This is a genomic window from Micromonospora sp. NPDC048040 (assembly GCF_055587185.1).
The window spans coordinates 1-90587 of record NZ_JBVJGT010000025.1 but is presented as its reverse complement, the minus strand read 5'-3'; the positions used below and the strand labels follow the sequence as shown (position 1 = coordinate 90587).

Below are 90587 nucleotides of genomic sequence, written 5' to 3'. Positions count from 1 at the left end.
GAGGGTGCGCCCTCACCCCGAGCGGCGAACTAACCAAAAAAAAGACCCCCCCCCCACCCCCCCCCCCCCCCCCCCCCCCCCCCCCCCCCCCCCCCGCGACGGTCGGCGGATCAGTTCAGATCGAACTGTCCGTTCTTGGCGCCGGCGATGAAGCCCAGCCAGCCCGCCCGGTTGAACAGCAGCACCGGGCCGCCCTGGTCCTTGCTGTCCCGCAGGGCCACCGCGGCCGGCCCCGTCCCCAGTGGCGCGACCTCGACGCAGTTCGAGGTCTGGCTGCGCGTGCTCTTGCGCCACGGGGCGTCGGCGAGCCGCGCGCGGACGGACGGCGTGTTGCGGATCTGGTTCATGGTCTCACTCCTGAGGTGAACTGCACCGATGGAACGAGTGGCGTCGCACGACCCGACGGTGGCCCCCCGTGATCACCGTTCCGTCAGGCGCCCGGAGTGCCGGCGGCGTTGGGTCGGCGCCGTTGCCGACCCGTACGCCACCGTGGACGCGGTCGCCGTGCCGGGCAGCCGTCCCGTCGCCTCGATCAGCCAGGAGAGGGTGTCCGATGCGGAGAGCGCCGCCGTGCATAACCACTCGAACACCACTTTATAGCGATTTAGCGCGTTTACCTCGGTCGACATGACGTCGGTGAACCCCCCTTCGATGGCCAGCGTCTCCGGATCGAGGGGGTCCGCGAAGCGGTATACGGAGAACGCCGTCGGCGGGAGGTACCAGTTGGCGATCCGGGTGTCGCGGGGCAGCACGTGCAGCGTGATGTTCGGCAGCATCGCCAGCTCGCAGAGCTGCCCCAACTGCTCGCGCAGCACCTCGGGCGGCGCGGTCCGGACGCCGAGCGCCGCCTCCTCCAGCACCGCCGTGTAGCGGGGTGCGTCGGGCGTGCGGGTCAGCAGCGACTGGCGGGCCAGCCGGGCTTGCACCTCGGTGTCGATGTCCTCCCCGGCCTCCGGGTCGCCCGCCTCCTCGTCGACCTGGCGGGCCGAGGCGATCCGCACCGACGCGTAGCCCGGCGTCTGGAGCAGGCCCGGGACCAGGACCGGGTTGTACTCGGAGATCTCCGCGCAGCCCGCCTCCAGCTCGGCGAAGCTGCGCTGCTGCTGGGTCATCACCGGGTAGTTCTTCAGCCAACCGCGGATGTCGCCGGCCTCCTGGGTGATGCCGAGGAGTTCCTCGCGCAGCGCCCGCTCGGCGCCGTAGAGGTCGAGCAGGACGCGGACGTCGTCGGGATCCGGACGGCTGCGGCCGTTCTCCAGGCGGGACAACTTGGACGCGGAGGCCCAGCCGATCCGCTCGATGACCTGGTCCCCGGTGAGACCGCTGGCCTCGCGCAACCGGCGCAGTTCGGTGCCCAACCTGCGACGGCGCAGGATCGGGCTGGGTGAGGCAGGAGGCACGACGTCCTCTTTTCCGTGGACCGCCACAGACGCGACGGTAACTGTATGAAGTTCGCCCCCCACGGTCAGTATGGACGGCGCAACCCCCGCCGGAGGTCCCGGCGGGGGCGTGTCTCGCAGAAAAGAGGACCGTGGAAGGGCGTGGCGGCCGGTCCGACGCCGTCCCGACCCGGCCGTGCGACTCCCGACCGCGTCGAGACGCGCACCACCCCGCCGGAGGGACCCATGCGCACCGTCCTGCGCCGCCCGGATTTCCGCCTGCTCTTCGGCGGCCTGCTCGCCAGCATGGCCGCCGAGTCGATCCTGCTGCTCGCCCTCGCCATCTGGGTGAAGGACCTGACCGGGTCGGACGGGCTGGCCGGAGCCACCATCTTCGCGGTCATCGCGCCGATGACACTGGCCCCGCTGGTCGGATGGTTCGTCGACCGCTACCCGCGCCGCCCGTTCTTCGTGGCGGCGAACCTGGTGACGGCGGTGCTGCTCACCCCGCTGTTAGCCGTCCACGACCGGGCCGACGTGTGGATCATCTACGCGGTGGCGGCCCTGTACGGCCTGTCGTACATCACGCTCAGCGCCGCGCTCAGCGGCCTGATCCGGCAGCTCGTGCCGCTGGACCTGCTGGCCGAGGCCAACGGCGTGCTCCAGACCGTACGCCAGGGGCTGCGGCTGATCGGCCCGCTGGCCGGCGCCGGCCTCTACGCCGCCGTCGGCGGGTGGATGCTGGCCGCGATCGGGATGGTCGGGTTCCTGTCCGCCGCAGCCGTGGTCGGGGCGCTGCGGACGACGGAGTCACCGCCCGCCGGGCCCGGGTCGCGCTGGCTCGCGGAGGTGGGCGCCGGGCTGCGACACCTGGCCCGGGAGCCGGCGCTGCGCCGGGCGCTGTTCGGCTACGGGCTGGGCTCGCTGGCGATGGGTTTCAGCGAGTCGTTGATCTTCGCGTACGTCGACCGGGGTCTCGGCCGGGACGCCGCGTTCGTCGGCGTGCTGGTCACCGTGCAGGGGGTCGGCGGGCTGGTCGGGGGGCTGCTCTCCCCGGCGGTGGTGCGCCGGGCGGGCGAGGTGGGCACGCTCGCCGCCGGGGTGGCGTTCTTCGGGCCGGCCTCGCTGGCGCTGACGTACCCGAACCTCTGGCTCGGCTTCGTCGCGGTGCTGCTGGCCGGGGTGTCGTTGCCGCTGACCATGGTCGGCCTGCACACGCTCATCCAGCGACGCACCCCGCCCGGGTTGCTCGGCCGGGTCGCCGCGGCCTCGGAGGCCGTGGTGAGCGGCCCGCAGGCGTTCTCCATCGGCGCCGGGGCGCTGCTCGTCGGGGCGCTGGACTACCGCCTGCTCTTCGCCCTGATCGGCCTGGCCACCCTGCTCGCCGGCGGCTACCTCTGGCACGGCCGCACCCTCAGCCCCCCGCCGGTGGCCCGGATCCCCGCCCCGCGACGCCCGGCCGACCGGCCCGGTCCCGCCGACGGGCTCGCCCCGGCCGACCGGCTCGCCCCCGCAGGGCAGGAGGTCGTCGGCACGGGCCGCCCGCGGCGGGGGCGGTGACGGCTCCCGGCGGGGTCGCCCCCGCGTCCGGCCGCCCGGGCCGCCGGACGCGACGAGCGGCCGGCCCGTCCGGGCCGGCCGCTCGTCGGCGGGTGGTGCGCCAGGTCAGGCGGACAGGCCGGCCAGGTGCTGCTTGACCTGCGTGATCGAGGGGTTGGTCAGGGCGCTGCCGTCGGCGAAGCGCAGCGTCGGGACGGTCTGGTTGCCGCCGTTGACGCTCATCACGAACTCCGCGGCCTTCGGGTCCTGCTCGATGTCGACCACCTCGTACCCGATGCCCTCCCGGTCGAGCTGCGACTTCAGCCGGTGGCAGTAGCCGCACCAGGGGGTGGAATACAGCGTCAGCATGGTCAGATCCTCCAACGGTCCGCCCGGCGGCTTGCCGATCAAGCCCAGGCTAACCGCTGCAACGCCCGGCGGAGCTGAGACAATTCCTCGCTGTGGTGGTTCACTCAGCGTCCGAACGCGTGCTCGCCGGTCTGGATCCGGAGCAGCGGTCGGCGGTGACCGCCCCCGCCGGCCCCGTCTGCATCCTGGCCGGCGCCGGCACCGGCAAGACCCGGGCCGTCACCTCCCGGATCGCCCACCGGGCGCTGTCCGGGGAGATCTCGGCCCGGCACGTGCTGGCGGTGACCTTCACCGCCCGGGCCGCCGCCGAGATGCGGAGCCGGCTCGCCGTGCTCGGCGTGCCGGGGGTGCAGGCGCGGACCTTCCACGCGGCGGCGCTGCGTCAGGTGCGCTACTTCGCGCCCCGGCTGCTGGAGGGGCGGGCCATGCCCGAGCTGCTGGACAGCAAGGTCCGGCTGGTCACCATCGCCGCGGCCAAGGCCGGCCTGCGCGCCGACCGGGCGGCGGCCCGGGACCTGGCCGGTGAGATCGAGTGGGCCAAGTCGTCGCTGGTGGAGCCGGGTGAGTACGTCGTCGCGGCGGCGAAGGCGCTGCGGGACACCCCGCACGAGCCGGCGAAGGTCGCCGACGTCTTCGCCGCGTACGAGCGCCTCAAGCGGTCCAACGGCGTGATCGACTTCGAGGACATGCTGCGTGCCGCGGTCTGGGGGATCGAGGAGCACCGGGACGTCGCCGAGCAGGTCCGCGCCCAGTACCGGCACTTCGTGGTCGACGAGTACCAGGACGTCAACCCGCTCCAGCAGCGGCTGCTGGAGGCGTGGCTGGGCGGCCGGGACGACCTGACCGTGGTCGGCGACGCCAGCCAGACGATCTACTCGTTCACCGGGGCCACGTCGTCCTACCTGGTCGACTTCCCGCGCCGGTACCGCGGGGCGACGGTGGTCCGGCTGGTCCGCGACTACCGCTCCACCCCGCAGGTCGTCGGGCTGGCCAACGCGGTGATCTCGCAGGCGCGGGGCGCCGAGGCGCGGCTGCGGCTGGAGCTGGTCGGCCAGCGCCCGCCCGGCCCCGAACCGGAGCTGCGGATCTTCACCGACGAGCCGGCCGAGGCCAACGCGGTCGCCGCCCGCTGCCGCGCGCTGGTCGACGCCGGCACCCCGGCGAAGGAGATCGCCGTGCTGTTCCGGACCAACGCGCAGTCCGAGGCGTACGAGAAGGCGCTGACCGAGGCGCGGGTGCCGTACGTGGTGCAGGGAGCGGAGCGGTTCTTCGAGCGGGCCGAGGTCCGGCAGGCGATGGTCGCGCTGCGGGCCGCCACCCGCGCGATCCCGGGGGAGACCCCGCTGCCGGCCGCCGTGGTCGAGGCGCTCGCGGCGGTCGGCTGGGCCCCCGACGCCGCCCCGGCCGGTGGCGCCGCCCGCGAGCGGTGGGAGGCGCTCGCCGCGCTGGTCCAGCTCGCCGAGGAGTACGCGGCCACCCCGGAGGTGCTGCCGATCGGGCCGGCCGCCTCCGTCGAGCGCCCGGTCACCCTGGCCGACTTCAACGACGAGCTGGCCCGGCGGGCCGCCGCCCAGCACGTGCCGACCGTCGACGGGGTGACCCTGGCGTCGCTGCACTCGGCGAAGGGGCTGGAGTGGGACGCGGTCTTCCTGGTCGGCCTCTCCGAGGGCACCCTGCCCACCACGTACGCCAAGACCGTCGAGCAGGTCGAGGAGGAACGCCGGCTGCTCTACGTCGGCATCACCCGGGCGCGGGAGTGGCTGTGGCTGTCGTACGCCTCGGCCCGTTCGCCGGGTGGGCGGGCCCGGCGGCCGTCGCGGTTCCTGCCGCAGCTGGACCGCTCGGGCGGCACGGAGCGGGCCGGCGCCGGCCCGGGGCGGCGGCCGGAGCGGCGACGGACCCAGATCGTGTCCTGCCGGATCTGCGGCGCCACCCTGCTCGCCGGGCCGGACCGCAAGCTCGGCCGCTGCCCCACCTGCCCCTCCGACATCGACGACGAGCTGCACGAACGGCTGCGCGAGTGGCGCCAGCGGGTGGCCGGCGGGCAGCGGGTTCCGGCCTATGTGGTCTTCACCGACGCCACGCTGGTCGCGCTGGCCGAGCGGCGTCCCGCCCGGGCGGAGGAACTGATCGCGATCGCCGGAATCGGGCCGCGCAAGCTCGGCCTCTACGGGGAGGCGGTGCTGGCGCTGGTGGCGGGCGCGGCGGTCGACGACGTCTGCCCGGAGAAAAACTTCGAAATCTCGTCGTAAATTCGTTTGCCCTCGCCCCCGGGCGAGGAATAGCCTCATGGCACACCTCGCGAGCGGCGCCATTCGGGCTGCTCACGAGGGGTCGAGACCGTGTCGGCACGAGAGAACGTCAGGGAGGTGGCACCAATGGAGATCTTCTACATCAACGAGCGTCCGGCGGCGCTGCCCGCTGCCGTCGTTCCGCTGTCGGCTGTCCGGGTGGCCCACGCCGCCACGCGACCGTCGGTTCCGCAGGTGCACCAGGTCGAGGCTCAGGCCGAGCTGATCCTCGCTCCCGCGCCGACCGGAATCCAGGGGACCAGTGGCTTCACGGGCAAGGGCGTCGATGTCGCCAACAAGCGCATGGACGTTCGCGGAGTTCCACCTCGAGGTAGACCAGTCTGATCCATCAGACCACCGGCTCACCTCGAGGCCGCGGAACCCGCTACCGGGATCCGCGGCCTCAGTTTTTTTGCCCGTCAAGTACGTCGGAAGTGCGATCCACGAGATCGAAAACGAGAGAGAGGTGACCGGGCGATGAGTCTGGCGTTGGCCCCGCTCGACGTGAGCGTCGAGGTGGAGGCGAACCTGCCCTGCCGGAAGTTCGACCCCGACCTGTGGTTCTCCGACTCGCCCGCCGAGCTCGAGCTGGCCAAGTCGCTCTGCGGGGACTGCCCGCTGCGCGTCGAGTGCCTGGCCGGCGCGGTGGAGCGGGCCGAGCCCTGGGGCGTCTGGGGCGGCGAGATCTTCGAGCGTGGCGCGGTCGTCCCGCGTAAGCGGCCCCGTGGTCGCCCGCGCAAGGAGGACCTCGCCCGCGACGCGGCGCTCCGGGTCGAGGCCGAGGCGCGGCTGGCGGCCAGTGGGCTGTCCGAGTCGCGCAACGCGGTCCGGCTGGCAGCCTGACATGAACCCGATCCGTCCCACCCACGCCGGTCTCGCACCGGCGACGAGAGAGCTGACCACCATGCTGAACGTTCTTAACGGAGTCGCCGAAATGCAACTACTTCACGAAGCGTTGTCCCGGGCTCGAATGCGCCGGCCTCAGGCCGGTCGTACCACCACGAGCACTGAGGCAACCCGTTCCGCCCGCACCGTCGCCATGAGCAGCCGTAACCGATCGGCGCGCGACCTGGGCGTTCTCTAGATCCACACTGATGCCCGAGGGGCGGTGGCCGGTTCGGCCACCGCCCCTCGGCGCGTTCCGTCCGTCGTCCTCCGGCGCGTGTCGGGCATTGTCGCGTCGCGGCGACCGGTCAGGGGACCGGGGCGAAGCCCGGCAGCCAGCGCTCCAGGATGCCCCGGTAGGGCGCCTTCGCCTCCAACTGGCAGAGCACGCCGATCGACCCGAGCGTCACCCGGTGGATGAGCAGGTACGACGGCGGCAGGTTGAGCTGCCGGCTCAGTTGGTACGCGGGGGAGCGGGGGCTGGCCAGCCGGGTCGCCTCGGCGCGCAGCCAGGCCCGGCTGAACCGGAACTCCTCGGCGGCGATGGGCTCCAGCATCGGGCGGAGGAAGTCGAGCACCGCCTGGGCGTCGATCTCCTCGGTCGAGGCGATGAAGCCCTCGGACCGCAGGCCCGCCACCACCTCGTCGGCGTCGCCCCGCAGGGCCAACGCGGCGATCCGGCCGATCGGCTCGGGAGTGCCCTCCGGCATCCGGGCGACCGCGCCGAAGTCGATCACGCCGAGCCGCCCGTCCGCCAGCAGCCGGAAGTTGCCCGGGTGCGGGTCGGCGTGCAGCAGCCCGGCCCGCTGCGGCGCGGACAGGTGCAGGATGGCCATCAACCGGCCGGCCTCGTCGCGCTGCTCCTCGGTGCCCTCGCGGATGATGTCCGCCAGCGGGGTGCCCTCGACCCACTCGGTGACCAGGACCCGGGGCGACGCGGAGACCACCGCCGGGACGTAGATCTCCGGGTCGTCGGCGTACGCGGCGGCGAAGGCGCGCTGCGACTCGGCCTCCAGCTCGTAGTCGAGTTCCTCGGTGATCCGTTCCCGCAGCTCGACCAGGAGCGGCTTGACGTCCAGCCCGGGCTGGATCGCCCGGAACATCCCGCCCAGCCGGGAGAGCTGCTTGAGGTCGGCGAGCAGGGCGTCGCCCGCGCCCGGGTACTGGATCTTCACGGCGACCTCGCGGCTGTGCGGCGCACCCGACGGGCCGTAGCCCGGCTCCCGCCACACCGCCCGGTGCACCTGGCCGATGCTGGCCGCGGCGGCCGGCGCGTCGTCGAACTCCACGAACCGGTCCCGCCAGTCCGGGCCGAGCTGCTCGGTGAGCACCTTGTGCACGCTGGCCGCCGGCAGCGGCGGCGCGGCCTCCTGGAGCTTGGTCAGCGCCTGCCGGTAGGGGGCGGCGATCTCCTCGGGCAGGGCGGCCTCGAAGACCGACAGCGCCTGGCCGAACTTCATGGCACCGCCCTTGAGCTGCCCCAGCACGCTGAACAGCTGCTCGGCGGTGCGCTGCTGGATCTCGGCGGAGATCACGTCGGAGGCGAGCCCGGTGACGCGCTTACCCATGCCCAGAACGGTCCGACCGGCGAAGCCGAGCGGCAGAGCGGCGAGCTTGGCGGTCCGGGACACGGCCCGGCGCGGGATGTCGGTCACCCGGTCATTGTTACCGACGCGGGGGGCCTGCGGCTGCTCTGCCGCCGGGCTGGGTGGATGGACCCCGCCCTTCGGGGGCCCGCCGACCGGGCCCGGGGGCCCACGGGACGGCCGTCGCCGCGTCCCCGCGCGGGCCACCGGTGTCCGCCGGGGCGGGTCACCGGCGGCGGTCACCGGCGTCCCCGCGCGCAGACGCAGGAGGGGTGCGGGGGCCACACCCGGCGGCGGAACCGGCCGGGCCCGGCGATCTCCACCGCGCAGCCGAGCGTCTCCGGGGCGCTCCCGTCGAGCTGGGCGAGTGCCTCCGCCGCCGCGTACGCCGCGGCCGCGAGGAGGGTCGCGGTGGCGCACGCCTGCTCCGCGCCGCCGGCGAGCTGGGCGGCCAGCGCCGGCCAGTCCGGGTCGAGGTCCGTCCGGTGCAGGTCGAGGCAGTTCAGGCAGGGGCCGGCGGGCGGGCGGACGAGCGGGCCGACCACGGGCACGCCCTCCCGGAGGGCGACCAGCAGGTGCGGCTGGCGGCGCCGGGCGTGCGCGGCGGCGAGCAGGGCGGCCGGGCGGTCCGCGCCGAGCAGGACGACCAGGTCGGCCCGACCGGGCCGGAGCGGACCCGTGCCCGTGCCCGGGGCGGCGTGCTCGACGGCGGCGCGTACCGCCGGGGCCAGCGGGCGGCCGATCGCGGCGGCCGGGATCCCGGTGCCGACCAGGTCCGCCGGGCGGACCGGGCCGGTCAGGTCCGGGTGCACGTGCCCGACCCCGGCCTGGGCCAGGGCGAGCGCGATCGGGGCGCCGAGGCGGCCGGCCCCGCTGACCACGACCCGGGCGGCCAGCCGGCGGCGTAGCACCTGGGCGGGCGTGCCGGGCAGCCGGGCGGCGACCAGCGCCAGCGCCCCGGCCTCGGCGGCGAGCCGGGCCCGGGACGGCCCGGCCAGGTCCCTCGGCAGCAGCGTGTGCGCGGGTACGACCAGGCCCGCGGCCCGCAGCGCGTCGAGCAGGGTGCGGGCCGCGTCGGGCGCCACCTCGGCGGTGACGGCCTGCTCCAGCACCAGCCGCTCGCTGCGGGTGCCGTCGAGCAGGTCGAGCAGCCGGGCCGCCCGGGGATCGGCGATCTCCAGCAGGACGGCGCGGCCCGGCTCGACGCCGAGCTGGAGGGTGTGCCGGTCCCGCCAGAGGCGGGTGAGGCCGGGCAGCAGCGTGGGGCGGGGGAGCGGGGCTCGACGCATGACAACGAATCGTGACCGCGTCCGTGCTGTCCGTCGATCGTTGTCCACAGGTGTGCGGGTCCCTGTCCAGCGCTGTCCACAGGACATTCCGCGATATCCACAACCGGCCGGTAACCATGTCGGCGAGCCGACAGTAGCGACGGGTGGGGGAGCGTGGCGGCGCGCGACCGGCGCCGGGCAGAGCTCGGGCCGGGCCGTTCGGGTGGTGGCCCGCGACCCGGACCGGGCGCGGGGACGCCGGAGGGGGTGGCCGGCGGCCACCCCCTCCGAAGCTCCCGTACGGGTCAGACCTTCGCCTTGCCCAGGATGCGGTTCACTGTTGTGCCGCACACCGGACACTTGCCCTTGGCCATGTTCATCCCGGTCTTCGAGACCTCGACGCGTCCCTCGAAGTCCCGCTTCTCCTTGCACTTGACGCAGTAACCGTTGTAGGTCTGGGCCTGGTCGGCCACGGTGCCCTCCTCGTCTCGTCCGCCGGCCGATGCCGTCCCGGCGGGTTGCCCGGCGGCGGGCCACGCGGGCGCCGGCGCTGGGTCGTTCTCCCGCAGCCACCGTCGTGACCGCTGGTGCGCGGACCCTACCCAGGTCTGGGCGGTTCCATGTCAGCTGTGCTTCGCCACTGTGAGCAAGTCGACGTCGAGAGTGTGCATGGCGAATTACGTCTGATAAGTCAGTTTGGCGGGGACACGCCGACCGAACCCGGTCGAAAGCCCCCGTGCGGGGGCCCCGAGCTGCGCCCGGCCGGGTGATCACCTACGGTTGTGGTGCGTCGGCGCCCGCCCGTCGTCGGTCGCCACGAAGGGTGACGACGGCGATTCCCGGCCACCCGTTCAAAGTTTTTTCGGGACTCTGCCGACCAATCATCATTTTCCGGGCGCGTGTCGTCGTGTTGACTCTTGCGGACCCCTGGTCAGTACGCATTAGCTTTCCTTCGTGGCAGGAATCCGAGGCTGCGCGGTCTGCTGATGGCAGGGGCGCGCAAGCCGGTCGTCGAAGTGCGGCGCAGCCAGCGCCGGCGACGGACGGTGTCCGCGTACCGCGACGGTGAGCGGGTCGTCGTCCTCATTCCGGACCAGTTCTCCCGGGCCGAGGAGAGCGAGTGGGTCGACCGGATGCTCGCCCGGCTGGCTGCCCGGGAGGGGCGACTCGCCCGGTCCGACGCCGAACTGCTCGCCCGGGCCACCCGACTGATCAGGCTCTATCTGGCCGAGCACGGCGCGCAGGCGGTGCCGACGAGCGTCCGCTGGGTGACCAACCAGAACGGCCGCTGGGGGTCCTGCACCCCCGCCGACGGCACGATCCGCATCTCGCACCGGGTCCAGGACATGCCGGACTGGGTGATCGACTACGTGCTCCTGCACGAGCTCGCGCACCTCATCGTGCCCAGCCACAACGCCCGGTTCTGGGCGCTCGTCGCGCGCTACCCGAAGACCGAGCGGGCGCGCGGCTATCTGGAGGGCGTCGCCGCGGTCGCCGGCGCCCCGCTGGCCGACTGACACCCGACGCCCGCGCCGTCGCCGGGCCGACCTGCTCCGCCCGCGCCGTCGGTGCCCCGTCGGCCGGCTCCCGCGCCTGCGCATCCCGCGCCGTCGCTCGTCACCGGGCGACGGGCTAGTGTCGCGGGGTGGCCCGACGTGTGGTGGTGGCGTTGTTCGGACCGGTGACCTGGTCGCCGCCCGGCATCGACCCGGTGGACTGGCGGGCCGCGCTCGCCGAGGACGTGGTCGACCTGTTCGCCACGCTCAACGAGGTCGAGACGGCGGTCGCCGTCACGCCGGAGGATCGCTGGCTGGCCGACGCGGTGGTCTGGCCGGACACGGCCGTCCACGAGGTGCCCGAGCCGACCCCGAACGCCGTCTTCGCCGCCCTCGCCGGCACCGGGTACGACCAGGTGGCGGTGGTCGCCGGGGACGCCCCCGACGTGCCGGGCCTGACCATCGGCAAGCTGCTCCGCCCGCTCACCACCCGACCGGTGGCGGTCGCGCCGGTCGAGGGCGACGGACCGGGGCTGCTCGGCGTGGCCGCGCGGCTGCCCGTGCCGACGTGGCTGCCGCCGCTGGACCTGGACACCACGCGGCCCGCGGCCGTGCGCGCGGCGGCGCCGCGCCCCGGCGACCTGGCGGTCACCCCGGCGTGGCGTCGCCTGCGCGGACCGGCCGACCTGGCCTTCCTCGACCCGGCCGTGGAGGGCTGGGAGACCACCCGCGCGCTGCTCTCCGGCAGCGGTCGGCCCCGCTGACGGCACCGCAGGAGCCGCGCGCGACCGCACCGTGGCGAGAGGCCGGGACCGGACCGCGCGAGGGGCGCCGATCGGACGCACCTTGGCCACCGCGACGAGGGGCCACGGCCGCACTGCGACGAGGGACCACGGCCGCATTGCGACGAGGGGCCACGGCACCGCGCGGGCGGCGCTGACCGTGCGGTGCCGCCCGACCCGGGCGGGTCGGGCGGCACCCGTCGGTGGTTACGGGGTCAGGGGCGGGCGTCGCCGCCCTCGGTGTCGTCCGGGCGCTGCTCCGGCTCGCCCGGGGCCTTCTCCTCCGGGCCGCCCGGCGCGCTGAAGTCGAAGCTCTCCAGCTCGCTGAGGTCGAACTGGGCCATCGCGAAGGCCACCGGGTCGGCGAAGTCGGCGTCCGAGGGAAGCAGGTCGGGGTGGCCCCAGAGGGCGTCCCGGCCGGCGATGCCCCGGTGCTCGGTGAGTGCCGCCCAGAGCGCCGCCGCCTCGCGCAGCCGGCGCGGGCGCAGTTCCAGGCCGACGAGGGCCGCGAAGGTCTGCTCGGCCGGGCCACCGGCCGCCCGGCGCCGCCGGAACGCCTCGCCCAGGCTGACCACGCTGGGCAGCCGGCCGCCGGCCGCGCTGTCCACCACGTGGCAGACCCAGCCCTCCACCAGGGCCAGGGCGGTCTCCAGCCGGGCCAGGGACGCCTTCTGCGCCGGGCTGTCCTCCGGGGTGAAGATGCCCTCCAGCGCGATCGCCTGCATCGACTCCGGGTCGGTCGGGTCGACCCGCCCCATCGCCTCCTCGATCGCCTCCCGGTTGACCCGGATGCCCGCGGCGTACATCTCCACGGCGCTGAGCACGTGCCCGCGCAGCCACGGCACGTGCTGGAAGAGCCGCTGGTGGGCGGCCTCGCGCAGGGCCACGTAGAGGCGGACCTCGTCCTCCGGCAGCTCCAGGCCCTCGCCGTACGCCCGGATGTTGGCGGGGATCAGCGCGGCCGTGCCGGCCGGGCCGAGCGGCAGCCCGATGTCGCCGGCGGAGAGCACCTCCGCGGCGAGCGAGCCGAGCGCCTGGCCGAGCTGGCCGCCGAAGAGCGCGCCGCCGAGGGTGGCGACCATGGACTGCATCGGGCCGAGCTGGGCGCGCGCCTCCGGCGGCACCAGGTCGCCCATCGCGCCGACCATCCGGCTGGCCACCGGGTCGCAGAGCTTGCGCCAGACGTCGAGGGTCTTGAAGATCCACTCGTTGCGGTTCCAGGCCACCGAGGTCTGGATGCCCGAGGGCAGGGCGGACGCCGGCTCCAGCCAGAGGTCGGCGAGCCGCAGCGCCTCCTCCACCGCGTTGCGCTCGTAGGGCGAGACCGCCGGGTCACCGGCGGCGGCGAGCTGGCTGGCGGCCACCTGCCGGGCCAGGTCCCAGTTGACCGGCCCGCTGCCCGACGCGGAGAGCAGGTGCTGCAACTGCGACATGAACTGCTGCATCTGCGCGGGATCGTTGGGGTCTGGTGGTTGCCCACCCGGGAGCGCGAAACCGAACGGAATATCAGGCACGACGTCTACGGTACGCGCGCCGCGCCCCAGGTCGCCGCCGCTGGCGTTCCGCTGAGGGCGAAGTCGTGGTTCGCCCGCCGGGGCGTCCCACCCCGGTCGGTACGCTCTGCCGCATGAGACGTCGTGGCGTGACCGTCCTGCTCGGTGCTCTGCTCACCACCCTGCTCAGCATCGGCGTGCTCGGCGCGCCCATCCCGTACGTGGTGCTCGGCCCCGGGCCGACCGTGAACACGCTGGGCAAGGAGAACGGCAAGGAGGTCATCCAGATCAGCGGCCGGGAGACCTCCACGTCCGCCGGGCAGCTCCGGTTGACCACGGTCGGGGTGCAGCCCACGGTCAAGCTGCGCTCGGCGATCCAGGGCTGGTTCTCCGACGACGAGGCGGTCGTGCCGCGCGAGCTGGTCTACCCGCCCGGGGAGAGCCGCGAGGAGGTCGACGAGCGCAACGCCGAGGACTTCAAGGTCTCGCAGACCAGCGCGGAGACCGCGGCGCTGAGCGAGCTGGGGTACCCGGTCCAGGTGGTGGTCAAGACCGTGGCCGCCGACGGCCCGGCCGCCGGCGTGCTCAAGCCCGGCGACGTGGTGACCTCGGTGGACGGGCAGCCGGTGCCGCTTGCCGCCCGGCTCACCGAGCTGGTCCGGGCCAAGCCCGCCGGGACCGCGCTGGAGATCGGCTACACCCGGGGCGGCGCCGCCGCCACGGCGAAGGTGACCAGTCGGGAGCAGGACGGCCGGCCCCGCATCGGCATCGAGATCGAGCAGCAGCAGCCGCACCCGTTCACCCTCAACATCGACCTGGAGGACATCGGCGGGCCGAGCGCCGGCCTGATGTTCGCCCTCGGCATCGTGGACAAGCTGACCCCGGAGGACCTGACCGGCGGGAAGATCATCGCCGGCACCGGCACCATCGACGACGCCGGGCGGGTCGGTCCCATCGGCGGCATCGCGCAGAAGCTGGTGGGCGCGAAGGAGGCCGGCGCGGTGGCGTTCCTGGTGCCGGCGGACAACTGCGCCGAGGCCGTCCGCAACCCGCAGCCCGGGCTGCCGCTGCTGCGGGTCGGCTCGCTGGACGAGGCGCTGACCGCCCTGGAGACGCTGCGCGCCGGCGGACAGCCGACCCGCTGCTGACCGCCGCACGCGGCCGGTTCCGCCGCCGCCGCCGACCCCGTCGCGTCGGGGAGCGCGCGCCGATCAGGTGCGCACCCGGTCGCCGCGACGAGCGCCGTCGGCCGGCGCGGGGCGGCTCCGCGTGGTCGCCACGTGACCTTGGACCGACACGTTCAGGAACACCCCGTACTCTGGGTGCCTGGTCGGAGCCGATCACATCGAGCGTGCGGAGCCAACAGTGGTCATGCGTAGCAGCAGCCCCCTGCCGAGGATGAGCCGACGCGGACGCGTCACGATCGGTGTGCTGGTCGGGGTGTTCGTGCTCTTCACCCTGCTCGGCTGGGGTGTCCAGGCGTGGACGGACTGGCTGTGGTTCGACGAGGTCCGCTACACGCAGGTCTTCACCGGCGTGCTGGCGACCCGGTTGCTGCTCTTCCTCGCCGTCGGCCTCGGCATGGCCGTGATCGTCGGCGGGAACCTCTGGCTGGCCCACCGGCTGCGCCCCCGGATGCGGCCGCACTCGCCGGAGCAGGCCACCCTCGAGCGCTACCGGATGCTGCTGAGCCCCCGGCTCGGCCTGTGGATCGCGCTGGTCGCCGGCGTGGTCGGCCTCTTCGCCGGGCTGTCGGCGCAGAGCCGGTGGAACCAGTGGCTGCTCTTCCGCAACGGCGGGGACTTCGGCGTCGAGGACCCGGAGTTCGGGGTGGACATCGGCTTCTACGTCTTCCAGTTGCCGTTCTGGCGCTACCTGCTCGGGGTCGGCTTCACCGCGGTGGTGCTGTCCGTGGTCGGCGCGCTGGCCGTGCACTACATCTTCGGCGGCGTCCGGCTCCAGGGCGTCGGCGACCGGATGACCAACGCCGCCCGGGCCCACCTGAGCACGCTGGTCGCGGTCTTCGTCCTGCTCAAGGCCATCGCGTACGTGCTGGACCGGCGGGCGATGCTGCTGGAGTACAACGACGGCGCCAACGTCTACGGCGCCGGCTACGCCGACGTCAACGCGCTGCTGCCGGCCAAGGAGATCCTCGCGTACATCTCCATCGTGGTGGCCATCGCGATCATCGTCTTCTCCAACGCGTGGATGCGGAACCTGGTCTGGCCCGGCATCTCGCTCGCCCTGCTCGGCGTCTCCGCGGTCGCCATCGGCGGCATCTACCCCTGGGCGGTGCAGACCTTCGAGGTCAAGCCGAGCGCCAAGGAGAAGGAGGCGCCCTACATCGATCGCAGCATCAAGGCCACCCGGGCGGCGTTCGGGCTGGAGTCGGTGACCACCACGCCGTACGCGGCGAACAACCTGACCCCGCCGGCGAGCCTGGCCACGGACACCTCCGTGGTGCCGAACATCCGGCTGCTCGACCCGCAACTGGTCTCGGAGACCTACACCCAGCGCCAGCAGGTCCGGCAGTTCTACGACTTCGGCGAGAAGCTGGACGTCGACCGGTACGCGGTCAACGGCAAGGTGCAGGACTACGTGGTCGGCCTCCGCGAGGTCAACTACCGGCAGCTCACCCCCCAGCAGAACACCTGGATCAACCGGCACACCGTCTACACCCACGGCTACGGCCTCGTGGCGGCGCCGGGCAGCCGGGTGGTCTGCGGCGGCCAGCCGTTCTTCGTCTCCGGCTTCCTCGGCGACCCCCAGGAACAGCAGAAGCAGCAACAGGGCCAGGCGCAGACGAACGAGCAGTGCGCCGCGCAGACCGAGCAGATCCCGGCGAAGCAGCCCCGGATCTACTACGGCGAGCGGATGGACGAGGGCGACTACGCGATCGTCGGCCAGACCGACCCGGAGCGGAAGGCGGAGTTCGACCGCCCCGTCGGCGAGGGTGGCGAGTCCTACACCTACACCGGTGAGGGCGGCGTCGAGATCGGCTCGTTCACCCGCCGGCTGCTCTACGCGATCAAGGAGCAGGAGTCGAACTTCCTGCTCTCCGACGCGGTCAACGACAACTCGAAGCTGCTCTACGTGCGCAACCCGCGCGACCGGGTGGAGAAGGTCGCCCCGTTCCTGACCCTGGACGGCGACCCGTACCCGGCGGTGGTGGACGGCCGGATCCAGTGGATCATCGACGGCTACACCACGGCGGCGACCTACCCGTACGCCGAGCGGATCAACCTCCAGGAGCAGACGGCCGACGAGCTGACGGGGCGGGGCACGTTCCAGCTCGCCCGGGAGAACGTCAACTACATCCGCAACTCGGTCAAGGCCACCGTCGACGCGTACGACGGCACCGTCCGGCTCTACGAGTTCGACGAGACCGACCCGGTGCTCAAGGCGTGGAACAAGGCGTTCGGCGGCGACCTGGTGGTGCCGAAGTCGGAGACCCCGGTGGAACTGGCCGAGCACTTCCGCTACCCGTCCGACCTGTTCAAGGTGCAGCGCAACCTGCTGACCCGGTTCCACGTGACCGACCCCGGCGACTTCTACTCGGCGCAGGACTTCTGGCAGGTGCCGAACGTGCCGGACGCCCCCGACACCGGCCAGAAGCAGCCGCCGTACTACCTGTTCACGCAGTTCCCCGGCCAGGAGTCGCCACGCTTCCAGCTCACCTCGGCGGTCACCCCGAACGGCCGGGAGAACCTCGCCGCGCTGATCTCCGGGTCGTACGTGGACGGGCAGCCGAAGCTCGAGGTGCTCGACCTGCCCGACCAGACCCGGGTCTCCGGGCCGGTACAGGTGCACCAGTCGATGACCCAGAACGGCAACATCCGGCAGCAGCTCAACCTGCTCCAGTCCGCGCAGGCGCAGGTGCAGTACGGCAACCTGCTCTCCCTGCCGTTCGGCGACGGCATGCTCTACGTCGAGCCGGTCTACGTGAAGACCGCCGCGCAGAACGCGCCGCCGCTGTTGCAGCGGGTGCTGATGTCCTACGGCGACGGCGGCTCCTACGTGGTGCTGGCCAACAGCGTCGCCGACGGCATCAAGCAGCTCGTCGAGCAGGGCAAGCAGGCCGCCACCCCGGGCGCGCCGCCACCGACCGGCGGCACCCCGCCGGGCGGCACCCCGCCCGCGCTGACCGGTGAGTTGGCCGAGGCGGCCGACCGGGTCCAGACCGCCATCACGGAGGTCCGGGCCGCGCAGGCGTCCGGCGACTTCGAGCGGTACGGGCGCGCGCTGAAGGCGCTGGACGAGGCGCTCACCGCCTTCCAGCAGGCCCAGCGGGCGGCGACCGCCCCGACGCCCGGTGCCACGCCCAGCGGCAGCCCGCCGGCGTCCCCGGCGGCCAGCGGCAGCGCCGCACCGACACCGACGCCGAGCGGCTGACCAGGCAATCCGCCGCAGCGCCCCCGGCCCGCGGACCGATCCGGTCCCCGGCGCCGGGGGCGCTGTCGCTTTCCCGACCGGCGGCCGGACCCCCGCAACCCGCCCCCTCCTGACGCCGTCTTCCCTGCAAGAGGCGGGAACGGCCGGGGGAGCGTGGTCGGGAGATGAGGGACGCAACAAGCTTCGACGAGTTCTACCGGAGCACCTCGCGGCGGATGCTGCGCTACGGCTACGCCGTGGTGGGCGACCACACCGAGGCGCAGGACCTCGTGCAGGAGGCGTACGCCCGGGCCTGGCGGCAGTGGGGCCGGCTGACCACCCACCCGGCGCCGGAGGCCTGGCTGCGGCTCGTGGTCGCGCGGCTGGCCACCGACCGGTGGCGCCGGCTGCGCGGCTGGCGCGCGATGCTGAGCCGTACGGGGCCGCCGGAGCAGGTGCCGCCGCCGGGCGAGGAGGGCGTGCTGCTGGTGGGCGCGCTGCGCCAACTGCCGGCCGCCCAGCGGCAGGCGCTCGCCCTGCACTACCTCTTCGACATGTCGGTGCAGGACATCGCCCGGGAGACGCAGGTGCCCACCGGCACCGTGAAGTCCTGGTTGGCGCGGGGGCGGGCCCGGCTGGCCACGCTGCTGCCCGACCTGTCCGTCGAGGATCTGGAGGCGAACGATGTCGCGTGAACTGTCCGATCTCTACCGGTCGCTCGCCGGGGACGCCGACGGCCGCACCCTGGCCGCCCCTCAGCAGGTGCGACGGCGCGCGGACCGGCGGGCCCGGGTCCGGATCACCGGTGCCGCGCTCGCGACGGCACTGCTGGTCGGTGGGCTGGCGACCGGCACCCGGCTGGTGCTGGCCGGGGACGCCACCCCCCTCCCGCCGCCCGCCGGCACCCCGGCACCGCCGGCGCCCACTCCGTCGTCGGCGGCGACGGGCACGCCGACCGGCGCGCCGTCGGTGACGGGCACGCCGACCGGCGCGCCGTCGGTGACGGGCACGCCCCCGACGAGGGGCACGCCCGCGACGACGCCGGGGAGCACCGGCGCCGCGCCGCCGCGTACGCCCACCTCGGTCCCGGACCGGGCCTTCTTCGTCCAGGCGGCCGCGAACCGGACGGGCATCGACCCGGTCTTCCGCGACACCGCGGCGCTGCCGGGGCTCTGCGACGCCCAGTACGGCAGCGACGCCGGGATCGTGCAGCGCCGCACCCGGAACCTCGCCTACAAGCTGCCCCAGACCCCGCAGGGGTACGTCCCCGACGGCAGCTACGCGCACAGCGTCACCGTCTACCGTCCGGGCCGGGCCGACGACTTCCTGCGCGAGCTGCGGGCGGCGGTGCGAGCCTGCCCCGAGCAGCCGGGCGTGAGCGGCGGCAACCCGTCGACGTCCCGGGTGCGGCTGCTGGCCGACGGCGGATTCGGCGACGACTCGGTGCTGTTCGAGATCCGGACGCCGGGTCGGGACGTCGAGGGCGAGCCGACGGGCGGCGAGGAGGTCCGGCTGATCCGGGCGATCCGGGTAGGGGACGTGGTGACCGTGCTCTGGGAGCAGGGCTGGGAGGGCACCTCCGCCGAGCGGTCCCAGGTCGACGCCGACAGCCGGCGGGCGGTCGACGCGATCGAGGACTGGCTGGGTTGAGCCGTACGGCGGTCCGGGCGGCGGCGCGCGGCCCGGACCGCCCCGCTCGGGGGTCGTTTTGCGGTGGCCGGGGGTGGTGAGATACGGTGTACGAGCCGACGCGGGGTGGAGCAGCTCGGTAGCTCGCTGGGCTCATAACCCAGAGGTCGCAGGTTCAAATCCTGTCCCCGCTACCACGTCGGAACGGCCCCGAGGGTGATCCTCGGGGCCGTTCCGCGTTTTCGGCAGGAACCGGGCTCCGGGCCGTGCCGCCGGCGGCGTACGCGACCCGGAAATCCCAGCCAGTCCCGGGCCCCGGGTCACGCGTCCCGGCTGTCTCGGTGGCGCGGCCCGGGAAGGAATCCGGGCGGGATCGGGGGCCCGCTGATCATCGGGGCGAGGGATGCGATAGAGTTAACGAGCCGACGCGGGGTGGAGCAGCTCGGTAGCTCGCTGGGCTCATAACCCAGAGGTCGCAGGTTCAAATCCTGTCCCCGCTACTCTCGCGGAAGACCCCGGAGATTATCTCCGGGGTCTTCCGGCGTTTCCGGGGTCTTTCGGCGTCTCCGGGCCCGACCGCGCCGGTCCGGATCCTGCGGTCGGGTTGCCCGCCGACTGCCGTGCCAGGGTTGCGGTTGTCGGCGAGGATGTCAGCATGTCTTCCTTCGGTAAGTGGTGGGGCCGGCTCAGCGCGGTCCTCGGTGCCGTCGTGCTGTCGGTGTTCGTGCCCGTCGCGGCCTGGGCGTCCACCGGCACGGGTGAGCTGGTGGTGGAGGCCGCGCGGCGACGCCGCAGTGGCGGCTTCGGCTTCCTCAGCCTGCTCTGCTGCCTCGTCGTGGTCGCCGTGATCGTCTTCCTGGTGCTGCGGATGATGCGCAACCGGCGCGGCGGCCCGCCGCGCTGAGCCGGCGGGTCGGCGCCTGCCGGACGGCCGCTATCCGGCCAGGGCGGCTTCCGCCCTGGCCATGAAGCGCGACGTCGCCGCCCGGCTGCCGGCCGCCCCGCTGCGGATGCTCTCGGCGGCCTCCAGCAGCAGCGCGCGCACCCGGGGATGGCCCTGCGGTGGCGGGCTGGGCGCCGGTCCCAACCGGTCGTCCAGCGCGGTGCCGAACGCCGCCGCGCGCTTCTGCGCCGGGTCGGTGATGCTGCCCTCCACGTAGCGGCGGACGGCGAGGCTGGGGCTGAGCCCCCGTTCGTGACCGAGCACCGCGCCCACCTCGCCGTTGCCGGTCAGGAAGTTGATCACGTCCGCCACCACGGCGGGCTGCCGCGTGCCGCGGAAGCCCGCCCAGAACATCGACGCCCGCGCCCACTGCGCCTCCGGCGGGCCGGGCAGGGCGGCCAGGCCGAGCTCGGCGCCGGTGAGCCGCTGGAGCTCCGGAAGCTGGTGCGACCAGGCGAAGGAGGTGGCCGCGGCGCCGGTGACCACCAGTTGCCGGGCCGGTTCGCCGCTGTCGGCCTGCTCGACCAGGGCGGCACTCGGGGTGGCCCGGTCGGACCGGGCGCGCCGCCACAGCTCGAACCACTCGACCAGCGCGTCGGCGTCGAAGCCGAGCTGCCGGCCCCGGTAGAACTCACCGCCCTGGCCGCGCAGCCAGTGCCAGAAGGCGCGATAGTCGCCGGAGGCGTCCATCGTGCCGGCCACCCGGCCCTCGCTGGCCAGGGTGACCCGCCGCGCCCAGGCGACGTACTCCGGCCAGGTCATCCCGTCGCCCGGCTCGGGCACGCCCAGCCGGCGCAGCAGCGTGCGGTTGTGGACCAGCGCGGCTGCGGTCTGCCCCGCCGCGACGCCCACCGTCCGCCCGTCGACCTGCCCGTAACGGACCAGGCCCGGCGGCAGGCTCCGCAGGTCCAGCCGGTGGTCGGCGACGTACCCGGTGAGGTCCAGGACGATCTCGCGGCGGGCGTACTCGGCGAGCATGCTGTCGTCGACCTGGATCAGGTCGGGCACGTTGCCGCCCGCGGCCTGGGTGGCCAGCCGGTCGTAGTAGCCGTCGACGCCCTGCCAGGTGATCCGGAAGCCGACGTGGGGGTTGCGGTCCGTGTAGAGCCGCAGCACCCGCTCGGTGAGCGCGGCCCGCTTCGGTCCGCCGTACCAGAAGACCGACAGCTCGACCGGGCCGCTCTCCGTCGGGGCCGCCTGCTCCGCGCTGCACCCGGTGAGCCCGCCGGTGGCGAGCACCGGCGCCCCCAGCAGCGCGGCGAGCACCCGCCGCCGGCCCGGGTCCGCCCCGTGACGGGGCAGCGGGGAGCGGACAGCGGGCACGGAGTCTCCTGGGACCGGATGGGCGGGGCGGCCGGATCATTCACGCAGGCGGTGCGGGAGGGTGTCAACGTCCGTCCGGCCACACCGCCGCACCCGCTGTCGTCGGCATCGATGCCGTCCGCCACCGCCGGAGGCCGTACGCAGGTCGCGTGGTGTACTAGGCCGCGTGGAACTTCTGCACTCGGGCAAGGTACGGGACGTCTACGCCGACGGCGACGACCTGATCCTGGTCGCCTCCGACCGCATCTCGATCTACGACGTGGTGCTGCCGACGCCGATCCCCGACAAGGGCAAGTTGCTCACCGCGCTGTCCCTGTGGTGGTTCGAGCAGCTCTCCGACCTGGTGCCGAACCACGTCATCTCCGCCACCGACGTGCCGGCCGAGTTCGCCGGCCGGGCGATCCGCTGCCGGCGGCTGGAGATGGTGCCCGTGGAGTGCGTCGCCCGGGGCTACCTGACCGGCGGCGGCCTCAAGGAGTACCAGCGCACCGGTGCCGTCTCCGGCGTGGAGCTGCCGCGCGGCCTGGTCGAGGCGTCCATCCTGCCCGAGCCGATCTTCACCCCGTCGACCAAGGCGCCGGTGGGGGAGCACGACGAGCCGATCACCTTCGCCGAGGTGGTGGACAAGGTCGGCGCCGAGACCGCCGAGCGGCTGCGCCGGATCACCATCGACCTCTACCGCCGGGGCGCCGAGCTGGCCGCCGACCGGGGCATCCTGGTCGCCGACACCAAGATCGAGCTGGGCTGGGCGCCGGACGGCACCCTGACAATCGGCGACGAGCTGCTCACCTCCGACTCGTCCCGGTTCTGGCCGGCCGAGTCGTACCAGCCGGGCCGGGCGCAGTTCTCCTACGACAAGCAGTACGTCCGGGACTGGGCCGTGGAGAGCGGCTGGGACAAGCAGGCCCCGGCGCCCGAGGTGCCGGCCGAGGTGGTCGAGGCGACCCGGGCCCGCTACGTCGACGTCTACGAGAAGCTCACCGGCAACCGCTGGGGCTGATTTCCCGACCGGTGCAGCACCTCGGCCACCCCACGGACTTTCCTGGGGTGGAGGTGCCATGCAGCCGACGTTCGAGGAGTTCGTGACCGCCCGCGGGGGAGCCCTGCTGCGGTTCGCGCTGATGCTCACCGGGGACCGGCACCAGGCCGAGGACCTGGTGCAGTCGGTGCTGGCCAAGGCGTACGTGCGGTGGGCGCGGGTGGCCGGGATGAGCCGGCCCGAGGCGTACCTCAAGCAGGTCCTGGTCAACGAGAACCTGCGCTGGTGGCGGCGGCTCTCCTCGCGCGAGTTGCCGGTCGCCGCCCCCGCGGACGGGGCGGCCGGCCCGGACGACGCCGGCAGCCACGCGGCGCGCGACGCCGCCTGGGCGCTGCTGCGCCGGCTGCCGCGCCGCCAGCGGGCGGTGCTGGTGCTGCGCTACTACGAGGACCTCTCCGACACCCAGATCGCCGAGGTCCTCGGCTGCGCCCCGGCCACCGTGCGGTCGCAGGCTGCCCGGGCCCTCGCCACGCTCCGGGCCACGGTGCCCACGATCGATCGGGAGGCGCTGCCATGAGCCGGTACGACGTCGAGACGCTGCTCCGGGACACCTTCCTCAGCCACGAGGCCGAGGCCGACGGGGGCGGGGCGGACCTGGCCGGGGCGGTACGGGCGCGGGTGGCCCGGCGGCGTCGCCGCACCCGGGTGGCCGGGACCGGGGCGGTAGCCGTGGCGGTGCTCGTCACCGTGGGGGTGGTTCCGGCGCTGACCGGCGACCGCCCGGCCCGGCCCCCGGCGGTCGACACGGCGGCGCAGGACCGGGCGGCGACCGCCGACTGGCGCTGGGAGAGTTCCCTCGGCGCGGAGATCCGGGTGCCGGCGCACTGGACGGTCAACGACTCCGGCTGCGGGATGACCGACGCGCCGAGCGTGGTGCGGGCCAAACACCTGGAGCGCGCTTGTGCGACTCCGGAGCCGGTGGACAAGGAGATCGCCGTCATCGACCAGTGGCCGATGGAACCGAGTCAGCCCGGCGGTGCCGGGTTCGTCCAGCGTGCGGTCGACGTGGGTGGGGTGCTCGCCGTGCGCGCGGAGGGGCGGCTGCCCGACGGGCGGTTCGCTGGCACCGTGACCGTGCCCGGGCAGCAGGTCGCGGTGACCGTGCGGACCCGGGACGAGGCCACCACCCGGCGGATCCTCGACAGCTTCCGACTGGTGGAGACCGACCACGCCGGTTGCTCCACCCGTCTCCTGCCGGTCGCCCCCGCGCCGCTACCCGGGCAGAAGTCGCCGGACCCGCCGACGGCGCAGACCTCGGAGGGGCAGAAGCGCACGCCCTTCGTGCCGAGCGATCCGTCCTCGATCTCCATCTGCTCCTACGGGTCGCTGGACCGGTACAGGGAGCGGCGCGACCGGCTCGACGCGTCGGCCCGGCTCACCGGTGCCGAGGCGGCGGCGCTCGCCGCCGCGCTGAACGCCGCCCGCCCCGGGGGAAACCCCGCGCCTCCCGGTCTGGCCTGCGCGAGGCCGGACCCGGTCGGCTACGAGGCCCTGCTCCTGGTGCGGCACCAGGGCGACGAGGTGCGGGTACGGGTCAACTGGAACGGCTGCACGCGGGGGCTGGACAACGGGGCGAGCCGGGCCCAACTGACCATGTCGCTGCTCGCGAGCATCATGCGGCCGGTGAAGACGGGCTACTCCCTCTCCCACGACCTGCCGAGGTGACCCGGCGGGGCGCCGAGACGAGCCCGGTCCGTGTCGTCAGTCGACCCAGTCGAGGGTGCGCTCGACGGCCTTGCGCCAGTTGCGCAACTCCCGTTCCCGGTGCGCGGGGTCCATGGTCGACTCCCACTGCGCGTCGGAGCGCCACTTGGCGCGCAGCGTCGCCAGGTCCGGCCAGAAACCGACCGCCAGGCCGGCCGCGTACGCGGCGCCGAGGCAGGTGGTCTCGGCGATCCGTGAGCGGACCACCGGCACGTCGAGCACGTCGGCGAGGAACTGCATCAGCAGCCCGTTGGCGGTCATGCCGCCGTCGACCCGGAGCCGGCGCAGCGCCACGTCGGAGTCGGCGTTCATCGCGTCGACCACCTCGCGGGTCTGCCAGGCCGACGCCTCCAGCACGGCCCGGGCCAGGTGCCCCTTGGTGATGTAGCCGGTCAGCCCGGCGATCACCCCGCGCGCGTCGCTGCGCCAGTGCGGGGCGAACAACCCGGAGAAGGCCGGTACGACGTAGCAGCCGCCGTTGTCGTCGACGGTGCCCGCCAGCTCCTCCACCTCACCGGCGGTGGAGATCAGCCCGAGGTTGTCCCGCAGCCACTGCACCAGCGAGCCGGTGACCGCGATCGCCCCCTCCAGCGCGTACGCGGCGGGCTGGCCGTCGATGCGGTAGGCGACCGTGGTGAGCAGGCCGTGGGCGGAGGGGACCGGGCTGGCGCCGGTGTTGAGCAGCAGGAAGCTGCCGGTGCCGTAGGTGCACTTCGCCTCGCCCGGCTGGAAACAGGTCTGCCCGAACAGGGCGGCCTGCTGGTCGCCGAGCGCGCTGGCCACCGGCACCCCGGCCAGCACCCCGGTCGCCTCCCCGTAGACCTCGGCGGAGCTGCGGATCTCCGGCAGCACGGCGGCCGGCACGCCCATCGCGTCGAGCAGCTCCGGGCTCCAGTCGAGGGTGGTCAGGTCCATCAGCATGGTGCGGCTGGCGTTGGTCACGTCGGTCACGTGCCGGCCGGTCAGCTTCCAGACCAGCCAGCTGTCCATCGTGCCGAAGAGCACCTCGCCGGCCTCGGCGCGCTCGCGCAGCCCGTCGACGTGGTCCAGCAGCCAGCGCAGCTTCGGCCCGGCGAAGTAGGTGGCCAGCGGCAGGCCGGTGCGGGAGCGGAACCACTCCTCGCCGTACGCCTGCGCCAGCTCGTGCAGCAGCGGCCCGGTGCGGGTGTCCTGCCAGACGATCGCGTTGGCCACCGGCCGCCCGGTGGCCCGGTCCCAGACGAGGGTGGTCTCCCGCTGGTTGGTGATGCCCACGGCGGCGAGCCCGGCGGCGTCGGTCCCGGCGGCCCGCAACGCCTCCCGGACCACCAGCTCCACGTTGTCCCAGATCTCCTCGGCGTCGTGCTCCACCCAGCCGGGTCGGGGGAAGACCTGCCGGTGCTCCCGCTGCGCCACGGAGACGATCTCCCCGGCCTGGTCGAAGACGATGCACCGCGAGGAGGTGGTGCCCTGGTCGATGGCGGCGACGTACTGGGGGGTCACGGCAGCACCGTACCCGGACCGGCCGCGCTCCGCCGACCGGCGCGGCCCCGATCGGGGCCCGGTCCGGGCGCCGTCCGTACGATGTGCGGACGTGCGCGACATCGCCGTTTTCAGTGGTACCGCCCATCCCGACCTCGCCGCCGAGATCTGTGCCCACCTCGGTGTGCCCCTGCACCCGGTGCGGGTGTCCCGGTTCGCCAACGACTGCCTGGAAGTGCAGTTGCAGGCCAACTGCCGGGAGCGCGACGTCTTCCTGATCCAGCCCCTGGTCCCGCCCGTGCAGGAGAACCTGGTCGAGCTGCTGCTCATGATCGACGCGGCCCGGGGCGCCTCCGCCGGCCGGATCACCGTGGTGCTGCCGCACTACGCGTACGCCCGGTCGGACAAGAAGGACGCGCCGCGCATCTCCATCGGCGGGCGGCTCGTGGCCGACCTGCTCACCTCGGCGGGGGCGGACCGGGTGCTGGCGATGACCCTGCACTCGCCCCAGGTGCACGGCTTCTTCAGCGTGCCGGTCGACCACCTGCACGCGCTGCGCGAGCTGGCCGCCCACTTCAGCCGCTACGACCTGAGCAACACGGTGGTGGTCTCGCCGGACCTGGGCAACGCCAAGGAGGCCGCGGCGTTCGCCCGCCGGCTCGGCACGCCGGTGGCGGCCGGTGCGAAGCAGCGGTTCAGCGACGACCGGGTCAAGATCAGCGCGGTGATCGGCGACGTGGCCGACCGGGACGTCATCGTGCTGGACGACGAGATCGCCAAGGGCAGCACGGTGATCGAGCTGATGGAGCACCTGCGCGAGCGGAAGGTCCGCTCGATCCGGCTGGCCTGCACGCACGGCCTCTTCTCCAGCGGCGCGCTCCAGCGGCTCAGCGAGCAGGAGGGCGTGCTGGAGATCGTCTGCACCAACACCGTGCCGATCCCGGCCGACAAGCGGGTGCCGAAGCTGGCCGTCCTCTCGGTGGCTCCGGCGCTCGCCGAGGCGGTGCGCCGCATCCACAACGGCGAGTCCGTCAGCGCCCTCTTCTCCTGACCCCTCGCCCGCTCCCGCCCCTGCCCTCCCCACGATCTTGCACTGGTGGCCCCGGCGAATCGGGCACGGCGCCCATTTCGAGGGCCGAAAGTGCAAGATCGCCGGGGTCGGGGGAGGGAGGGTCAGTCGCGGCGGTGGCGGCCGATGTGTTCGGGGGCGCCGACGGCGGCGCTGATCCGTACGGTCGTGCCGGCGGCGCCGGTCTCGACCTCCATGCTGTCGCTCAACTCCCGGGCCAACCAGAGGCCCCACCCGCCGGCGGTGTCCGGTGCGGGGCGGGCCCGGTCGCCGAGCCGCTGCGTGCTGATCCCCCCGCCGTGGTCGGCGACCTCGCAGACGACCAGCCCCGACTGCCGCCACAGTCGCAGCCAGCCCCGGCCCCCGCCGTGCCGGACCGCGTTCGTGATCAGCTCGTTGACCGCCAGCACGAAGTCGTCCAGGCGCTGGCCGGCCAGCCCGGCGGTGTGCGCGCAGGAAGTGACCGAGTGCCGCAACTCGGTCACCTGGGCCTGGTCGAAGGCCTCGGCGATCAGGAGGGAAGGTTCGATGGGCACAACCGTACGCGGTACCGGGGATTCTGCACTCGTCATGGCCCCGTCCCGACAGCGGATCACAGAACTTGTTGCGGAATTCCCACCGTACGCCAGCGCTTCCCGGCGTGCATCCGCCAGCCCGTCGGCCGCCACGCGGGCTGTGGCATCGTGACGACCGTGCCGACGCCGCCCAGTGGATTCGAGGTCCCGCTCTGGCGGGCCATCGCCGTGTTCCGGGTGGCCTCCCTGGCGTACGTCTGCGTGCTGGCGCTGCGGCACTTCGACCGGTACGCCCACCCCCTGGCGGCCGTCGGCGTGGTCCTGCTGATGGCGGCCTGGACCGGGGTGACCGCCGTCGGCTACGCCCGCCCGGCCCGGCGGGGCTGGCCGCTGCTCGCCGCGGACCTCGCGGTCGTGCTCGGCATCCTGCTGGTCAGCCCGTGGGTGGCCGGGCGTGCGGCGCTCGCCGCCGGGGTGCCGACCCTGGCGGTGGCCTGGCTGGCCGGCCCGGTGCTCGCCTGGGCCGTCTCCGGCGGGCGGCGCCGGGGCACGGTGGCCGCCCTGGCGGTCGGGGCGGCGGACCTCGTCACCCGCGAACGCATCGGCCAGTCCTCGCTCACCGGGGTGATCCTGCTGCTGCTCGCCGGGGTCGTCGTCGGGCACGTCGCCCGGCTGGCGGTGACCGCCGAGGAGCGGCTGCACCGGGCGGTGGAGCTGGAGGCGGCGACCCGGGAGCGGGAGCGGCTGGCCCGGGACATCCACGACGGCGTCCTCCAGGTGCTCGCCCTGGTGCAGCGGCGCGGCGCCCACCTGGACGGCGAGGCCGGCGAGCTGGCCCGGCTCGCGGGGGAGCAGGAGGCCGCGCTGCGCGCCCTGATCGCCGGCACGGCGCCGGCCGGCGCCGACACCGCCGGCGGGCCGGTGGACCTGCGGGCGCTGCTCGGCCGGTACGCGTCGGCGGCGGTCTCGCTGTCCGCGCCGGCCACCCCGGTGCCGCTGCCCGGGCCGGTGGCCCACGAGCTGGTGGCCGCGACCGCCGCCGCGCTGGACAACGTCGCCCGGCACGCGGACGGGCGGGCCTGGGTGCTGATCGAGGACGAGGGGGCGACGGTGACGGTCTCCGTCCGCGACGAGGGGCCGGGGTTTCCGGACGGCCGCCTGGCCGAGGCCGCCGCCGAGGGGCGGCTCGGCGTCGCGCGGTCCATCCGGGGCCGCCTCGCCGACCTCGGCGGCACGGTGCGGATCACCTCCGCGCCCGGTGCCGGTACCGAGGTGGAACTGACCGTCCCGAGGGGGAGCGACGGTGCGCGCGAGGAGTGAGCCGGTCTGCGGGCCCCGCGGGTCGCGAACGAAGATGGGCTCATGACGGGTGTGCGCGTGATGGTGGTCGACGACCACCCGATGTGGCGGGAAGGGGTGGCCCGGGACCTCACCGAGGCCGGCCACGTCGTCGTCGCCACCAGCGGCGAGGGCCGGCAGGCCGTCCGGGTGGCCGCCGCCGCCCGGCCCGACGTGGTCGTCCTCGACCTGCAACTGCCGGACGTCTCCGGGGTGGAGGTGATCCGCGGGCTGCGCGCCGCGCTGCCGGAGGTGCGGGTGCTGATGCTGTCGGCCAGCGGCGAGCAGCAGAGCGTGCTGGACGCGGTGAAGGCGGGCGCCACCGGCTACCTGGTGAAGTCGGCCGCCCCGGCCGAGTTCCTGGACGCCGTGCGCCGGACGGCGGCGGGGGAGCCGGTCTTCACACCCGGCCTGGCCGGCCTGGTCCTCGGCGAGTACCGCCGGCTGGCCGCCGCCCCGGCCGGGGCCGCCCCGACGGCGGGCCGGGACCCGGCGCCCCGGCTCACCGACCGGGAGACCGAGGTGCTGCGCCTGGTGGCCAAGGGGATGTCCTACAAGCAGATCGCCGACCGGCTCGGGCTGTCGCACCGTACGGTGCAGAACCACGTGCAGAACACGCTGGGCAAGCTCCAACTGCACAACCGGGTCGAGCTGACCCGGTACGCGATCGAGCGGGGCCTGGACGACTGAGGGCTGCCGGACCGCGCACTGGACGTGGTGGGTGAACGCTGGACGCTCCGACAGCCCTGCGCCGCCTCAGACCGAGTGCGGCGGGCGCGTCTCGTGGATGGCCAACTCCTCGGCGCTCGCCCCGCCGCCGGCCGACCCGGCGTCGTACGCGACCGAGTCGGTCTCCTGGTCGGTGTGCGCCCCCTCGTCCGGTTCGACGAGCCGGCCGACCTGGGCGTCGGCGGTGGTGCCGAGCCTGCCGTGGTCGTAGAGGGAGACCGGCGAGTCCGGGTCGGAGGTGGGCCCCGGGTCGATCACGTCCGCGTCGAGCTGGGCCTGCGCCGCGGCCTCCTCGCTGTCGGCCTCGGCGGCGATGTCCGGGTCGACGGGGCCGGCCAGCGGATCGTCGGCCGGGCGTTCACGCTGCTCCCGGTCGAGCTTGTAGTCCAGCGACTCGCCGTCGAGCTGCTCCTCGGCGGTGGTCCCGTACCGGTCCACCGCCACCGGCGTCCGGTCGGCGGGTAGCTGCGCCGGCTCCGGTCCGTCCGCCTCGCGCCCGGTCAGGACGTCGTCGTTGGCGGTCGAGTCGTCGTCGGCGGTGTCGGGCAGGCCCTCCGCCTCGGGGTCGGACACGGGGGTCGGGTACTGGTCGTCGCGCATGGCTGACCACTACCCACTGCCCTCCCGGCGTAACCGGTGCCGGGCGTGGCCATCCGGGCGGAAGCGTCGCCTTCCGGGACGGACGGGGAGGATCGGGGCGGCGGTCAGCCGCCGAGGCCGGCCTCGTCCGCGGCGTACAGGACGCACCAGACGACCTTGCCGTCCGGCACCCGGCTGCTGCCCCAGCGGCGGGCGACGGTGTCGATCAGCAGCAGGCCGCGCCCGCCGACGGTGTCCACCGGCGCCGGCCCGGCGAAGGCCGGCTGCCGCGACGAGTGGTCGCGCACGGCGAGGTGCAGGGTGTCGTCCCGGGGCGCCAGCCGCACCGTCATCGCGGTGTGCGCGTGGGCGACCACGTTGCCGACCAGCTCGGTGACCGCGATGCACCCCGGCTCGGCCAGCTCGTCCAGCCCCCAGCGGCGGCAGCCCTCGGTGACGAGGTGCCGGGCCTGCCGGGCGGCCTCCACGGCGGGTGGGAAGTCGGCGCTGACCACCGCGGCCATCGGCGCGGCGGCCAGCCCGGCCATCGCCCCCTCCAGGGTCGGCCAGGCCGGCGCGCCGTCGACGGTGGTGGTCGGGTCGCAGAGGAGCAGGTCGGCGGCGGGCCAGTCGAGGACCTCCCGGCGCACCTCCGCGAAGACGCCCCGGGCGGCCGGATCGGGCATCGCCAGGCCGGTCAGGTCGGCCACCACCGGGCCGGGCCGGGCGCAGAGCCGGGCGAGCAGCCCGGCGCGCACCGTGCCGACCTCAAGCCGGTCGAGGACGCCGGTCAGCCGGACCACCCCGGACGACTCGTCCGTCTCCACCCGGCAGCGCACGTCGGTCGGCATGATCGTCCCATTGTGCCCTTCCGGGGCGGGCCCCGCACCGCTCCGCTCGGCCCGGCGCATCAGCGGCCCGTCCGCGCTCGGCGGGCCATCGCCGCCACCGTCCCGACGGCCGTTCCCGCCGCCGCCAGCCCGAAGGCGGCGGTCATCCGCACCAGGTGCCGGCGCCGGCCGTGCCAGCCGCCGTCGCGCCGCGCCGCCGCGTCGGCCTGGAAGACGTTGCCGGTGCTGTCGAGCTGCGGGGCCGGTCCGAACTGGGTGCGGTGGGCGTACCAGCCGAGCGCCCGTTCGGCCAGCGCCGGGGCGACCCGCCACTGCAGGCCGATCAGCCGGGCGGCCCCACCGGCGTACGCCTCGCGCCGGGGCCGGCGCAGCATCCGGACGATCGTCTCCGCCACCACCTCCGGCGGGTAGACCGGGGGCGGCGGCACCAGTTCCCGCCCGCTGTGGTTGGCGGCGTGCCGGAAGAACGGGGTGTCGATGGTGGCCGGCAGCACCGTGCAGATCGAGATGTTTCCCCGCCCCGTGACCCGCAGCTCCTGGCGGACCGTGTCGGCCAGGCCGCGGATGCCGTGCTTCGTCGCGTTGTACGCCGACTGGTAGGGCATCGCCACCTCGGCCAGCACCGAGGCGTTGTTGACCAGCACCCCGCCCCCCGCCGCGCCGAGGTGGGGCAGGGCGGCCCGGGTGCCGTACGCGGCGCCGAGCAGGTTCACCTCCAGCACCCGACGGAACTCCTCCACCGGGATCTCGTCGAAGAGCCCGACCGCGCTGACCGCGGCGTTGTTGACCCACCCGTCGATCCGGCCGAACTCGGCCACCGCGCGGGCGGCGAGCCGCTCGACGGCCGCCGGGTCGGTCACGTCGGTCGGCACGACCAGCGCCCGCCCGCCCAGCTCCCGGCACCGCTGCGCGACCCGCCCGAGGGCCGGCTCGCTGCGGGCGGCCAGCACGACGGCGGTGCCGTGTCGGGCGAGGGCGTACGCCGTGGCCGTCCCGATCCCGCTGGAGGCGCCGGTGAGCACGACGGTGGCGTCGGCGAGGCTGCGGGTGAGAGGCATTCCTGGGCGGTACCCCGGCTGGCAGGGGTCATGCGGCCGATTGTGGGTCGGATGACCGTCGGTGGGTGACGCGCGACCCGGCCGCGACGCTTGCCGTCACGCAAGCACCCGCCGGGCTCTTCCCGATCTGCCAGGTTTCGGCTCCCGAGGGTCTGGTTAATGGGACCCTCTGACCGAGGACCACCGCTCGAGAAGATCGCATGGAGGTGACCCATGCGCGTCGGCCTCGTCTGCGCGCACGCCGGCCCGCCCAGGCGTGCCGACGCTCCGACCGTCGGCACCCACCAGCACATCGCGAGGGTCGCCGCCGAACTGGCCGCGCGGGGCCACGACGTCCGGGTGTACGAACGGCGCGACGACCCGGGCTTGCCGGACACGGCGACGGTCGACGGCTACCAGGTGGAGCGGGTGCCCGTCGGCCCGGCCGCCCCGATCCCCACCGCCGAGCTGGTCCCCCACGTGGCCGAGTTCGGCACCTGGCTGGCCGACCGGTGGGCGGGCGACTGGCAGCCGGAGGTGGTGCACGGGCACTACTGGATCGGCGGACTGGCCGCGGCGCACGCGGTGCGCGAGACCGACATCGCGGTGGTGCAGACCTTCCACTCCCTCGGTGTCGAGCAACTGCGCCACCTCGGCCGCCAGTACGACGGCCCGGGGGAGCGGATCCCGCTGGAGCGGGCGCTGACCCGGGCGGTGGACATCGCGGTCGCCCAGTGCAACGACGAGGTCGACGAGCTGACCCGGATGGGGCTGCAACGCGCCTCCGTGGCGATGGTGCCGGCCGGCGTCGACACCGAGCAGTTCCACCCCGACGGCGAGGCCGCGCCCCGCGACCAGCGGGCCCGGATCCTCTCCGTCGGACTGTCGGCCGGGCACGGCCAGGAGGACCTGATCCGGGCCATGCGGCTCGTCGGCGACGCCGAGCTGGTGATCGCCGGCGGCCCGCCCGCCGAGCAGCTCGCCGGCCACGCCGAGGCCCGCCGCCTGCGCGAGCTGGCCGAGCGGAACGGGGTGGGCGACCAGGTGACGCTGGTGGGCGCGGTGCCGCACGAGCAGATGGCCACCTGGTACCGCTCGGCCGACGTGGTCGCCTGCACCCCGCACTACTCGTCCGCGGGGCGGGTGTCGCTGGAGGCGATGGCCTGCGGCGTGCCGGTGGTCGGCTACGCCATGGGCGGGATCGCCGACGCGGTGGTCGACGAGGTCACCGGGCGGCTGGTGCCGCCGGGCGACGTGCGCGTCCTCGGCGTGACCCTGCGCCGGCTGCTCTCCGACAACGCCGGACGGTTCGCGTACGGGCACGCCGCCGTCGACCGGGTGCGGTGCAGTTACACCTGGGAGCGGACGGCGGGCGCGCTGGAGCGGCTCTACGAGCGGGTGGTGCGCCGCCGCAAGCCGGTCGAGGCGGCCTGAGGGAGCGCCCCGCCGGCCCCGTGTCTCAGACCGGGCGGCCGACGCCGACCACGGCCCGGTCCCGTGCCCCGGCCACCGCGTGGTGGTGCTGGGGTTCGGCGTACCGGGTGAGGCCGATGACCGAGGCGAGGGTGACCAGGAACCCGGCCGCGGCGAGCCATTCCCGGCCGGGCCAGATCTTGTCGTTGAGCAGCAGCAGGCCGACGATCGCGGCGGGTACCGCCCCGGCGGCGTCCATCGCGGCCACGGCGGCCGTGGTCGAGCCGCGCTGCATGGCCAGGCCGAGCAGGAGCTGGCCGACGATCGAGTGCGCGATCAGCAGGTAGAGCAGCGGGTCCCGGACGAGCGCCTCCGCCGTGGAGGCCGAGGCCAGCGGTCGGGCGGCCACCGCGGCGGCGGAGAACGCCAGCCCGGCCAGCGAGCCGAGCGCCACCGAGCCCGGCGCCCCGTGCAGGCGTACGGCGAAGAAGCCGAGCACCGCGATCACGCCGAGCGCCACCGCCAGGGTGATCATGCCGGCGGTGCCGAGCGGCTTGGACGGCGCGGGCCGGGCGGAGAGCACCAGCGCGGAGATCCCGGCGAAGAGCAGCACCAGCAGGGCCACCTCGGCCGCCGGCAACCGCCACTTCAGCACCAGCACGCCGAGCAGGGCGGTGACCCCGAGCCCGGCCGCGACGCTGGACTGCACGAGGAAGAGCGGCAGGTCCCGCCGGGCCAGGAAGGCCAGCACGAACCCGGCCACCTGACACGCCAGCCCGACCAGGTAGGTGCGGTGCCCGGCCAGCCGCAGCAGCAGCCCCGGGTCGAAGGTGTGGTGGACGGTGGTGCGGGCGGCGGCGACCGACTGGAGCAGGTTGGCGACGCCGTACGCGACGATCATCGCCGCGAGGAAGCACCACCCGGAGGAGACCACCTGGCGAGGATAGAGGTTGCCGGAGGTCAGTGCTCGGCTGGCCGACCCAGCCGGGCGAGGATGTCGGCGTGCAGCGGGCCGTTGCTGGCCACGGCGCTGCTCTCGGTGCCGGCGTCGCCCGAGGGCGCGGGCCGGCCGGCCAGGTCGGTGAACGTCCCACCCGCCTCGGTGACGATCGGCACCAGCGCGGCGACGTCCCACAGCGACAGCTCCGGCTCCACCATCACGTCCAGCGCGCCCTCGGCGAGCAGCATGTAGCCGTAGAAGTCGCCGTACGCCCGGCCGCGCCAGGTGTCCCGCATGAGCTGGAGCATCGCGTCCAGCCGGCCGGCGGACTCCCACCCGGTCAGGGACGAGTAGCAGAAGCTCGCGTCCGCCAGGTCCCGGACGCCGGAGACCCGGATGGGCGCGCCGCCGGCGGCGTCCGGCCCCGCGTACGCGCCCTCGCCGAGCGCGGCCCACCAGCGGCGGCCGAGGGCCGGCGCGGAGACCAGGCCGGCGACCGGGCGGTCCCCCTCCAGCAGCGCGATCAGGGTGGCCCAGACGGGCACGCCGCGGATGAAGTTCTTCGTGCCGTCGATCGGGTCGACCACCCAGCGCCGGCCGTCCGGGCCGCTGGCCGGCTGTTCGCCGTACTCCTCGCCGAGCAGGCCGTCGGCCGGCCGGTGCGTGGCCAGCAGCGCCCGGATCTCCCGCTCCACGGCGGTGTCCGCGTCGGAGACGGGGGTCAGGTCGGGCTTCGCGTCGACCCGCAGGTCGAGCGCCCGGAACCGGGCCGTGGAGACGGCGTCGGCGGCGTCGGCGAGCAGGTGGGCGAGGGCGAGGTCGTCGGCGTACCCGGTCACGTGCCCCAACCTACCGACGGCCCGGGCCTCACGCCCCGGCGGGCGGGTCGCCCTCGCCCGCCCGGGAGGCGAGCAGCCGGCGGTACGAGGCCAGCCGGCGCGGGTCCGCCTTGCCGGCCGCCACCCAGGCGTCGAGCCCGCAGTCGGGAGCCTCCGGGGTGTGCGGGCAGTTGGCGGGGCAGTCGACCGTGCCCTCCACCAGGTCGGGGAAGCCGTGCAGCAGGCTGTCGGCGGAGACGTGTGCCAGCCCGAAGCTGCGTACCCCCGGGGTGTCGATGATCCAGCCGGCGGCGGCCCCGGGTCGCGGCGCGGCGGCGTCCCCGCCGTGCGCTGCATCCCCGGGCAGCGGGGGCAGCCGAAGCGCCACCGCGCTCGTGGAGGTGTGCCGGCCCCGGCCGATCGCGCTGACCGTGCCGACCGCCCGCGCGGCGTCCGGCACCAGCCGGTTGACCAGCGTCGACTTGCCCACCCCGGAGTGCCCCACCAGGACGGAGATCCGGCCGGCGAGCAGGCTGCGCAGGGCGTCGAGGTCGGAGTCCGGCCGGATCAGCACGTACGGCAGCTCCAGTTCGGCGTAGTAGCCGAGCACCCCCTCGGGGCCGGCCAGGTCGGCCTTGGTCAGGCAGAGCAGCGGCTCGATGTCGGCGTCGTACGCGGCCACCAGGCAGCGGTCGATGAACCCGGTGCGCGGCGGCGGGTCGGCCAGCGCGCTGACGATCACCAACTGGTCGGCGTTGGCCACCACCACCCGCTCCAGCCGCCCCTCGGCGGTGGTCGCGTCGTCCTCCGCGGTGCGCCGCAGCACCGACGTCCGCTCGGCGATCCGGACGATCCGGGCCAGCGCCCCGGCCGCGCCGGAGGTGTCCCCGACCAGGCTGACCCGGTCGCCGACCACCACCGACTTGCGGCCCAGCTCCCGGGCCCGCATGGCGGTGACCGTGGGCGCGTCCGGCCCCCCGTCGGGCGGCACGCACGTGTAGCGGCCCCGGTCGACGGCGATCACGAAGCCGTCGACGGCGTCCGCGTGCCGGGGCCGGGTGCGCGTACGTGGGCGCGACGACTTCCCGGGTCGTACCCGGACGTCGTCCTCGTCGTACTCCCGCCGTCTGGTCGCCAGGACCGCCCCCCGTCGTGTCAGCTCTTGCCGGTCACCATCGCCGACCATAGTGCCGGGAACTCGGGCATGGTCTTCGAGGTACACGCCACGTCGCTCAGCTCGATGCCCGGCACGGCCAGGCCGGCCACCGCCGCCGCGTGCGCCATCCGGTGGTCGTGGTAGGTCTCGAACACCCCGCCGCGCAGCGGCCGGGGCCGGATCTCCAGCCCGTCGGGGGACTCCGTGATGTCCGCGCCGAGCGCGGCGAACTCCCGCGCCAGCGCGGTCAGCCGGTCGGTCTCGTGGCCCCGGATGTGACCGACGCCCGTGAACCGGGACGGCGAGTCGGCGAGCATGGCCAGCGCGGTCAGCGCGGGCGTCAGCTCGCTGACGTCGGAGAGATCGGCGTCCAGGCCGTGCACCGTGCCGGTGCCCCGGACGGTCAGCCCGGCGGTGGAGAGGGTCACCTCGCCGCCCATCCGGTGCAGCAGCGAGCGGAGCTGCTCCACCGGCTGCGCGCTGCTGCGCGGCCAGCCCTGGAGGGTCACCTCGCCGCCGGTGACCAGGGCCGCGGCGAAGAACGGCACCGCGCCCGACAGGTCCGGCTCGATCTCCCAGCCGCGCCCGGCCAGCGGGCCCGGCTCGACGACCCAGACGTCGGGGGTGCTGTCGTCGACGGCCGCGCCGGCGGCCCGGAGCATCTGCACCGTCATCCGCAGGTGCGGCGCGGAGGGCACCGGGGGACCCACGTGCCGGACCACCACGCCCCGGTCGAAGCGCGGGGCGGCCAGCAGCAGCCCGGAGACGAGCTGGCTGGAGGCCGAGGCGTCGATCACCACCTCGCCGCCGGCCACCCGCCCGCCGCCGAGCACGGTCAGCGGCAGGCTGCCGGTGGCGGGGGCGTCCACGCGTACGCCGAGGGAACGCAGCGCGCCGATCAGCGGGCCGAGCGGCCGGGTGCGGGCCTGCGGGTCGCCGTCGAAGGTGATCCGCCCGTCGGCCAGGCCGGCCACGGGCGGGACGAAGCGCATCACCGTGCCGGCCAGGCCGACGTCGACGTGCGCGGGGCCGACCAGCGGGTGCGGCCGGACCAGCCAGCGCTCGTCGTCGCTGATCGACATGTGCGCGCCCAGCGCGCGCAGCCCGGCCGCCATCAGCTCGGTGTCCCGGGCCCGCAGCGGCCCGGCCAGCGTCGAGGGACCGCTGGCCAGCGCGCTCAGCACCAGGGCGCGGGCGGTCATCGACTTGGAGCCGGGCAGGCGCAGCGTGGCCGTGACCGGGTCGGAGGCGGTCGGAGCGGTCCACGGCTGCGGCGGCCGGGTCGCGGTCAGGTTCCCCACGGTTACATTCTGCCGTGTCCGCCGCGGATGACGCCCGGCACCGTCCCGGCTCCCGGCCAGCGGGACAGCCGGGCGACGCCCGGCGGGTTAGCGTGTGCGGCATGTGCGGGAGGTACGCGACGACCCGGAGCGCGGGCGACCTGAGCGCGCTGTTCGAGTCCCACGACGAGACCGGCGGCCAGCTCGGCCCCGACCACAACGTCGCGCCCACCGACCCGGTGCCGCTGGTGCGGGTCAGCCCGGAGGGCCACCGCGCGCTGTCGGTCGGGCGCTGGGGGCTGGTGCCGGCCTGGTCCCGGTCGCCCGCCGGCGCCGCCCGCATGATCAACGCCCGTGCCGAGACGGTCGCCACCAGCCGGGCGTACGCCGGCGCGTTCGCCCGCCGCCGCTGCCTCGTTCCGGCCGACGGCTGGTACGAGTGGGTCCGCTCGCCGGGCGGGGGCAGGCAGGCGTACTACATGACCCCGCTGGACGGCTCCGTGCTCGCCTTCGCCGGCATCTGGTCGGTCTGGGAGGGGCCCGACGGCCCGCTGCTGACGTGCAGCGTGCTGACCACCGCCGCGCTCGGCGAGTTGGCCGAGGTGCACGAGCGCATGCCGCTGCTGCTGCCCCGGCCGCGGTGGGGGTCGTGGCTGGCGCCCAGCGACGAGCCGGCGGGCCTGCTCGCCCCGCCCCCGCTCGACTGGCTGGCGCGGCTCGAGATCCGTCCGGTGGGGCCGGCGGTGGGCAACGTGCGCAACGACGGGCCGGAGTTGACCGCCAGGGTGCCGCTCGCCCGCGTCGCCCCGCCAGAGGAAGTGACGCTTTTCTGACAGCGGCGGCACATTGTCGGGCGTGATTTGCCAGAGTTGCGGGCGAAACGTCGCCCACTCGTTTACCCGTATTTGCCGTAGAGGCTTGTCCCCGTGTCCGTAAGTGCGATAGAACACAGCGCCGGTAGTGGGCGCGACTCGCACGGGGCGGACGACGCTCACCGATCTTGCCGGTCCCACGGGGGAGGTGGGTGGATGACACGGGCACGCATGCCCCGCCCGCACGAGGTCGCCGCCGCACGACGAGATCCGCGACTGCTGCGGGCGTTGCGGGAGCGGCGACAGGACGAGGCTTGGCGGACCAGAGGAACCTGTCAGAGTGTCGACCCGGAAACGTTCTTTCCGGCGCCGAACGAGCCGGCCGACGCGGCTGTCGCGCTCTGCCGAAGTTGCGACGTGCAGGGCTCCTGCCTGGCCTGGGCGCTGGACGTGGGCGACTGCCACGGCGTCTGGGGCGGCACGACCCCGCGCGAGCGGCGGGCGATGCTGGTCGCCTGGCGCGACGAGGTGCAACCGGATCCGGACGCCGCCGCCGAGGCGGGTCCGCCGGTCCGGGACCGTCTGCTCACGCTGGTGCCGCTGAGCTGACCGTCGACTGAGCCGGCCGGGGCCGGCCCGCGATCACGTGGGCCGGCCCCGCGTCGTGTCCCGGACACCCCAGAATGGGCTGGTGCCCGAGACCGACGAGCTACCCACCCCGCGCGGGCCCGCCCGGGTCGCCACCGACCTGCCGGCCGGTCCGCCGACCGCCGTGCTGGCGCTCGGCCACGGCGCGGGCGGTGACGTCGACGCCCCCGACCTGCTCGCGCTGCGCGACGCGGCGGCCGGCGCGGGCCTGGTGGTGGCACGGGTGACCCAGCCGTACCGCGTGGCCGGCCGGCGCGCCCCGGCTCCGGCCGGGCACCTCGACGAGGCGTGGGCCGCCGTGCTCGCCGTGCTGCGGGAGCGGCATCCCGGCGTACCCCTGCTGGTGGGTGGGCGCTCCAGCGGCGCGCGGGTGGCCTGCCGCACCGCGCGGGCGGTCGGCGCCGCCGGTGTGGTCGCGCTCGCGTTCCCGTTGCACCCGCCGGGCCGCCCGGAGCGGTCCCGGGCCTCGGAACTGGCGACCGGCCTGCCGACCCTGGTGGTCAACGGCGACCGCGACCCGTTCGGGGTGCCGGAGCCCGGGCCCGCGGTGCGCGTGGTCACCCGACCCGGGGAGCGGCACGACCTGCGGGGCGATCCGACCGGTACGGCCGCGACGGTGCGCGACTGGCTGCGCGACCAGGGCTGGGCGCGGCCCTGATCCCCGGCGCGTGACCTTCCCGTCCCGCGCGCCCTCCGTCCCGCGTGACCTTCCCGTCCCCGCGACTTCCGTCCCCGTCGCTCGTGGGCGCGATCCCCCGTCCCGGCCCCGCTGGGCGCGGCCCGGTTGGTGGGCGGCCGACGCGCCGCGGGCGGGCGAGGACGCGCCCCGGGGGAGGGGTGACGCTCCGGCCGGCCGTGTCCGGTGGCCGCGGCGGGTCGTTGCATCGGATGGTGCCGGATGCCCGGTTCGGGCGGCGGCGCCGGTCCTCCCAGGCCCTTCCTGGTCCCAGCGTCGGCGTCCCGCCGGGGCCGGGACCAGGAACGGGAGGCCGGGCCGGAATGCCCCGCCCGTCCGTGCCGTTGCACCCCCCGGACGACATTTCTGGCGAGGGGGGTGACCGGGTGCCGATCGAGACGCAGGCCCGGGAACGGGACGAGCGGGGAGCGCGGCAGCTGCGGCAGTTGCTGGGCGCTCCGGACTGGCCCGCGACGGCGCCGCCGGTCGGCGTGGCCGCGGTGAGCACGAGCACACCCGCCGGAAGTGAATCTGTGGGCAGGTCTGTGCGCGTATCCTCGGCGGGAAAGCATCCGACGCGAGGGGATGTGCGGTTGACCACCGAGAAGACGGACGAGCGCAGGGCCCGATTCGAGCGGGACGCGATGCCCTTCGTCGATCAGCTCTACGCTGCCGGCCTGCGGATGACCCGCAACCCGGCGGATGCGGAGGACCTGGTCCAGGAGACCTACCTGAAGGCGTACGCCGCCTTCCACCAGTTCGAGCAGGGCACGAACCTGAAGGCCTGGCTCTACCGGATCCTGACCAACACCTACATCAACTCCTACCGCCGCCGGCAGCGCCAGCCCATCCAGGCGCCGACTGACGAGATCACCGACTGGCAGCTCGCCGAGGCCGAGTCGCACACCTCCAGCGGGCTGCGTTCGGCCGAGACCGAGGCGCTGGACCGGCTGCCGGACAGCGACGTCAAGGAGGCCCTCCAGCAGTTGCCGGAGGAGTTCCGCCTGGCCGTCTACCTCACCGACGTCGAGGGCTTCTCCTACAAGGAGGTCGCCGACATCATGGGCACGCCGATCGGCACGGTGATGTCGCGGCTGCACCGGGGTCGACGTAATCTGCGCAAGCTGCTCGAGCAGTACGCCGCGGAGCGGGGCTTCACCGCCGCGTCGTCGAAGAAGGGCTCAACCGCTGCCGCCGGCCGGGAGGTGTGACGTGAGCTGTGGGGAACCGCACGAGACGGACTGCCGTGAGGTGCTGGCGGAGGTCTACCTCTACCTGGATCTGGAGTGCGCCGAGGAGCGGCGCACGCTGATCCGCTACCACCTCGACGAGTGCGGGCCGTGCCTGCGCGAGTACGGCATCGAGCAGGAGGTGAGGGCGCTGGTCGCCCGCTGCTGCGGCAACGAGACCGCGCCCGACCAGCTGCGGGAGCGGCTCCGGGTCCGGCTGACCGAGCTGGTCGTGTTCGAGAACAGCGAGTCGCGGGAGCTGGCCGACTGAGGCCGGCGGCACCGACAGCAACGCCGGTGGCCCGGGTCGTCTCCGACCCGGGCCACCGGCGTTTCGCTGGCTGATCGACGCCGGGCCGTGGGCCCGGCCGCCGGATCAGGAGTTGGGGCGCTTGCCGTGGTTGGCGCCGCTCTTCTTCCGGGCCTTCTTCTTCCGGGCCTTCTTCGCCATGGTGACCTCCTCGTGATGGTCGGATCCGCCTGCGCACGACCTCGGCGCCGGTGCACGCACCGGTCCTCCCGGCGCCGGGTCCGACCCGCTGATGCTAGTGCTGCCGGCACCCGCCGTGGTGCGCCGGGGCGGCCGGCCGTACGCGCGCCGCGCGACACGCCGGCCGCCTCGCCGCGTCGCCGCACCCCCGGCCGGGCGGGAAGCCGCGGCCCGCCCGACCCGACAGTGGATCATCCGGACGCGACCGCTCCACACCCGCCGCGGGGCGTCCGCATGATTGGATACGTCGGCAGGCAACACGCGAGAGAAGGGGCCGTGGAGATGGCCGAGGAGATCCGCGCCGAGATGGTGGCGAACGTCTGGAAGGTCGTCGCGTCGGCCGGGGACACCGTGTCCGAGGGGGACACGCTGGTGATCCTGGAGTCGATGAAGATGGAGATCCCGGTCGTCGCCGAGTCCGACGGCGTCGTCAAGCAGCTCGCGGTCAACGAGGGTGACGTCGTGCAGGACGGCGACCTCATCGCGGTGATCGATTGACCGGCCTCTCGGTGCGGCGGGCCGGGCCGGCCGACTTCGCGGCGGTGGCCCGGCTGACGGTCGCCGCGTACGAGGCCGACGGCCAGCTCAAGGGCGAGCACGGCTACGCCGCCGTGCTCGCCGACGTGGCGGTCCGGTCGGAGCACGGCGAGGTCCTCGTCGCCGCCGACCAGGAGACCGGCGCGGTGCTCGGATCGGTGACGTTCGTCCTCCCCGGCACCCGGTACGCGGAGCTGTCCGGGACGGGCGAGGCGGAGTTCCGGATGCTGGCCGTGGACCCGGCCGCGCAGGGCCGGGGCGTCGGCGCGGCCCTGGTCGAGGCGTGCGTGTCCCGGGCGACCGAGCTGGGCTGCTCGGCGGTGATGATCTGCGTCCGCCACGGCTTCGCCGCCTCCGCCCAGCGGCTCTACCGGCGCCGGGGCTTCGTGCGCGTGCCGGAGCTGGACTGGTCGCCCCTGGCCGGGGTGGAACTGCTCGCCCTCCGGCTGGAGCTCACCGGCGCCTGATCCGGACCGGGCCGGGCCGGGCCGGCGTGTCGTCGGGGCCGGCGGGCGTCAGGGCGCCTCCGTCGCGGCGGCGTCGCGCCCGGTCCCGATGGGGGCGAGCAGCTCGTCGGCCATCTCCAGCGCGAGCGTCCTGCGCTCCGTGTCGGTGATGCCCGGCGTGCGGATCGCGAACCAGCTGCTGTGCACGGCGAAGATCGACAGGATCGCGCGGAGCTGCGCGGCGGGCGAGTCGTCTCCCCGGCAGAGCACCTCGGCCAGCCGCAGCATCCGGCCGCGCATCTGCTGCCCGGCGGCGAGACTCTTCAGCACGGTCTGGTTCTGCTCGAAGAACCGCATCACCGACGGCACGTCGCCGGCGAACATGGCGTCGGCGTACCGGCCGATCACGGCGCGCCGGGTGTCGCGGCTCGCCGGCTGCGACTCGGCCCAGGCGATGAGGTCGTCCATCAGTTCCAGCCGGTCCTCGACGACGCTGCTGACGATCTCGTCCTTGCTCTTGAAGTGGTAGTAGAGCGCGGCCTTCGTCACGTTCAGCCGTTCGGCGATCTCGCGCAGCGAGGTCTTCTCGTACCCCTGCTCGGTGAAGAGCTCCAGCGCGACGGACTTGATGCGCTCCCGCGTGCCGCCTGTGCTCTCCCTCACGTGTGCCACCCAATTCGCTTGACCGGTCCTGCCGCCAAACTTACCGTGCGGCTAGTAAGTTAACTGGCCGGGCGGCAAGTAAGTGCGGCACATCTCGGGGGAGCTTACCCATGACGCAGGCAAGCCAGGAACCGGCACGACCCAACGTGCGGGTCGTGCTCTTCGGCCTGATGATCGCCATGATGCTGGCGATGCTCGACAACATGATCGTCAGCACGGCGCTACCGCGGATCGTGGGCGAGTTCGGCGGGCTCGACCACTTCACCTGGGTGGTGACGGCGTACGTGCTGGGCACCACGGTCTCGACGCCGATCTGGGGCAAGCTCGGCGACCTCTACGGGCGCAAGTCCGTCTTCCTCACCTCGGTGGTCGTCTTCCTGGTCGGCTCGGCGCTGTGCGGGATGGCCGGCTCCGACCTGTTCGGCGGGCCGGGCGACGGCATGGTCGAGCTGATCGCCTTCCGGGCGGTGCAGGGCCTCGGCGCCGGCGGCCTGATGGTCGGCGTGATGGCGATCATCGGCGACCTGGTGCCGCCCCGGGAGCGGGGCCGCTACCAGGGCATGATCGCCGGCATCATGGCCATCGCGATGGTGGCCGGCCCGCTGGTCGGCGGCTTCATCACCGACCACCTCTCCTGGCGCTGGGCGTTCTACGTGAACCTGCCGCTGGGCGGCGTCGCGCTGCTGGTCCTCGCCACGACCATGCACCTGCCGAAGTACCGCACCGAACACCGGATCGACTGGCTCGGCGCCGGGCTGCTCTCGGTCGGCATCACCGCGATCGTGCTCGTCACCACCTGGGGCGGCAACGAGTACGCGTGGGTGTCGCCGCAGATCCTCGGCCTGGCCGCGCTCGCCGCGGTCGCGCTGGTGGTCTTCGGTCTGGTCGAGCGGCGGGCCGCCGAACCGATCCTGCCGCTCGGGCTCTTCGCCAACCGCAACTTCGCGCTGATCTCCGTGATCGGCTTCCTGCTCGGCTTCGCGATGTTCGGCGCGATGAACTTCCTGCCGCTGTATCAGCAGACCGTGCAGGGCGCCTCGGCGACGAACTCCGGGCTGCTGCTGCTTCCGCTGATGTTCGGCATGCTGGTGGTCTCGCTGGTGGTCGGTCGCGCGATCACGAAGACCGGGCGGTACCGGATCTACCCGATCGTGGGCGGCGTGGTGATGACCGCGGGCATGGCGCTGCTGACCCTGCTCGACGTGCACACCGGCAAGCTGGAGTCCTCGCTCTACATGATCGTGCTCGGCGTCGGCATGGGCTTCCTCATGCAGACCTCGATGCTCATCGCGCAGAACAGCGTGGCGCAGAAGGACCTGGGCGCGGCGAGCGGCGCCGCCACGTTCTTCCGCTCGATCGGCGGCTCGTTCGGCATCTCGCTGTTCGGCGCGATCTTCGCCAACCGGCTGGCCGACTCCCCGGCCGGCGGCGCGTTCAGCGGCGGCGGCGAGGCCGGTGCCGCGATGGACCTGGCGGAGCTCAAGGACCTGCCGGCGCAGGCGCGGGAGCTGGTGCTCGGTGGCCTCGCCGACGCGATCTCGCACGTCTTCTGGTGGGCGGTGCTGTTCACCGTGGCGGTTCCGGTGCTGGCCTGGTTCATCAAGGAGATCCCGCTGCGGACCGCCAACGAGCCGCCGGCCCCGCAGGGCGCCGGCGAGGGCCAGGCCGAGGCCGCCCTGGGCAAGGCGCCCGTCGCCTGACCCGCTTCAGGGCCGTCGGAAGGGGCCGGTGAGGCGGTGCCAGAGGCGGCGCAGGCCGGAGCGGGGGCGGGGCACCACGGCCCTGGCGACCAGGGAGGTCGCCAGGGCCGTCGTCTCCGCGTCCAGGGCCGGCGTCGCCAGGGCCAGGTGGGCCAGGGACACCGCGACGGGCACCGGGCGCAGCCGCGCCACCGCCGCGACGTCGGCCAGCCGCTCGGCCACCACCCGCGCCACGTCGGGGCGCACCGCCGGGTCGACCCAGGCGGCGGTCACCATGGCGAACAGCGACGCCTCGGTGATCCAGTCCTCGACGCCCCAGACCAGGTCCAGCAGCACCCGGCGGCGGGTCGAGGTCGCCCACGGCTCGTCCGTGCGGTGGTGCAGCAGGCCGAGGCAGGCCCACACCTGGACGCAGCGCACCCAGAGCGAGGGGTCCTGCCCCAGCACCCGCCCCAGCGCGGTGGACGGCGCGTCCGGCGGGTGCGCCAGCAGGCCGACCAGGTCGGCCAGGTCCAGGGTGGCCAGGCCCACCGCCGCGTCGTACGCCGCCGGGGGGTGCGGCCACGCCGGGTGGGCGAGCTGCCGCAGCCGCGCGGTCGCTTCCGCCGAGGGCGCCGGCACCGCGGGCGCGACCGTCGTCCCGTCCCAGCGCCAGATCCGCCGGGCGTCCGCCCGCCGGGGCTCGCGCGGGTCCGGCTCCGGCACGCCGGCCACCTCGACCCGCAGCGCCGGCACGGCCGTGGCGACGGTACGCAGTGCGCTCGGCGGCGCGGGTGACTCCAGCAGCACGGCGGCGCCGACCCCGCCGTGGTCGTCGGCGACGGCCTGACGCAGCGCGTCCACCACCGCCCCGGCCGCCGGGGTCACCTGCCCGAGCCAGGCCCGGCTGCGGCAGCACTCGGCCAGGTCGCCGTGCTCGTGCGAGTCGTCCGGGTGGTCCTGCACGAAGTCGGCGAGCGCGACCAGGTGCGCCACGTCGCCGTCGCGCTGGTGCCGCAGCCGGTGAGCGGTGTGCACGGCGCAGTCGAAGGTGGGATCCCGGGCGAGGGCCCGGTCGATCCAGTCGAGCGCCTCGTCGAGCCGCCCGATGTCGGCGAGGGTGCCGGCGATGTCGGCGTACACGGCGAGGTCGTCGGGGTCGTGCGCGACGGCGCGGCCGAGTGCCGCCAGCGCCTCCCGGGTGCGGCCGGCGCTGCGGTACGCGTACCCGAGCCACACCTCGCCGATCTTCGACGGCTCCGCGCGTACGCCCCGGGCGGCCCAGCGGACCGCCAGGGCGACCTCGCCGACCCGCCGGGCCAGCGCGGACGCCGCGCCCAGCAGCAGGCCGTGCTCGGCGTGGACGGTGACCGCGTTGCGGGCCAGCGCCAGGTAGGGGGCCAGCGCCGCCCGGTCGGCCCGGGGCGCCGGGTCGGGCACGGCGGCGCAGACCTGCATCAGGATGCGGGCGGTCCGGTCCGGTTCGAGGCGTTCGGCGAGTTCCGGCGCGGTCACCCAGGGCACGCCGGCCCAGTCCGCCCCCGGGGCGTGCCCGGTCGCGGCGACCAGCAGGTCCAGCCCCTCGGCGGGCCGGCCGGCGGCGGCCAGCAGGTGGGCGCGGGCGACCACGGCGCCGACGAAGGCGTGGTGGTGCAGCGGGAAGAGGTCCACGCCGCCGGCGCCGCCGGCGCCGTCGGCGGCGGCGAGCCGGGCGAGCGTCTCGTGCACCTCGGGCAGGGTCGGGGCCTGGGCGAGCGCGGCGGCGACGTGCCCGGCCGCGTGCTCCAGGTCGCCGGAGTCCATGGCGAGCCGGGCGAGGGCAAGTTCCTCCGCCGCGGGCAGCGCCCGGTCGTCCTCGGCCACGGCGTCCTCTCACTCGTCGGTGCTCCGGTGGGCCGGGCAAGCCTAGGTGATGTTGCACCGACGCGGTGATCAACTGCGCACTCCTGCTCGTTCGATTGCTCTGATCAGATCAAAGATGCAAGACTGAGCAGGAAACGCGCGGCAACCGCGCAGTGGGAGGAGTTTCCGTGACGCGTGCAGGGGCTGGCATGGCCGCCGACATCGACGAGCAGCCGGCGGGCTACGCCCGGCTGCTCTCCGCCGAACACGCCGGGCCGATCGCCCGGGTGGCGGCGGTCATCGCGGAGCGCCGACCCCGGCACGTGGTCTTCACCGCCCGGGGCACCTCCGACCACGCCGCCCTCTACGGGGCGTACCTGACCGAGATCCGGCTCGGCCTGCCCGCGGGGCTCGCCTCGCCCAGCGCCGTCACCGTCTACGGCGCCCGGCCGGACCTCTCCGACGCGCTGGTCGTCGGCGTCAGCCAGAGCGGCGGCTCGCCGGACCTCGCCGAGGTGCTGCGCACCGCCCGCGCCTCGGGCGCGCTGACCCTGGCCGTCACCAACGCGCCCGACTCCCCGCTGGCCGACGTCGCCGAGCTGAGCGTCGACATCGCCGCCGGGCACGAGCGCGCGGTGGCCGCCACCAAGACGTACACCGCCGAGCTGCTCGCCCTGCTGATGCTCGTCGAGGGCATCCGGGCCGGCGACGGCGCGCTGCCCGCCGACGAGCGCGACGCGCTCGCCGCCCTGCCCGAGCTGGCCGCCCGCACCCTGGACGACCCCACCCCGGCCCAGCTCGCGCCCCGCTACCGGTTCGCCGGCCAGCTCGTCACCACCGGCCGGGGGTACGCGTACCCGACCGCCCGCGAGGCCGCGCTGAAGCTGATGGAGACCTCCTACCTGCCGGCGCTGGCGTTCTCCGGCGCCGACCTGCTGCACGGCCCGCTCGCCATGACCGACCCCGACGTGCCTGTGCTCGCCGTGGTCGGCTCCGGGCCGGGCGGCCGGTCGATGGGCGAGGTGCTGCCCCGGCTCGGCGAGCGCCGCGCCGACGTGGTGGTGGTCGGCTCCGCCGACGTCGAGGGCGCCACCCGGATGGCCGTCCCCGAGGTCGACGAGCGGTACGCACCGCTGCTGGACATCCTGCCGCTGCAGCGCCTGGCGCTGGCGCTGGCGCTGGCCCGGGGCGAGGACCCGGACGCGCCGCGGGGGCTGAAGAAGGTCACCGCGACGATGTGACGCCCGGCGTGGCACGCTGGTCAGCGTGTCCACGCTGCGCGACCTCGCCGAGGAGCACACCCTCCTCCGTCCGGCCGACATCGACCACCTGCACCGGATCGCCGGCGACTGGCAGTTGCTGTCCGACCTGTCCTTCGCCGACCTGCTGCTCTGGGTGCCCGTGGACGGTGACGGGACGTACCTCTGCGTCGCCCAGGTCCGGCCGACGACCGCCCCCACCGCGTACCTGGACGACCAGGTGGGGCGGATCGTCGGCGGGCCGGAGGTGGCCCATCTGGAGGTGGCCCACCGGCAGGGCCGGATCTGGCGGGAGGGCGACCCGGTCTGGTACGGCGACGTGCCCGCGCGGCACGAGGCGATCCCGGTCCGGCTGCGCACGACCGACGGCGAGGCCGGCGAGGTGGTCGCCGTGGTCGGGCGGGACACCAACCTCTCCACCGCGCGCACCCCGAGCCAGCTGGAGCTGAACTACCTCACCACCGCCGACGACCTGGCGCAGATGATCGCCGACGGCACCTTCCCGCCGCCGCGCCACCCGGGGGAGACCACCTCGGCGCCCCGCGTCGGCGACGGGCTGGTCCGGCTCGACGCCGGCGGCAAGGTCACCTACGCCAGCCCGAACGCGCAGTCGGCGTACCGGCGGCTCGGCTACGCCTCGCACCTGGTGGGCGAGGACCTGGCGGCGCTGCACCGCCGGCTGGCCGGCGACCCGCTGGAGGGGACGGACGCGGCGAACGGCATCCTCGCCGCCCTGCGCGGCGAGGCGCCGCCCCGTCGGGAGATCGACGCCCGCGGCGCCACGATGCTCACCCGGGCGCTGCCGCTGATGCCCGCCGGGGTGCCGATCGGCGCGCTGGTGCTGGTCCGGGACATCACCGAGGTACGCCGCCGCGACCGCGCCCTGATCACCAAGGACGCCACCATCCGGGAGATCCACCACCGGGTGAAGAACAACCTCCAGACCGTCGCCGCCCTGCTGCGCCTCCAGGCCCGCCGGGTGGCCATGCCGGAGGCCCGGGTCGCCCTGGAGGAATCGGTACGCCGGGTCGCCTCCATCGCGCTGGTGCACGAGACCCTCTCCCTGTCCAGCGACGAGGCGGTCGAGTTCGACGGCATCGTGGACCGGGTGGCCAGCGCGGCGACCGAGGTGGCGGCGGCCGAGTCGACGGTCGGGATGCGGCGGACGGGGAGCTTCGGGGTGCTTCCCGCCGAGGTCGCCACGTCGTTGGTGATGGTCCTCAACGAGCTGCTGCTCAACGCCGTCGAGCACGGCTTCCCGCCGGCCGCGGACGCGGTGACCGCGCCGGACGCGGCCGGCGCGGTCGGCGCCGTGCCCGAGGTGGTGGTGTCGGCGCACCGGTTCCGGAAGATGCTGCACGTCTCGGTGACCGACAACGGGCGCGGGCTGCCGCCGGACTTCGACGCCGAGCGGGGCGGCAACCTCGGTCTGCAGATCGTCCGGGCGCTGGTGACCGGCGAGCTGCGCGGCACGATCGAACTGCGCGACGGCGCGAACGGCGGCACCGAGGCGACGCTCGTCGTGCCGCTGGCCCGCAGCGCCCCGGAGGGCCGCGCCGCCGGCTGACCCGCCAAACGGCGTCGGATCCTCCGGATCCCGCGCCTCCGGGTCCCCGGCCGCCAACACCGGCAGACCCCGCGGGGCGGGCCCGGTCACCGTCGTCGCCCCGCCGCCGCGCCACACGTCCCCGCCGGTGCCGGCGGCGGCGACGCGGCGGCAGGCCGGCGCGGACCCGCGGGCCCGGGGCGGGTCAGCGGGTGAGCAGCGCGACCGTCAGGCCGGGGCGGTGCCAGACCCGTTCGACGGTGTAGCCGGCGCGCAGCGCGTCGCCCTTGGCGCCCGGCACGGCGGCCAGCGGGTCGTCGCGGCGGCCGGCCACGACCAGCCAGACCCGCTGCGCGCCGGCCAGGCACTCGGTCGGCCGGGTGCACTCGGCGGCCCACAGGTCGCCCCGACGGGCCTGCTCCTCGGTGGCCAGCACGTCCCGGGGGCGGCGGTCGCCCAGGTGGTAGTTGAGGCCGAGGTCGAGGAAGAGCCAGCTCTCGCGGGGCGAGTAGACGACGGCGTCCCCCGGCCGCTGGCCGCCGGCGACGACCCGGGCCGCCCCGCGGTAGTCGACCGCGGCGCTGCGTGGCCACTCGTGCGTCCGCCGCAGCGCCGCCTGGTCGGGCAGGCCGAGCAGCCCGGCCAGGGCCACCACGGCCAACGCGGGCGGCAGCGGCACCGTCGCGAGCGCCGCGCCGGCCAGCAGGCAGCCGAACGGCACGACGAAGAACAGGTAGCGGGACACCCAGAGGGGCACGACGGCGCCGGCGGCGAAGAGCAGCAGCACCGGCAGCAGCACGGCGCACCCGGGCAGCAGGGCGCGCCGGCCGAGCCCGGCCGCCCCGAGCGCCGCCAACCCCACCAGCAGCCCGCCCACCACGCCGCTCTGCGCCACCCCGCCCGGCAGCGCCGTCAGGTCGGTCAGCCGGACCGTGTCCACCCAGTCGAGCTGCCGGGACCGCTGGCCCCTGGCCAGCAGCACCAGCGGGGTCACCAGCAGCGCGGCCGGCACCAGGGCGAGCGCCCAGCGCAGCGGGCGGCTCGGCGGGCCCTCGCGGTGGGCGGCGAGCACCGCCACCGCGTGCGCGGCGAGCAGGGTGAGCGCGACCAGGTGGGTGAGCCCGAGGGCGGCCACGGCGGCGGCGTACGCGGCCCAGCGGGGCCACCCCGGCCGGGCCAGCGCCTCGACCAGGAGCAGGGTCGCCAGCACCGCGAAGAACGCGGCCAGCGCGTACGGGCGCGCCTCCTGGCCGTACCGCGAGGTGCCCGGGAGCACCGCGAGGAGCAGCCCGGCGATCAGCCCCGCCCGGGTGCCGGCCAGCCGCTGCCCGAGTACGGCGGTCAACCCGGCGGTGGCGGCCATGGCCAGCGCGGCGGGCAGCCGCAGCGCGGCGACCGAGTCGCCCGCGAGTGCCACCCAGGCGTGCATGAACAGGTAGTAGGGGCCGGTCGCGGCGTCGATGGTGCCGGCGAGCCGGACCAGGTCCCCGGGTGACCGGGTCGCCGCGCTCCAGGTGGCCAACTCGTCGCGCCACGGTTGCGCGTGGCCGATCCCGGTCAGCACGACGGCCAGGGTGGCCAGCGTCGGGCCGACCCAGACCAGGCGGGGGGCGCGGACCGGCCCGCCGGGCGCGTCGCCGGCGGGCGGCGGCGCGGTCAGCCGGCCCGGACCGCCGGCAGACAAATCAGAAGAACCGGTCACATATCGCAGCGTCACACAGCCGGGCCGTGCCGTTGTGCCGGTCCACGGATCAGTCGCCGGCGTCGTTCCCGGGCGCGTCGCCCGTGATGTGGGATCACGCACGCGCTCGTTGGCCGGCCCCCACCCGGTGTGGCAGCATGACTCCATGACCGCCGCCGTCGTCCGCCGCTTCGTGGCCCGCCGCCACGTCGACTACGGCCGCGTGCGCAGCGCCATCTGTCCGGCCCACTGACGACGCCCGACCAATCTGTCTCGGGCGCGCCCCCGCGCCGGCTGTTCCGACACCGTTGTCCCCAGCCCGTTTCGACGGGCCGGCCGCCGCGCCCGCGCGTCACGAGGCACCCCAGACAACGGAGGACGCCGCCATGGCGGTCAGCAGCATCCCGGCCCGGGCCGGTGACCCGACGGCCCCCCGACCGGCCCGGGCCCCGCGCCGCCCGCGCGGCGAGGGCCAGTGGGCACTCGGTCACCGCGAGCCGCTCAACGCCAACGAGCGGATCAAGAAGGACGACGACCCGCTGAACGTGCGGGCCCGGATCGAGAACATCTACGCCCACCACGGGTTCGCCTCGATCGATCCGCAGGATCTGCGCGGCCGGTTCCGTTGGTGGGGCCTCTACACCCAGCGCAAGGCGGGCATCGACGGCGGCCGGACGGCCGTGCTGGAGCCGCACGAGCTGGAGGACGAGTTCTTCATGCTCCGGGTCCGGGTGGACGGGGGCGAGCTCAGCCTGGCGCAGCTGCGGGTGGTCGCGGAGATCTCCCGCGAGTTCGCCCGGGACACCGCCGACATCACCGACCGGCAGAACATCCAGTACCACTGGATCCGGGTCGAGGACGTGCCGGAGATCTGGCGTCGGCTGGAGTCCGTCGGCCTGCAGACCACCGAGGCGTGCGGCGACTGCCCCCGGGTCGTGCTGGGCAGCCCGGTGGCCGGCGTGGCGCGCGACGAGCTGGTCGACCCGACGCCGGCGGTCGACGAGATCGTCCGCCGGTACGTCGGCGACAAGGAGTTCTCCAACCTGCCGCGCAAGTTCAAGACCTCCATCTCCTGGCTGGTCGACACGCCCTACGAGGCGAACGACATCGCGTTCCTCGGCGTGGACCACCCGGACCACGGCCCGGGCTTCGACGTCTGGGTGGGCGGCGGGCTGTCCACGAACCCGATGCTGGCCCAGCGGCTCGGCGTCTGGGTGCCGCTGGCCGAGGTGCCGGACGTCTGGGCCGGCGTGGTCGGCATCTTCCGCGACTACGGCTACCGCCGGCTGCGCAACCGGGCACGGCTGAAGTTCCTCGTCGCCGACTGGGGCGTGCCGAAGTTCCGCGAGGTGCTGGAGAAGGAGTACCTGGGCCGCGCCCTGCTCGACGGGCCGGCCCCGCGGCTGCCCGACAGGCCGGTGGACCACATCGGCGTGCACCCGCAGCGTGACGGGCGCAACTACGTCGGCGCCGCCCCGGTGGTCGGGCGGGTCTCCGGCGGGCAGCTCGCCCGGCTGGCCGACGTCGTCGAGACGCACGGCAGCGACCGGGTGCGGCTCACCCCGTACCAGAAGCTGCTGGTGCTGGACGTGGCGCCGGAGCGGACCGACTCGCTGGTGCGGGCGCTGCGGGGGATCGGCCTGGAGGCGCAGCCGTCGGCCTGGCGGCGCGGCACCATGGCGTGCACCGGCATCGAGTATTGCAAGCTGGCCATCGTCGAGACCAAGGCCCGGGGCGAGGAGCTGGTGGCCCGGCTGGAGGAGCGGCTGCGCGACTTCGACGCCGACATCTCCATCCACCTCAACGGCTGCCCCAACGCCTGCGCCCGCACGCAGGTCGCCGACATCGGCCTGAAGGGCCAGCTGGTGGTCGGCCCGGACGGTCGCCAGGTGGAGGGCTTCCAGGTCCACCTCGGCGGCGGGCTCGGCATGGCCGAGGGGCAGACCGCCGGCTTCGGCCGCAAGCTGCGCGGCCTGAAGACCACCGCCGAGGAGCTTCCGGAGTACGTGGAACGCCTCGCCCGGCGCTACCTGGCCGGGCGGGAAGCCGGCGAGACGTTCGCCAACTGGGTGATCAGGGTCGACGAGGAGGAACTCCGATGAGCGAGACCCGTTCCGCGCCGCTGTACTGCCCCTACTGCGGCGAGGAGGACCTGCGGCCGAGCGAGGCCGGCCACGGCGCCTGGGAGTGCCACGCCTGCGCCCGGGTGTTCTCGGTGAGGTTCACCGGCCTGCTCGGCCGGGCGGTGGCCCGGTGAGCGGGGGCACGGGCGACCCGTCGGGCCTCGTCTCCGCGGCGGGCCTGGGCCTGGTCGGCGTCGGCGGCCCGAAGCCGGCCGACCCGGCGCGTCGCGCCCCGGACGAGCTGCGCGCGCTGGCCGAGGAGGCCGGGCGGGAGTTGGAGGGCGCGCCCGCGCTGGAGATCGCCCGCTGGGCGACCGCGACCTTCGGCGACCGGTTCTGCGTCACCAGTTCGATGGCCGACGCCGTGCTGGCCCACCTGGTCTCCCGGGTCGCCCCCGGGGTGGACGTGGTCTTCCTCGACACCGGTCTGCACTTCCCCGAGACGCTGAAGGTCCGCGACGAGGTGGCCAGGACGCTGCCGGTGAACGTCCGGTCGATCCGGCCGCGGCTGACCGTCGGCCAGCAGGACGGCGAGTACGGCCCCCGGCTGTTCAACAAGTCCCCCGACGACTGCTGCCAGCTCCGTAAGGTCGAGCCGCTGGAGCGGGCGCTGGCCGGGTACGACGCCTGGGCCGCCGGGCTGCGCCGGGACGAGTCGCCGACCCGGGCGAACACGCCGGTGGTGACCTTCGACGCCCGCCGGGGCAAGGTCAAGGTCAACCCGATCGCGGCCTGGAGGCAGGCGGACGTGGACGCCTACGTCGCCCGCTGGAACGTGCCGGTGAACGAGCTGTTCCGGCAGGGCTACGGCTCGATCGGCTGCTGGCCCTGCACCCGCCGCACGAAGGCGGGGGAGGATCCGCGGGCCGGCCGGTGGGCCATGTTCGAGAAGACCGAGTGCGGCCTGCACGTCTGACCGGGCCGGGCCCGGCCGCTCCCGCACCGGGGGCGCCCGGGCCGTGGGGGGCGGCCGACCCCGTGGTCCTGGTCGCCCACGGCAGCCGGGATCCGCGGGCCGCCGAGGCGACCCTGGCGCTGGCCCGGGCGGTGTCGACGGCCCGGCCCGGCACGCCGGTGCTGGCGAGCTGGCTGGACCACACCGCGCCGGGACCGGCCGCGGTGCTGCGGGACCTGGCCGGCGCCGGGCATCCCCGGGCGGTGCTGGTGCCGCTGCTGCTCACCGCCGCGTACCACCGGCGGGTGGACATCCCGGCGGCGGTGGCGGCGGCCCGCGCGGCGGGGCCGCCGATCGCGGTGCGGGTGACCGCCGTGCTCGGCCCCGCCGACGGCGAGGTCGACGGCGGGCTGCTGGCCGGCCTGCGCCGGCGGTTGGGCGAGGCGGAGCCGGGGCGGTTCGACGGGCTGGTGCTCGCCGCCGCGGGCACGAGGGACGCCCGGGCGCGCGGTTCGGTGGGGCGGGTGGCCGCCGCGCTGCGCGCCGGTTTCGGGGTGCCCACCCGGGTGTCGTACGCCTCGGCCGCCCCGCCGGCCGTCGAGGCGGCGGTGGCCCGGCTACGTGCCCGGGGCGCCCGGCGGGTGGCGGTGTCGGCCTACTTCCTGGCTCCCGGCCTCTTCCACGACGCCGTGGCCGGGGCGGCGCGGGACGCCGGCGCGGTGGCGGTGTCCGCCCCGCTGACCGACGCCCCGGAGCTGGCCGACCTGGTCCTGCGGCGCGTCGACGCCGCCGCCGGGGTGGCCGGGGTCACGGCCCGCCCGTGATCGGAATGGCGCCCCGGTGGGTACGTGAGCGGGGTGCGGACAGCGAGACGCCCCGGCGGGCGGACCCGGCCGGGGCGTGCAGCTGTGGTGCGTGGGATCAGGCGGAGTGAGCGCGCAGCACCCGGAGGCCACCGCGGCGCTTCACGGCGCGCCGCTCCTCCTCGCTCATCCCGCCCCAGACGCCAGCGTCCTGACCGGACTCCAGCGCCCACTGCAGGCACTGGTCGGTCACGGAGCAGCGCCGGCAGACGGCCTTGGCCTGCTCGACCTGCAGGAGAGCCGGTCCGGACGTCCCGATCGGGAAGAACAGCTCCGGGTCCTCGTCGCGGCAGACAGCATGGTGACGCCAGTCCATGGCGGCAACACTCCTCATTCTGGGTGGGTGGCAGATATTGCTTTGGTGCTTTTCCTATATGCATCCGCAGCGCCGACGGTGACGGTTCGCGTCCGCTTATTCGGCAGTGCGTGAGCAGGCTGTTGTTGGCCCCGCGGACCTGCTGGAACAGCTCAACCTGCCGAGCATATCCAGGCAATGTCCCGGTAACTCAAGTTCGCTTGTGAATACTTTCACGAACGCTCGGGATGTCAAGGGTGGCGCTCGGAAAAACTCCAGGCGGTGAGCAAGCCCACAACCCATTTGTCCGGATTCCGGCGTCTTCCCGGTTACCCGGCGTACCACAGCCGAGGATCAATATAGTACAGTCCGCGTGACATTGCTGACATTTCCGGCACCTGCCTCTCGGTGTGGCGGCCGCTCCGGTCGGTGCGGTCGTCGCCGCGTCGACCTACGGCAGTACCCGAGACCTAGCAGATTACTCTCAGTGCGGCGGGAATGGATGTGAATCTGACTTTCTCCCGCTCGCCGAGGTAGTCGCCGTCGAGCTGGAACGCCTGCGGGCGGGCCGAGAGCAGGGTGAACTCCGCGACGTCGTGCAGCCGCAGCACTTGGCGACCGTGCGGGTCGGGCGTCCGGGCGAAGAACTGCGTCACCGTCCGTGTCGTGCTGGCGACCCGGAGCTGCCGCAACGCCAGCACGTCCAGGCCCAGGTCGAACGACGCCTCCGGGTTCGGGTTGACCTCCCGGTCGCCCAGGTACGTCCACGGCGCGGTGTTCTGGATGATGACCGTGGCCAGCTCGCCCTCCGCCGGCTCGCCCGGCCGCTCCAGGCTGATCGCCGGATGCCGTCGGTCGGAGTTGAGGAAGTACTGGGCGACCGTGGCGCGGAAGTAGAGCGCGGGGGTGGAGACCCGACCCCGCCGGCGGGCCTGCTCCACCCGGTGGATGACCGCCGCGTCGACGCCGAAGCCCGCGCAGAAGGTGAAGTAGCGGTCGTCGGCGCGGCCGAGCCCGATGGTCCGGTACCGGCCCAGCCGCAGGCCCTCCAGGATCATGCTGGCCCCGTCTGGCCAGTCCCGGGGCAGGCCGAGCGCCCGGGCGAAGACGTTGGTCGAGCCTCCGGGCACGGTCGCCAGGGCGGGCAGCCGCTCGGCCGGCGAGGCGGCACCCGGCATGGTCGGCGGCTCGGCCGTCATCAGGCCGTTGACCACCTCGTTGACCGTGCCGTCGCCACCGAGCGTGACGACGACGTCCACGCCCTCCTGGGCCGCCTCCCGGGCGAGGTCGGTCGCGTGCCCGCGCCGGCGGGTGTAGCGCACGGAGAGGTCGACTTCGCTGCGCAGCGCCCGGACCAGCACGTCCCGGCTGCGCTCGCTCGTGGTGGTGGCCTTCGGGTTGACCACCAGGACGGCCCGCATGGGCGGCACTGTACCGCGCGGTAGCCCGGGTATCGTGGCGCGCGTGACCATCGACTCGGACCCGATTCCCGTCACCCTCCGCTGGGCGGTCCGGCTGCTGCGGGGCGAGGCGGTCGCCGTGGGGCTGGTTGCCGCGTGGCTGGTCTGGGCCGATCTCACCGCCACCACCACCGACCTCACCTCGGCGTTGCTGGTGACCGCGTTCGCGCTCGGTGCGGCGGCGGCGCTCTGGGCGCTCGGCGGCGCGCTGGCCCGGCGCCGGGCGGGCGCCCGCGCCCCGGCGATCGTGCTCCAGCTCATGCTGCTGCCGGTGGGGTGGTTCATGGTCCAGGGCGGGGTGGCCTGGCTCGGCGTACCGCTGATGGCGCTCGGTCTCGGCGTCACCGCGCTGCTGGTGAGCACCCCGACCACGCGGGCCCTCGGCTTCGAGTGACGCCCCGAGGGCGCCGGAGCGCCCGGCGGCGCACCGCCGGGGGCGGTCGGCTCAGTACCCGGAGGCGCGCCGGGTGAGCAGCGAGATGGTGGCCCGGCCGTCGGCGGCGCTCGCGGACGCCGACGTGGTGAGCGCGGTGAGCACCTTCCAGGCGAACGACGACTCCGCCGGCAGCGTGGCGCCCCGGACGGTCGGCACCGTCACCTCGACGGTGAGCGCGTCGTCGGTGACCGCGAAGCGGCAGTCGAGTTCGGCGTCGCGGGTGGCGATGGCGAGCAGCATGGCGCACGCCTCGTCCACGGCGATGCGCAGGTCCTCGATCTCGTCGAGGGCGAACTGGAGCCGCGCCGCGAGCCCGGCGGTGGCGGTACGCAACACCCCGAGGTAGCCCCCGTCCGCGGGCACGGTGAGGTGCACGACGTCGTCGTCGGTCGTCGGCTGCCCGGTCAGTTGAGTCACCACTCATCCCCCCGGTCGGGGACTCTACCCGCTCGGTCGCCCGGACGTGTGGGGGCCGCCACGTGCCTGCGCGGCCAGGCCGGCCAGGGCGTCCCCGCTGAGCCGGTAGGGGACCCACTCGGACATCTGCCGCGCGCCGATCGAGGCGTAGAAGCCGGCGGCCGGGTTCCAGTCGATCATCCACCACTCCAGCCGCTGGTAGCCCCGCTCCACGCAGATCGCGGCGAGGGTCGCCAGCAGCAGCCGCCCCGCGCCGGTGCCCCGGGCGGCCGGGCGGACGTAGAGGTCCTCCAGGTAGATGCCGTGCACCCCGGCCCAGGTGGAGAAGTTGAGGAACCACAGTGCGAAGCCCACCGGCTCGTCGTCGGCGTCGACGGCCACGTGCCCGTAGAGCGCCGGGGCCGGGCTACGACTGCTCCAGCTCGGCGCGTCTGACGCCGCGCCGAGACCTGGAGCAGTCGCGAACAGGGCGGCGGTGAGCTGTTCCTCCGTGAGGTGGCACTCGTCGGCGGCGCGTTCGTACGCCGCCAGCTCGTGCACCATGGCGACGACGGCCGGCACGTCCCCGGGACGTGCCGGCCGGATCGTCGGTGGACCGGCGAGGCTCACGCCTTCTTGGTCTCCCAGAAGATCTTGGAGATCTCGTCGATCTTCTGCAGCAGCTCGTCGGCCTTGGCCGGGTCGGTGCCGCCCTTCGCGCCGGCGGCGCCGGCCAGCTTGGTGGCCTCGTTGAACAGCTGGTGCAGGTGCGGGTACTTCTCGAAGTGGGCCGGCTTGAAGTAGTCGGTCCAGAGCACCCACAGGTGGTGCTTCACCAGCTCGGCGCGCTGCTCCTTGATCAGGATGGCGCGGGTGCGGAACTCCGGGTCGGTGTTGGCCTGGTACTTCTCGCAGATCGCCTTCACCGACTCGGCCTCGATCCGGGCCTGGGCCGGGTCGTAGACGCCGCAGGGCAGGTCGCAGTGGGCGCTGGCGGTCACGCGGGGCGTAAGGATGCGTGGAAGTCGCATCAGGATCCTCCATGGGAAGTTTGCGATGATCCAACACGACATTACTCCTGGACGCGTGCCGAGAGGCCGGGTGGAGGTGAAACCGATGGGGGCGGCTCACCCGGCAGGGGCACCCCGACTGCGGTGGCCGCTGACCGCCGTGCTGGTGACCGGTCCGTCCATGTCGCCCACGCTGCGGCACGGCGACGCGGTGCTGGTCCGCCCCGGCGGGCGGGCCGTCCGTCCCGGCGACGTCGTGGTCGCGGTGTTCCGCAGCCGCCCCGAGCTGCTTGTGGTCAAGCGCGCGGTCCGCGCCGAGGACGGCGGCTGGTGGCTGGCCGGCGACAACGACCTCGTCACCGACGACTCCCGGGCGTACGGGGTGGCCGACGTGCGGGGCCGGGTGGTGGCGCGCTACTGGCCCCGCCCCGGACGGGTGCGTCGGCGTCGGTTATGACCCCGCTCACATCGGTGTGACGGGGGCGACACTATGCTCGGGGCGTGCCCGGGTGACCCCCGCACCGCGTGTCGCCGCTGGGCGCCTCACCTCGCGCCCGCGCCGGCCGCTCCGTCTGCTCGACAGATCCTGGAGTCACCATGTCATCGTCCATCGTGGACCCCGCTGATCCCGTTTTCCGGCTGCACCGGGGCGGCAAGATGGCCGTCGCCTCGACCGTCCCGCTGACCAGCCGGGAGGACCTCTCCCTCGCGTACACCCCGGGGGTGGCCCGGGTCTGCGAGGCGATCGCCGCCGACCCGGGCGTCGCCGACGACTACACCTGGGCCGCGCACACCGTGGCCGTCGTCACCGACGGCTCGGCCGTACTCGGGCTGGGCAACATCGGCCCGCGCGCGGCGCTGCCGGTGATGGAGGGCAAGGCGGTGCTGTTCAAGCAGTTCGCCGGCGTCGACGCCGTGCCGGTCTGCCTGGACACGCAGGACGTGGACGAGATCGTCGCGGTGGTGCGGGCGCTGGCGCCGTCGTTCGGCGGGATCAACCTGGAGGACATCAGCGCCCCGCGCTGCTTCGAGGTGGAGCGCCGGCTCGACGAGGCCCTGGACATCCCGGTCTTCCACGACGACCAGCACGGCACCGCGATCGTCGTGCTCGCCGCGCTGCGCAACGCCGCCACGTTGCTCAACCGCAAGCTCGGCGACCTGCGGGTGGCGGTCAGCGGCGCCGGCGCCGCCGGGGTGGCGGTGACGAAGATGCTGGTCGCCGGCGGCGTGGACCCGGACCAGGTGGTGGTCTGCGACTCCAAGGGCATCATCGGCCGGCACCGGGCCGGGCTGACCGGCACGAAGGCCGAGCTGGCCGCGATGACGAACGCCGACGGCCGCGAGGGCGACATCGCCGAGGCGCTGCGCGGCGCGGACGTGCTGATCGGCGTCTCCGGCGGGCAGATCCCGGAGCAGGCGGTGGCCGGCATGGCGGCGGGGGGCATCGTCTTCGCGCTGGCCAACCCGACGCCCGAGGTGCACCCCGAGGTGGCCGCCCGGCACGTGGCCGTCGTCGCCACCGGCCGCAGCGACTACCCGAACCAGATCAACAACGTGCTGGCGTTCCCGGGCGTGTTCCGGGGCGCGCTGGACGCCCGGGCCACCCGCATCACCGACGGCATGAAGGTGGCCGCCGCCGACGCCATCGCGGGCGTCGTGGCCGAGTCGCTCACCGCCGAGGCGATCGTCCCGTCCCCGCTCGACCCCAGGGTCGCCCCCGCGGTCGCCGAGGCGGTCGCCGAGGCCGCCCGCCGCGACGGCGTCACCCGCTGAACGCGGAGGGGCCCTTCCCTGTTCGCCCGGGCGACACGGAAGGGCCCCTCCGCACCCCTCGGACCCGGGAGGAAGCCTTCTTGTCGGCCGCTCGGCTTGTTACCGTGCCGATCATGCGTGCCGCCTTCGCCTCCCGCCTCGACGACGCCAACCCGCTCGCCGCGCTCACCGTCGGCGAGCAGCCCGAGCCCACCCACCCGGCCGACGACTGGGTGACCGTGCAGGTGCGGGCCAGCTCCCTCAACCACCACGACCTCTGGTCGCTGCGCGGCGTGGGGCTGCGCGCGGAGCAACTGCCGATGATCCTCGGCTGCGACGCCGTCGGCGTGGACCCGGACGGCAACGAGGTCGTCGTCTACCCGGTGGTCGCCACCCCGGGCGACCCGCGCGGCGTCTCCATCCTCTCCGAGCACTTCCCCGGCACGCTGGCCGAGCGGGTCGCCGTGCCCCGGTCCAACCTGGTGCCGCTGCCGGCGGGCCTGGCGGCGACGGACGCGGCCTGCCTGCCGACCGCCTGGCTGACCGCGTGGCGGATGCTGACCACCGTGGGCCGGGTCGACGACGCCGACGCCGTGCTGGTCCAGGGCGCCGGGGGCGGCGTGGCGACCGCGGCCGTCGCGCTCGCCGCGGCGATGGGCAAGCGGGTGTACGCGACCAGCCGCGACGCCGCCAAGCGGGAGCGGATCGCCGAGGTGGGCGCCACCGCCGTCGAGCCCGGCACGCGGCTGCCCGAGCGGGTCGACGTGGTGATCGAGACGGTCGGGGCGGCCACCTTCGACCACTCGCTGAAGTCCGCCGCGCCGATGGCCCGGATCGTGGTCTCCGGCGCGACCGCCGGGCACGAGCCGAAGGTCAACCTCCGCCGGGTCTTCGCCATGCAGCTGGAGATCCTGGGCACCTCGATGGGCACCCCCGACGAGCTGTCCGCCCTGCTCGCGTTCTGCGCCGAGCGGGGGGTGCGCCCGGTGGTGGACACGGTCGTCCCGTTCAGCCGGGTCGCCGACGCCTTCGCCCGCCTGCACTCCGGCGACGTCTTCGGCAAGGTCGTCGTCGACCACACCGCCTGACGGCCCCCGGCGGCCACGCCCGCCCGCCACACGGCGAGCGGGCGCGGTCGCTCAGAGGCGGTTGTCGAGGGTGGCGATGTCGTGGCGGGCGGCGTCGGTGGGGATGCGGCGCTTGGCGGCCTCGTCGCCGTAGAGGGACCAGCGCAGGAACTCGACCGTGGTGTCCGAGACCACCCGCAGGGCGTCGCCGTCGCTGAGCAGGGCCCGGCCGTGGTCGCCCTTCGGCAGGCTCAGCATGGCCTTCGGCCAGGGCACCTTGTCGTAGGCGGCCTTGCCGGCGGCGTACTCGACCACCTCGTCGGCCTCGCCGTGCACGAAGAGCTGCGGCGCGGCGGCGCCCGCGAAGGCGGTGCCGACACCGAGCGCGGTGCCGGCGAAGACCACGCCGGCGTCCAGCCGCTCGTCGCGGCCGGCGGTGAAGAGGCCGATCGTGGTCACCCCGCCGGCCGAGTGCCCGGCCGCGGCCACCCGGTCGGTGGCCAGCCGGCCGCGCAGCGGGTCGCCGCTGCGGCCGTCGAGGGCGAGCACCTGGGTGAGCGCGTACGACACGTCGGCGGGCTGGTTGAGCACGTCGAGCACGTTGCCGTCGCCGCCCCGCGCGGTGTGCGGGAAGGTCGGGGCGGCCACCACGAACCCGGCCGCCGCCCAGCGGGTCAGCAGCGTCTCGTAGTCGGCCGGCCGCCCGTTCAGGCCGTGGCTGAACATGACGACGGGAAACCTCCCCCGGGCCGCCGCCGCCGAGCGCTCCGGCTCCCCGCCGGCCTTTCCGGCCGCCGGGTACCAGACGGTCACCGGCAGCGGCCGGTCCCCGTCGCGGTTCAGCTCGAGCTGTCGTACGCCGACGGCGAACGCCTTCTCGGGGGCGGTGCCGGCGGGCACCAGCGGCGCCGGGGTGCTCGCCTTCGGCGACTCGACGGGAGCGGCCGGGCGGGCGACCGGACCGGCGTCGGCGGAGCAGCCGACCAGACCGGCGGCGAGCAGTGCCGTGGCGAGCAGGGCGGGGGTGGCGCGACGCGACATGGCTCCGATTGTGCCTCGCCGCGCCACCCGCCCCACCCGGGATCGACGCAGCGCACCGGCCGCGTGACCGGCTCGTGCCGGCTCGTCCCACTCGGGTGCCGGACGCGCGACCGAACCAGGTGGAGCGGCACGTCGTGGCACCGAACGACCGGACCGCGCCGCGGCGCGCCGCCGCCGGTTGCTCGGCCGCCGAGGCGTGCCCGCTCGCCCGGTTCGCCGGTCGCCCGGGCGTCAACCGGTCATGGGCGGGGCATCGGCGACGGCGGCGCGGAGGCGCGCCAGATCGGCGGCGTCCTTGGGGCGGCGGGGGCGCCCCGGCATCCAGACGGGAAACATCTCCTTGAACTCGATCTGGGCGGCCACCGAGATCACCGGGACGGCCAGCGGGCCGATCCGGCCGGGCGGACCGGTCAGCATGCCGTCGGGCAGCGGGGTGCCCGCCCACTGACCGGCGCCCACCACCACCCGGCCGGCCGCGTCCCGCGCCAGGTACGCGACGCTCACCTCGACGTCGTCGCGGACCAGGTCGAGCTGCAGGTGGACGGGCATCCTCGGGTCTGGCCGCCAGCCGTGCGCCCGCAGCAGACCGGCCAGCCGCTCCGCGTCGGCACGCCAGCAGTACCAGTCGACGTCGACGTGCGGCCGGGTCACCTCGCCCAGGTGGAAGTCCATCGCCCAGCCGCCCCGCAGCCACACCTCGACGCCGGCCGCCGACGCCAGCCCGGCCAGCTCGGCGATGCCGTCGAGTTGTCGCCCCGTCAGACCGTCCACGGCGGCACCGTAGCCCGGCGGCCTTCGCCGCACCAGAGCGTCACCCGTACCGGGGTGGCCGGTGCGGCGGTCAGCGGGCGGAGCGGGTCTCGAACGCCGTCACGCCCGGAAGGCGGGCGCCGCCGGGCAGGCGCCGGCCGGCGTCCGGGTCGCCGTAGAGGCTCCAGCGGAGAAAGTCCGTGGTGGTGGCGAGGACCTGGTCGAAGCCGGGCCGCCCCGGGGTCAGGTACTCGCCGTGGCCCTGACCGAGCAGGCTCAGGAAGGCGGCCGGGCCGGTCGTGCGGTCGTACGCTGCCCGGCCGACCGACGCCGGCACGATCGGGTCGGCCGTGCCGTGCACGAACAGCAGCGGCGCCGCCGGGCCGGCGAAACTGCCCGCCATGCCGCCGCCGGCGATCACGATGCCGGCCCGCAGCCGCCCCGACCGTCCGGAGGTGAACATCCCCGCCGTGGTGAAGCCGCCCGCCGAGTGGCCGGCGGCGGCGAACCGGGTGACGTCGAGGTGCCCGGCGAGCGGGTCACCGCGCCGGGCGTCGAGCCGCACCAGGTGCCGGACGAGCCGCCAGCCGTCGGCCGGCTGGTGGCGTACGTCGGCGCGGCTGAACCGGGGCGTCCCGCGCCGGGTGTGCGGGTAGGCGGGGGCGGCCACCACGAAGCCGGCGGCGGCCCAGCGCGTGGTCAGCCCGGCGTGCAGCTCGGGGAGGCTGTGCAGCCCGTGGCTGTAGACCACCACCGGGAACCGGCCCGCCGCCACCGCGTCCCCGTCCGCCGGGTACCAGACGGTCACCGGGAGCGGCCGAGCCGAGGTGGGGTCGACGGTGAACGTCCGCACCCCGACGGCGTACGTCGTCTCAGGGGCCGGACGGGCCGGCGGCGTGCCGCTCCCGGGCGCGGCGGTGGCCGGCGCGCAGCCCGCCAGCAGCGCCGTCATCAGCACGGCGACCAGCCGCTTCACCCCCACCGTTCCACGGTAGGTGCCGGGTCGTCCGGACCGTCCCCACCGTCCGGCCGGACACTCCCGTCGGCCGGGCGGATCCCGTCCACCGGCCGGCCCGACCTGGGTCGGGCGGCGCGTGACGGACCACGGGGCGGTAGCGACTTGGCTAGGGTCACCGGCATGCCTGAGAACCACACCGACCCGAGCGGCAACACCGCGGCGTTCCGCGCCTTCGCCAACACCGCCGAGCCCGAGGCGCCGGCCGGCGCCTCCCGCACGCCGCTGCTCGTCGGCGCCGGGGCGGTCGCGGTCGTGCTGGTCGCCCTCCTCGCCTGGCTCGCCCTGAGCTGACGCCCGGGCCCGGGTCAGCCGGCGGCGCCGACCACGGCCCGCGTCTGGAGGGCGATCTCGCGCTCCTCGTCGGTGCCCACGACGCAGACCGTCACCTCGGTGCCCTCGGGTGAGATGACCCGGTCGCCGCTGCCGGCGTTGCGCTCCGGGTCCACCGCGATGCCGAGCCGGTCCAGGCCGGCCAGCGCGGCGGCGCGCACCGGCGCGGCGTGCTCGCCGACCCCGGCGGTGAAGGCGATCGCGTCCACCCGCCCGAGCAGCGCGTAGTACGCCCCGACGTAGCCGGTGATCCGCCGACAGTAGACGTCGAAGGCGAGCGTGGCCGCCGGATCGCCGTCCGCCCGGCGCCTGAGGACCTCGCGCATGTCGTTGGCGCCGGTCAGCCCGAGCAGGCCGCTGCGGTGGTTGAGCAGGTCGTCGATCTCGTCGACGGAGAGACCGCCCTCCCGGCGCAGGTGGAAGATGACGGTCGGGTCGAGGTCGCCGCTGCGGGTGCCCATCACCAGGCCCTCCAGCGGGGACATCCCCATCGAGGTGGCCACGCTCCGGCCGCCGGCGACCGCGCAGGCGCTGGCCCCGTTGCCCAGGTGCAGGGTGATCGTGTTCACCTCCGCGTACGGGCGGCCGAGCAGCTCGGCGGTGCGCCGGGACACGTACGCGTGCGAGGTGCCGTGGAACCCGTACCGCCGGATGCCGTACCGCTCGGCGGTGTCCCGCTCGACCGCGTAGGTCGCGGCGGCCTCGGGCAGCGTGGTGTGGAACGCGGTGTCGAAGACGGCGACCTGCGGCACGTCCGGCAGCGCGGCCAGGGCGACCTCGATGCCGGTCAGGTTGGCGGGGTTGTGCAGCGGCGCGAGCGGGATCAGGTCGCGGATCGCGGCGCGCACCGCGTCGTCGAGCAGGACGGGCTCGCCGAACCGCTTGCCGCCGTGGACCACCCGGTGCCCGACGGCGGCCAGCCCGGCCAGGTCGAGCCCGGCGAGAATCTCCCGGACGGCGGTCTCGTGGTCGGCCGGGCCGCCGCCCGGCTCGCCGACCCGCTCCACGGTGCCTTTGTCGAGCACCCGGTCGCCGTCGAAGAGCCGGTACTTCACCGACGACGATCCGCAGTTGAGCACGAGCACCCGGCTCACGGGTGCCTCCCTTCCGGCGGCGGGCGGGCCGACCTGGGCGCTCATGACGGCACTCCGCTTCGCTGCGTGCCGCCATGAGGCACCGTCGCACTGAGCCTGCTGATTCGCTCGCTTCGCTCGCTCATGACGACTCCTCGGCCGCGGCCTGGATGGCGGTGATCGCCACGGTGTTCACGATGTCCGGCACGGTGGCTCCCCGGGACAGGTCGTTCACCGGCCGGCGCAGGCCCTGCATCACCGGCCCGACGGCCACCGCCCCGGCGGAGCGCTGCACCGCCTTGTACGTGTTGTTGCCCGTGTTCAGGTCGGGGAAGACGAAGACCGTGGCCCGGCCGGCGACCGTGCTGCCGGGCAGCTTCGTCGCCGCGACCGCCGGGTCGATCGCCGCGTCGTACTGGATCGGCCCCTCGACCAGCAGGTCGGGGCGGCGCTCCCGGACCAGTTTCGTGGCCGCCACGACCTTCTCCACGTCGGCGCCCGCCCCAGAGCTGCCGGTGGAGTAGGAGAGCATGGCGACCCGCGGCTCGATGCCGAACCGGGCGGCGGTGTCCGCCGAGGAGATGGCGATGTCGGCGAGCTGGGCGGCGTCCGGGTCGGGGTTGACCGCGCAGTCGCCGTAGACCAGCACCCGGTCGGCCAGCAGCATGAAGAAGACGCTGGAGGCGACCGAGACCCCCGGCACCGTACGGATGATCTCGAAGGCCGGCCGGATCGTGGCGGCGGTGGTGTGGGTCGCCCCGGAGACCATCCCGTCGGCGTGCCCGGTCTGCACCATCAGGGTGCCGAAGTAGTTCGGCTGGGCGACGATGTCGTGCGCCAGCTCGGCGGTGACCCCCCGGTGGGCGCGCAGCTTCGCGTACTCGACGGCGAACTCGTCGCGCCACTCGCTGGTGACCGGGTCGACCACCCGCGCGCCGGTGATGTCGATGCCCAGCTCGCGGGTCCGCCGCACGACGTCGTCGGGGCGCCCGAGCAGGGTGATGTCGGCGACGCCCCGGCGCAGCAGGATCTCCGTCGCCCGCAGGATCCGCTCCTCCGCCCCCTCGGGCAGCACGAGGTGCCGGCGCCGGGCCCGGGCCCGGTCGATCAGGTCGTTCTCGAACATCAGCGGGGTGACCCGCCCGGAGCGGCTGACCCGCAGCCGGCGGGCCAGGTCGTCGGTGTCCACGCAGCGCTCGAACGCGCCGAGCGCGGCCTCCACCTTGCGCGGGTTGGCCGCGCTGGGGCGGCCCTCGATCCGGCTGGACGCGGCCACCGTGTCGTAGCTGTCGCTGGGCACGGAGAGCACCGCGAGCCCGGTGCTCAGCCCCTCCACCAGCCGCATCGCGCGCGGGTCCGGCTGCTCGCCGAGGGTGAGCACCACCCCGGCGACCGAGACCTGCCCGGCCACGTGCGCCGCGCTCGCCGCCACCAGCAGGTCCGCCCGGTCCCCGGGGGTGATCACCAGGGCACCCTCGGTCAGGTGGTCCAGCAGCGTCGGCACGTGTGCCGCGCCGACCACGTAGTCGAGCACGTCGCGGCCGAGCGCGTCGTCGTCCCCGGCCAGCAGCGTGGCGCCGAGCGCCGCCGCCACCTCGGCCACCGTCGGCGCCGACACGGTCGGCACCTCCGGGATGGCGTACGCGGGGACCGGCAGGTCCGGCAGCGCCATCGGGCCGGGCACCCGGTTGGCGACGACCGCCAGCACCGTCGCCCCGAGGTCCTCCAGATCGTGGTACGCCCCGCGCGCCGCCGCCGCGATCGCCGCCGGCTCCTGCCCGAAGCCGTCGACCACGGGCACCACCACGCTGCCGAACTCGGTGGCCAGCCGGGCGTTGAAGGCCAACTCGCGGGGCCCGGCGCCGTCGCCGCCGTCGGCGAAGTCGCTGCCCACCACGACCACCGCCGGGCAGCGCCGCTCGACCTCCCGGTAGCGCGTGACGATGCCGGCGATCAGTTCCTCCCGCCGCCCGTCGGCGACCAGCGCGGTGGCCTCGGCGTACGTGGTGCCGCTCAGGTCGGCCAGCGGCAACCCGATCCGGTACCGGTCGCTGAGCAGGGCGAGGATCGGGTCGGGGCCGTGCCCGCCGACCAGCGGCCGGAACGCGCCGATCCGCTCGACCTGCCGGGACAACAGCTCCGCCAGCCCGAGCGCGACGGTCGACTTGCCCCCGCCGGATCCCACGCTGGTCAGGTACACACTCCGGGCCACGCACCCACCCTAGAAGATCGCGTAACCGTCCGCCCGGGACCTTAGCCCCACCCGCCCGGGCCGTTGATCATGATGTTGCTGTCGCCCGCCTCGGCGTGTCGCGACAACAACTTCATGATCAACGCAATGGTGAACGGTCGGGTTAGTCGTCGTCCTCGTCGTCGAGGCGGGCGAGCCAGGTGGCGAAGCGCTCGATCGGGGTCTCGAACTCGGGGTTCAGGTCGACGAAGTCGCGGAGGCGCTCGCCGAGCCACTCGACGCTGACGGACTCCTCGCCTCGCCGCTGCACCAGTTCCTCGATCCCACGGTCCGTGAAGTACATGCTGTGCGTTCCTCGCTCGTCGGTCTGCTGTGGATGGGCGTTCGGGTCGTCCCGGGACGGAGGCCGGCCGGAGCCGCCACGGGCGGCCGGGACGCCGACGGGGCAGAGACCGTCAGCGCGACGGTCCCTGCCCCGGTTGTCGGTGCGGTGCTCAGGTCACGGGCGGGGGAGAGCCGCCTCGATCAGCGCGGTCTGCTCGACGTCGTGCATCTTCGCCGAGCCGACGGCCGGGGCGGCCGCGGCCGGGCGGGAGATGCGGCGCAGCCGGACGTCGGCCAGGTGCTCCAGCAGGTTGAGCGCGACGAACGACCAGGCGCCCTGGTTGGCCGGCTCCTCCTGCACCCAGGCGTAGTCCTCGGCGTTCGGGTACGCCGCCAGCGCGGCCCGGATCTCCTCCACCGGCATCGGGTAGAGCTGCTCCAGCCGGATGATCGCGGTGTCGGTGATGCCGCGCTCCTGCCGGGCCTGGAACAGGTCGTAGTAGACCTTGCCCGAGCAGAGCAGCACCCGCTTCACCGCCTCCGGCGCCGGGGCGCCCGGGTCGCGCAGCACCGGCTGGAAGGTGCCGGTGGTGAACTCCTCGACGGAGGAGACGCAGAGCTTGTGCCGCAGCAGCGACTTCGGCGTGAACACCACCAGCGGCTTGCGCTTCGGCGAGAGCGCCTGGCGTCGCAGCAGGTGGAAGTAGTTCGCCGGGGTGGTCGGGATGGCCACCCGCATGTTGTCCTCGGCGCACATCTGCAGGAACCGCTCCGGGCGGCCGGAGGTGTGGTCCGGGCCCTGGCCCTCGTGGCCGTGCGGCAGCAGCAGGGTGACCGCGGAGCGCTGGCCCCACTTCACCTCGCCGGAGGAGACGAACTCGTCGATCACCGACTGGGCGCCGTTGACGAAGTCGCCGAACTGCGCCTCCCAGCAGACCAGCGCGTTGATGTTCTCCACCGAGTAGCCGTACTCGAAGCCCATCGCCGCGTACTCGCTGAGCAGGGAGTCGTGCACGAAGAACCGGGACCGCTCGCCGTCGCCGGTCAGCGACTGCAGGGGCAGGTGGTCCTCGCCGGTCTCGGCGTCGACCACGGCGGCGTGCCGCTGCACGAAGGTGCCCCGGCGGGAGTCCTGACCGGCGAGCCGGACGGTGACCCCGTCGTGCAGCAGCGAGCCGAACGCGATGATCTCGCCGAAGCCCCAGTCGATGTTGCCCTCGACGGACATCTTGGCCCGCCGGTCGAGCAGCTGCTGGATCCGCTTGTGCGGGGTGAAGCCCTCCGGCAGGTTGACGTGCGCCTCGCCGATGGCCTTGACGACGCCGGCGTCGGTGGCGGTCTCCACCTGCGGCTCCGGCTCGTCCTCCCGCTTGGGGCGGCTGAGCTGGCGCGGCATGGTGGCCGCGTCGCGGGTGGCCTTGAAGACCCGCTCCAGCTGCGACTGGTAGTCGCGCAGCAGCTCCTCCGCATCCTCCACGGTGATGTCGCCGCGCCCGATCAGCTCCTCGGTGTAGAGCTTCCGGACGGACCGCTTCGAGTCGATGATCTTGTACATCTGCGGGTTGGACATCGACGGGTCGTCGCCCTCGTTGTGCCCGCGCCGGCGGTAGCAGACCATGTCGATGACGACGTCCTTGTTGAACGCCTGCCGGTACTCGAAGGCCAGCCGGGCGACCCGGACCACGGCCTCGGGGTCGTCGCCGTTGACGTGGAAGATCGGCGCCTGGATCATCCGGGCGACGTCGGTGCTGTAGAGGCTGGAGCGGCTGTACTCCGGGGCGGTGGTGAAGCCGACCTGGTTGTTGACCACCACGTGCACGGTGCCGCCGGTGCGGTAGCCGCGCAGCTGGGAGAGGTTGAGCGTCTCCGCCACCACGCCCTGGCCGGCGAAGGCGGCGTCGCCGTGCACCGCGAGCGGCAGCACGGTGTAGCCCTCCAGCTTGAGGTCTATCCGGTCCTGCTTGGCCCGGACGATGCCCTCCAGCACCGGGTCGACGGCCTCCAGGTGCGACGGGTTCGCCACCACCGAGACCTTGACCGCGTGGTCGCCGTCCGGCGTGGTGAACTTGCCGTTCTGACCCAGGTGGTACTTCACGTCGCCGGAGCCCTGCGTGGAGCGCGGGTCCAGGTGCCCCTCGAACTCCGAGAAGATCTTCTCGTACGGCTTGCCGACGATGTTCGCCAGCACGTTGAGCCGGCCGCGGTGGGCCATGCCGATGACGACCTCGTCCAGCCCGCCCTCGGCGGACGCCTCCAGCACCTCGCCGAGCAGCGGGATCAGCGACTCGCCGCCCTCCAGCGAGAAGCGCTTCTGCCCGACGTACTTGGTCTGCAGGAAGGTCTCGAACGCCTCGGCGGCGTTGAGCCGGTTGAGCACGTGCTTCTGCTCGTCCGGGGACGGCTTCTCGTACTTGCGCTCGATCCGCTCCTGGATCCAGCGCCGCTCCTCCGGGTCCTGGATGTGCATGTACTCGATGCCGACCCGGCGGCAGTACGAGTCGCGCAGCACGCCGAGGATGTCGCGCAGCTTCATCCGCTGCTTGCCGGCGAAGCCGTTGACCGGGAACTCGCGGTCCAGGTCCCACAGGGTCAGCCCGTGCTGGAGGACGTCCAGGTCCGGGTGCTTGCGGATCTTGAACTCGAGCGGGTCGGTGTCGGCCATCAGGTGCCCGCGCACCCGGTAGGCGTGGATCAGCTCGTGCACCCGGGCGGTCTTGTTGATCTGACCCTCGCTGTTGACCGCGACGTCGCGCATCCAGCGCACCGGCTCGTAGGGGATCCGCAGCGAGGTGAAGATCTGGTCGTAGAAGCCGTGCTCGCCCAGCAGCAGCTCGTGCATGACCTTGAGGAACTCGCCGGACTGCGCGCCCTGGATGATCCGGTGGTCGTACGTGCTGGTCAGGGTGATGACCTTGCTGACCGCCAGCTCGGCCAGGGTGGCCTCGGACATGCCCTGGTAGGGGGCCGGGTACTCCATCGCGCCGACGCCGATGATCGCGCTCTGCCCCTGCATGAGCCGCGGCATCGAGTGCACGGTGCCGATGCCGCCGGGGTTGGTCAGCGAGATCGTGGTGCCGGAGTAGTCCTCCATGGTCAGCTCGTTGCGGCGGGCGCGCCGGACCACGTCCTCGTACGCCTGCCAGAACTGCCGGAAGTCCATCTGCTCGCAGGCCTTGATGGACGGGACCACCAGGTTGCGGCTGCCGTCCGGCTTGACCAGGTCGATCGCGATGCCCAGGTTGACGTGCTCGGGCCGGACCATGACCGGCTTGCCGTCGACCTCGGCGAAGGAGTTGTTCATCTCCGGGTGGGCGACCAGCGCCCGGACCATCGCGTACCCGATGAGGTGGGTGAAGCTGACCTTGCCGCCGCGCCCACGGGTGAGGTGGTTGTTGATCACGATGCGGTTGTCGACCAGCAGCTTGGCCGGGACGGCGCGCACGCTGGTGGCGGTCGGCACGGCGAGCGAGGCGTCCATGTTCTGGACGATCTTCGCCGCCACGCCGCGCAGCGGCGTGGTCTGCGGGCCGGTGGCGGTCGGCTTGGTCGGCGCGGGCTTGGCCGGGGCGGCCTTCGCGGGCGCGGGCTTGGCCGGGGCGGCCTTGGCGGCCGGCTTCTCCGGCTTGGCCTCCGGCTTCTTCTCCGCCGGCTTGGCGGCGGCCGGCTGCGCGACCGAGGTGGCCGCCTCCTGCTGTCCGGCGGGCTCCGGCCCGGCGGCCGGCTTCGGGGCCTGCTGTTCAGCGCGGGGCGTGCCGGCGCCGGGCGCCGGACGGTAGTCCGCGAAGAAGTCGTGCCAGGCCGAATCGACGCTGGTGGGGTCGGCGAGGTAGCGCTGGTACATCTCCTCGACGATCCACTCGTTCGGACCGAAACCCGCCAGTGGGTTCTCCTGCGAAGTCTGCTGGGTCGACACGGCCGGTAATCGCCTCTTTCACGCGGGTTTGTGTGTCACGCGGTGTCCCCGTGCCGCCCTGTCTGCGAGCGCCCACGAGACGGCTCCAAGGCTACGCCGTGCGGATGCCGCAGGCATTTCCGCCTCCGCCGCGTGGTCCGTTTCACAGAAGATGCCAGAAGTTGGCCAAACGCTGCGTGTTCCGCCGACTGCTGGTAGGGCCCGTCGTGTCGCCGACCCCCGGTACGACGGGGGCGGGGGTGGTGCCCCGCACCACCCCCGCCCCTTCGTCGTCCGAACCCGTCAGGAGATGTCGCGACGGCGGGTGATCGCGACGCCGACCACCCCGCTGACCACCGCGTAGCCGATCAGCACGAGCGCGCCGACCCACCACTCGGGGGTGAAGTCCGTCTGGCCCTCGCTGACCATGACGGTCGAGGCGACGGCCGGCCAGATCACCTGCCACTTGGCCACGGCCTGGTTCTCCAGCACGTTCGCCAGCAGCATGAACAGCAGCCCCACCACCTGCGTGCCGACCAGGTAGAGCACCGCCGCGGTGATCACCGCGCCGAGCTGGTTGGTGATCAGCGTGCCGATCCCCACGCCGAGCACCGTCCAGATCGCGTACGCCAGCAGGTTGAGCAGCAGCGCCCGCTGCACGGCCCACTCGTCGAGCAGGGTGCCGTAGTCGTTGATCGACAGGAAGACCGCCCCGGCGGCCAGGTCGATCACGGTGGTCACCAGCCAGAACCCGAAGCCCAGCAGGCTCGCCGCGACCAGCTTGCTGAGGATCACCGACGTGCGCCGCGGCGTGGACAGGAACGTCGTGGTCGCCGTCTGGTGGAAGAACTCGTTGGTGACCATCAGGATGCCGATCAGCATCACGAACATCAGGCCCAGGTACTGCCCGGAGGTGTAGAGGTTGGCGGCCTGCGCCGCCGCGGACGCCATGTCGCCGGTGACGCCCAGGCTCTCGCCCTTGCCGCTCAGCGTCTCGTCGGCGACCCAGGCGTTGAACGCGAACGCCAGCGCGATCGACAGGAACGCGCCGATGGCCAGCCACCACCACGTGCTGGTGGTGCGGATCTTGAGTAGCTCGGATCGGACGAGGTTCATCGGATGCCCGCCTTTCCGGCCGTCAGCTCCAGGAAGACCCGTTCCAGGTCGGGCCGTTCCGTGGTCAGTTCGTGTAGTTCGACGCCGGCGGCCAGGGCGACCCGGCCCACGGTCGGGGCGTCCACCCCGCCCACCAGCAGGGTGCCGTGCTCGTCGACGTCGACGGTGCCCGGGCCGTCCTTCAGCGCCACGGTCAGCGCGTCGGCCTGCGGGGTACGCACCCGCACCCGGACGCCCTGCGCCATCGACCCGATCACGTGCTCGACCGTGCCCTGCCGGACGAGCTGGCCGGCGGCGATGATCACCACGTCGTCGGCGAGCAGCTGCATCTCGGACAGCAGGTGGCTGGAGACCAGCACGGTGCGGCCCTCGTGCGCGAGGTTCTTGAGGAACCCGCGCATCCACCGGATGCCCTCCGGGTCCAGGCCGTTGGCCGGCTCGTCGAGGATCAGCACCCGGGGGTCGCCGAGCATCGCGGCGGCGATGCCGAGCCGCTGCTTCATGCCGAGCGAGTAGCCCTTGAACTTGCGGTTCGCCGCCGGCGTGAGCCCGACCAGCGCCAGCGCCTCGTCGGCCCGCTGCTTCGGCAGCCCCGCCGCCGCGCAGAGCACCCGCAGGTGGTTGATCCCGGTGCGGCCCTTGTGCGCGCTGGACGCCTCCAGCACCGCGCCGACGTGCCGCAGCGGGTCGGTCAGGTCGGCGTACCGGCGACCGCTGATGGTCGCCTGTCCGCCGGTCGGGGTGACCAGGTTCAGCAGCATGCGCAGGGTGGTGGTCTTGCCGGCACCGTTGGGGCCGAGGAACCCGGTCACCCGCCCCGGCTCGACCGTGAAGGACAGATTGTTCACGGCCCGGACGTTCTTGTACTGCTTCGTCAGGCCGGACACCACGATCTGACCGTCACTCGTGGGGCTTCGCTGCCCGTCAGTCATTGCTCTCCTTCGTGCGGGGGGCTTCGGGGTACGCCGTGACACAGCGTGGCGGGCGGGCGCAACGAGGTCAATCAGGCGCGCTCCGTAGATCCAACTCCGCCTCAGGCAGGAGGCCCTCCTCCCCAGGAACGACTACCCGCCGGCCGCCGCCACGGCGATCCAGGTCGCCCGGGCCCAGGCCAGGAGGGTGCCGTCGGGGGCGTACAGGCTGGTGTGCACGAGCGCCTTGCGGCCCTCGCCGCCGACCATCGCGCCGGTCACCACGCACTCGTCGCCCGGCTCGGGCAGCGCCGCGACCACCGCCGCGATGCGGCCGAGGACGTACGGCCGACCGGGCGCGATGACGGCCCAGCCGCCGGGGCAGTCCAGCGCCGCCCAGACCGTGGCGGGAGTGACAGACCCCGGCGCGCGGAACGGCGCGGCGGTCCGGCCGTCCGGCAGCCGGCCGGGGAAGATCCGCAGGCCGTCGAGGCGGTCCGGGCCGCAGACGTAGCAGCCCGGGAAGGGGTGGTCGACCAGTCCGGGGTACGCCGCCGACGCGGCCCGCGCAGCCGGCAGGTCCACCGGCGGCACGACCGCGCGGGGATCCTCCGTGGGGCGGACCTGGGCGACGACCAGGCCCTCCGGGTCGCGGACCTCCCCGTCGACGAGAGTGAGCAGGGTCTCCAGCGGGGGCGGGCGGCGCAGCGTCACCTCGACCGGACCGGGGGCGCCGGACGCGGCGGCGAAGACCCCGGCGCTCCAACCGCCGTTGCCCGAGCCCGGCGGACCGTTGTGGCGCGACTCGATGATCATCAGACACCTCCCGCGGCGCGGCGTCCGGCCCCGTCGCCGGCCCGCCCCCGGCAGCCTCGCACGCCCGCCGGCCGGCCCCGCCACGGGTCGCCGACCGCCGTTCACCTCATCGACACTCCTCACCCCAACGCCCGGCAACCCGGGCCGCCTACACAGGTGCCATGGCCGTTCTGCACGCCGCTGGCGCACCCCTGACGACCAGCGGATACACCCTGCTGATCGCCGACGACCCGAGCGAGGTCGCGGCCGCGCAACGCCTCCGTCACGAGGTGTTCGCCACCGAGTTCGGCGCCACCCTCCGCCCCGACGCCGCCGGGCGCGACGTCGACGAGTTCGACCCGTACTGCGACCACCTGATCGTCCGGCAGGAGAGCACGGGCGAGGTCGTCGGCACGTACCGGCTCCTCCCGCCGGGCCGCACCGACCGCCGGTACGCCGAGACCGAGTTCGACCTCGCGGCGCTCGACCCGCTCCGGGAGCGGTTGGTCGAGGCCGGCCGCTCCTGCGTGCACCCCGACCACCGCTCCGGCGCCGTGATCAACCTGATGTGGGCCGGCATCACCCGCTACCTGCACCTGCGGGGGTCGCGCTGGCTCGGCGGCTGCGCGTCGGTGCCGGTGGCCGACGGGGGCGGGGCCGTCGCCGCGGTGTGGGACGAGGTCCGGGCCCGGCACCTGGCCCCGCCGCCGCTGCGGGTGCGTCCACGCCGCCCCTGGTTCGCCGAGCCGGGCGCGACGACCGGGCCGGCCGACGGTCCGGCGGGGCGGGCCGTGCTGCCGCCGCTGCTGCGCGGGTACCTGCGCCTCGGCGCCTGGGTCTGCGGGGAACCCGCGTACGACCCGGACTTCGGGGTGGCCGACTTCTACGTGCTCTTCTCCCTGGACCGGATGAACCCCCGCTACCTGCGGCACTTCCTGGGCGGGGCCGAGCGGTGAGTGCGACACCGCTCTGGCTGCCCGCGTCGGGCTGCGGACCGGCCTGCCTCCCGGTCGCCGGCGCGGCGCCGGCCGCGCCGGCGGCCCGGCGGGCGGCCCGGCTGCTGGCCGTACTCGGGATGCTGCTGGCGGGCACGGTGCTGGCCGCGCTGCTGCCGGTACTGCCGGCGGGGGAGCGGGCCGTGGCCGTGCGCGGCTGGGCCCGGGGGACGCTGCGCGCCCTCGGCGTACGCCTGGTGGTGCGCGGCCGGGCGCCGCGGCGGCCGGCGCTGCTGGTGGCCAACCACGTCTCCTGGCTGGACGTGCTGGCGCTGCTGGCCGTCGCGCCGGCCCGGATGGTGGCCAAGCGGGAGGTGCGGTCCTGGCCGTTGGTCGGGCTGCTCGCGACCGCGGCCGGCACCGTCCTGGTCGACCGGGCCCGGCCGCGCGACCTGCCGGCGACGGTGGCCCGGGTCGCCGCCGTGCTGCGCGCCGGCCGCCCGGTGGCGGTCTTCCCGGAGGGTACGACGTGGTGCGGGGCCGCCGACGCGGTCGGCTGCCGCCCCGGCCGGGGGTTCCGCCCGGCCCTGTTCCAGGCGGCGATCGACGCCGGGGCGCCGGTGGTGCCGCTACGGATCGGCTACGCGTGCGCGGCGACCGGCGTGCCGACCACGGCCGCCGCCTTCGTCGGCGACGACAACCTGTTCCGCTCGCTGGGTCGGGTGCTCACCGCCCGCGACCTGGAGGTCCGGGTGACCGTCTCCGCCGCGCTGCACCCCGCGCGGGACGCCGACCGTCGACTGCTCGCCCGGACGGCCGAGTCGGCCGTGCACCTCGTGCCGCCGCCGGCAGGGTCGGCGGCCCCGGGCGCGTCGGCCCCCGCACCGGCGCTGTCCGTGCCGGTCCCCGCACCGGCGCTGTCCGTGCCGGCGCTGTCCGCGTCGGTCCCCGTGCCGGCATCGTTCCCGCCGGCCGCCGCGCCGGTGCCGTTCCCGCCGCTCGCCGCCTCGTCCGAGCCGGAGCCGTCCGCCGGGCCGGCCGGACCGGAGCGGAGGCTCGACCTGGCCGCCTGACCCGGACGGCGGGGACGTCCGCCGTCCGGCGGCACCGCTTGTCATATCGCGATGTATCGCGTTACTGTCCTGCCGTGGGACGCGCCGGGCCGGCGCGTCACCGGAGGGAGGACCGATGACCGGCTGGACCGTGGACGCCCCGCAGCGGCTCACCCTGGACGGGCCGGTCACCCGGCTGGACGTCCACCTGCTCGGCGGCCGCCTCAACGTGGTGGCCACCGACGGCCCGGCCCGGGTCGACGTCACCCGGGTCGGTCGCCGGCCGGTCCTGGTCGAGCACCGGGACGGTCGGCTCTCCGTACGCCAGCAGTGGCGCCGGCGGTGGTCGGAGTTCGTCTGGTGGGTGGGGCCGCTGTCCCGGCTGGCCCGGGTCGACGTCTCCGTCGCGGTCCCCGCCGACGTGCTGGCCGACCTCGAACTGGTCGAGGGCTCGCTGGTCGCGTCGGGCCTGCGCGGTCGGACCCGGGTGGAGGTGACGGCGGGGCGGATCACGCTGATGGGGCTGCGCGGCCCGACGTCGGCGAGGACCACGTCGGGCCCGGTCGAGGCGCTGGGCGTGTCCGGCGACCTCGACCTGGAGACGGTCTCGGGCGAGGTGACCCTCGCCGACAGCGCGGCCGGGCAGGTGCGCGCGGCCACCGTCTCCGGCGCCATCACCTGCGACCTGGACAATCCCCGGCGCAGCGACATCCGGCTCAGCACGATCTCCGGCGGCATCACCGTCCGGGTCCGCGAGGACAGCGACCTCGCCGTGCGCCTGCACACCACGTCGGGCCGGATCACCAGCGGCTTCGCCCAGGTGCGGGGCAGCGCCGCCCCCGGGGCGGTGGTCGACAGCGAGGGAGTGCTCGGCGCGGGCGAGGGTAAGCTCTGGGCTTCCGCCACCTCGGGCAGCATCGCGCTGCTCGCCCGCCGGGTGGACGACCAGGAAGAGGAGCTGCCGTGACCGCCGTGTTCAGTCACGGGCGGCTCCGGCTCTACCTGCTCAAGCTCCTCGACGACGGCCCGAAGCACGGCTACGAGCTGATCCGCCTGCTGGAGGAGCGGTTCCTCGGCCACTACGCGCCCAGCGCCGGCACCATCTACCCCCGGCTGCAACGGATGGAGGCCGACGGGCTCGTCACCCACACCGCCGTCGGCGGCCGCAAGGTCTACGAGATCACCGAGGCCGGCCGGGCCGAGCTGCGCCAGCGGGCCGGCGAGCTGGCCGCCCTGGAGTCGGACATCGCGGCCTCGGTCGAGGACCTGTCCGCGCTGGCCGGGGAGATCCGCGACGAGGTACGCGGCTCGGTCCGCGACCTGAAGCGGGAGCTGCGCGAGGCGGCGCGGCAGACCCGACGGGCCCGCTGGACGCCCCCGGCGCCCGGTCCGGCGCCCGTTCCCGGCCCCGCCGCAGGGCCGGGAACGACGCCGCTCGCCGAGTTCGACCAGCGGCTGGCGGCCTTCGCCGTCGAGGTGGGCGCCCTGGTGCGGGCCCGCAGGCTCACCGACTCGCAGCTGCGTACGGCGATCCGGCTGCTCGACGGCGCGCTGGACGGGCTGCGGCGGCTCCTGCGCTGACCACGGCGGTCGGCTCACAGGCTTTTTCCAGGAAGTGCCCAGCGCGGACGCAGCGAGAGCGCGGATGATGGGCGCATGGCCGCTACCCAGACCGAGGCGCGACTGCTCGTCGTCGAGGACGATCCCAACATCCTCGAACTGCTCTCCGCGAGCCTGCGCTTCGCGGGCTTCGACGTGGCCACCGCGACGAGCGGCAGCGCCGCCCTGCACGCCGCCAAGGACCACCGGCCCGACCTGGTCGTGCTCGACGTGATGCTGCCCGACCTGGACGGCTTCGAGGTCATCCGGATGCTCCGCGAGGGCGGCACGCGCACGCCCGTGGTCTTCCTCACCGCGCGCGACGCCACCGACGACAAGATCCGCGGGCTGACCCTGGGCGGGGACGACTACGTCACCAAGCCGTTCAGCCTGGAGGAGCTGACCGCCCGGATCCGGGCGGTGCTGCGGCGGACCAGCACCGGCGAGCAGGCGCCCTCCCGGCTGACCTTCGCCGACCTGGAGCTGGACGAGGAGACCCACGAGGTGCACCGGGCCGGTCAGCGGGTGCAGCTCTCGCCGACGGAGTTCAAGCTGCTGCGCTACCTGATGCTGAACGCCAACCGGGTGCTGTCGAAGGCCCAGATCCTCGACCACGTGTGGAACTACGACTTCCGGGGCGACGACAACATCGTCGAGTCCTACATCTCCTACCTGCGCCGCAAGGTGGACAACACCCAGCCCCGGCTGATCCACACCCTGCGGGGCGTCGGGTACGTGCTGCGCAAGCCGGCGGCGTGAACCCGGTCCACCAGGGGAAGGCATGGCTGCGTGGCGTCCCGCTGCGGGTGAAGCTGGTCGCCGCGGTCCTGACCCTGGTCGCCGCCGCCCTCCTGGTGATCAGCTCGCTGACCACCGTCTTCCTCCGGGGCTACCTCATCGAGCAGGTGGACGAGGAACTGAGCCGCACCACCGGCTCGGTGGCCGCGGTGCTGAACCTGTACAAGGAAGGCCGGAAAAGCACCACCACGCTGCCCAGCGACTTCATCATCTCGTTGGCCCAGCCGGCCGGGGTGATGTCGCCCGAGTACGACAGCCAAAACATCCGCCCGGAACAGCTGCCGCGGCTACCGAGCACCACCGAGGGGTTCGCCGCGCTGACCGGCGAGCCGCGCACGGTGCTCGCGCAGGACCACAGGTCTCGCTGGCGGATGCTCTACACCCAGTTGGACGACGGCGAGATCCTGGCCGTCGGCCAGCACCTCACCGACGTCGACCAGGCCGTCAAACAGCTGATCTGGATTGACCTGCTGGTCGGCGGGTCGGTGCTGATCCTGCTCGCCTCGATCGGCGCGGCGATCGTCCGGACCAGCCTGAAACCGCTGGTGGAGATCGAGCGTACGGCCGCCGCCATCGCCGGCGGCGACCTCACCCGGCGGGTGCCCGACCCGGAGGAGGGACAACCCGTCCCGACCTCGGAGCTGGGCCGGCTCTCCCGGGCGCTGAACGCAATGCTGGCGCAGATCGAGGCGGCCTTCACCGCGCGGGCCGCCTCGGAGACCGCCGCCCGGGCCGCCGAGACCACGGCGCGGGACGCGGCCGGCGCGGCGCGGGCGTCCGAGGCGCGGGCCCGGCGCTCGGAGGAGCGGATGCGGCAGTTCGTCGCGGACGCCTCGCACGAGCTGCGCACCCCGCTGACCACCATCCGGGGCTTCGCCGAGCTGTACCGGCAGGGCGCGGCGAGCGCGCCGGAGCAGACCGCCGACCTGCTGCGCCGCATCGAGCAGGAGGCGGCCCGGATGGGGCTGCTGGTGGAGGACCTGCTGCTGCTGGCCCGGCTGGACCGGGAACGGCCGCTCGCCCTCGCCCCGGTGGAGTTGCCCGTGCTGGCCAGCGACGCGGTCGAGGCCGCCCGGGTGGTGGCGCCGGAGCGCCGGGTGGAGCTGGAGATCGAGCCTGGGTCCGGCCCGCTGGTGGTCTACGGCGACGACGCCCGGCTCCGTCAGGTGATCGGCAACCTGATGACCAACGCCCTCACGCACACCCCGCCGGACGCCTCGGTGACCCTGCGGCTGCGGGTGGAGCCGGGCAACCTGGCCGTGGTGGAGGTGGCGGACACCGGCCCCGGGCTCACCCCCGACCAGGCGGAGCGGGTCTTCGAGCGCTTCTACCGGGTGGACGCGGCGCGTACCCGGCGGGCCGGCGGCAACACCGGCACGGGGCTCGGCCTGGCCATCGTGGCGGCGCTGGTGCGCGCGCACCACGGCACCGTCGAGGTGGCCGACACCCCGGGCGGGGGCGCGACCTTCCGGGTCCGGCTGCCGCTCGTGCCGGACATCGAGGGTGATGGCGAGTGACTTTCAGCCAACATTCAGGCCGGTTCCAGGCTGGTCGCAGTGCTCCGAGCGAAGGTGGATGCATGACCGAGTACGAGTCCGACCCGCAGCGCCGGCCGGCCGCCACCGACGCCGAGCCGTCGCACCCCACCGCCGAGCTGCCACGCGTCGAGCGCGCGCAGTCCGACTCCCACCCCGACCCGGCCCCGGCCGCCCCCGGCGACACCGCCGCCCCGGCCCCGGCGTCGGCCGCACCCGCCGCGCCGGCCCCGGCCGCATTCGAAGCGGCGGGCGGCGACGCCTTCCGTACCGCCGAGCCGGGCCGGACCACCGACGCCCCGGTCGCGGGCGACGTCGCGATGCGCGCCCCGGAGCCGGCCCGCGCCCCCGAGGGCGCCACCGCTCCGGACCCGGTCCGTGGCCCCGGCGTCCCGGCCGGGCAGCCCACCCCGGCGGGACCGTTCCCACCCGCCACGGCCGGCCCGTCCGCCCCGCCCTACCCCGTGTCCGGCCAGGCCCCGGGCGGCCACCCGCACGCGGCCGGGCAGCCCGGCCAGCCGCAGGGCACGCCGTACCCGGGCGCGCCGTGGTACGGCCAGCAGTCCGGCTGGAGCGGCGGGGGGCAGCCGGGACAACTGGGGGCGGGCTACGGCCAGCACCCGCACCACCCGGGCCAGCCGGTGCCGCCCTGGGCCCCCGCGCCGGCGGCCGGCCCCCGGCCGGGCCGGATCGCCAAGCTCGCCGGCGCCGGCGTCGCGGTCTTCGCCCTGATGCTCGGTTCGGGCGTCGCCGGCGGGGCGCTCGCGCTCGCCGTGGACGGCGACTCCGGGACCACCCGCACCTACTCCGCTGCGCCGGTGATCAACAGCGCCGACCTGCCCCGGATCGCCGCCGCCGTGCAGCCCAGCGTCGTCTCCATCGCCACCGACAGCGGCGAGGGCTCCGGCGTGATCCTCACCGCCGACGGCTACGTGCTCACCAACAACCACGTCGTCGCCTCCGCCGGCCAGGACAGCGTCCGGGTGGTCTTCGCCGACGGCAAGACCGCCCAGGCCCGGATCGTCGGCACCGACCCGAAGACCGACCTGGCGGTGGTGAAGGCCGCCGGCGTCAGCGACCTGAAGCCGGCCACGTTCGGCGACAGCGACGCGATGCAGGTCGGCGACCAGGTGCTCGCCCTCGGCAGCCCGCTGGGCCTCCAGGGCTCGGTCACCGCCGGCATCCTCAGCGCCCGCGACCGCACCATCCAGGCCGGCAGCGGCCAGCAGCGGCAGGAGCCGGGCCAGGGCGCCAGCTCGATCGCCGGGCTGCTCCAGACCGACGCGCCGATCAACCCGGGCAACTCCGGTGGCGCGCTGGTCAACACCCGGGGCGAGGTGATCGGCATCAACACCGCGATCGCCACCGCCGGTCAGGGCAGCACCGGCAACATCGGCGTCGGCTTCGCGATCCCCAGCAACAAGGCCAAGGACGTGGCCGGCAAGCTCCAGCGGGGCGAGAAGGTCAGCCACCCGTCGCTCGGGGTCAGCGTGACGGCCGCCGAGGGCGGCGGGGCGCTGGTCGCCGCCGTCACCTCCGGCAGCGCCGCCGAGAAGGCCGGGCTCCAGCGCGGCGACGTGATCACCCGGTTCGGCGACAAGCCGGTCAACGACTCGGACGACCTGGTCGGCGCCGTGCAGGCCGGCAAGGTCGGCGACCGGGTGGCGGTGACCTACAAGCGCAACGGCGCCGAATCCACGGCAACCGTGACGCTCGCCGAGACGTCGTAACACGTAACCGAGACTTTCCTCCTCCCTCCGGCGGCGGGTGGCGGGGCCAAGGGGGTTGGCTCCGTCACCCGCCGCTTCCTCTGACGGCGGTTCGCCCGGTGCGGGTGAGCCGCCGTCACCCGTCGGCCCGGCATCGTCGGTGGCAGACCCGGCGAGGCGTACGGAGGGATGCGATGACCACGGCAGCGGCCGTCCGGACCGACGACCGGATCCAACGGGACGTGCTCGACGAACTGGCCTGGGACGCCCAGGTGCAGCAGAACGACATCGGGGTGACCGTCGCCGACGGCGTGGTCACGCTGACCGGTTGGGTGGACGGCTCCGCCCGCAAGTGGGCGGCGCAACGCTGCGCGCAGCGCGTACGTGGGGTGCGGGCGGTCGCCGACGACATCGAGGTGCGCCTGCCCGGCGAGGCGGGGCATACGGACGCCGAGATCGCGATCGCGGTGAGCCGGGCGCTGGAGTGGGACAGCTTCGTCCCCGCCGAGCTGCTGGACGTCACGGTGGCCAACGGGTGGGTGATGCTGCGCGGCGAGGTGGAGTTCGGCTGGCAGCGGCGTACCGCCGAACGGGAGGTGCGCCGGCTGCGCGGCGTACGCGGGGTGACGAACCTGGTCGAGGTGCGCCCCGCCGCCCGTCCGGACGCCGAGCGGATCCGGCGCGACCTGCAGCGGGCGCTGCTGCGGGGGATCGGCACCGAACGGGTGACCGTCGAGCTGGACGGGGACACGGTGATCCTCGGGGGCGTGGTCCGTTCCTGGTGGGAACGGGACGAGGCGGAGCGGCTGGCCTGGTCCGCAGCCGGAGTGCGGGCGGTGCGGGACCGGCTCCTCGTGGGCGGGTGAACGCCCGGCTTGTCCGGTTTAGCCGTGCCGTCACCGGGAAACCGCCATCGATCCCGCCGTGTGGGGTGACCGGCCGGAGCACATCGACGCCGGCTGCCCACCTGCACCATCGACCGACGGGGAGGACTCGTGGCCGTGAACCACCTGCCGACCGACCGGGCGGCGGAACGGCCGTTGCGGATCGCGATGGTGGTGCCGCCGTGGCTGTCGATGCCCCCGCCCGGCTACGGCGGGCTGGAACAGGTGGTGACCGGCCTGGTGGAGGCGTTGAACGAGCGGGGACACGCGGTGACCGTGTTCGGGGCGGGCCAGGAGCACGGCACCCCCGCCGACTTCGTCTCCACCGTGCCGGATTTGCAGTACGAGCGGCTCGGCGAGGCGCTGCCCGAGCTGGCCCACCTGGCCCGGGTCAACCACCTCGTCGACGCGGCCGACTTCGACGTCGTCCACGACCACACCACGATCGGCCCGCTGGTCGCCGGCCGCCGGGCGGTCCCCACCGTGGCCACCGTGCACGGCAACCCCGTGGGCGAGTACGGCACCGTGCTCAGCGACACCGACCCGGGCGTCGGGCTGGTCGCCATCTCCCACGCCCAGCGCCGGCTCAACCCGCGACTGCCCTGGGTCGGCACGGTGCACAACGCGATGGACGTCCAGGGCATCCCGCACAAGACCGCGCCTAGCCACGGCCCGGTGCTCTGGCTGGCCCGGTTCAGCCCCGACAAGGGCCCGGACGTCGCCATCCGGGCGTGCCGGGTGGCCGGCCTGCCGCTGGTGCTCGCCGGCAAGTGCAACGAGCCGCCCGAACGCCGCTACTTCGACGAGGCGGTCCGGCCCCTGCTCGGCGAGGACGTCCACGTGGTGCTCGACGCCGACCGGGCGGAGGCGCTGCGGCTGCTGGTCGAGGCCCGATGCCTGATCATGCCGATCCAGTGGGAGGAGCCGTTCGGCATGGTGATGGTGGAGGCCATGGCAACGGGCACCCCGGTGGTGGCCCTGAACCGGGGGGCCGTGCCGGAACTCGTCCGGCCCGGGGTGACGGGCCTGATCTGCGAGGGCGTGGACGACCTGCCCGACGCGCTGCGTGCCGTGCCCGGCCTCGACCCGGCGGACTGCGTCGCGCACGTGGCGCAGAACTTCTCCACCGCCCAGATGGCCGCCGGATACGAGCACGTGTACCGCCGCTTCATCGCCGACGCGGCCCGGTCCGCCGGGGTCCGGGAGCCGGCCCGGGTGGCCGGGCGTTGACCCCGGTCGGCCGTACCTGACCGGCCTCTCCGGCGGCCCGCTCAGCCCGCGCCGTCCGGCGCGCCGGGGCCCGGCCGGCACCGGCACCGGGCGACCGCTTTCCGGCCCGTGCCAGGATGAGGCCATGGCGCGGGAACCGGTGGCGTTCGTGCTCGGGGGCGGGGGAGTCCTCGGCGCGGTCGAGGTGGGCATGCTGCGGGCCCTGTTCCGGGCCGGGATCCGGCCCGACATGGTGCTCGGCACGTCGATCGGGGCGGTCAACGGCGCCCTGGTCGCCGCCGAACCGTCCGAGGCGGTCACCGACCGGCTGGTCCGGCTCTGGGCCTCGCCCGAGGCGAGCGAGGTGTACGGCGACTCGGTGGCCCGGCAACTGCGCCGGTTCGCGGCCCGGACCCACCTGCACTCGCCCCGCCCGCTGCGCAAGCTGCTGGAGAGCGAGCTGGGCGCGGAGACCACCTTCGCCGACCTCCGGGTGCCGTTCCGCTGCTGCGCCGCGAACATCGAGCGGGCCGCCGAGCACTGGTTCGACAGCGGTCCGCTGGTGCCCGCCGTGCTGGCCTCCGCCTCGGTGCCGGGGCTGCTGCCGCCCGCCCAGATCGGCGACCAGCACTACGTCGACGGCGGGATCGTCAACTCCATCCCGATCGGCGAGGCCGTCGTCGCCGGCGCCGGGCGGATCTTCGTACTCCAGGTGGGGCGGATCGAGCGGGAGCTGAGCCCGCCCCGGCGACCCTGGGAGATCGCCCAGGTCGCGTTCGAGATCGCCCGGCGGCACCGGTTCGCCCGGGAGATGGCGGCCCTGCCCGACGGGGTGGAGGTGCACGTGCTGCCCACCGGCGGGTTGAACCCGCGCGACGACACGCCGTGGGCGTACCGGGACATGGCGGCGGTGGGGCGGCGGATCAGCCGGGCCTACACGGCCTCGCGGCACTACCTGGCCACCCAGGTGCAGCGCTGATGCCCCTGCCGCCGCGGTGGCTGCGCCGGGTGCTCCTGGCCCCCGGCGTGGTGCTGCTCGCCTTCCTGGTGGTGACCACCCTGCCGGTCTGGGCGCTGCTCGCGGCGGCCGCCTCGCCGCTGGTCCCGGGCCGGCTTCGGCCGCTGCGACTGCTCTGGATCGGCTGCGTCTACCTGGTCTGGGACGCGGCGGCGCTGCTCGCGCTCTTCGTGTTCTGGGTCGCCTCCGGCTTCGGCTGGCGGGCCCGCTCGCCGGCCTTCCAGCGGGCCCACTACGTGCTCGCCGGCTGGTTCCTGCGGGTGCTCTTCTGGCAGGCCCGCTGGACGCTGCACCTGAGCATCGACGTGGTGGGCACCGATCCCGACACCGCCCTGCCCGGCCGGCCGGAACTGGTGCTCTGCCGGCATGCCGGCCCCGGCGACTCGTTCATCCTGATCCACGCCCTGGTGAACTGGTTCAACCGGGAGCCGCGGATCGTGCTCAAGGACAGCCTCCAGTGGGATCCGGCGATCGACGTGCTGCTCAACCGGCTGCCCAACCGCTTCCTCGCGCCCGGCCCGGACGGGCGGGGTTCGGTGACCGAGCAGATCGGGCACCTGGCGGAGGGCCTGGACGACGACGACGCCTTCGTGATCTTCCCGGAGGGCGGCAACTTCACCCCGCGCCGCCGGCTGCGGGCCATCGCGCGGCTGCGCGCGCTGGGCCTGGAGCGCATGGCGCTGCGCGCGGAACGGATGCGGCACGTGCTCGCCCCGCAGCCCGGCGGGCTGCTCGCGGCCCTGGACGCCGCCCCCGACGCCGGGGTGATCTTCGTGGCGCACACCGGCCTGGACCGGATGCTCACCGTGGCCGACGTGTGGCGGGAACTGCCGATGGACAAGCGGATCGTCATGCGCTTCTGGTCGGTGCCGCCCGAGGAGGTGCCGACCGGCCGGCAGGAGCGGATCGACTGGCTCTTCGACTGGTGGGCGCGGATCGACGAGTGGATCGCGGCCAATCGGGACGGCGCCGCGTAGGGTGCGCTGGTGGACCAGATCTGCGTGGTGACGACGGTGGTGGACGCGCGGTCGGTCGCCGACGTACTGGCGGCCGCGGCCGTCGCCGGACGGCTGGCGGCCTGCGCGCAGGTGGGCGGCCAGGTGGACAGCACCTACTGGTGGCGTTCCGGGGTGGAGACCAGCACCGAGTGGTCGGTGCAGTTCAAGACCGCGCCGGACCGGGCCGCCGCGCTGGTGGAGCAGATCCGCGCCAGCCATCCGTACGAGGTGCCGGAGATCCTGGTGACCCGGGTGGACAGCGGCGACCCCGCGTACGCCGCCTGGGTGCACGAGCACACCCGCCCCTGAGTACGCGCACTCTGGAGCCGTGACGGGAGCCGGCCGACAATGGCCGGGTGCAGAACACCGGTTACCCCTGTCCCGCCTGCGGCGCGCCGGCCTCCCTCGGCTCCGGCTGCTCCGGCTGCGGGCGACCGCCGTACCCGGCCGCCGCCGAGGTGATCCGGCTCGACCGGGAGATCGTCGCGCTCGGCGGCGAGGTCGAGCGGGCCCGCGCGGCGTACCAGGGGCTCGTCGACCGGCTCGCGGCGAGCCGGCGGCGCCGGGCGGAGCTGGCCGCCTCGATCCGGGCGGAGTTCCCCGGCCCGGCCGCGCGTCCGGTTCCCGCCGCCGTCCCGGCATTCGCGCCGGCCGGCCCGGCGCCGGCGTGGCCCGCCGGGGGGCCGGTCGCGCCGGTTCCCGCGCCGGCCGCCGTGGGCGGGGCGGAGACCTCGACCCGGACGGTCCAGAGCCTGCTCTTCGTCCTCGGTGGACTGCTGCTGGGCACCGCGGCGGTGGTCTTCACGGCGGTCGCCTGGGCGGCGGTCGGGGTCGCCGGCCGGGCCCTGATCCTGGCCGCGTTCACCGCGCTCGCCCTCGCCGCGCCGCTGGTGGCGGTGCGGCGGGGGCTGCGCGGCACGGCGGAGACCTTCGCCGCGGTGGGGCTGCTGCTGGTGCTCCTCGACGGGTACGCCGCCTGGACGGTGGACCTGTTCGGGGTGGCCGGCTGGCCCGGCACCCGCTACGCCGCGCTGGTCGGGGGGGCCGGCGCGGCGGTCGCGGCCGGCTACGCCCGGCTCAGCGGGCTGACCGTGCCGTGGTTCGCGGCCCTGGTGACCGCGCATCCGGTGCTGCCCCTGTTCGCCGTCGGGGCCCGGCCGGACGCCGCCGGCTGGGCGGTGGTCTTCGTCGGGGTGGCGCTGCTCGACCTGGCGGCGCTGGTCGCGCTGCGGCCTCGGGGCGGCCCGGCGGGCGGCGCCGCGACCCCGGCCGGCGGGCCACCGACGGTCGCGTCCCCCGGGACCGGGGCACCCACGCCGGCGGTGGCGGTGCCGGGGTCGACGGTCGCGCCGCCCGGACCGGCCGTCGCGGCACCCGGTGCGGTGGGCGGATCGGGGGAGCGTCCGGTGGTCATCGCCGGGCGCGTCGTCGCCTGGATCGGGTACGCCGGCGCGCTGGCCGTGGCCGCGAGCTGCGCGCTGGTGCCGCTGGCCCTCGGCCGGGCCGCCGGCACCCCGCTGCTGGCCGGGGGGCCGCTGCTGCTGGTGGCACTGACGTTGCTCGGCGCGGCGGTGCTCACCGGCGGTCGGGTGTTCCGCGCCGTCGCCGCCGGGCTGCTGGTGCCGGTGCTGGCCGGGGCGGTCGTCCGCCCCGTCGCGGAGCTGGGGACGGCACCGGTGCTCACGGCGCTGGTCGTGGTGGCGCTGGCCGGCGCGGTGCGGCTGCTGCCCGCCGGCTGGCGGACCGGTCCCCGGGTCGGCGCGCTGCTGGTGGCCGGGGGGACCGCCCAGCTCGCCGTGCTGGGGGCCGTGGTGCTCGCCGGCGGTGCGGTCGGTCGGTCGCTGCCGCCGTGGCACGGTGCCGCCGCCGGGCCGGACATCGCCCGGGGTTGGCAGTTGCCGGTGGTGGTCGCGCTGACCCTGGCGGCCGTGGGGCTGCTGCTGCCCCGGGCCGCCCGGCCGGCGCTGGCCGCGTTCGCCGTGGTGGCCACCGTGCTCGCCGTGCCCGCCGGCTGGCCGTCGCCGTGGCCCGCCGTGGTGGCCCTGGACCTGGCTGCGGGGGTGGGCCTGCTGGCCGTCGGGGTGGGGCGGCCCGGCGCCCGGTCCGGGACGGCGGTGACGGCGGCGGCGTCCGGAGCCCTCCTGCTCGGGCACGGGCTGCTGGTGGGGCTCGCCGCCCCCGGCGGGGTGGGGGCGGCGCTCGCGGTGGTCCTGGCCGCCGGGCTCGCCGTGGCCGCCGCCGGGCGGCGCGGCACGGCCGTCCAACGCGGGATCGCCGGGGTGTCCCTGGCCGTCGCGTCGCCCGCGGTGCCGGCCGTCGCGGCCGTCGCCCTGATCGCGGCCGGAGCGCCGGCCTGGTGGCAGGCGCGGGCGGCGCTGGCCGCCGTCGCGGTGCTGCCGGTCGGGCTGCTCGCGGTCCGCCGGCACTGGCCCGACCTGCGGACGTACGCCTCCGTCGGGCTCGCCGTGGCGGTCGCGCCGGTCGGGTTGGCGCCGGTGGTCGTACCGGCCGACGAATCGGTGGCCCTCTACGCCGCCGTGGCGGTCCTGCTGGCGACGCTGAGCGGTGCGGCGCGCTCCGACACCGTCCTGCGGGTGGCTGGCGCCGGGCTGCTGGTGATCTCCCTCGCCGCCGCCGCGCCGGTGGCGTTGACGGTGCTCCTCGCCCCGTACGGCGGGGTGTCGCCCTGGTCCGGGGCGCCCGCGGTCGAGCCCGTCCCGGAGGCGTTCCCGGTCGGCGTGGCGCTGGCCGCGCTGGCGGTGGCCGCGCTGCTGGCGGCGGGGCCCGATCGAGCTGTCCCGGGCGCGGTCCGGCCCGGTGCCGGCAGGTCCGGCGCCGTCGGGGGCGGTGCCGGCGCGCCGGGTGCGTTCGGGTCCGGTGCCGGCATGCCAGGCGCCGTCGGGGCCGGCGGCGGAGCGTCGGCGCGCGGCGGGTGGTGGCGGGCCGCGCTCGTCGCGCTGCCGTTCGCGGCGACCGCCCTGCCGGTGCTGCTGGTCGCCGCCGGCGTGCCGTGGCCGGTGGTGCCGGCCGCCACGCTGGCCGTCGGGGTGGTCGCGGTGCTGGTCGCCGCGCTGGCCGCGCCGCGCCCGCTGCTCGCCCCGGTCGGGGTGCCGGTGGGGCTGGCGTTGACCGCCTCCGGGCTGCTCGGGCTGTTGGCCACCAGGGCGGGCACGCTCGCCGGCCTGGGCGTGCTGGTGGTGGCGGCGACCGTGGTCGGCGTGGCCGCCCGCCGGGACGACGCCCGGCTCGTCGGTCGCCTGGTCGCGGTCGCCGCCGCGACCGGCTTCGCGGTCACCGCACCGCTGGCCGGCGGGCTGCCGCTGCGGACGGCCGCGTTCAGCGTGCTCGCCGTCGCGGTGCTCACGCTGGCCGCCGCCGCGCTGCTCGGCGGCCACCGGGCGCAGGTCGGGGCCGCCCCGGCCCGCCGAGGGTCCGCCCCGGCGGCGGTGCTGGACGCGGCCGCCCAGGCGGTGGCGCTGGTCGCGCTGCTGCTCGCGGTCGGGGCGCTCCGGCACGCGGCGGCGGTCTGCGTGCTGTGGGGCGCCGCCGTCGCGCTGCGGGTGCTGCGCCCGGGCGAGCCGGCGGGCCGCCGCTGGGCGTTCGCGGGCATCGCCGGGGGCAGCGAGCTGCTCGGCGGCTGGCTGCTGCTGGCCGCCGGGGGAGTGGCGGTCCTGGAGGCGTACACGGTGCCGGCGGCGGCGCTGGCCCTCGGGGCGGGCGTGGCGGCGCTGCGCACCCGGCCCGGGCTGACCAGCTGGCTGGCGCTCGGCCCGGGGCTCGCGGCCGCGCTGCTGCCGAGCCTGGTGTCGGTGCTGGTGGCGCCGGATCCCCAGCCGTGGCGGCGGCTGCTGCTGGGGGCCGCCGCGCTCGGCACGGTGCTCGCCGGGGCGACCCGTCGCTGGCAGGCGCCGGTGCTGCTCGGCGGGGTCACCCTGGCGCTGCTCGCGCTGCACGAGCTGGCCCGCGGGTGGGACCTGCTGCCCCGGTGGATCTTCCTGGCCGTCGGCGGGTTCGCGCTGATCGGCCTCGCCGCCACGTACGAGCGGCGGCGACGGGACCTGGCCCGGCTCCGGGCCGCCGTGGGCCGGATGGGCTGACCGCCGGGGTGCGTGGAGGTAGGGCCTGCCCTACCCCCGCTCGGGGGGTGGACAGGGTTACTCAGCGCAACCGTGCTCGGGAGACTGGACGGCAGGGGCGGGGGGGGGGGGGGGGGGGGGGGGGTGGGGGGGGAGGGGTGCGGGGGGGGGGGGGGGGGGGGGCGCATACGATCAACAGGTGAGTGCGGAGCGGGCGGGTGTGGTGGAGGTCGGCGCCGGCATCG

General features: G+C 74.9%; 84 protein-coding genes, 2 tRNA genes and 3 pseudogenes. 53 read left to right on the top strand and 36 right to left on the bottom strand.

The genetic code is table 11. From position 1 onward, the window contains the following. Positions 1–110 precede the first annotated feature (110 nt). Complete coding sequence (locus ACZ6O2_RS22655; RefSeq protein WP_350703842.1) at positions 111–347, bottom strand: DUF397 domain-containing protein; 237 nt, start codon at positions 345–347, stop codon at positions 111–113. 72 nt (positions 348–419) lie between these two features. After that, positions 420–1400: a helix-turn-helix domain-containing protein gene (locus ACZ6O2_RS22650; protein WP_350703840.1), complete on the bottom strand. Its 981-nt coding sequence runs from the start codon at positions 1398–1400 to the stop codon at positions 420–422. Between the two features lie 225 nt (positions 1401–1625). On the opposite strand from ACZ6O2_RS22650, the gene ACZ6O2_RS22645 reads away from it, so the two are divergent. Beyond that, the gene (locus ACZ6O2_RS22645; protein ID WP_466024160.1) at positions 1626–2939 is read left to right on the top strand and encodes an MFS transporter; all 1314 of its coding nucleotides are present in this window, start codon (positions 1626–1628) and stop codon (positions 2937–2939) included. A gap of 105 nt (positions 2940–3044) precedes the next feature. Here the strand turns inward: ACZ6O2_RS22645 and ACZ6O2_RS22640 are convergent, their stop codons facing one another. Beyond that, positions 3045–3287, bottom strand: a complete 243-nt coding sequence (locus ACZ6O2_RS22640) for a mycoredoxin (RefSeq protein ID WP_350703837.1) — start codon at positions 3285–3287, stop codon at positions 3045–3047. Positions 3288–3379: 92 nt separating this feature from the next. On the opposite strand from ACZ6O2_RS22640, the gene ACZ6O2_RS22635 reads away from it, so the two are divergent. The 3 genes from ACZ6O2_RS22635 to ACZ6O2_RS22625 all read left to right on the top strand — a co-directional run bounded on the left by ACZ6O2_RS22635 (position 3380) and on the right by ACZ6O2_RS22625 (position 6421). Further along, positions 3380–5539, top strand: coding sequence for an ATP-dependent DNA helicase UvrD2 (locus tag ACZ6O2_RS22635; RefSeq protein WP_466024159.1), 2160 nt, complete (start codon positions 3380–3382; stop codon positions 5537–5539). 126 nt (positions 5540–5665) lie between these two features. Continuing rightward, the gene (locus ACZ6O2_RS22630; protein WP_350703833.1) at positions 5666–5923 is read left to right on the top strand and encodes a hypothetical protein; all 258 of its coding nucleotides are present in this window, start codon (positions 5666–5668) and stop codon (positions 5921–5923) included. Between the two features lie 132 nt (positions 5924–6055). Next, positions 6056–6421: a WhiB family transcriptional regulator gene (locus ACZ6O2_RS22625; RefSeq protein WP_350682265.1), complete on the top strand. Its 366-nt coding sequence runs from the start codon at positions 6056–6058 to the stop codon at positions 6419–6421. 350 nt (positions 6422–6771) lie between these two features. On the opposite strand, the gene ACZ6O2_RS22620 is transcribed toward ACZ6O2_RS22625, so the two are convergent. The 3 genes from ACZ6O2_RS22620 to ACZ6O2_RS22610 all read right to left on the bottom strand — a co-directional run bounded on the left by ACZ6O2_RS22620 (position 6772) and on the right by ACZ6O2_RS22610 (position 9790). Further along, positions 6772–8118, bottom strand: coding sequence for an ABC1 kinase family protein (locus tag ACZ6O2_RS22620; RefSeq protein ID WP_350703831.1), 1347 nt, complete (start codon positions 8116–8118; stop codon positions 6772–6774). 170 nt (positions 8119–8288) lie between these two features. Further along, positions 8289–9338, bottom strand: coding sequence for a ubiquitin-activating E1 family protein (locus tag ACZ6O2_RS22615; protein ID WP_466024158.1), 1050 nt, complete (start codon positions 9336–9338; stop codon positions 8289–8291). 284 nt (positions 9339–9622) lie between these two features. After that, complete coding sequence (locus tag ACZ6O2_RS22610) at positions 9623–9790, bottom strand: DUF5679 domain-containing protein (RefSeq protein WP_012014940.1); 168 nt, start codon at positions 9788–9790, stop codon at positions 9623–9625. A 513-nt stretch (positions 9791–10303) separates the two neighbouring features. On the opposite strand from ACZ6O2_RS22610, the gene ACZ6O2_RS22605 reads away from it, so the two are divergent. Both ACZ6O2_RS22605 and ACZ6O2_RS22600 read left to right on the top strand, forming a co-directional pair. Beyond that, positions 10304–10834 (top strand): M48 metallopeptidase family protein, encoded by a 531-nt coding sequence (locus tag ACZ6O2_RS22605; protein WP_350703827.1) that lies wholly within the window; start codon positions 10304–10306, stop codon positions 10832–10834. 128 nt (positions 10835–10962) lie between these two features. After that, entirely contained in the window at positions 10963–11577 is a 615-nt protein-coding gene (locus tag ACZ6O2_RS22600; protein ID WP_466024157.1) for a hypothetical protein, read from the top strand. 233 nt (positions 11578–11810) lie between these two features. On the opposite strand, the gene ACZ6O2_RS22595 is transcribed toward ACZ6O2_RS22600, so the two are convergent. Further along, positions 11811–13109 carry a zinc-dependent metalloprotease gene (locus ACZ6O2_RS22595; RefSeq protein ID WP_350703824.1) on the bottom strand — a complete coding sequence of 433 codons (1299 nt, stop codon included), beginning with the start codon at positions 13107–13109 and terminating at the stop codon, positions 11811–11813. Positions 13110–13222: 113 nt separating this feature from the next. Between ACZ6O2_RS22595 and ACZ6O2_RS22590 the strand changes: the two genes are divergently transcribed. The 7 genes from ACZ6O2_RS22590 (at position 13223) to ACZ6O2_RS22560 (ending at position 19992) form a co-directional block, all read left to right on the top strand. Beyond that, entirely contained in the window at positions 13223–14236 is a 1014-nt protein-coding gene (locus tag ACZ6O2_RS22590) for a YlbL family protein (protein WP_350703822.1), read from the top strand. Between the two features lie 223 nt (positions 14237–14459). Beyond that, positions 14460–17480 carry a UPF0182 family membrane protein gene (locus ACZ6O2_RS22585; RefSeq protein WP_466024156.1) on the top strand — a complete coding sequence of 1007 codons (3021 nt, stop codon included), beginning with the start codon at positions 14460–14462 and terminating at the stop codon, positions 17478–17480. A gap of 164 nt (positions 17481–17644) precedes the next feature. Next, positions 17645–18154, top strand: a complete 510-nt coding sequence (locus ACZ6O2_RS22580; RefSeq protein WP_350703819.1) for a SigE family RNA polymerase sigma factor — start codon at positions 17645–17647, stop codon at positions 18152–18154. Continuing rightward, a complete protein-coding gene (locus ACZ6O2_RS22575) occupies positions 18144–19109 on the top strand; it encodes a hypothetical protein (protein ID WP_466024155.1) in 966 nt (321 codons plus the stop codon). The genes ACZ6O2_RS22580 and ACZ6O2_RS22575 overlap by 11 nt, the downstream gene beginning before the upstream one ends. Positions 19110–19208: 99 nt before the next feature. Further along, a tRNA-Met gene (locus tag ACZ6O2_RS22570) sits at positions 19209–19285 on the top strand. Positions 19286–19514: 229 nt separating this feature from the next. Further along, positions 19515–19588 (top strand) — tRNA-Met (locus ACZ6O2_RS22565). A 155-nt stretch (positions 19589–19743) separates the two neighbouring features. Next, positions 19744–19992 carry a hypothetical protein gene (locus ACZ6O2_RS22560; RefSeq protein ID WP_350703815.1) on the top strand — a complete coding sequence of 83 codons (249 nt, stop codon included), beginning with the start codon at positions 19744–19746 and terminating at the stop codon, positions 19990–19992. Between the two features lie 30 nt (positions 19993–20022). Here the strand turns inward: ACZ6O2_RS22560 and ACZ6O2_RS22555 are convergent, their stop codons facing one another. Further along, a complete protein-coding gene (locus ACZ6O2_RS22555) occupies positions 20023–21354 on the bottom strand; it encodes an ABC transporter substrate-binding protein (protein WP_466024154.1) in 1332 nt (443 codons plus the stop codon). Between the two features lie 166 nt (positions 21355–21520). Between ACZ6O2_RS22555 and ACZ6O2_RS22550 the strand changes: the two genes are divergently transcribed. From ACZ6O2_RS22550 to ACZ6O2_RS22540, 3 genes are read left to right on the top strand one after another with little or no spacing between them, the layout of a single operon-like run. After that, a complete protein-coding gene (locus ACZ6O2_RS22550) occupies positions 21521–22354 on the top strand; it encodes a phosphoribosylaminoimidazolesuccinocarboxamide synthase (protein WP_350703811.1) in 834 nt (277 codons plus the stop codon). Between the two features lie 58 nt (positions 22355–22412). Next, on the top strand, positions 22413–22910 hold the full coding sequence (locus ACZ6O2_RS22545) for a SigE family RNA polymerase sigma factor (protein WP_350703809.1): 498 nt from the start codon (positions 22413–22415) through the stop codon (positions 22908–22910). Further along, positions 22907–24058 carry a hypothetical protein gene (locus ACZ6O2_RS22540; RefSeq protein WP_466024153.1) on the top strand — a complete coding sequence of 384 codons (1152 nt, stop codon included), beginning with the start codon at positions 22907–22909 and terminating at the stop codon, positions 24056–24058. The genes ACZ6O2_RS22545 and ACZ6O2_RS22540 overlap by 4 nt, the downstream gene beginning before the upstream one ends. Before the next feature lie 36 nt (positions 24059–24094). Here ACZ6O2_RS22540 and glpK read toward each other — a convergent pair whose 3' ends face one another. Further along, complete coding sequence (gene glpK / locus ACZ6O2_RS22535) at positions 24095–25579, bottom strand: glycerol kinase GlpK (protein ID WP_466024152.1); 1485 nt, start codon at positions 25577–25579, stop codon at positions 24095–24097. 91 nt (positions 25580–25670) lie between these two features. Between glpK and ACZ6O2_RS22530 the strand changes: the two genes are divergently transcribed. Then, a complete protein-coding gene (locus tag ACZ6O2_RS22530) occupies positions 25671–26609 on the top strand; it encodes a ribose-phosphate diphosphokinase (RefSeq protein WP_350703803.1) in 939 nt (312 codons plus the stop codon). Between the two features lie 122 nt (positions 26610–26731). Here the strand turns inward: ACZ6O2_RS22530 and ACZ6O2_RS22525 are convergent, their stop codons facing one another. Continuing rightward, complete coding sequence (locus ACZ6O2_RS22525) at positions 26732–27199, bottom strand: ATP-binding protein (RefSeq protein WP_466024151.1); 468 nt, start codon at positions 27197–27199, stop codon at positions 26732–26734. A gap of 120 nt (positions 27200–27319) precedes the next feature. On the opposite strand from ACZ6O2_RS22525, the gene macS reads away from it, so the two are divergent. Together macS and ACZ6O2_RS22515 are read left to right on the top strand one after the other, a co-directional pair. After that, positions 27320–28462, top strand: coding sequence for a MacS family sensor histidine kinase (gene macS, locus ACZ6O2_RS22520; protein WP_466024150.1), 1143 nt, complete (start codon positions 27320–27322; stop codon positions 28460–28462). Between the two features lie 42 nt (positions 28463–28504). Next, on the top strand, positions 28505–29170 hold the full coding sequence (locus ACZ6O2_RS22515) for a response regulator transcription factor (RefSeq protein WP_350703797.1): 666 nt from the start codon (positions 28505–28507) through the stop codon (positions 29168–29170). A gap of 66 nt (positions 29171–29236) precedes the next feature. Here ACZ6O2_RS22515 and ACZ6O2_RS22510 read toward each other — a convergent pair whose 3' ends face one another. The 3 genes from ACZ6O2_RS22510 to ACZ6O2_RS22500 form a co-directional block, all read right to left on the bottom strand. Further along, positions 29237–29809, bottom strand: coding sequence for a DUF5709 domain-containing protein (locus ACZ6O2_RS22510; protein WP_350703796.1), 573 nt, complete (start codon positions 29807–29809; stop codon positions 29237–29239). Between the two features lie 104 nt (positions 29810–29913). Further along, positions 29914–30639 (bottom strand): ATP-binding protein, encoded by a 726-nt coding sequence (locus ACZ6O2_RS22505; RefSeq protein ID WP_350703794.1) that lies wholly within the window; start codon positions 30637–30639, stop codon positions 29914–29916. 59 nt (positions 30640–30698) lie between these two features. Further along, positions 30699–31697, bottom strand: a complete 999-nt coding sequence (locus ACZ6O2_RS22500) for an SDR family oxidoreductase (RefSeq protein WP_466024149.1) — start codon at positions 31695–31697, stop codon at positions 30699–30701. 213 nt (positions 31698–31910) lie between these two features. Here ACZ6O2_RS22500 and ACZ6O2_RS22495 point away from each other — a divergent pair, with 213 nt between their 5' ends. Continuing rightward, complete coding sequence (locus ACZ6O2_RS22495; protein WP_466024148.1) at positions 31911–33110, top strand: glycosyltransferase; 1200 nt, start codon at positions 31911–31913, stop codon at positions 33108–33110. Here the strand turns inward: ACZ6O2_RS22495 and ACZ6O2_RS22490 are convergent. From ACZ6O2_RS22490 to aroA, 4 genes and pseudogenes are all read right to left on the bottom strand, one after another. Further along, a pseudogene (locus ACZ6O2_RS22490) lies at positions 33065–33990 on the bottom strand (hypothetical protein). The gene ACZ6O2_RS22495 and the pseudogene ACZ6O2_RS22490 sit on opposite strands and share 46 nt — an antisense overlap. Before the next feature lie 59 nt (positions 33991–34049). Continuing rightward, entirely contained in the window at positions 34050–34868 is an 819-nt protein-coding gene (gene hisN / locus ACZ6O2_RS22485) for a histidinol-phosphatase (RefSeq protein ID WP_466024147.1), read from the bottom strand. Positions 34869–34896: 28 nt separating this feature from the next. After that, the gene (gene rsgA / locus ACZ6O2_RS22480; RefSeq protein ID WP_466024146.1) at positions 34897–36033 is read right to left on the bottom strand and encodes a ribosome small subunit-dependent GTPase A; all 1137 of its coding nucleotides are present in this window, start codon (positions 36031–36033) and stop codon (positions 34897–34899) included. Then, positions 36003–37304 (bottom strand): 3-phosphoshikimate 1-carboxyvinyltransferase, encoded by a 1302-nt coding sequence (gene aroA / locus ACZ6O2_RS22475; protein ID WP_350703784.1) that lies wholly within the window; start codon positions 37302–37304, stop codon positions 36003–36005. Before aroA ends, rsgA begins: the two co-directional genes overlap by 31 nt. 101 nt (positions 37305–37405) lie before the next feature. On the opposite strand from aroA, the gene ACZ6O2_RS22470 reads away from it, so the two are divergent. The 5 genes from ACZ6O2_RS22470 (at position 37406) to rsrA (ending at position 40919) form a co-directional block, all read left to right on the top strand. Next, positions 37406–38116, top strand: a complete 711-nt coding sequence (locus tag ACZ6O2_RS22470) for an SOS response-associated peptidase (protein WP_350703782.1) — start codon at positions 37406–37408, stop codon at positions 38114–38116. Positions 38117–38311: 195 nt separating this feature from the next. After that, positions 38312–38704 carry a WhiB family transcriptional regulator gene (locus ACZ6O2_RS22465; protein WP_466024145.1) on the top strand — a complete coding sequence of 131 codons (393 nt, stop codon included), beginning with the start codon at positions 38312–38314 and terminating at the stop codon, positions 38702–38704. An 82-nt stretch (positions 38705–38786) separates the two neighbouring features. Further along, on the top strand, positions 38787–39401 hold the full coding sequence (locus tag ACZ6O2_RS22460) for an alpha/beta hydrolase family protein (protein WP_466024144.1): 615 nt from the start codon (positions 38787–38789) through the stop codon (positions 39399–39401). A gap of 404 nt (positions 39402–39805) precedes the next feature. Further along, on the top strand, positions 39806–40630 hold the full coding sequence (locus ACZ6O2_RS22455) for a sigma-70 family RNA polymerase sigma factor (RefSeq protein ID WP_350703778.1): 825 nt from the start codon (positions 39806–39808) through the stop codon (positions 40628–40630). Between the two features lies 1 nt (position 40631). Then, on the top strand, positions 40632–40919 hold the full coding sequence (gene rsrA, locus ACZ6O2_RS22450; protein WP_350703776.1) for a mycothiol system anti-sigma-R factor: 288 nt from the start codon (positions 40632–40634) through the stop codon (positions 40917–40919). 105 nt (positions 40920–41024) lie between these two features. On the opposite strand, the gene ACZ6O2_RS22445 is transcribed toward rsrA, so the two are convergent. Continuing rightward, positions 41025–41099: a 50S ribosomal protein bL37 gene (locus tag ACZ6O2_RS22445; RefSeq protein WP_369700219.1), complete on the bottom strand. Its 75-nt coding sequence runs from the start codon at positions 41097–41099 to the stop codon at positions 41025–41027. A gap of 315 nt (positions 41100–41414) precedes the next feature. On the opposite strand from ACZ6O2_RS22445, the gene ACZ6O2_RS22440 reads away from it, so the two are divergent. Together ACZ6O2_RS22440 and ACZ6O2_RS22435 are read left to right on the top strand one after the other, a co-directional pair. Continuing rightward, positions 41415–41636, top strand: a complete 222-nt coding sequence (locus tag ACZ6O2_RS22440) for a biotin/lipoyl-binding carrier protein (protein WP_176737378.1) — start codon at positions 41415–41417, stop codon at positions 41634–41636. Continuing rightward, positions 41633–42142, top strand: a complete 510-nt coding sequence (locus ACZ6O2_RS22435; protein ID WP_466024143.1) for a GNAT family N-acetyltransferase — start codon at positions 41633–41635, stop codon at positions 42140–42142. Before ACZ6O2_RS22440 ends, ACZ6O2_RS22435 begins: the two co-directional genes overlap by 4 nt. 48 nt (positions 42143–42190) lie before the next feature. Here the strand turns inward: ACZ6O2_RS22435 and ACZ6O2_RS22430 are convergent, their stop codons facing one another. Next, the gene (locus ACZ6O2_RS22430; protein ID WP_350703772.1) at positions 42191–42784 is read right to left on the bottom strand and encodes a TetR/AcrR family transcriptional regulator; all 594 of its coding nucleotides are present in this window, start codon (positions 42782–42784) and stop codon (positions 42191–42193) included. 110 nt (positions 42785–42894) lie between these two features. Here ACZ6O2_RS22430 and ACZ6O2_RS22425 point away from each other — a divergent pair, with 110 nt between their 5' ends. Beyond that, positions 42895–44484 (top strand): MDR family MFS transporter, encoded by a 1590-nt coding sequence (locus ACZ6O2_RS22425; RefSeq protein ID WP_350703770.1) that lies wholly within the window; start codon positions 42895–42897, stop codon positions 44482–44484. 6 nt (positions 44485–44490) lie between these two features. Here ACZ6O2_RS22425 and ACZ6O2_RS22420 read toward each other — a convergent pair whose 3' ends face one another. Next, positions 44491–46326, bottom strand: coding sequence for a tetratricopeptide repeat protein (locus tag ACZ6O2_RS22420; RefSeq protein ID WP_466024142.1), 1836 nt, complete (start codon positions 46324–46326; stop codon positions 44491–44493). Positions 46327–46514: 188 nt separating this feature from the next. Between ACZ6O2_RS22420 and ACZ6O2_RS22415 the strand changes: the two genes are divergently transcribed. Together ACZ6O2_RS22415 and ACZ6O2_RS22410 are read left to right on the top strand one after the other, a co-directional pair. After that, positions 46515–47546 carry an SIS domain-containing protein gene (locus tag ACZ6O2_RS22415; RefSeq protein WP_350704155.1) on the top strand — a complete coding sequence of 344 codons (1032 nt, stop codon included), beginning with the start codon at positions 46515–46517 and terminating at the stop codon, positions 47544–47546. Between the two features lie 25 nt (positions 47547–47571). Continuing rightward, on the top strand, positions 47572–49131 hold the full coding sequence (locus ACZ6O2_RS22410; RefSeq protein WP_350703767.1) for a histidine kinase N-terminal domain-containing protein: 1560 nt from the start codon (positions 47572–47574) through the stop codon (positions 49129–49131). A 184-nt stretch (positions 49132–49315) separates the two neighbouring features. Here ACZ6O2_RS22410 and ACZ6O2_RS22405 read toward each other — a convergent pair whose 3' ends face one another. Continuing rightward, positions 49316–50770: a glycosyltransferase family 39 protein gene (locus ACZ6O2_RS22405; protein ID WP_466024163.1), complete on the bottom strand. Its 1455-nt coding sequence runs from the start codon at positions 50768–50770 to the stop codon at positions 49316–49318. A gap of 407 nt (positions 50771–51177) precedes the next feature. Between ACZ6O2_RS22405 and ACZ6O2_RS22400 the strand changes: the two genes are divergently transcribed. From ACZ6O2_RS22400 to ACZ6O2_RS22385, 4 genes are read left to right on the top strand one after another with little or no spacing between them, the layout of a single operon-like run. Further along, positions 51178–52893 (top strand): nitrite/sulfite reductase, encoded by a 1716-nt coding sequence (locus tag ACZ6O2_RS22400; RefSeq protein ID WP_466024141.1) that lies wholly within the window; start codon positions 51178–51180, stop codon positions 52891–52893. Next, positions 52890–53048, top strand: a complete 159-nt coding sequence (locus ACZ6O2_RS22395; protein WP_350703763.1) for a hypothetical protein — start codon at positions 52890–52892, stop codon at positions 53046–53048. The genes ACZ6O2_RS22400 and ACZ6O2_RS22395 overlap by 4 nt, the downstream gene beginning before the upstream one ends. Continuing rightward, a complete protein-coding gene (locus tag ACZ6O2_RS22390; protein WP_357462342.1) occupies positions 53045–53830 on the top strand; it encodes a phosphoadenylyl-sulfate reductase in 786 nt (261 codons plus the stop codon). Before ACZ6O2_RS22395 ends, ACZ6O2_RS22390 begins: the two co-directional genes overlap by 4 nt. Next, positions 53812–54633, top strand: coding sequence for a sirohydrochlorin chelatase (locus ACZ6O2_RS22385; RefSeq protein WP_466024140.1), 822 nt, complete (start codon positions 53812–53814; stop codon positions 54631–54633). The genes ACZ6O2_RS22390 and ACZ6O2_RS22385 overlap by 19 nt, the downstream gene beginning before the upstream one ends. Positions 54634–54730: 97 nt before the next feature. Here ACZ6O2_RS22385 and ACZ6O2_RS22380 read toward each other — a convergent pair whose 3' ends face one another. Together ACZ6O2_RS22380 and ACZ6O2_RS22375 are read right to left on the bottom strand one after the other, a co-directional pair. Then, positions 54731–54988, bottom strand: coding sequence for a WhiB family transcriptional regulator (locus ACZ6O2_RS22380; protein ID WP_007072794.1), 258 nt, complete (start codon positions 54986–54988; stop codon positions 54731–54733). Between the two features lie 449 nt (positions 54989–55437). Beyond that, on the bottom strand, positions 55438–56388 hold the full coding sequence (locus tag ACZ6O2_RS22375) for a diacylglycerol/lipid kinase family protein (RefSeq protein WP_466024139.1): 951 nt from the start codon (positions 56386–56388) through the stop codon (positions 55438–55440). A 43-nt stretch (positions 56389–56431) separates the two neighbouring features. Between ACZ6O2_RS22375 and ACZ6O2_RS22370 the strand changes: the two genes are divergently transcribed. After that, a complete protein-coding gene (locus tag ACZ6O2_RS22370) occupies positions 56432–56821 on the top strand; it encodes a hypothetical protein (RefSeq protein ID WP_350703757.1) in 390 nt (129 codons plus the stop codon). 51 nt (positions 56822–56872) lie between these two features. On the opposite strand, the gene ACZ6O2_RS22365 is transcribed toward ACZ6O2_RS22370, so the two are convergent. From ACZ6O2_RS22365 to sodN, 3 genes are read right to left on the bottom strand one after another with little or no spacing between them, the layout of a single operon-like run. Further along, positions 56873–57280 carry an ATP-binding protein gene (locus ACZ6O2_RS22365; RefSeq protein WP_350703755.1) on the bottom strand — a complete coding sequence of 136 codons (408 nt, stop codon included), beginning with the start codon at positions 57278–57280 and terminating at the stop codon, positions 56873–56875. A 24-nt stretch (positions 57281–57304) separates the two neighbouring features. Next, positions 57305–57889, bottom strand: coding sequence for a GNAT family N-acetyltransferase (locus ACZ6O2_RS22360; RefSeq protein WP_466024138.1), 585 nt, complete (start codon positions 57887–57889; stop codon positions 57305–57307). Beyond that, positions 57886–58290 (bottom strand): superoxide dismutase, Ni, encoded by a 405-nt coding sequence (gene sodN / locus ACZ6O2_RS22355; protein WP_350703753.1) that lies wholly within the window; start codon positions 58288–58290, stop codon positions 57886–57888. Before sodN ends, ACZ6O2_RS22360 begins: the two co-directional genes overlap by 4 nt. A gap of 85 nt (positions 58291–58375) precedes the next feature. On the opposite strand from sodN, the gene ACZ6O2_RS22350 reads away from it, so the two are divergent. The 3 genes from ACZ6O2_RS22350 to ACZ6O2_RS22340 all read left to right on the top strand — a co-directional run bounded on the left by ACZ6O2_RS22350 (position 58376) and on the right by ACZ6O2_RS22340 (position 61109). Continuing rightward, positions 58376–58726 carry a S24/S26 family peptidase gene (locus tag ACZ6O2_RS22350; protein WP_393261207.1) on the top strand — a complete coding sequence of 117 codons (351 nt, stop codon included), beginning with the start codon at positions 58376–58378 and terminating at the stop codon, positions 58724–58726. Positions 58727–58866: 140 nt separating this feature from the next. Then, entirely contained in the window at positions 58867–60042 is a 1176-nt protein-coding gene (locus ACZ6O2_RS22345) for an NAD(P)-dependent malic enzyme (protein ID WP_466024137.1), read from the top strand. Positions 60043–60146: 104 nt separating this feature from the next. Continuing rightward, the gene (locus tag ACZ6O2_RS22340; RefSeq protein WP_466024136.1) at positions 60147–61109 is read left to right on the top strand and encodes a zinc-binding dehydrogenase; all 963 of its coding nucleotides are present in this window, start codon (positions 60147–60149) and stop codon (positions 61107–61109) included. 51 nt (positions 61110–61160) lie between these two features. On the opposite strand, the gene ACZ6O2_RS22335 is transcribed toward ACZ6O2_RS22340, so the two are convergent. From ACZ6O2_RS22335 to ACZ6O2_RS22325, 3 genes are all read right to left on the bottom strand, one after another. Then, on the bottom strand, positions 61161–62129 hold the full coding sequence (locus ACZ6O2_RS22335) for an alpha/beta hydrolase family protein (RefSeq protein WP_363706629.1): 969 nt from the start codon (positions 62127–62129) through the stop codon (positions 61161–61163). Between the two features lie 231 nt (positions 62130–62360). Beyond that, positions 62361–62900 (bottom strand): nucleotidyltransferase domain-containing protein, encoded by a 540-nt coding sequence (locus ACZ6O2_RS22330; RefSeq protein WP_466024135.1) that lies wholly within the window; start codon positions 62898–62900, stop codon positions 62361–62363. A gap of 70 nt (positions 62901–62970) precedes the next feature. After that, entirely contained in the window at positions 62971–63831 is an 861-nt protein-coding gene (locus ACZ6O2_RS22325; RefSeq protein ID WP_466024162.1) for an alpha/beta hydrolase family protein, read from the bottom strand. 186 nt (positions 63832–64017) lie between these two features. Here ACZ6O2_RS22325 and ACZ6O2_RS22320 point away from each other — a divergent pair, with 186 nt between their 5' ends. Beyond that, complete coding sequence (locus tag ACZ6O2_RS22320; RefSeq protein ID WP_350703739.1) at positions 64018–64188, top strand: hypothetical protein; 171 nt, start codon at positions 64018–64020, stop codon at positions 64186–64188. Between the two features lie 14 nt (positions 64189–64202). Here the strand turns inward: ACZ6O2_RS22320 and ACZ6O2_RS22315 are convergent, their stop codons facing one another. From ACZ6O2_RS22315 to ACZ6O2_RS22285, 7 genes are all read right to left on the bottom strand, one after another. Beyond that, complete coding sequence (locus ACZ6O2_RS22315; protein WP_466024134.1) at positions 64203–65321, bottom strand: acetate/propionate family kinase; 1119 nt, start codon at positions 65319–65321, stop codon at positions 64203–64205. A 121-nt stretch (positions 65322–65442) separates the two neighbouring features. Then, complete coding sequence (gene pta, locus ACZ6O2_RS22310) at positions 65443–67512, bottom strand: phosphate acetyltransferase (RefSeq protein ID WP_466024133.1); 2070 nt, start codon at positions 67510–67512, stop codon at positions 65443–65445. Positions 67513–67654: 142 nt separating this feature from the next. After that, on the bottom strand, positions 67655–67834 hold the full coding sequence (locus tag ACZ6O2_RS22305) for a DUF6104 family protein (RefSeq protein WP_088982274.1): 180 nt from the start codon (positions 67832–67834) through the stop codon (positions 67655–67657). Between the two features lie 156 nt (positions 67835–67990). Beyond that, positions 67991–71728 carry a multifunctional oxoglutarate decarboxylase/oxoglutarate dehydrogenase thiamine pyrophosphate-binding subunit/dihydrolipoyllysine-residue succinyltransferase subunit gene (locus ACZ6O2_RS22300; protein ID WP_466024132.1) on the bottom strand — a complete coding sequence of 1246 codons (3738 nt, stop codon included), beginning with the start codon at positions 71726–71728 and terminating at the stop codon, positions 67991–67993. Positions 71729–72010: 282 nt separating this feature from the next. Next, positions 72011–72823 (bottom strand): ABC transporter permease, encoded by an 813-nt coding sequence (locus ACZ6O2_RS22295; protein WP_350703731.1) that lies wholly within the window; start codon positions 72821–72823, stop codon positions 72011–72013. Then, positions 72820–73755 carry an ABC transporter ATP-binding protein gene (locus tag ACZ6O2_RS22290; protein WP_350703729.1) on the bottom strand — a complete coding sequence of 312 codons (936 nt, stop codon included), beginning with the start codon at positions 73753–73755 and terminating at the stop codon, positions 72820–72822. Before ACZ6O2_RS22290 ends, ACZ6O2_RS22295 begins: the two co-directional genes overlap by 4 nt. Before the next feature lie 132 nt (positions 73756–73887). After that, complete coding sequence (locus ACZ6O2_RS22285; RefSeq protein ID WP_350703727.1) at positions 73888–74550, bottom strand: hypothetical protein; 663 nt, start codon at positions 74548–74550, stop codon at positions 73888–73890. Between the two features lie 161 nt (positions 74551–74711). Here ACZ6O2_RS22285 and ACZ6O2_RS22280 point away from each other — a divergent pair, with 161 nt between their 5' ends. The 14 genes and pseudogenes from ACZ6O2_RS22280 to ACZ6O2_RS22215 all read left to right on the top strand — a co-directional run bounded on the left by ACZ6O2_RS22280 (position 74712) and on the right by ACZ6O2_RS22215 (position 90363). Further along, a complete protein-coding gene (locus tag ACZ6O2_RS22280) occupies positions 74712–75485 on the top strand; it encodes a GNAT family N-acetyltransferase (protein WP_466024131.1) in 774 nt (257 codons plus the stop codon). Continuing rightward, entirely contained in the window at positions 75482–76537 is a 1056-nt protein-coding gene (locus ACZ6O2_RS22275; protein WP_466024130.1) for a lysophospholipid acyltransferase family protein, read from the top strand. The genes ACZ6O2_RS22280 and ACZ6O2_RS22275 overlap by 4 nt, the downstream gene beginning before the upstream one ends. A 115-nt stretch (positions 76538–76652) precedes the next feature. Then, complete coding sequence (locus tag ACZ6O2_RS22270; protein ID WP_466024129.1) at positions 76653–77483, top strand: DUF4097 family beta strand repeat-containing protein; 831 nt, start codon at positions 76653–76655, stop codon at positions 77481–77483. Next, a complete protein-coding gene (locus tag ACZ6O2_RS22265) occupies positions 77480–78097 on the top strand; it encodes a PadR family transcriptional regulator (RefSeq protein ID WP_466024128.1) in 618 nt (205 codons plus the stop codon). The genes ACZ6O2_RS22270 and ACZ6O2_RS22265 overlap by 4 nt, the downstream gene beginning before the upstream one ends. Before the next feature lie 75 nt (positions 78098–78172). Then, on the top strand, positions 78173–78874 hold the full coding sequence (locus ACZ6O2_RS22260) for a response regulator transcription factor (RefSeq protein ID WP_091103329.1): 702 nt from the start codon (positions 78173–78175) through the stop codon (positions 78872–78874). Further along, positions 78871–79036 (top strand): annotated as a pseudogene (locus tag ACZ6O2_RS22255) (two-component sensor histidine kinase); the annotation flags it as partial. The gene ACZ6O2_RS22260 and the pseudogene ACZ6O2_RS22255, both read left to right, overlap by 4 nt. A gap of 182 nt (positions 79037–79218) precedes the next feature. Then, positions 79219–80430: pseudogene (locus ACZ6O2_RS22250) on the top strand (HAMP domain-containing sensor histidine kinase); the annotation flags it as partial. A 62-nt stretch (positions 80431–80492) separates the two neighbouring features. Beyond that, complete coding sequence (locus tag ACZ6O2_RS22245; protein WP_466024127.1) at positions 80493–82178, top strand: S1C family serine protease; 1686 nt, start codon at positions 80493–80495, stop codon at positions 82176–82178. A gap of 173 nt (positions 82179–82351) precedes the next feature. Then, positions 82352–83023, top strand: coding sequence for a BON domain-containing protein (locus ACZ6O2_RS22240; RefSeq protein ID WP_466024126.1), 672 nt, complete (start codon positions 82352–82354; stop codon positions 83021–83023). A 186-nt stretch (positions 83024–83209) separates the two neighbouring features. Continuing rightward, entirely contained in the window at positions 83210–84271 is a 1062-nt protein-coding gene (locus tag ACZ6O2_RS22235) for a glycosyltransferase family 4 protein (protein WP_466024161.1), read from the top strand. Between the two features lie 124 nt (positions 84272–84395). After that, positions 84396–85229 carry a patatin-like phospholipase family protein gene (locus tag ACZ6O2_RS22230; RefSeq protein WP_466024125.1) on the top strand — a complete coding sequence of 278 codons (834 nt, stop codon included), beginning with the start codon at positions 84396–84398 and terminating at the stop codon, positions 85227–85229. Next, positions 85229–86245, top strand: a complete 1017-nt coding sequence (locus ACZ6O2_RS22225; protein ID WP_466024124.1) for a 1-acyl-sn-glycerol-3-phosphate acyltransferase — start codon at positions 85229–85231, stop codon at positions 86243–86245. The genes ACZ6O2_RS22230 and ACZ6O2_RS22225 overlap by 1 nt, the downstream gene beginning before the upstream one ends. Positions 86246–86254: 9 nt before the next feature. Then, positions 86255–86575, top strand: a complete 321-nt coding sequence (cutA, locus tag ACZ6O2_RS22220; protein ID WP_350703705.1) for a divalent-cation tolerance protein CutA — start codon at positions 86255–86257, stop codon at positions 86573–86575. A gap of 47 nt (positions 86576–86622) precedes the next feature. Next, positions 86623–90363 carry an SCO7613 C-terminal domain-containing membrane protein gene (locus ACZ6O2_RS22215; RefSeq protein WP_466024123.1) on the top strand — a complete coding sequence of 1247 codons (3741 nt, stop codon included), beginning with the start codon at positions 86623–86625 and terminating at the stop codon, positions 90361–90363. Positions 90364–90587: the final 224 nt, after the last annotated feature.

What these genes read in the sequence shown, in the direction of transcription:
- ACZ6O2_RS22655 (WP_350703842.1), bottom strand. Translation starts at nt 347, where the DNA reads ATGAACCAGATCCGCAACACGCCGTCCGTCCGCGCGCGGCTCGCCGAC.
- ACZ6O2_RS22645 (WP_466024160.1), top strand. Translation starts at nt 1,626, where the DNA reads ATGCGCACCGTCCTGCGCCGCCCGGATTTCCGCCTGCTCTTCGGCGGC.
- ACZ6O2_RS22640 (WP_350703837.1), bottom strand. Translation starts at nt 3,287, where the DNA reads ATGCTGACGCTGTATTCCACCCCCTGGTGCGGCTACTGCCACCGGCTG.
- ACZ6O2_RS22630 (WP_350703833.1), top strand. Translation starts at nt 5,666, where the DNA reads ATGGAGATCTTCTACATCAACGAGCGTCCGGCGGCGCTGCCCGCTGCC.
- ACZ6O2_RS22625 (WP_350682265.1), top strand. Translation starts at nt 6,056, where the DNA reads ATGAGTCTGGCGTTGGCCCCGCTCGACGTGAGCGTCGAGGTGGAGGCG.
- ACZ6O2_RS22615 (WP_466024158.1), bottom strand. Translation starts at nt 9,338, where the DNA reads ATGCGTCGAGCCCCGCTCCCCCGCCCCACGCTGCTGCCCGGCCTCACC.
- ACZ6O2_RS22605 (WP_350703827.1), top strand. Translation starts at nt 10,304, where the DNA reads ATGGCAGGGGCGCGCAAGCCGGTCGTCGAAGTGCGGCGCAGCCAGCGC.
- ACZ6O2_RS22590 (WP_350703822.1), top strand. Translation starts at nt 13,223, where the DNA reads ATGAGACGTCGTGGCGTGACCGTCCTGCTCGGTGCTCTGCTCACCACC.
- ACZ6O2_RS22585 (WP_466024156.1), top strand. Translation starts at nt 14,460, where the DNA reads ATGCGTAGCAGCAGCCCCCTGCCGAGGATGAGCCGACGCGGACGCGTC.
- ACZ6O2_RS22580 (WP_350703819.1), top strand. Translation starts at nt 17,645, where the DNA reads ATGAGGGACGCAACAAGCTTCGACGAGTTCTACCGGAGCACCTCGCGG.
- ACZ6O2_RS22575 (WP_466024155.1), top strand. Translation starts at nt 18,144, where the DNA reads ATGTCGCGTGAACTGTCCGATCTCTACCGGTCGCTCGCCGGGGACGCC.
- ACZ6O2_RS22560 (WP_350703815.1), top strand. Translation starts at nt 19,744, where the DNA reads ATGTCTTCCTTCGGTAAGTGGTGGGGCCGGCTCAGCGCGGTCCTCGGT.
- ACZ6O2_RS22545 (WP_350703809.1), top strand. Translation starts at nt 22,413, where the DNA reads ATGCAGCCGACGTTCGAGGAGTTCGTGACCGCCCGCGGGGGAGCCCTG.
- ACZ6O2_RS22540 (WP_466024153.1), top strand. Translation starts at nt 22,907, where the DNA reads ATGAGCCGGTACGACGTCGAGACGCTGCTCCGGGACACCTTCCTCAGC.
- ACZ6O2_RS22525 (WP_466024151.1), bottom strand. Translation starts at nt 27,199, where the DNA reads ATGACGAGTGCAGAATCCCCGGTACCGCGTACGGTTGTGCCCATCGAA.
- ACZ6O2_RS22515 (WP_350703797.1), top strand. Translation starts at nt 28,505, where the DNA reads ATGACGGGTGTGCGCGTGATGGTGGTCGACGACCACCCGATGTGGCGG.
- ACZ6O2_RS22510 (WP_350703796.1), bottom strand. Translation starts at nt 29,809, where the DNA reads ATGCGCGACGACCAGTACCCGACCCCCGTGTCCGACCCCGAGGCGGAG.
- ACZ6O2_RS22505 (WP_350703794.1), bottom strand. Translation starts at nt 30,639, where the DNA reads ATGCCGACCGACGTGCGCTGCCGGGTGGAGACGGACGAGTCGTCCGGG.
- ACZ6O2_RS22500 (WP_466024149.1), bottom strand. Translation starts at nt 31,697, where the DNA reads ATGCCTCTCACCCGCAGCCTCGCCGACGCCACCGTCGTGCTCACCGGC.
- ACZ6O2_RS22495 (WP_466024148.1), top strand. Translation starts at nt 31,911, where the DNA reads ATGCGCGTCGGCCTCGTCTGCGCGCACGCCGGCCCGCCCAGGCGTGCC.
- rsgA (WP_466024146.1), bottom strand. Translation starts at nt 36,033, where the DNA reads ATGGTCGGCGATGGTGACCGGCAAGAGCTGACACGACGGGGGGCGGTC.
- ACZ6O2_RS22470 (WP_350703782.1), top strand. Translation starts at nt 37,406, where the DNA reads ATGTGCGGGAGGTACGCGACGACCCGGAGCGCGGGCGACCTGAGCGCG.
- ACZ6O2_RS22465 (WP_466024145.1), top strand. Translation starts at nt 38,312, where the DNA reads ATGACACGGGCACGCATGCCCCGCCCGCACGAGGTCGCCGCCGCACGA.
- ACZ6O2_RS22425 (WP_350703770.1), top strand. Translation starts at nt 42,895, where the DNA reads ATGACGCAGGCAAGCCAGGAACCGGCACGACCCAACGTGCGGGTCGTG.
- ACZ6O2_RS22415 (WP_350704155.1), top strand. Translation starts at nt 46,515, where the DNA reads ATGGCCGCCGACATCGACGAGCAGCCGGCGGGCTACGCCCGGCTGCTC.
- ACZ6O2_RS22400 (WP_466024141.1), top strand. Translation starts at nt 51,178, where the DNA reads ATGGCGGTCAGCAGCATCCCGGCCCGGGCCGGTGACCCGACGGCCCCC.
- ACZ6O2_RS22395 (WP_350703763.1), top strand. Translation starts at nt 52,890, where the DNA reads ATGAGCGAGACCCGTTCCGCGCCGCTGTACTGCCCCTACTGCGGCGAG.
- ACZ6O2_RS22380 (WP_007072794.1), bottom strand. Translation starts at nt 54,988, where the DNA reads ATGGACTGGCGTCACCATGCTGTCTGCCGCGACGAGGACCCGGAGCTG.
- ACZ6O2_RS22375 (WP_466024139.1), bottom strand. Translation starts at nt 56,388, where the DNA reads ATGCGGGCCGTCCTGGTGGTCAACCCGAAGGCCACCACCACGAGCGAG.
- sodN (WP_350703753.1), bottom strand. Translation starts at nt 58,290, where the DNA reads ATGCGACTTCCACGCATCCTTACGCCCCGCGTGACCGCCAGCGCCCAC.
- ACZ6O2_RS22350 (WP_393261207.1), top strand. Translation starts at nt 58,376, where the DNA reads ATGGGGGCGGCTCACCCGGCAGGGGCACCCCGACTGCGGTGGCCGCTG.
- ACZ6O2_RS22345 (WP_466024137.1), top strand. Translation starts at nt 58,867, where the DNA reads ATGTCATCGTCCATCGTGGACCCCGCTGATCCCGTTTTCCGGCTGCAC.
- ACZ6O2_RS22335 (WP_363706629.1), bottom strand. Translation starts at nt 62,129, where the DNA reads ATGTCGCGTCGCGCCACCCCCGCCCTGCTCGCCACGGCACTGCTCGCC.
- ACZ6O2_RS22325 (WP_466024162.1), bottom strand. Translation starts at nt 63,831, where the DNA reads ATGACGGCGCTGCTGGCGGGCTGCGCGCCGGCCACCGCCGCGCCCGGG.
- ACZ6O2_RS22320 (WP_350703739.1), top strand. Translation starts at nt 64,018, where the DNA reads ATGCCTGAGAACCACACCGACCCGAGCGGCAACACCGCGGCGTTCCGC.
- ACZ6O2_RS22305 (WP_088982274.1), bottom strand. Translation starts at nt 67,834, where the DNA reads ATGTACTTCACGGACCGTGGGATCGAGGAACTGGTGCAGCGGCGAGGC.
- ACZ6O2_RS22295 (WP_350703731.1), bottom strand. Translation starts at nt 72,823, where the DNA reads ATGAACCTCGTCCGATCCGAGCTACTCAAGATCCGCACCACCAGCACG.
- ACZ6O2_RS22290 (WP_350703729.1), bottom strand. Translation starts at nt 73,755, where the DNA reads ATGACTGACGGGCAGCGAAGCCCCACGAGTGACGGTCAGATCGTGGTG.
- ACZ6O2_RS22285 (WP_350703727.1), bottom strand. Translation starts at nt 74,550, where the DNA reads ATGATCATCGAGTCGCGCCACAACGGTCCGCCGGGCTCGGGCAACGGC.
- ACZ6O2_RS22280 (WP_466024131.1), top strand. Translation starts at nt 74,712, where the DNA reads ATGGCCGTTCTGCACGCCGCTGGCGCACCCCTGACGACCAGCGGATAC.
- ACZ6O2_RS22270 (WP_466024129.1), top strand. Translation starts at nt 76,653, where the DNA reads ATGACCGGCTGGACCGTGGACGCCCCGCAGCGGCTCACCCTGGACGGG.
- ACZ6O2_RS22260 (WP_091103329.1), top strand. Translation starts at nt 78,173, where the DNA reads ATGGCCGCTACCCAGACCGAGGCGCGACTGCTCGTCGTCGAGGACGAT.
- ACZ6O2_RS22245 (WP_466024127.1), top strand. Translation starts at nt 80,493, where the DNA reads ATGACCGAGTACGAGTCCGACCCGCAGCGCCGGCCGGCCGCCACCGAC.
- ACZ6O2_RS22240 (WP_466024126.1), top strand. Translation starts at nt 82,352, where the DNA reads ATGACCACGGCAGCGGCCGTCCGGACCGACGACCGGATCCAACGGGAC.
- ACZ6O2_RS22235 (WP_466024161.1), top strand. Translation starts at nt 83,210, where the DNA reads ATGGTGGTGCCGCCGTGGCTGTCGATGCCCCCGCCCGGCTACGGCGGG.
- ACZ6O2_RS22230 (WP_466024125.1), top strand. Translation starts at nt 84,396, where the DNA reads ATGGCGCGGGAACCGGTGGCGTTCGTGCTCGGGGGCGGGGGAGTCCTC.
- ACZ6O2_RS22225 (WP_466024124.1), top strand. Translation starts at nt 85,229, where the DNA reads ATGCCCCTGCCGCCGCGGTGGCTGCGCCGGGTGCTCCTGGCCCCCGGC.